The following is a 115,343-nucleotide window of genomic DNA, read 5'->3' on the forward strand; positions in this document are numbered from 1 at the left end:
GTATTGGCTCGTACGCAATTATGGTCGGTAATGGAAATGACCTTACAGCCAATTTCTTTTGCTCTGATGAATAAATCTTCCACGCTGTAATAACCATCATCGCTGAAATTAGAATGGATATGCAGATCGATCGGTGAAATTTCTAGATCTTTTCTTACATCTTGTTCAAAACGGATATTCATTTGCGGTTCGTAAATCAAACAAGTTCCTAAGATCCAGTCCGCTATCGTACGTTGACCGGGACTTAAAACGGTAACGATACTATTCACGATCCAAAACCCGATCATTCCAAGCATATTGAAAAAATAACCTAAGATACAAACAGGAAGTCCAACTTCAATGATTTCTCTCAATAATAAGATTGCCGGCGACGCTTCTTTCTTATTTTTGCGCACAACTTTCAATCCGGTCAAAAAACGTCCGAAACTCAAACCATGTGAACGCAAAGACAACCATCCTGTCAAACCGAAACTGGTAGCCAACAATAAAAGCAAAGTGATCCAATACATTGGAGTTAATAAAAGAACTGGTAAGATACCACAAATAATCAGAATAAAAACAAGTACCCATAATAAAGCTGGTGTTAATGCCAAACAAAGATCTACCATATAAGCATAGCCGTGATCCTCAATTGCACTTCTTTCTTTTGTCAAAGGACGTGCACGACGAAATCCTTGTTGCTTATACAACTCAGATCGTTTTGCGATATATGCTTTTGCTCGTTGTACTGCACTATATTTTTGATTTTTCTTGCTCAATGTAAATCAACTCCAATCATATAGCTGCTTTTATGTTTCATTATACAATGTAACCAGAATTATGCCAATCTTCTTCATTCAATCGATTAGAATAATCCGACAATATGCCCATTCTCATCAATATCCATATTTAATGCCGCAGGTTTTTTTGGCAGACCCGGCATCGTTAATACCTTTCCTGTCAAAGCAACGATGAAACCGGCACCTAAAGAAGGTCGGAACTCACGTACTGTGATCTTAAAGTCTTTTGGTGCTCCATATAATTTATCTTGATCGCTTAATGAAGTAGGCGTTTTTGCCATACAAACCGGCATCCCATCCCATCCGTTTTTCTTAATGTTTGCCAACTGCTCCATTGCTTCAGATGTATATTCAACACCAACAGCTCCATAACAAGTTTTCGCAATTGTTTCAATTTTCTGCTCAATCGATTCATTTACATCATATAGAGGACGATACTGATTCTCTTTTTCGCACAAATCTACTACGATTTTAGCAAGATCCAGTCCGCCTTCGCCGCCTTTCGCCCATACTTGCGATAAAGCCATTGGATGACCATGTTCTTTGCACCAGTTTTCTAAAGCATCCACTTCTGCTTGTGTATCCGTTGCAAATTCGTTGATGGCAATCACATAAGGAAGTCCGAATGCCTGAATAGTTTCGATATGTTTTGCTAAATTGGCACAACCTTCTAACATTGCACTTATATTTTCTTCTTTCAGCTCTTCAAAAGGAACGTTTCCATGTTGTTTCAATGCACGGATCGTCGCAACAATCACAACTGCATTTGGATGCAGATCAGCAAATCGGCATTTGATATCCAAGAACTTTTCAGCACCTAGATCGGCACCGAATCCTGCCTCTGTCACAGTATAATCTGCTAATTTTAAGCACATTTTTGTTGCTAAAACAGAATTGCATCCGTGTGCGATATTCGCAAAAGGTCCACCATGCATGATGACCGGACTATGTTCCAAAGTCTGGATCAAATTCGGTTTGATCGCATCTTTCATGATCATGGCAAGTGCACCTTCAATATGCAGATCACGCACATAGATCGGTTCCCCTTTTGTATTATAAGCAATCAGCATCTTCGCAAAGCGTTGTTTTAGATCTTCGATAGATGTAGCCAGACAAAGAACTGCCATTACTTCAGATGCTACTGTAATATTAAATCCGTCTTTTCTTTCAACACCATTTGCTTTAGGACCTAATCCGATCTCAATTTGACGCAAAGCGCGGTCATTCATATCTAAACAGCGTTTCCAAGTAACATTGTCGACATCGATATCCAATTCATTTCCTTGGTGAATATGATTATCTAAGCAAGCAGAAATAAGGTTGTTTGCCGTAGTAATTGCATGCATATCCCCCGTAAAATGCAAATTGATATCTTCCATTGGTACAACCTGTGCATATCCTCCGCCAGCTGCACCGCCTTTTAAACCAAATACCGGACCTAAGCTTGGTTCACGTAATGCGATCATCGCATTTTTTCCCAAACGGCGAAGCGCATCGCCTAGTCCCACTGTCGTTGTTGATTTTCCTTCTCCGGCTTTTGTTGGATTGATTGCTGTAACCAAGATCAATTTCCCATCTTTTTTATCTGCATTTCTTCGCAATACATTTAAATCGATCTTTGCCTTGTATTTTCCATAATGTTCCAGATCATCACTGGTCAATCCGACCTTTTCCCCAATTTTATCAATATCTTCCATTACGCATTCCTGTGCAATCTCTAAATCTGTTTTGAACATACGCATATCCTCTCCTTCTATATTTCCCTAATCATATCTAGTAAATCATATTATTGTTCCTATTTCTGTCGATATATGGCCATTTTATGCATTCATATCTTTCTTTCCAATATCATTACGATAGAATAGACAATCACAATTAATTTTCTTTACTTCCGCATATGTCTTTGCGTATGCTTCTTCCAATGTCTTGCCTTCACCTACAACGATCAACACACGGCCGCCGTCTGTTACTAAATGGCCGTCCTTCCATGCAGTCCCCATATGGTAAATCTGTGCATTCACTTGATCAATCCCTTCGATACATGCACCTTTTGTACTGCTGGCTGGATATCCGCCGGACGCCAGTACGACACCTAACGTGACATCTTTGCTCCATGTAAGTGTGCATTCTTTTTGATCCATGACATCCAATATGACTTGTACAAAATCGCTCTGTAACCGCGGAAGGATCACTTCTGCCTCCGGATCTCCAAAACGAGCATTGAATTCGATTGTCTTGACACCATCTGTTGTCAACATCAATCCTCCATACAAAAAGCCGGTAAATGGTACACCTTCTTTTACCATAGCACTTGCCATTGGACGCATGATCGAATGCATCGTTTCTTCAATGATAGCCGGTGTAATGCGACGAACCGGAGAATATACGCCCATGCCTCCTGTATTAGGTCCCTTATCGCCATCATATGCGCATTTATGATCCTGAGCAATCTCCATTGGAATGACCGTTTCACCGCATACAAAACAAATCAGTGAAAATTCAAATCCGCGAAGACATTCCTCAATCACTACTTTTCCTCCTTCTTGAGCAAAAGCAATGTCCAATGCAGAAATGGCTTCCTCCACAGTTTCTGCAACCGTAACGCCTTTTCCTGCTTTTAATCCATCTTCTTTTACAACAATTGGTGCCCCTTTTTCTTTCACATAAGCAATTGCTGACTCTTTTTCTGTAAAGCTTTGATAAGCAGCTGTTGGAATACCATATTTCATCATGATCTTTTTAGCAAATTCCTTGCTGGATTCTACTTGTGCAGCTGCTTTTGTTGGACCAAATATTTTTAAACCTTCTTTTTCGAAAGCATCTACGATTCCTAAAGCCAATGTGTGTTCCGGGCCAACGATCGTTAGATCGATCTTTTGCTGTTTTGCAAACGCAAGCAGCCCTTCCACATCACTATCACCTATATCCACATTCTCCGCTATTTCTGCCATTCCCGGGTTTCCAGGAGCGGCATAAAGTTTCTCTACCAGCGAACTCTTGCTTACCGCATGAGCGATCGCATGCTCACGCCCGCCTTTACCGATTACCAATACTTTCATCTTGTCACCTCTTACACTCTTTCTCTCCTCCTTATTTTACTTTATTTTTCTATGCTTTACAATCTGAGTAAAGCAGGAAACATGATTTCCTGTCGATCAAAATTTTATTTTTTCATCATAAAAAAACACAGCCGAGGCTGTGCTTTTTTATAATTTTACAAACTGTTCTACATCTACAACAAAGATCGTAGCGCCCCCTACCTGTACTTCAACAGGGAAAGAAGCATAACGGCCAATATCATAAGAAGCTGTGCTTGGAACAACTTCAGTTCGACGACGACTATATTCTCCAATTACTTCGATTGCTCGTTCCACTAAATCATCTTCAGTACCAATGATCAGTGTTGTGTTTCCTGCACGAAGGAAACCACCTGTCGTAGCTAAACGAGTAACTTGATAATTTTCTTTCGTCAATGCACTAGAAACAGCTGGGCTGTCATCATTTGACATGATGGCTAAAATTAATTTCATATTATCACTCCAATCAGTTCTCTTTAAAGTTATTTTAGCACTCTCATTTCACGTTTACAATCGAATTATGTTTTTCACAAGATTTCTCTTTTTTTCACTTCGTTTACATCAAAGAGATTATGCTATAATATACACGCTCACGGAGGTGATCATTTATGAAAACTGGTTTAGTATTAGAAGGCGGCGGTATGCGAGGTGCCTACACCTGCGGCGTATTAGATGCTTTCTTAGATAATGATATTGAAGTAAACGGCGTGATCGGTGTATCTGCCGGCGCATGTCATGCCTGCAGTTATGTTTCAAAGCAAAGGGGCCGTGCTTTCCGCATCACAGAGACTTTTCAACATGATAAACGCTATATGAGCATACGATCTTTGCTCACAAGCGGAGATCTTTTCAACGCAAAATTTACTTATCATACTATACCGGAACAATTAGATCTTTATGATTTTAAAACATTTAATGAAACGAAGACAAAACTATATGCTGTCTGTACAAATATCGAAACGGGAGAACCTGCATACTTTCGTATCATCAATATGAAACAGGATGTAGAATACGTACGAGCAAGCGCCTCTTTACCGCTTGTCAGCAGGATCGTTCAATTAGATGGTCAAAAACTATTAGATGGAGGAATCAGTGACAGTATTCCTCTTCAGAAGTTTCAATCGATGGGATACACAAAAAACATTGTTGTCTTGACTCAATGCAAAGAATATCGAAAGAAAAAAGATTCTTCTTTACCTTTGATTCGTGCATGTTATCGTCATTATCCAAATTTGATCAAAAAAATGGAAGATCGCCATCTTCGTTATAATGCTACATTGGATTACTTGGAGAAACAAGAAAAAGAAGGGAATATCCTGATCATCCGGCCAAAAGAAAATGTTACAATTTCCCGTTTAGAAAAAGATGTTCATAAATTAAAAGGATTGTATGATCAAGGATATGCGGATGCCTGTGAAAGAATAGAAGAAATTCGCAGATTCTTAACTGAAACAAATCATTCATAAATGAAATAAAGGAGAAAGAGCATGACACCAGAACAGCTGTTAAAACTCAGTTCAAAAGCTGGCAAGATTTTACTTGAGAGCGGGGCAGAAATCCAAAGAACAGAAGATACGATCTGTCGTTTATGTGAAGCATTTGGTGTAGACGAAGCAAGCGCATTTGTGATCCCTACCGGAATGTTTCTATCCTTTTCCTACCAGGGAAACACATATTCAAAGATCATGCGTATTCGAAGCAGCTCATTAAATCTAGAGAAGATCAATCTCGTAAATGAATTATCTAGACGATGTGAACGAAATGTGCCTTTCATCGAGGAAGCTTTGGATGAACTGGATCGCATCGAACACGCACAAGAATATAGCTGGCGCATTCTTCGCATAGCAGGAGGCATGATTGCGGCATTCTTTACAATTTATTTTGGCGGTGGTCCAATGGATGCTTGTTTTGCATTTTTTATTGGATGTTTAACACAATATTGTGTACAAGTTTTTGAATACCACCAGATCAATTTCATCGTAAAGATCACTTGTACAAGCGTTGTATTGACTTTTGTCGCATTGATCTTACAAACATTTGGTCTGATTCACAATCTGGATAGTGCGATCATTGGATCTTTGATGCTCCTAGTACCGGGTCTTGCCATTACAAACGCTGTACGCGATTCTATCGGCGGCGATTTATTGGCAGGTATCATTCGCGCCATTGAAGCTTGTCTGATTGCCATTGCGATTGCCTTAGGTGCCGGTATCACTATGAGTATCTGGCTTCCATTATTTGGAGGTGCCTAATTATGTTTTTAAAAATTTTCAGCGCATTGTTCGCAACGATCTTTATTGCGATCCTGTTTCAAGTGCGCAAAGAAAACGTTCTGATCACAGCTATCGGCGGAGGGCTTGGTTCTTTGGTAAATGAATGCATGCTGGCCCTTGGCTGCAGTGCCTTTGTCGCAGTATTTATAGCTTCTATCGCAATCGCTTTCTATAGCGAGATCATGGCACGGGTGCGTAAAGCCACTGTTCCTACTTTTTTGATCAGTGCCTTATTCCCATTGGTTCCTGGTGCGGGCATGTACTATACTATGCTGTATATCGTACACAACGATCTCGATGCTGCGCTTAGTACAGGCATCAATACGTTAAGTACCGCCGCTTTGATGGCATTAGGCATCTTATTTGTTTCGACCCTATCCCGCATTTTATTTCGGACAAAAAACTTATCTAATCATAAAAATATTGTCTAAAAATAAAAGAGACAGAAATTTTTTTCTATTGCTTCTAGATCATAGAAACATGAAAACATTCTGTCTTTTCTTATGTAATCATTTTGAGAAAATACATCTTTGCATTAGGCACGAGTGATCTTATCCTTCATTTTGTGTAATGATTGGTACAGCCAGTAAATCTTTGGTGCAATGTTGCATTGAAAATCTCCTAACAGCTCAACGACGTCTGCATGAAATCCGCGTTTAAACAAGTACACACCATATTCCTCGCTATTTTCATCAAAGGTTCCGCTGATGCCATAAAAATTATATCTAGGGATCCCCTTCTGAATTGCATATCGGATAATTTCCCATTGAATTGCATAAGATCCTTTAAAGCGTTTAAAAGTATCATCACTGCCGCTAAACAAATAAACGATTTCCATCGGATAAATAACAAACAATGCTGCAGCCAAAGGAATTTCTTTTCCATATTTTTCTTTTAACTCAATAGCTTCTTTCACTCTTTTTTCATGTGCAGCAATCAAATCACGTGTAGAGCGAAGACGGCGTTCATTTTTCTGTGACTGCGGATTTTCTGCGAGCAATGCGCATAATTCTTCTTCTTTCTTTTTTAACTCTACAAGATCTTTTTCATTTCTATCACGATAATCTTCTGTATCTAAATAAGCATATAGAACTTTTTTATGTTCTTTGAATTCTTTATAAAAATATTGATAATATGCCACATCCGGATTTTGAAAATGTCGGCGATTTCCTGTTAAATTGACCATATGGTATAAAATATCCAGCTCCTCATAAGCAAGCTCTCTTACTTTTACACCAGTTTTTATCGTATTATTTACATTCTGCCGGGTTTGACTGTGCATTTGCTTCAAAACGTCTGCGTCTTTTTTTCCTGTTAATGGCAAGACGGATATCCAACGCGGTTCATAATTATTATCAATTTCTGTACGGAAACCAAGATGATGAAAACCATATGACTGCAACAATTGAATCAGATCATCTCTTTTTGGTGTGCCTTGTTCCACGCTTCCATCCGGCAAATGTTTTTGATATTCTGCATATGGATCCATACGAACATACATACATTTATTTCTTTTTAAATATTTACGCAGTTCTGATAAAAAAAACTGGAGCAGATCTGTATTATCATAATCGATCAAGAAACCGCGCAGAATCATATAGACACGATAACCTAAAAACACTTTTTGTGAGTGTAAGGATGCAGCTGCTATTATACGATCATTTTCTTCTACACCGACATACTCTATTTTCCATCCTTTATCCTGGCGCATATGTGCCATTTCTACTGATTGCCAGAAATTAGCTTTTGGATAGTTATTGAAAAAATCAGTATATTTTTTTTCAGTTAATTCCACAAATTGCATAACGGCCTCCTAAAAAGCGAATTTTCTTTTTACCTATTTCTTTTATTTTAACACATAATCTATATGATAATCGTTTTTAACAACAAATGCAATTAAAATTAGAGCAATACAAACGGCATATGGTCCCAATAGATGAAAGAGGCTGTAACGAATAAGGAATAGCCAAAAATAAAAAATGCATCTAATCTCGAAAGAGAAAGGATGCATTTTTTGGTATAATTTAGCTATGAAAAACATCGAAGTGTTAGAGCTAAATCATTCCTATTTGAGCAATAGGAATTATACCGCATTTCAGATGATTTTACCACTGGATTGTGAAAAAAAGATCGATTCTTCTGATCCGGTGTACAGTTTTCTTGAAGTGATGGAAGGAGTCAACTGGAACAAATATCTTGATCACCCTGCTCACAGAGGGCGTGAAGAATATAATCCCTTCAAGATGATCAAAGTCATCCTGTTTGCGTTCATGAATCATATTTATAGTCTAAGAGATATTGAAAAAAGCTGTAGAACAGACATCCGTTTCATGTTCTTGATGCAGGAGGAAACGCCAAGTCACATGGCATTTCATCGTTTCATCCAAAAGTATTTAAAATATGACATCCAATTCATTTTTAGAGATATATTTGAATCAATTGAGATATTAGATCCGTCAATTGATCATGATACGGTTTATATTGATGGAACCAAGCTTGAGGCCAATGCCAACAAGTTTACTTTCATCTGGAAAAAGACCGCAATCAAAACAAGAGATAAAATATTCACTCGATTAAACGAATGGGTCAAGAAACTGGGTGATCGTATTGAAGCATCTCAAAAAGAGGAGTGGACAATAAAAGACATAGAGAATATGGCTAACCAAATTTTTCATATCGTTGAACAAGAGGGAATCACTTTCATTTATGGAAAAGGTAAGCGAAAAAGCCAGATTCAGCGTTATTATGATGAATTGATGAAATACAAAGAAACACTGCAAAACTGTTTGGAAAGAATTGAACTATGCGGACCTGACAGAAACAGCTGTTCGAAAACAGACCACGATGCAACGATGATGCACATGAAAGAGGACCATTACATGAAGACAGGAATCTTCAAGGCAGGATACAATGCACAGATAGCAGTAAGCAGCGAATATATCCAATTGGCTTGTATCTATCAGGATAGAACCGATCAAAAGACATTTATCAAATTTCTTGAAACATTCAGAGCACTTTATAACAGGATGCCTAAAACAGTAGCAGCGGATGCAGGATATGGATCCTATGATAATTATTTCTTCTGTTTAGAAAATGATATGGAAGCCTATATCAAATATATGATGTATTCAAAAGAAAAAGAAACGAGCTACAAGAAAAAAACATTCATCAAATCAAACTGGAACAGAAATGGAAATGGAAGATATATCTGCCCGGCAGGACATGAATTTGGCTGTATCAATGAAACGGTTGATAAGAGAAGCAAATATTATCGAATCAATCAAACGCACAGTTGTGGCAAATGCACGGATTGCCCACTCAAATCTCAATGTACGAAAGCCAAGGGAGATCGAACGATAAGCGTGAATCCGATACTTGAGGAGTTTGAAAGAACAGCGAGAAAAAAACTAAATAGCGAAGAAGGAATCCATCATCGAGTGCAAAGATCCATACAAAGCGAAGGAGCATTTGGAGTGATAAAAGAAGATTATGCTTATGACAGATTACATAGGAGAAGCATCAAAAATGTAGAAATGGAGTTCCTGTTGGTGTGCGTAGGCTTTAATCTGATGAAATATCATAACAAAAAAACAAGAAAAAAAGCACAAGCATAAATAATGTTGATGGGTTTTCCACAATAGGTGTTTTCATAATGCCAAAAAACAGGGATAATTGGGAGAATTGAAACAATTTCAAAGTAAAGAAAAGAAAAAAGAGGTCGTAACCTCAATAGACAGATTCGTTTAATTAAAATCTTCTATTTCGTTACAGCCTCTTATTAAATTTTTACGATATTTCCTTTTTTATCTGCCAAGATAACACTCATATGCAGACGCTCTTTTACATTTTGCGGAATTTCTTGCCATTGTCGCCGGTAAGAAGGAGAATCGTTGAACGCTATGCTATAATCTGCGTTTTCATCATCCATCTGTCGAATAATTTCACTTAATTTTACAGGCAAAGGCTGTTTTCTTCCACGTTTGATTCCCTGCACATTGATGATCCACCGTTTCTGATCATGATGTGCGCGAATAATTCCTTTTTCTTCTGTATACTCCCATCCATGTTCACTCAACCATGACTTCAATATGGCACATAAATCCTGTGTAGAATGTTTCAGCTTCGCTTTACGAGTAACCGCTTTTTCTTCTTCACTTTTTGCTGGACGTCCTCTTTTTTTATCTGGATAAAGACGGTCTCTTCCTTGTATTTCCTTTACATAAAATCGAATTGTTAAATGTGAACCAAATCCTGTTGCCCCTTTTGGGTGTTCCAAGATTTCATCACCTACCAGCATTTGTTTATACATCGCTTGACAGCACGTTGGCATAGTGGCATGATTAGGCGATATTTCTTGATGTAATTGCTTGGAACTGATATCAATAAATTCTTCTCCCTGATCATGTGCGCTTTCTTTCTTTTTTGACAATTCCTCCATATAATCCTTGATTCCCGGTCCCTTCATTCGTAAACACCTTCCTTTTATGGTTACATTGTAAAGGTTTCACTTTGTCGAAAACGCTCAGAATATGCGAGTGATCTACAAAATATCTGTCTTGGCTTCTCACTTATCATGTATAATGAAAACAAAGGATGTGTATCTATGGAAAAGTCTTATCTGAAACATATACTTGCATTATTAGACAATTATGAAATTCGCGGCATCAGTCTACAGCAAGCTGTAGATGATCTATATGCACAATTACGGACAGAATCCAATAAATACCCTTCTAAAAAGAAGCTGACAGAAGATCTAAACAAGATCATAGATGCAGGAATGATGCATAAATTAACTCGAGGATATGATGTTACCCCTAACGCAACGATTTTTGCACATTGTATGACTCATTCCCTTTTAGAAGATCTTTCATTATTTGCTTGCATATTCAGCAACAATAACCGACACCCTTTATTAAAAGAATGCTTGTTTCGCGGGCCAATCACTAAGGAACAATTAAAAGATATCCTTCCAGATTTGTTGTTTGATATTGCATTGCAATGCCGCTTATTTACCCCTTTATCGAACGGCTTGCTTTCCATTCCGAATATGATCTTACATGACTGCATTCGAATTGCAAATGAATATGAAGAAAATATTCGATCCCCCTTAGTGTCCCCAACTATTCTATGTTACTACTTAAAAACAATTTACCCAACCGCAAAAGAGGGTTGGAAGAACAAAGATAAAGCAATCATACCTTACCCTTATCTTTCTGAAATATTGACCATACTTCCCAAACGCGGCATCCCAAACAACCGTGATGAATCCAAACAGCTGCAGTCATTCTACAAAGATACATTGTTTCATGAATTTGACCATTGTTGTCCGATTTGCAATATTCATCTTCCACACATGCTGATAGCTTCCCATATCAAACCATTTCGTGATTGTGCACACCTATATGAACCAATTGATAACAACAATGGATTGTTGCTTTGCAGGAACCACGATTATCTTTTCGATCAAGGCTATATCAGTTTCGCAGATAATGGGAAACTCTTGGTTTGCAAAGAACTCAAAAAAGAAACAGATTATGCAAAAACTTACAGCCTCCCTGCTGACTTTCAACTAGAAGAACGCTTATTAAGTGATGAACGACGATTATTTCTTCAATATCATCGAAAAAATATCTTTCAACATTAAATCACAGTCTGGCAAACAAAAAAATACAGCGGGATCTCATATTCGTCCGGCTGTATTTTATGAGTTATCTTCTGATGCTTTGTCGGATGTCGGTAATTTAAAAACTTGTTCTCCATCTTTTGTTACTAAATATTTTCCTCGCACCATATATTTCAGGTACTCTGGATCTTGCAACTTTTCTTTCTGATCGGTCAATGTTTCTTTTACATCTTCCAGTTTTGAAATCTCTGTTTTATTTTGGGAAATCTGATCTTTCAGCTGAAACATATTGAACACATCTTTTGCACAGCTTACCAACATAGCAATGGAAACAGAAGCCATCAGCAAGCATAAAAAGACCCTAGCTGGCATCGTTAACGTTCGTTTTCTTGCTGTCATGCGCATCCCTCCATTTTAGCCGTCTTAATCGGTTTGTGTTCTTTTTAATTATACCAATCATATGGGATTTCGCAATAGAAATTTTTGTAATTCTTTTATGGATAAAATGGCGTATAACAGTGAAAAAATGATAAAAAATCATAAAATAAAAACAATAGTAAAGATAAGCTCCAAGCAAGAAAAATAAGAATAGGTAAAAATTAGTTACAGCACCATTTAATTGCAATAATCCTGCGAACAGCAAAATGCTCACAAGCGCGTGATATACGATCTCGCAAACAGAAGTCAGCAATGAGCGACGATGATATTGTGTCAGTGTTTGTAAAAAAGAAAATCCAAACGCATACAACCAACCGCATAATAAATGAAACAATATAACTTGAATTTGTGTTGCTAATAACATTATTTAAATAATCGTGCAAACAGGGAGGTTCGTTCCTGCCCTTTTTTATTTGATAAATAATTAATAGAATCAATATTTCCCTTTATGATCAGATCCCCGTGCTCTGTATCTAATTTTCCTAAAGATAGATCTTTTCCGTTGATCAGCATCCAGCCCAATGTAGTTTCTAATAAAAACTCATCTGAATCAAAACTATCAATCTGTTTGACTCCGCTTAATTCCATCGTCTTTCTGTCTTTGATCACTACATGATGATAGGGGTTTGTTTCAAATCGTAAAGGATTCACACTTTCTTCCATAGCTCTCCTCCTTTCATTCATCTATATGCACGATCTTCCTGCATATATGCCTTATTTCATATAGTTGCCATTTGTGCTCATTGACATGCTTTTCAATACCATATATGATAATTTTTAGTACAGATAGGAGTGTTAATGTGAATTCTAGAGAAAAATTTTCTTCCCGAATAGGTTTTCTGCTCATCTCTGCCGGATGCGCAGTTGGTCTAGGGAATGTGTGGCGCTTTCCTTATATAACAGGACAATATGGAGGGGCTGCTTTTGTAATCATTTATTTGTTCTTTCTGGCATTGCTGGGATTACCGATCATGACAATGGAATTCTCTGTTGGGCGTGCTTCCCAACGTTCTGCAGCCAAATCATTTGAATTATTGGAACCAAAAGGTACAAAATGGCATTGGATCAAGATCATCCCTTTGATTGGAAATTATATGCTCATGATGTTCTATACCACTGTTGGCGGATGGATGATTGCTTATTTTTTCAAAATGGCCAGCGGAGAATTGGCAAATAGTAATGCTGCTGGCGTTAATAATGCATTTAATGCTTTTTTAGCGGATCCTTTTCAACAAGTGCTTTGGATGATCGTTGTTACCTTAATAGGTTTTTTAATTTGTTCACGTGGTTTAAAAAACGGAGTTGAGAAGATATCAAAATATTTGATGAACGCTTTATTTGTCATTATGCTGGTATTAGCAATTCACAGTTTTTTCTTAAGCGGCGCAAAGGAAGGTTTGTCTTTCTACCTGATTCCAGATTTTCAAAGGGCATTAGAAAAATATTCTCTTGGAACAATCATATTTGAAGCATTAGGGCAGGCTTTTTTTACCTTAAGCCTTGGTATCGGTGCTTTGGCAATCTTTGGCAGTTACATTGATAAAGAGCACTCATTGGTCTCTGAAAGCATCAACGTTGTGATATTGGATACGATCGTTGCACTTGTATCCGGTCTGATCATTTTTCCTGCTTGCTTTACTTTTGATATAGATGCCGGCAGCGGACCTGGACTGATTTTCGTCACTTTACCTACAACTTTTAATGCTATGTCCGGAGGACAAATATGGGGATCCTTATTCTTTGTCTTCCTGGCTTTTGCCGCTTTAACAACGATTATTGCTGTATTTGAAAATATCATTGCATTTGCTATGGACTATGGATGGAGCCGACAGAAAGCCGTGATCATCAATCTCATTCTTGTCATGGTTCTCTCTTTGCCTTGTGCTTTTGGATTTAATCTTCTGCAGCACATCCAGCCGTTGGGAATAGGAACGACCATTCAAGATCTGGAAGATTTTATCGTAACAAATAATCTGCTTCCTTTGGGCTCTTTGATGTATCTTCTCTTTTGTACCAGCCGCTATGGATGGGGATGGCAAAATTATATTAAAGAAGTAAACAGCGGAAAAGGCTTAAAACTTCCTTCTATCGCCAAATTTTACATCAGTTACATTCTCCCGTTGATCGTCATTTTGATTTTGTTTGAAGGATACATGGAAAAGTTTGATTTGCCTTTCAGCCTTATCATTCCTTGCTTTTTCTTGATCTATGTTGCTTATATCCTCATACAAGCTTCACTTATAAAAAGGAAGAAAGAAAAACTTACTGATCATTGATTTACAAGTGTGTTGATTCACACTTGTTTTTCTATATACTCGACAAAACATACAGATATCGTTAAAATATAAGAAAATAATTAGAAAGCGGGGAAACGCCCATGTATGAGACTCCAAAAAAAAGATTCACTTTTATAAGCATTTCTGTGATTACTTATATTGCTATTACCTTTTTTATTTCATTGATCCTGTCATCCGCTCTAACTAGAAACTACTATTTTCTATTTCATTATGATTATTTGTTGCTAGCAAGCTATATCTCTATGTTACTTAGCATGGCCATCACATTCCTTATCGTTCGCTTTGGGTATCAAAAAAAAATAAATCCTGATATACATTGGAGGATCCAACAAAAAATTTCAATAAAGGAAATAATCTTTTGTTTCGTATTGGGTTTTGGAATGAATGTTGCCTTCTCACTGCTTTTTAATTTCCTGTCGGAAATTTTTTCGATCCATATGTCTAATAACAATTTATTGATAGCCAATCATCCGCTGATCAATGCGGTTATGATATTTACAGTAGTGATTGCTGCTCCTGTTTTTGAAGAATATTTATTCCGAGGCGTTATCTTATCTGCATTGCGACCTTATGGCAAATGGTTTGCAGTCATCATTTCTTCTGTATTATTTGCTCTATTGCACGGGGCTATATCACAGGCAATTTGTGTATTTCTATTAGGTGCCATCATGGCCTATGTAGTGATAAAAAGCGGATCTTTATGGCTCAGCATTTGCATTCATGTCATCAACAATGCAATAGCGTTACTGCCTAGTTTTATTCATTCTGAACCATTTTCAACTATTTACAGCATTATCCTACTGCTCATCATGATCATTGGTGTCATTTTCTTTATTTATTTCATCACCAAATATAAATCTATCAAGCAGTCTATGATCAGTGCATATGATTATCCCATTGCTTCGTTTTTTAAAAACTGGGCAAGCATCTTATTAATGGTCCTTTTGCTGCTCATCCTAATCGTCAGCTTGTCACAAGCTTTATAATTCGTTTATTTGAATGCCGATAAAGGCATTCTTTTTATGTTAAAATAGGACTGGTGATATGAATGAAAGAACCTCTTGCTTATCGTATGCGTCCAAATCATTTAGATGAAATCATTGGACAGCAACATCTTATAGCGCCAGGCAGCGTATTACGAAGCTGTGTGGAAAAGAAACAATTATATTCCATGATCTTTTATGGTGCACCTGGCATGGGAAAAACTACACTGGCTGTCGTTTTAGCGAACGAAGTCGGTTTGCCTTATCGGCTATTCAACGCTGTAAATGGTACAAAAAAAGAATTAGATTCGCTTTTTTTGGAAGCAAAGATGTTTCCTGGTTTTGTTTTGATCATTGATGAGGTTCATCGTTTAAACAAAGATAAACAAGATCTATTGTTGCCATATGTAGAAAATGGAACGATTACTTTGATTGGCGCTACAACAGCGAACCCCTTGCACAGCATCAATCCTGCTATTCGTTCCCGCTGTCATTTGTTTGAAGTACGCACACCCAGCGAAGAGGACATTTGTGAAGCAATCCAGCGAGCTTTAATTTCTCCCAAAGGCTTAAATCATGCTTTCACTATGACAGAGGAAGCAAAACACTTCATTGCGAAACAAAGCGGCGGAGATATTCGCTATGCGTTGAATCTAACTGAACTGTGTGCGACTTTAGCAGCGGATACGACTATTGATCGAACCTTATTGGAAAGGATCCCTATCGTCGCAAATCAAAAAAGTTTTAAAAGTGACGACGGCCATTATGATTTGGTAAGTGCGTTTCAAAAATCGATTCGCGGCAGCGATGTAGATGCAGCATTGTATTATTTAGCACAATTAATTGAAAGCGGCGATATGGAATCAATAGAGCGCCGACTCTTAGTAATTGCTTATGAGGATATTGGATTAGGCAATCCAGGAGCTGTAGCCCGTACAATACAAGCAATTGATGCTGCAAAAAGAATCGGCTTTCCTGAAGGACGTATTCCTCTCAGCATGGCTGTCATTGATCTATCTCTTTCTCCAAAATCAAAAAGTGCAGAAAATGCAATTGATCAAGCCATACAAACGATCCATCAACAAGCATGCCCAATTCCTGACTATCTTAAATATACTCCAACAGCATTACAAGAGGAAGACCGTTATGATTATGGTATGCCTCAGCTATGGCCGTACATACAGTATTTACCTGACGCAATAAAAGACCACACTTTTTATTTCCCAGGAAACCAGGGCAAATATGAAAAAGCTTTAGCAGAGAATTATCAAAAGCTAAAAAAGATACCTCGTTCGAATAATTTAAGAAAATTAAAGAAAGATTTAAAAAAATGATAAAAAGGAAATGAACTTTTACTTTTCTAAGTCCATTTCCTTTTTTAATTCTTTTACTTCCTGAACCAATTGTTGTACCAATTGTTCATCAACGATGTCATACTCTCTTTCATGCGGAGCTGGTAGATATGCATAACTGACCTGATGATAAAAAGTGGTAGGATCTTCTTTAAAAGATTTACAAGAAGAATGTACTTGATTGATGCCTGTTTTGGAAAATAGTTCTTTCACATTATTTGCATTTACGCCGCTTCCTGCCAGAATTTCAATCTGTTTTCCATAGCGTATCTGTAATTCTCTAATCAAATCAATGCCCTGTATTGCTTTTGCACATTGGCCGCTGGTCAAAACACGATCTACTTTGCATGCAATAAGCTGTTCAATTGATTGAATCGGATCCTTTGTTACATCAAATGCCCGGTGAAAAACAGCTTCTTTTTGATAAGAATGTATTCGTTCTGTCATTTGGTTCGTATATTCTACATTTACGGTTGCATCCGCATGAAGAAATCCAAAAGCGATTCCATCCGCACCGTGATCTAACAAGAGCGCAGCTTCTTCCAGCATGATAAGATATTCCTCTTCACCATAACAAAATCCTGCTGCACGCGGTCTTACCATACAGATGACTTTCAGATCTGTCTCTTTTTTTACCCGTTTTAATACAGCGAGACTTGCTGTAAGTCCGCCCACACTTAAAGCACTGTTCAATTCAACACGTTTTGCCCCGCCTTTTGCTGCGGCAATACAATCTTCATAACTTCCAGTACAGATTTCTACTATGTAATTCATCCTCTTCTCCTAATGCCTCTATTTGATTTCTGTCATACATTCTCTGACATAATTTCTGATCCATTCATCGCTTGCCTGCTCAAAATATGTTTTGCCTTGTATATCTTTTTTTGCTAAAAAAACCGTTGGTTTTAATTGGCTGGTTGCTACGACAAAAGAGAACTCTTCAATATTTGTAGCAACGCCCCATTCTCCTTTATTATTCATTGCAACCAATGACATGTCCCCAGCATTTCCACGTCTTTTTTTCAGTTCTGCATCCAAATGATTTACTGCTTGTTCACAGGCTTCCTGCGGTGTCTTTCCATCTTTCATCAAACGAACAATTTCATAGGATACACAACCTTTCATCACATCTTCTCCTAATCCGGTTGCACAGGCTCCGCCAACAGCAGAATCTACATAAAAACCAGAACCAGGAATTGGAGAATCTCCCACGCGTCCAACATGTTTCATGAACAAACCGCTTGTACTTGTTGCTGCACACATATGTGCATCTTGGTCCAAGCAGACCATTCCCACTGTATCATGACCAGAATAAGGATCCAGTTGTTGCTCCTGCATTTCCTTCACACGTTGATGATAAAAGATTTCCGCACTTTTGGTTAACATATTCTTTCTTTCAAATCCATGCTGTTGGGCATATTTAATTGCACCAGCACCAACCAGAAAATTATTGACTGTTTCTTTAGACAAAGCTTTTGCAATACGGATCGGATTTGCAAAATCTTGAACAGCTCCAACACAGCCGATGCCTAACGTATCCCCATCCATATAACCTGCATCTAATTCTACGACCATTTCTTTATTTGGCAGTCCGCCATATCCTACACTTTTATAAAGAGCAAAATCCTCTACTTCCCGAATTGCTTCCTCGAGCGCATCTCCTGCATATTGGCCATCGATTAACTGCTGATAAACCTGTTGTATTCCCTCCAAAGCCATACGCCAAGTAGCAATGATTCCAATCATTCCTCACTCCCCCTTTAATCGTTCTATTGTCTTTTCATCTGCTTTACCATAGAAATAGTAAAGCAGCACATTGTAAAAACGCTCTTCTTTTGTTATGTACCAAAACAAAGTCATGCAGGATCTTAATTTTAGATCGTCTGGAAAGCCCATAAGCTTCTGAGGATCATGACAAGGCAAAGCCAGCAAGACATCTGTTAATTCTCTCAGTCTGTTTCCTAAAATGGGATGCTGTGCATATTCACAAGCCTCCTGTTTATCTTGTATGCCGTAATAGTCCGCCATGGCACTTCTCCCTAATCCTTTTAATTGCGGGAAGATATACCACATCCAATGGGTTTCTTTTCTTCCATTCATTAATTCCATCTTTGCAGTTTCATACATATTTTCCTGTGCTAGCAAAAAACGGTCTAGATTCATACATTTTATTCTCCTTTCATTATAACAAAACCATAAAATTACTTTATAATTAAAAACTCTTACTAATATACAGTAAGAGTTAAATAAAGAACTAAGAAGCAAACTGGCTGTTGAACAATTGGGTATAAGCACCCTCTTTAGCGAGTAATTCCTTGTGTGTTCCTTGTTCGATGATATTTCCTTGATCCATTACCAGTATCTGATCTGCATCAATGATGGTAGACAAACGATGAGCGATAATAAAACTTGTTTTTCCTTCCATCAACAACTCCATTGCATGATTTACATGCTGTTCGCTTAAGGTATCGATGCTGCTGGTCGCTTCATCCAATATCAAGATATGTGGATTCATCAACAATACTCTTGTAATTGAAAGCAACTGTCTTTGGCCCTGTGACAGGATATTGCTGTTGGCATGTAAAATGGTATCATAACCGTGGTTCAAACGAATGATAAATTCATGTGCTCCGCTTTTTTTTGCAGCGGCAATGATTTCATCACGTGTTGCCTGCGGTTTTCCATAAGCGATATTATCCGCTATTGTGCCCTCAAATAAGTAAGTATCCTGTAAAACCATACCAAACTGGGAACGCAAAGAATCTCGTTTTACTTCGTTGATATTTTGTCCATCTATACAGATACAGCCGCTATTCACATCATAAAAACGCATCAGCAGATTAACTAAAGTAGTCTTTCCTGCACCTGTTTTACCAACAATGGCCACTTTGCTGCCTGCTTTTATATCTAATGTAATATCTTTCATCAGAGGTTTTTTCTCATCATAGGCAAAAGAGACATGGTCAAAGGAAACAGCACCTTTATTTAACATCAGCTCATTGAATTGTTGATCGTCACTTTGCTTTGGCAGATCCATGATCGCAAAAATACGCTTTCCACTAGAAACCGCACTCTGCAATTGTGTCATTACACCGGTAATCTCTGTAAATGGCTTTGAGAATAAATTGGAATACATCAAAAATGTAGAAATGTTTCCGATGGTGATCTGGCCTAAAAAAGCGAGAATAGCACCTACTGCACCAACAATTGCATAAGCGCTGTTCATGACGAAACGTGTGCTCGGATTTGCCAACGAACCATAAAACTGCGATTTTACGCCAGATACATACAATTCTTGATTATATTTCACAAATTGTTTTTGTGCTTGTTTTTCATAGCCAAATGCTTTTACACTACGAATACCGCTTAACATCTCCTCGCTATATCCATTTAATTTACCCAGGATGTTTGCCTGTTCATTAAAATACCGATTGGTGCGTACCGTAATGATCCGTGCCACCAAATAAGTAAACGGTGCAGAAATGACAACGATCCCAGTCATGATCCAATTGATCTGAATCATAAAAATCAGGGTTAAGACAATGGTTGCAGCACCGCTTAACATCGTAGAGAGTGACTGCAAAAATCCGTCACTGATGAAATCGATATCATTGATAAAACGAGAAATAAGATCTCCTCTGGCATGTTGATCATAAAAAGAAACAGGCAATTGTTCTAATTTAGCATACAGCTGTCTGCGTAAGACACTGCAGCTCGAAAAAGCAATATGATTGCTGGCTGCCATCATCCCCCAATTAAAAATCGAATATGCTACATACATAGCGACCAATATACTAATACGCATGATCAATTGTGAGAACTGCATCTGTGCGGTAATATGATCGATAATATTCCCAATCAACAAAGGAGCAGCAACATTCAACAAGACAGAGATAAATGCACAAAAAAGAGAAATAAGCAATGCGCCTTTAAACAACCACAAAAAACCAATTAACCGCTTCAAAGTTTCTTTCATAACCGCATCACCTCTTTTTCTATTTTCTGGGTTTTACATAAGTCTCGATATACAGCACATGTATCATATAGTTCTTCATGCACTCCGGATCCAACTATTTTCCCATCCTGCAAAACAAGGATGCGATCGCTATTCAACAAAGTAGAAACACGCTGCGATACAATGAACTTTGTAGCATTCCCATACTGTTCCCGCAAAGCTTTGCGCAAAGAAGCATCTGTCTTAAAATCCAAAGCACTGCATGAATCATCTAAAATCAAGACGGATGGTTTTCGCAACAATGCACGAGCGATACAGAGACGTTGGCGCTGCCCGCCCGAGAAATTAGCGCCTCCTCTTTCTACTTTTGCATCTAGACCATTTTTAAGATTTTTTACAAAATCTGCAGCCTGTGCATCTTCCAATGCTTTCCAAATTTCCGCATCGCTCACATTCGTATATCCAAAACAGATATTGTCACGAATGGTTCCATAAAATAACTCATTGATTTGTGGAACACTTACGATCTCTTTGCAAATTTCTTCATGTTTTATTGTACGAATATCTTGCCCGTACAAATAAACTGTACCTGCTTGAGGATCATAAAAACGACTGATCAAATGAATCAGTGTTGTTTTTCCAGAACCTGTGCCGCCAATGATCCCTATGGTTTCTCCTGTATGGATCACAAAATTTAAATCAGACAATGCTGCTTCCCCTTCTCCATAAGAAAAGCGAACATTTTCAAAGCAGACAGCTTCTTCTGGTTTTTCATATAAAATTGAGTTGTTCCCATCTTCCATCGTTGCTTCATATTCCAGCACTTCATTTACACGCTGCGCACTTGCCGCCGCTTTCGTGAAGATCACGATCAGATTGCTTAAAGCAACCAATGCCGTCAGGATAGAAGAAGCATAATTGATGAATGCTACAATAACACCTGGCGCAATCGTTCCATCTTGGATCTGCCATACACCTTGATACAGTATAATGATGACTGCCATATTGATCACAAACGCTGTTAAAGGATTTAATAATGCAGATAAACGTGCAATTTTCATCATTTGTTCTTGCAGATCATCTATATTTCTTTCAACTCGTTTCTTTTCTCTTCTCTGCGATACAAAAGCACGAATCACACGAATCCCTGCAAATGTATCTTGTAATACGGAGCCGAACTGATCTAATTTTCTTTGATACTGACGATACAGGGGTGTCGAAAAACGGATAAATAAAAACAGGATCAATGAAATAAAAGGTACCGCGGCAATTAAAATAAAAGATAACCGAAGATCAAGAAACATTGCCATAACAATAGCTCCTATAATAATAAAAGGAGCACGAATGACAAGACGGATCAACATGGCAACTGCCAATTGCAGCTGATTGACGTCATTGCCCAATCGATTCACCAGCGAAGTCGTGGTAAAATGATCGATATCATGATAAGAAAATGTTTGAATATGAGCATATAGACGATTTCGCATATCCGTTCCAAATCCTTGTGAAGCTAGTGCCGCACTATACTGACAAACCATTGAAAAACAGAAACCGACAATCACCATTACGATCATGAGTCCCCCTAATCGTAAAACAACTTGAAAATCATGTTTGACTACACCGTCATTGATCATATAGGCCATGATCGTTGGCAAGATCAATTCCAATACAGCTTCCATTAATTTACAAAAAGGACCTAGAGTACATTGAAGCCAATATGGTTTCAGATATCTTGCTAGTTTACACATGAAAGATCCCCCTTCTTTAGAAATAAATACCATCTTATTATAAACATTTCCCGTTTTATAGCCAAATGAATTTGAGTAATTCTCATTCTTTTTTATTTTGCACGGATAAAACTGTGCTATGCTATAGATAATAATATACGGAATTAAGGAGGAATGAATCATGAAATATGCAATTGCCATTGACATCGGGGGAACAAATACACGTGTCGCATTGATCAATGAAAAATATAGCATCGAAAACCGCGTTCAATTTGCAACTAATCCATCCGATCCTTATGCAACTATTGAAGAGATACGCAAAGCTATTGCCGGCTTTGGAAAAAAAGCAGAGGGTATCGGCATTTCTTGTCCTGGGCCACTCGATCTTCTGCATGGATATATCCTTACGACAACAAATCTGAATAAAGAATGGTATAATTATCCCATTTGCGAAAAGCTGAGCGAAGCAACAAAATTACCTGTATATTTAGAGAATGATGCAAATCTTGCTTGTCTTGCCGAAGCATGTATCGGAAGAGGAAAAGATTATAATTATGTGTCATTTATCACTGTCTCTACCGGTGTTGGCGCAGGATTGGCTATTCATAAACGTATTTATCAGGGTGCTCATGGATTTGCTCATGAGATTGCTCATATCCCGCTTTGGAAAGATGGTCCGACACACGGCTCTATTTATCCAGGAGGAGTGGAAGCTATCTCATCTGGTACAGCTATTACCACACGTGCTAGAAAAGCCGGTTTATCCGTTGCCCATGCTGGAGAAGTCAATGACCTTGCACTCGCCGGCAACGAAGTTGCCATGCAGATCATTGATGATGCGAAGGAATATTTGGCAAATACCATCGCCATCATTTATGCTTTTATCGATCCGGATATCGTCATCCTCGGCGGAAGTGTTGCATTGAAGATTGCCGGATTTGTGGAAGATGTTGAAATGCGTGTAAAATCAAAAGTCTTTTCTACGATCGCTCCTTATGTAAATGTTGTCAAAACAAACCTGAGCGAGGACAGCGGTCTGTTAGGCGGTGCCTGCCTAGTATTCTTGAAATAAAACTCCATTTAACGAATTCTATATTTTGTTCATACAAGTATAGAATTCTTTTTTGATAAAGCAATGGATAAAGATCAAAGCTGTCAAACGGAAAAAAGATCAACTCCCATAAAGTATAAGAGTTGATCTTTTTTGATTGAACGATCAAATTGCTTCACAATAAGAAACAATGTTATTTTTCATCGTATTGCAATGCTTCTTTGCCTTGCTGCCCGCTACTAATACGGATAACATTTTCAACATGATATACAAAGATCTTTCCATCACCCATATGTCCTGTATACAATGCTTTCTTGGCAGTATCCACGATCGTATCCACCGGAATTTCAGAAACTACGATTTCTGCTTTGATCTTCGGCAATAATTGCGGTTCTACTTTTGCACCACGATAGTAGTTTACTTGTCCTTTCTGCACACCGCAGCCCATTACACGTGTAACAGTCATACCGCCGATACCAATTGCATGCATTGCACTTTGCAAACGGTCGAATTTTTCCGGTTTTGTGATGATAACTACTTTGGACATCATCGGCTGCAATGAAACAACTTCTTTGACCGGCACTGCTTCTTCCACTTTGACTGTCTCAGTCGGTTTATCATATGTCACATCAACCGTTGTATCCGGTTTACCGCTGTAAGATTCTGTTTCAAAGCTGAATCCTGCATATGCACTTTCCAAACCATGTTCTAATTTATCCAGACCAACGATTTCTTCTTCAGCAGTTACACGTAAACCTACTGTCTTCTTTATAAGCAGGAATGCAATCGTCATCGTAACAGCCGTCCATGCGCCAACAGCAATCAAGCCAATACATTGTGTAAATAACAGCTGGAATCCGCCGCCATAGAATAATCCTTGTGCCTGCGGCATGGTATCTGTACCACATGCAAACAATCCGACACAGATTGTTCCTAACATACCATTTCCGAAGTGTACGGCAACTGCGCCTACTGGATCATCGATCTTTAATTTATAATCTAACAGCCAAACAAAGAAACATACAGTAAATCCGGATAAGATACCGATGATGCTGGCACCAAAGATATCAACAGCATCGCAACCTGCCGTAATAGCAACCAAGCCTGCCAAAGAACCATTCAATGACATGCTGACATCTGGTTTACCATATTTCAGCCATGTGAATATCATGACTGTGCAAGTGGCTAATGCAGGAGCAACTGTCGTAGTTGCGAAGATTGTTGCCAATTGTAAACCGTTTGTTGCAGCAGCACCATTAAAACCGTACCATCCAAACCACAGAATGAAAACACCTAATGCTCCAATCGTCAAGTTATGTCCTGGAATACCACGAGGTTTTCCATCTTTATCGTATTTTCCGATACGAGGCCCTAACATTTTTGCACCGATCAATGCAGTTAATCCGCCCACGAAGTGAATAGCTGCACTTCCTGCAAAATCATGGAATCCCATTTGCGACAACCAGCCGCCTCCCCAAATCCAATGTGCTTCAATTGGATATACGATCAAACTGATGACAAAACTATAAATACAGTATGACAAGAATTTTGTTCTTTCTGCCATTGCTCCTGAAACAATTGTCGCAGCAGTTGCACAGAATACCAGGTTAAATGTAAATGATGCCCAATCTGTTCCTACAAAATCGAACAATGGATTTTCCCCAAAACCAATCAGACCCATAAAGTCTTGGCCACATAAGAAACTATAACCAAGGATCAAAAAAGCGACTGTTCCTAAACAAAAATCCATCAGGTTTTTCATTAAAATGTTGCCTGCATTCTTTATACGGGTAAAGCCAGCTTCTACCATAGCAAAGCCTGCCTGCATAAAGAATACAAATGCAGCACCGATCAAATACCAAATACCAAAGATTTCACTCAAAATTTCATCCATACAATTCCCTCCGTTCTTATATTCAGGCCCGAACGAATGTACAAAAAAGCGAAAGGCGCTCTGGATAATTCATTCCAAAGCGCCATTGCTTTTTTTGTATGCACTTAGTCTAGCAGAGCAAATGAAAATTGTCAACAAGAAAATGAAAATATTTTCTTTATTTTGAATGAAATCATTTTCATATAGAAAGAAATCAAACATAAAGTGAATTTATTCCCGTTCTTTTGATTCGGTTAAATAAATCCACTTTTCTTACCATTCTTTTATTGTAACTTTTGATTATCTGCGTCATAGGCAGAAAGAATAACTTTTCCTTCTTTAAATGATGCAGGCACATCAATAATTCGTTGATTTCGGCTGCCTTTAAACTTTAAACGATAATCCTTCTGCTCCATCACAAAGCGGCCGTCTACAAGTACATCCAGCAATTCCAATAATCTTTTTTTCTCATTATCGGCCATAAGCTGTTCAAAAGTATACCCGCTATATGCCCATAGGGATAATCCTTTTTCTTTTGCCGCCTTTGCAATTGGAATTAGTTTATCACTTTGCCAAAATGGTTCTCCACCAGAAAATGTCAATCCGGTTTGTAAAGGTTCATGCACAATCTGTTCAATCAAATCATCTACTGCAAATAATGTCCCTTGTTGTGGATCATGTGTTTGCGGATTATGACACCCTTCACAATGGTGCGGACATCCTTGTGTCCATAGCACCATACGCACGCCGGGGCCGTCTACAAAACTATCTAACTGTAAAGGAGATGCCAAACGAATCATCTGTTTAGGCATGTTTTACACGATCACTTTCTTCTGCTTTCTTTGCATTATTGAAACGGTCTACAGTACCGACTAGATATCCAGTGATACGGCGGATCTTCTCAAACTTGTATTCGCTCTTTGAATCATCACGCCCGCATTTTGGACAGATATGTCCTTCAATCACGCCGCTGTATCCGCAACAAGGATCACGGTCTACTGGATGGTTAATACTTCCATATCCAATGTTATTTTCTTTCATACAGCGAACGATGGATTCAAATGCTTCCAAGTTATTGCTAGGATCGCCGTCAACCTCGACATAAGAAATGTGTCCGCCATTTGTTAATGCATGATATGGACCTTCCAAACGGATCTTATCAAATGCACGAATATGGTAGTAAACTGGAATGTGGAAAGAGTTCGTATAGTATTCACGATCCGTAATGCCTTCCAATTCACCAAAGATCTTCTTATCAATCTTCGTAAAACGTCCGGATAAGCCTTCTGCCGGCGTTGCAATCAAAGAGAAATTCAAATGATATTTCTCTGTTGCTTCATCCATACGTTTACGCATATGTCCAATGATTTCTAAACCAAGTCTTTGTGCATACTCGCTTTCACCATGATGCTGACCGATCAAAGCTTTTAAACATTCTGCCAAACCTATAAAGCCCATTGTCAATGTACCTTGTTTCACAACATCTTCCAATGTGTCTTCCCATTCCAGGTTTTCAGAACCAAGCCATACTCCTTGACCCATCAAGAAAGGGAAATTTTTCACTTTTTTCTTAGCTTGGATTGCCAAACGCTCCAACAATTGAGCGATGACTGTATCAATTTTTTCATCTAATTCTTCATAGAATCCATCGATATCAGGTTCTCCCAACATCACTTGTCCATGTTTGATTCCGATACGTACCAAATTAATGGATGTGAAGGAATTATTTCCACGTCCAGTCGCAATTTCCGGTCCATTTACATTTCCCATTACACGTGTACGGCATCCCATGGTAGCCACTTCTGTTTCTGGACGTCCTTCAACATAATATTGCAGATTGAATGGTGCATCCAAAAATTCAAAGTTCGGGAATAAACGCTTTGCACTTACTCGGCATGCTAATTTAAACAAGTCATAGTTTGGATCTTCAGGATTGTAATTGATTCCTTCTTTTACTTTAAAGATCAAGATAGGGAAAATAGGTGTTTCTCCATTTCCTAAACCTGCTTCCTGTGCCAGCATCAGCTTTTCGGATACCATTCGTCCTTCCGGAGAAGTATCTGTACCAAAATTGATACTAGAGAACGGTACCTGCGCTCCTGCACGGGAATGCATCGTATTCAAGTTATGGACAAATCCCTCCATGGCTTGATATGTTAACTTTTCAGTTTCCTTCAAAGCTTCTTTATATGCAAAAGCATCTACCAGCTGTAACTGATCATTTGTCAGGCCATACGCTTCTTTTAACATGTTATTCAAGCCCTCTACAAATTTAGGCTCCATGCGAAGTTCCGGACGGATTCCTGTCTCTTTTTCAATTGCTTCGATTTGATCTTTTACATCAACATCTAATGATACTAATAATTCCAATGCTTTATTCACATTTGAAATATAAGAACGACGGAAAGTTTTAGCTACGCCTTCTGCTAAATAATAATCAAATGCCGGTATGCTTTGACCGCCATGTTGATCATTCTGGTTGCTCTGAATAGCGATTGCTGCTAAAGCGGCATAGCTTGTAATGCTTTGCGGTTCACGCAAGTGGCCATGTCCAGTAGAAAAGCCTCCCTTAAACAGCTTATCTAACGGAATCTGGCAGCAAGTCAAAGTACCCATATTCATAAAATCCATGTCATGGATATGAATATCACCATCATCATGCATTTTTGCAAATTTTGGCGTCATTAAATTTGCTTTGCAAAATTCTCGAGATACAGCACTTCCATATTGCAGCATGGTACCCATTGCTGTGTTACCATCGATATTGGCATTTTCACGCTTAACATCTGCATCTTTGCTATCTGAGAATGTAATTTCTTTGATAGACTGCATCAATCGCGTTTTCATATTACGAATGCGTGTACGCTCAGCACGATACAGAATATATGCTTCACTTGTTTTTGCATGTCCGCATTCGATCAATATCTTTACAACGGCATCCTGTATTTCTTCTACATTTGGCATTTCATCCTGATAATGACGATTCAAATAATTAACTACTTGATCTGTCAGTTGTTCTGCTGTTGCATAATCTGCAACTTGTCCTTCATCTTCCGCCACCTTAGAAGCAGCTAAGAAGATAGCACGGGTAATTTTTTCGGGAGCGAAGTAGATTTCTCTACCATCTCTTTTTCTGATTTTTGTAATCATGAAGATCCCCTCCTTTACTCGGTCGCGTGAAAAAAATACAAGATCTTAACGATATGCCAAATCTCGTTTTTTTGCTCATATGATTCTCACATAATAAGATATCTCTTTGGATTCTCCTTCATAAATCATCTCGACTGACTATTTCGAATCCGTATCCGATTACGACGCTGAGAACATTATACAACAGTTTTTCTAGATTTGAGTCTGAAAATGCTTTACATTTTTATGAAAAAAATTCAAGGGTGTAAATATGGCATTATTGACCGGAATACTATATTCTTTTTTTCTAATTGACATATTTTCATTGTAAAAAACAGGAAGATCTTTTTCCATCCTTGATCTTCCTGTCATTTGAAAATATGATTATGCATCTTCATGTATTTTTAATGAGAACCAGAATGTACTTCCCTGACCTTCCTCACTTTCCACGCCATATTCTGCCTGATGCAGTTCCAGAATACCCTTAACGATGCTCAGACCAATACCTGAGCCGACTTTTGCCCTAATATGCGACTGATTTCCTTTATAATATCGATCCCATACATACGGCAGCATCTCTTTGCTGATTCCTGCTCCAAAATCTTGCACAGAAAAATGATACTTGCCATCCTTTACTTCTTGATGAATGACAATTTCTTTTCTCTGCGTACTGTAGTTGACCGCATTGGTGATTAGATTATAAATCACTTGGGTGATCTTGATCTCATCTCCATCCACCATGACAGAAGGCATCGCATTTAAATGAATCGTAAATTCACCTTTCAGCAGTTTTTCAATACGTTCACAAATATGCTTGACTTGCGACACAATGTCAAAAGTTGTTATCTCTAAAGATTGTACACCAGCCTGCAGCTTGCTCATATCTAATATTTCATTCACCAAACTCGTTAAACGATTTGCTTCATCAATGATGACCTGCACGTTTTCTGCATTATTTTCGCCAGGGATATCCCGCATCATTTCACCATAACCGCTGATCATTGTCAAAGGGGTCCGTAGATCATGACTCATATTAGCTATTAATTCCTTACGCAAGTCTTCTACCTTTTTCAGCTCTCTCGTAGCATAATTTAATGTTTCATTTAATTCATGTATTTCCACATATTCATGATTCGCAAAATGGACATCATAATTACCTAAAGCAAGCTGCTTTGCCTGTTCATTGGTCGTGCGGATAGGCAGACCAATTTTTTTAGAAACATAGTATGCCAATGCCATTGCCATTGCAACGATAATTGCAGCAATAGCAAAAAACTGCACTTGCAAGGTAGATACTGTTGATTGTACCGGTGACAAGACGGTATTTACAAAAAAGATATATTGATTGCCGTCTTTTGAATTCACAATGGACGCACTGGTCATATTCCGCAGAATATTTCCATCATCTTTATTTGTATCATTCATGATGATCGTAGCAGTTCCGCTCTCAGAAGCTCTTGCCTTCAGATATAATTCCTCATATCGATCCAGCATTAATGGCTGGCTTGGACAAGAACGAAAATCGCCAGCGATGGCCGCAATATAGTATGGATCACTATTATCCGTTCCCATGCCATATGTATACACAAAAAAATCCTGTGCACTTGCAATAGTCTGAATTTGGTTATAATCATAGCTTTCTTTTAATATATTTTTTATCTGATCCGTTGCCTGCTTGACTCCTCTCTCCTTGATGAACATATAGAAATCTTTCAAGAAAACAACTTGAGCTAAATAAAAGATACATAAAATAAATACAGCAAACCCTAACAAATATAATAATATTTTCTGCTGAATCTTCAGCTTGCTAATCCTTTTTCTCAAAACGATAACCCACTCCTCGCAAAGTTACGATCATCGTACTGTATTCTTTCAAGCTCTTACGCAAAAGTTTGATATGTGTATCGAGCGTACGATCATCCCCATAAAAATCATAGCCCCATACATCGCGAATCAGTTGTTCACGTGTCAATGCGATCCCTTCATTTTCAATCATATAAAATAATAAAGTGTACTCCTTTGGAGACATTTCAATTTCTTCATCATCAATAAACACTTTTCTTGCTGTAACATCTACTTTTAATCCTTTATATTCAAAAATATTTTTCTTTGCCTTAGCTGCACCTTGATATCGTTTCAAAATAGCTGCTACACGCATCATTAGTTCACGACAAGAAAAGGGTTTGACAACATAATCATCGATACCTACTTCAAACCCGTGAATACGATCATATTCCTCTCCACGGGCAGATAACATGATAACCGGCGTATCACAGAACTCATGAATTTTCTTTACCGCACTGAATCCATCTAAATTCGGCATCATAATGTCCATGATGATACAATCATATGTCATATCCTCACACTTCTGTACGGCATCCATCCCGTCAACAGCTTCATATACCTCATATCCTTCAAACTCGGCAAATTTACGAATCATCTTTCGAATATTATTTTCATCATCTACCACAAGCAATCTGGTCATCTTGTCACCCACTTTCCTATTTTGCTTTATTATAGCTTATTTCATCATCATTAGTGTGATATTTTTGTGAATATTCTTTTTCAAATGCCAGCTTTATGCAAAGCTTATGCTATACTAAAGATTAGTATAAAGGTTGGTGAGTATCTTGTTTACAGATATCAAATATTTCTCTCACTCAGAAAAAGCATACAATGAAGACGCATATGGAATTGGTCCCAACTATATGTTTGTTCTGGATGGAGCAACAGGATTGGGAAAAAAAGAAATCATGCACCCACACAGCGATGCCTATTGGTTTGTCTCAGAAATCAAGGAACATCTGATTTCTACTCTGAAAGATGGTCCCTTTCAAGTTTCGCTTTTAAAACAAAAAAGAGCACAGCTTTACGCACAATATCAAAAAGCAGGCGGCAATCAATTATCTTCTGCTGAAATGCCAAGTGCCTGCATTGCTTTATTCTACGAAGACGGTGAAGATCTTTGCTTTTTTGGCATGGGAGACTGCTATGGTATCGTAGAACTGATGGATGGTACCATTGAGATATATAGTGATCCAATACTAGAAAGTCTTGACCAAAAAGCAATGACCCGCATGAAAGAAATCAGCCAAGAAAAACAAATACCTTTTTTAGAAGCTCGCAAGTATATACAAGATCTATTATTAGCAAACCGAAAAATGCGCAATCAGCCAAACGGCTATCACGCATTAGATTTAGAGTGGGATCACTATGAACAAATTCCCATCCATCGCTGGAAATTAAACAATGTAAAACGGGTGCTTGCTGCCAGTGACGGTTTCTATGAAATCATGCACTACAATATCATACATACTACAAAAGAATTATTAGATCTTCTTTCATCCGACAGCAAGCAAACTATCCGACTCCTATTCGATGCACAAGACAACGATCCACAAGCAATCCTGTGCCCTAGATTCAAGCATAGAGATGATTGTACGTTTGTATTTACTACAATAAATTAACGGTTTTATCTTTAATACTTCTAATTTATATAATTTGATTATCATCTTTCTTTTTATTTCTTAATACAATAAAATAATCTAACAATAAAAACATATTATATATAATTGTTACTATTATAACACTAAAAATATAGTTAATTGAACTTATAGAATCTTGATATAATATTATCTTTGTCAAAAAAGCTAACATTATATTACTAATTAATATTTCTATTATTGTATATTTATTTATTATTTTATATTCTCTGCTATCGTTATAGTAATATTTTTTTAAAATATTTAAATAATTAAAATCACTCTTATATTTCATGTAAGTTACGATGATATAATTTAATAGAATTATAATACAGGCAATATTAATTGACTCAACAAAACTATTTAATCCTCGATTAGGTATTATCTTAATACTTCCTTTCTGATATAAATTTATAGTTTCAATCACTATCCCTTGACCTACATTTGATAGTTTAATATCCATATCATTTAATTGGGGAAAATAAGAAATATATTTATAATTAAAGAAAAATATTACTCTGCTTGCTAAAAATATAATTTGAAATAAAAATAAAAATTTTAATAGTATATATAATATATATCTTTTAAAAATAATATTTTTAAAAGATTTCCTATTTTCTTTTTGACTAAGTTCGATAATCATTTTTATTTTCTTTCTTATTTGAAAAAAAATAAAAATAAATACATTTAGAACAATTAACCATAGAAAGATGATATTAATAAAAATATTATCGTTTTTTACGATTAAATTATAATTATATGTAACTACATTTGTTATAATATCTTCTTGAACACTAGGAGAAGTATCAACATATATTTGCATACTTTTTATATTTGGCTCATGAATAAAACAATTAACAAAATTTACATTATCATTTATCATATTCCACCTTGTCGTATAATTTTTTATAATTCCACATACAATAAATCCATTTAAACTTTTAAATTTATAATTTGAAATAACATCTCCAACTTTTTCTACACCTAAAATAGATAAATACTCTTCTTCCACTGCCACTTCATTATTTTTCTTAGGGAAGGTTCCCTCTAAAAAAGTAATATTACTAATATCTAAGAATCTTTGGTCACCAGATCCAATTACTAATTTTTTATTGTCTTCTAATGTAATACATTCTTGAATTAGTTGTATAGAATAATTATAAATAAATGCATGATTTTCAAAGTATGATATATCTTCCTTTTTGCTGTCAAGAATTAATATATCCCATTTCCCAAAAAATATATCTTTTTGATCATTTAAATAAGTATATATAGTTTTATTGCTTAAAACAACTGCTATGGTATAGATTACCAAAAAAATAAATAAAAACATAACAAGGCGATGTAATCTTCTTGTTTCTTTTTGGGAAAAAATTATTTTTTTATATTTTTCTTTATTATTTTTGTACATTTTTAATTACCCTACCATCTTGTAGAACAATTAGTCTACTAGCTTTTTTTGCAACAGCGTAATCATGCGTTGCTATCATTAATGTCAAGCTAAACATCTTTTGAAGATGAACGAATAGACTCAATACTTCTTCCGTATTATATGAATCTAAATTCCCCGTTGGTTCATCTGCTAGCACCAATTCAGGCTTATTAATTAATGCTCTCGCAATTCCTACTCTCTGTTTTTCTCCTCCAGATAGTGATTTAACTAAACGATCTTTTAAATGATCAATATGTAGCTCTTGTAGTAATAAATCATAATAAAAATAATCTATTTTTTCGTTTCTTAAATCTATAGGAAATAAAATATTATCTTCAACACTTAATTCTGAAATCAATTTGAAATCTTGAAATACATAACCAATATTCTTTCTACGAAATTCAATAAAATTCTTTTTCTTCATACTATTTATTTCTTTTCCTGAAATAATAACATTTCCTTCATCTGGTTTAACTAAACCATTAATTATATGAAACAATGTCGATTTACCTGATCCACTTTTACCTAATACCGCAACAAAATCATTGGCTTTCACCTTGAAAGAAACGCCTTGTAAAGCCTTAGTATTCTCAAACATTTTTATTACATTATTTACTTCAACAATTGTCCTCATAATAGTTCTCCAGTTCTACTTTTTTCTTTTGCTCATATTTTGGCAAAACAATAGTAAACTTTAATCCACCAAGTATGCTTTGTTCTACTGATATTTCTCCTAAATGTTTTTCTATTATTTGTTTACATAAATGTAATCCTATTCCTATTCCTGTTTTTGATGACTCAAAACGTTCAAATGAAATATGATCTACTAATTCATTTGCATTTCCATTATCTTCAATAGTAATTTTGATTTTATCTGTCACTACTTCAGAAGAAATAAATACTTTTTTGTACATACCTGCATTTTCAATTGCATTTTTAATAATATTTGAAAGAGCTTCTCCCATCCATACAATATCACCATAAAAAATGATATTATCACAATTATTAACTAATTCTGTTTGAAAATATTCTGCCTGAACTCTTAATAACTTAAAAATATCTTCAATAAGCTCATAAAGATTTATTTTTTCATTTTCAAATTGTACTTTTCCTGCATCAAATTTTGAAGCACGCATATAAGTATTTGCTAAGCCTGTTGCTTTTTCTATTGCATAATTAATAGTATTAAATTCACTTCTAGTTATCTTTCCTTGTAATTCAAACTGTTCAACCCATATTTTAATTACATTTAATGGTGTTTTTATTTGATGAATAATATCTTGATGCGTTTTAATCATTGTTACAATTATTTCTTGATTATAGTCATTCTCATCTTTTAAACGATATTCTAAACGGTCTAATATATAATTGCATCTTTTATATTGATCTTTTCGTTCTATAGTTCCTTTATATATAAAATGTTCTAATTTGTCTAATACATAACTTAATTCATTGTTTATTTCCTTAACTTTTTTTAGTGAGTAACGATTATATAAAATTATTAATAGAATAATTATTAGAATGTAGATTAATGTCAAAACAATAACAAACGGATCAAAAAATAATATAAATTGTCCATAATGATAATATCCATTTTTCATCAAAACATAAATACCATCTTCTATCCCGTTTGCTCTAGAAAATAAGGAATTTAATACCCGTTGTTGTACAATTGATTCACTTGTTTTTAAAGAGCCTATTATTGACAGTGTTTTTTGATAATAATAAAAATGCATACCAACTACATAAAAAAGCAGTGAAAGAAAGATAATAATAATTCTCACTGCTTTTTTGTTTATTCGCTGTAAAGAACTACGTCTAGTTTCCATTGATATCCGACTCCTCGTATTGATTCAATATATGGTTTCCCATTAAATTTACCAATTTTTGATTTTAAATTGCTAATATGAACAGTTAAAGTATTATTTTCTACGAACTCATCATTTTGATTCCAAAGGACACTAGTAATTTGATCACGAGTAATTGTTATTCCATGATTGCTGACTAATAACTGCAAAATGTGGAATTGTGTTGGTGTGATTGCTAATTGTTGATTATCTGACAAAACTGTATGATGTTCAAAATCAATGATCAAATCTCCGCTCTTTACTTTACGCGCTTTATTCATTTCTCGCTGGTTTCTTCTAAGCACTGTTTTGATTTTAGCTAGTAATACCTGTAGTGAAAATGGTTTAGTTATATAATCATCGGCACCTAACTCCAAACCAAAAACAATGCTGGCTTCATCATTTACTCCCGTCAAAAATATAACAGGAGCATTTCTTTGCTTATGAATGTTGCGACACAAGTCAAAACCATCGCCTCCTGGAATATGAATATCAATTAAATATAAATCATAATCATCATTTTCTATTGATTGAATTGCTTGCCTGTAAGTGTGAATTTTCGTCACTTGATATCCATATGTTTCTAAGATGGGTGGCAGACTTCTGCAAATGGCCGCATCATCTTCAATTAATAAAATCTTTATTATATTTTTATTCACAATAATTTTACCTCCAATATTTTCTCTCAAATTAATTGAAAATGTTAATTAATATGATAATTTAGAGAATACAACAATATTAAAGATAAATTATACTTTAACTATACATGAACTTTTACTGTCTTCTTACCCTGGTGATTAATTCCACTAAAAACAAAATCATATTCAATATCAATTTTTATACCTTGATAATTATCATAATATGAATATGTATACTTATAAGCTATGATATTATGAAGTTTACTTACCAATTCAACATCTACTAAACCAGCCATTCGCCAACCTGTAGATGTTTGAGTTGTTTCTACCATATCATACGTAACTACAGTGTCAAACTCCCAAGAAGAAACTGTTTCAGTAATTGTATATAAAAATCTTGTTTCAATTTCCTCAGCTGCTTCTTTGATACCAGTTTGCAGGCTAGTATCTACTGTTTTGGCAGAGACTGGATTGACTGTACCGACAAGTGCAGAACATGCGATAGCAGCAGCAATCCCTCCTTTTAATAATTTCTTCATTTCTTTCCCCCTCCTTTCTGAGTATAAGATAACTCATCAACCTTAATTTAAACTTAAGAAATTAATAAAAAAAGACTTGAAACTTAATTTAGAATATATTCAGCTAAGTGTTTTTGTTAGCGGTTACAACACTATTTTATATTTTCTTCGTATCTTTACGTATTGTTACCTTATCTTCGGGACAAATATGACCAATTAATAATGAGCTATTTGGATCATGTTGCTGAAGTTTTGATTGAATTATTTTTTCATCATAGTTCGCATAACAATACCTACAAAAATGTGCACAGGCATTATAATCTCCTATATCAACAGTAGGGAGACAATGACATTGTGAACGTACGCTCTTTCCAGTCGGCAACAAAATCTCTCTTCCTAATCTTTGTTTTAGATCTTCTCTGTTAACACATTCTCCCTGCCGGATACCATAATCACTTAAATCAATCGATTCTGCACAGGTTTGTACACGGATTCCATATTTCCTTACTGACTTATAAAGTTCTTTGGCTACTGCTAGCATGTTGCCGTCATTCATTGAAACCATGCCTAGATGAGCTGCATGTTTTTTGGTATTCTTATATAAATCTACAAAAGATATAATATACGTATCTACATATCCATCTAACTGCTGACATAAGGAAGCAAATGCCTTTCCATGATAGGCTGGTGTATAGCGCTGATTTAACAATATTGGATCATAACGTACGATGACCCGATCTTTTCCTATTTTCTTTGACAGCATTTTGATTGCTTCTAGGATATCTTTTTTATTTCTTACGCCTGGTTCGATATCAGAATGATAGCCAGTTAATGTTACATGAAATAAAAAAGGGAACGGAATCTCTTCTAAACGCTCCAGCATTGGTCCAGGATCTTTTGTACAAAATAAAATGCAATCAATATATTCTTCATTCAATAATATACGTGAGATCTGATGTTCATTATATGGATTTCGTACATCTACAAATCCTTCTTCGATACGGCGAAAAAACCATTCACTGAAGAATGCTGGAATATCACAGCGTCCGCTGACAAATAAGATCATTTCGTCGTCCCCTTTCTTTGAAAAAGGTTTTCCTAAAAAAGGAAAACCTCTATCTTATGCACTTACAGAATCCAATATTTGTTTCATTCGTTTTGCTAAACCATAGCATTTTTTAACTGGCAATGAACAAACAGCAACACGGATTCCTTTATTCACTTTTACCGTGTAGATATGTTCTTTCATCATTGCTTCATGAAAACGGTCGCGCAATGCATTATCTTCCACTTTCAAAGTAACAAAGAAACCTTCTTTATAAGGATAATACGCCAGTCCGCATGCATCTGCTTCTTTGGTTAAGATCTCGCTTCTTTCTTTTAACAATTTTACATAAGTATCTTTTTCCGTCTCGTATGCGTCCTGTTTCTTCGTAATTACCGTAACAAAGTTTTCCATTGCAGCATTGTTTACGTTTGACCAGGTCGCACGTGCTGCCTTTTCAAAAACGATTTCTACTTCACGTACGCTTTCCTGCTTTTGCGCTAATAAGATAGCAGCTCCGCAACGCATTCCATAAGAAGTTAATGATTTTGAAATACTGAATGCAATAATTACAAATACGTTTTCAGAGATATTGTCGAATTTACGGATATAGTCTCGTGCTGCTTTTCCCCGGTAAGCAAAATCAATATAAGCAATATCATTTAACAAGACGACAGGACCTTGTTTTCCAAGTTCATTCAAAACAGCAATGACCGCATCCCATTCTTCTTCGCTTAAAGAATAGCCTGTTGGATTATGACAAGGATCATTTAAAACAACGACTACTTTCTTTTGCTGCGCCATTACTTCCTCACAAACTTGTTTAAATGAATTGATATTAAATTTATCTCCTTCAAACAATGAATAAGATCTTGTTTTTAGATTGTCCATTGTTGCCATCAAATTATAAGAGCCCCAACAGATTTCAGGAAGAATGACAGTTTCTCCTTCATCTAACATTTCAGAAATCGTAATACTTACAGCGCCTGTTCCGCCAGGAGTTGCAATGACACTATGTGCCAGCTTGCTGCGATCTCCTACGACCCATTGGTAAACATATTCACGGTAATTTGGATTTCCGGTAAAACTGCCTGCATACGCAGCCATTACTTCATTCGGCAATTCTTTCAATGTATTGAATACACTGTCAAAAGCGACGATCTTGCCATTTTCATCATATAATGATCCTATCGTAGCATCCGCTACCTGATCATCGCCTAATTCTTCCTTTGCTTCCTTTGCCTTTGCTACAACAGCAAATACCGTATCCACAATTGGATTTAAATCTACTTGATCCTTAACAAATCTCATGCTGTTTCCTCACTTTCCTTTCGATCATAAACGCCAATGATCTTTACCATGGCACAAACTTTCTTCATATCTTCTAACAGCAATTTTGCTTCTTTGCTGTTGATATGTCCTACGACTTCACTGTAAAAATAATACGCCCAAGGCTGATCATGCAAAGAACGTGATTTAATGCTTTCTAAATTCATTCCATGACGAGCCATCATTTCCATTACCTGCATCAAGGCTCCTGTTTCGTGTTTCACTGTAAATAATAAACTAAACCGATTGCCATCTTCTTGTGCTGTATTTGCAATAACAATAAATCGTGTCGTATTTTGTGTAGATGTATTGATATTTTTTGCTAATACTTTTAAGCCATACAAATCAGCAGTTTCTATGGAAGCAATTGCCGCTTTGCTTACATCTTGCTGTTCTGCAACATATTTTGCAGCTAATGCGGTATTTCCATATGGTACTAGCTCATACCCTCTGCCTTGTAAAAACAAAGAACATTGTGCCAATCCCTGCGGATGAGAGTATACTTGTTTGATGTCTTTCAGCTGCGCATTTGGCAATCCTAATAGATTTTGATTGATCTTTAGATCATACATGCCTACGATGCTGACATCATATTGCAATAACAGATCTAGCATATCGCCGACTTCTCCCGTATATGAGTTTTCAAACGGAATCACTCCATATGTTACATCGCCATTGATCACTGCCTGGAACACTTCTTCAAATGTCGCATAATTGCGCAATTCGCTTTGTTCAAAGATCTTCATTGCTGCAATATGCGAAAAAGCACCTAATGCGCCTCCATAACCAACGACATTTTCATTTAAGATCCGCTTTTGATATTTACGGCTGATTGCCATGACATCTTCAATAAATTGACGATAACTCTGCAAATAGCGCGCATCTTTGATCAATTTCGAATTGCGTTCGATCACAGCTTCTTCTCGTGATCGATCCAATACCGGCATCTGATGCTCTTTTTTATATTGGATGACATCTTCTACTGTTTTCATTCTTTGTTCAAAAAGCTCAGCCATCTGTTCATCAATTGCATTGATTCTTTTTCTTGCGTCCTCTAACATGCTCATACAATCACCTTTTTTATTATACACTATTCTTTTCTATTTCTGATGTGGAATCGTCAAATACTTCACTTGTTTTTATATTTATGTAACAAAATAGTACGTTTTCAGAAATTTTTAATTATTTTTTCATAATTAGTTGCAATCTTGCTTTCATTATATTATGATAATTGCAACGGAGTGATCATTATGCATACTTCTAAGTTTTATTACTTTTATTACGAATAGTCATCATAAAGCCATGAATGAAATGGTTGTTTTTGCTTTATGATGAAATACAGAGCATCTACTGAATAGTTGATGCTCTTTTGTTTCAGAGAGGGGTCATAAGATGAAACTACATGTAAATTTAAAAGAACGCGGATATGATATTGTACTGCAACGCGGTATCCTGCATCAAATTACAGAGGAAATCGATGTTGATCGAAATGTATTGCTGGTCAGCGACAGCAATGTACCAGCAAAATGGATCGATATCGTCCAACAGCAATGTCCGCACTGTGTGGTAAAAATCGTAAATTCTGGAGAAGAATCAAAAAGTTTTGCTGTTTGGGAAGATTTATTGACCTGCATGCTGCAGCATCATTTTTTACGAAGCGATCTGGTTATTGCACTAGGCGGCGGTGTCGTAGGCGATCTTGCCGGATTTGCAGCAGCCTGCTATATGCGCGGCATTGATTTTGTCAACATTCCTACTACTACTCTTGCACAGATTGACTCGAGCATTGGCGGAAAAACCGCTATCAATGCCGGCGGCATCAAGAATAATATCGGTGCTTTTTATCAGCCAAAAAAAGTGTTGATCGATTTTGACGTGTTAAGTACTCTGCCGCATCGCCATTACATCAACGGTTTGATCGAAGCATTAAAGGCCGGTTTGATTTATGATCCCGCTTTATTTGCATTATTTGAAACAAACGATATCGATGCACATCTTGAAGAAATCATTTACCGCTCGCTCTGCATGAAAAAAGATGTCGTAGAACAAGACGAGAAAGAAACGGGATTACGCAAGATCTTAAATTTTGGCCATACTATCGGCCATGCAATCGAAAGTTATTATCACTTGGAAGAATACTTGCATGGGGAATGTGTCGGCATGGGCATGTTATACTTCATCAATGATCCTCAATTAAAGCAAAGAACGATTGCCGTATTGGAAAAAATGGGTGCACCCATTGATGCTCCCTATGACAAAGAAGAAGTCTATCAGCGTTTGTTAGCAGACAAAAAAGCAACACATGACGGAATTACGATCGTTGAGGTCAATACATTAGGAAAAGCTGATCTAAAGAAGATCTCATACGAAGAAATAAAAGAAAAACTGAGGGGATAAGCATATGAAAAATAGTTTTGGGAATACATTCACGATTTCGATATTTGGCGAGAGTCACGGAGAGGCAATCGGTGTCGTCATTGATGGTTTGGCTGCCGGTATCGCATTAAATCTGGACTATATCAGACAACGCATGTCACAAAGACAGGCAAAAGGACGCATCTCTACTCAGCGTCATGAACCCGATGAAATTCAGATCATCAGCGGGTGGTTTGAAGGACACACAACTGGTACCCCTCTTACCATCTTGATCCAAAATACCAATACACGCAGCAAAGATTATGAAAAGACACGTTATCGTCTCCGTCCTTCTCATGCAGATTACACTGCATTTGCGAAATACGACGGATATCAAGACTTTCGCGGAGGAGGTCATTTCAGCGGTCGCTTGACAGCGCCATTAGTAGCTGCCGGAGCCATTGCCCAACAGATCTTAGAACAGAAAGGCATCTATATCGGTTCACACATCCTGCATTGTCATGGTGCCTCTGATATTGCCTTTTCTCAGGAAGAAACCATACTCAAAGAACAGATCTGCAAATTAAATAACGAAGATTTTCCCGTCTTAGACGAGGAATCTGCAAAAAACATCTATGCCATCATGGAAGAAGCCGCCAACCAGGGAGACAGTGTAGGAGGCATCATCGAAACTGCTGTTGCCGGCTTCCCCAGCGGTATCGGTGAACCGTTTTTCGATTCCATAGAAAGTGTATTAAGTCATCTGCTTTTCAGCGTTCCTGCTGTGAAAGGAGTCCAATTCGGTTTAGGATTTGGCTTTAGCGATCTATATGGTTCACAAGCAAATGATCCTTTCTATTATAAGGATGGAAAAATCAAAACAAAAACCAACCATAACGGAGGCATCAATGGAGGTATCTCCAACGGCATGCCAATCGTATTGCAAAGCGTAGTAAAACCGACTGCTTCTATTTATAAAGAGCAGGATACCGTAGATTATCAGAGCAAAGAAGCAGTAAAACTGCAAATTCAGGGCCGCCATGATCCGGCAATCCTGCATCGTGCCAGAGTTGTGATCGACAGTGTCTGTGCCATCGGCCTGCTGGATCTATATTGTACAAATATGGCCACGAAATGTATGAAGGAGGAACATTGATATGATAGCGAAGATTGCTCCCTCGCTTTGTCAAGGAACATTGCATATACCGCCCAGCAAAAGCATGGCACACCGTGCGATCATTGCAGCTGCATTAGCAGATGGAACATCCCGTATCACAAATGTCGATTTTAGTGACGATATTCTCGCCACGATCGAAGGCATGCGCCAACTTGGCGCAGATATCACTATCGAGGAAGACTGTGTAACGGTAAAAGGGATTTCTGATTTTCAGCATTTGCATTCGCACGAAATTTTTTGTAATGAATCCGGTTCTACGCTTCGTTTCTTTATTCCGATTTTCTCTCTATGTGGCGAGGCAATTTCTTTTACTGGAAAAGGGCGCCTGTTACAACGCCCGCAAACCGTATATGAATCTATTTTTCATGCACAAAATCTTCTATTTGAACATTCTCATGATGCGATCCAAATGCAGGGTACACTCAAAGCTGGGGAATATGAAATTGCCGGAAATATATCTTCCCAATTTATTACCGGTTTATTATTTGCACTTCCTTTGTTAAAAGGAGATTCTATCATTCATATCGCTCCCCCGTTTGAATCACGCTCTTACATCGATCTAACGTTGCAAATGTTACGCAATTTCCATATTGAGATCCATTTCTTGGATGAATTAACGATACAGATCAAAGGAGGACAAAAATATCAGCCAAAAGATGTCCGCATTGAAGGAGACTACTCGCAATTGGCATTCTTTGCCGTGCTGGCTGCGATACAAGGCGATATTACGATCACGGGCATTTCCTTGAACAGTCAGCAGGGTGATCGTCAGATTTTATCGATCTTAAAAGATTTCGGAACATCCATCGAAGCAGTCGATCAAGGAATTATCGTACATAAAGGGCATTTAAAAGGTTGTGAAATCGATTTAAATAATTGCCCGGATCTTGGTCCGATCGTTTTTGTGCTGGCAGCCATGGCCGAAGGTCAGACACACATTTATAATGCCGGCCGTCTGCGCATCAAAGAAAGCGATCGAATTGCCGCCATGGAAGAAGAACTTCGAAAATTTCAAGTACAAATCCGATCAAATGAAGAAGAAATATGGATTGAAGGAAATCCAAAAGGATATACTTGTGATTCCACCCTGCAAGCTCACAACGATCATCGAATCGTGATGGCAATGACGATCATGACGTTGGTCAATCACAGCGTATGCTGCATAGAGGGAGCACAAGCGATACGAAAATCATACCCGTCCTTTTTTGAGGATGTACAGAAAATCAAAGGAAAGGTGGAATTGTCATGATTACAAAAGATACAACATTTGTTATCGTTGGTTTAGGACTTCTCGGCGGAAGTTATGCAATGGGATTAAAAGAAGCCGGCTATCAAGTACTTGGAGTGGCACGACGCCAGGAAACGATAGATTATGCACTGGAACATGGATTGATCGATGAAGGAACTCTAGACCCAGAGAAATTTTTACCTCGTGCAGATATTGTTGTCTTTGCACTGTATCCAACCATCATGATCCACTGGATACAAGAACATCAGCATGCCTTTCATCCAAGAACCTTATTAACTGATGTAAGCGGCGTTAAAGTAAATGTTGCTGACAAGGTCCAATCTTTCTTGCGGGAAGACGTCGAATTTATTGCAGCCCATCCTATGGCAGGCAGAGAAACAAGCGGTATTGAATATGCAAATACCGAGATGTTCAAAGATGCCAATTACATTATCGTTCCTACTGAAAAAAATACAGAAGAAGCGGTAGAGACTTCCCGTCAATTAGCAAACATCCTGCATTTTCATCATATTGCAACTTTAAGCATGAAAGAACATGACGAGATGATCGGATTTCTTTCACAATTAACACATGTGATTGCCGTGTCCTTGATGAATACACACGATAACTCGCATCTGGTGGAATATACAGGAGATTCTTTCCGTGACCTCACGCGCATTGCCAAAATAAACGAAACCATGTGGAGCGAATTGTTTCTGCTGAATAAAAAGATCTTATTATCTGAAATCGATGCATTTGCCAAAGAACTAAAACATTTCAGAAATACCCTTGCAGCAGAAGATACAGAAGAAATGAAGCGTCTGTTCATTCAATCGACAAACAGACGGAAAAAGTTTGATAAATTAAAATAACAGCATATCATGAATGCTGTTTTTTTTAAAGAGCTGTGTATGTTTTATACACAGCTCTCGATCGATCTTATTTTTCAATGATAGATTCGTTCCAATGTTCATCTGCAGGAAGATCTAATAAATCTGTAACTACAGCCGCAACATTTGACAAACCAAATTCGCCATCTTTCATTTTTACATCTGCTCCATAAACGATAAATGGAACTTTATTTAATGTATGGCTTGTTTTTGCTTTGATTGGTGCTCCTTCTTTTTTCGGTTTCTCATACATTTCATCCGCATTGCCGTGGTCAGCTGTTACGATCATGATACCATTTACTGCATCAACCGCTTCTTTTACACGAGCTAACTGCAAATCAACTGATTCAACACCAATAACCGTTGCTTCATAGTTTCCTGTATGTCCAACCATATCCCCATTTGGATAGTTTGTACGTAAGAAATCGTATTTTCCTGACTTGATTGCTTCGATCAGTTTATCTGTGATCTCAGCAGATTTCATCCAAGGACGTTGTTCAAATGGTACGACATCAGATTTTACTTCTTCAAATGTTTCCAAGTTTTCATCAAATTTCTCTGAACGGTTTCCATTCCAGAAATAAGTAACATGACCGTATTTCTGTGTTTCGCTGATTGCATATTGACGAATACCATTTTTTACCAAATGTTCAGATAATGTATATTTGATCTTTGGCGGATAAGTCAGGAAGTTATGTGGAATATTCAAGTCTGCATCATACTGCAGCATACCTGCATACATAACATCCGGTACACGTACACGATCAAACTTGTCAAAGCTTGCATCTCCATCAAATGCCAAAGAAATCTCCTGTGCACGGTCACCGCGGAAGTTGAATAAGATGACAGAATCTCCATCTTCGATCGTACCAACCGGTTTCCCATCTTTTGCAATAACAAATGCCGGAAGATCTTGATCTACGACGCCTGTCTCATTACGATATGTTTCGATTGCTTCTTTTGCACTGGCAAATTGACGGCCTTCACCTAATACATGTGTATGCCATCCTTCTTCTACCATTGCCCAGTTAGCTTCATAACGGTCCATCGTAATTTTCATACGACCGCCTCCGCTGGCAATACAAGCGTGGAAATGATCATCGTTTAGATCGGCCATGTAATTTTCGATATCATCTACATAAATTAATGCACTTGTTTCTGGTACATCACGACCATCCAATAAAATATGCAGACGTACTTCTTTTACACCATCTTCTTTTGCACGTTTGATCAATGCTTTTAAATGATTAATATGAGAATGTACATTTCCATCAGATAATAAACCTAAGAAATGCATCTTGCCATGATCTTTACACTTATCAACTAAAGCTTTCCAAGTTTCTGTTTCAAAGATATCTCCGCTGTCAATTGATTCATTGACTAATTTTGCCCCCTGGCTATAGATTTGTCCACAACCTAAAGCATTGTGTCCAACCTCGCTATTACCCATATCGCCATCACTTGGCAGACCAACAGCAACACCATGTGCTTTGATCTCTGTATGTGGACAGTTTTTCCATAATTCATCCAATGTTGGTTTGTATGCGTTGTTAACTGCGTTTCCGAAATCTGATTCACGAATTCCAACGCCGTCCATAACAACTAAAACGACTGGTCTTTTGCTCATTGCAATTTTCCTCCTATTCACAACACACTTAATATATCACTTTTTGCCTTATTTATAAACCTTTTTGCAAGAAAATATGTCTGCTTTTACAATAGACGGCTCAAGGCAAGGAGAGCAAATAAAAACGCGCTTAACCAGCCAAAATCCATGGAACGATGTTGCAGATAAGAACGCATGCAAAGACTTGGTAGATAGATAGAAAATAAAGCAACGATAAAATCAAATACGACGATCCAAACTGGATGAGACAAAGAAAACCCTAAAGCAATTCCACTAAATAAAGAATCAAATGACAAGGCAATCGCCAAATAGAAAGCTTCTTTTACTGACAGGATACAGGAATGATCTTGATCTGCTTTTGCTTCATCCAAATAAATATCCAACACGATCTGCATGCTGCCCCATCGAAAAGTCAAACCTTTGCGATTTTTACGCAGCATTCGTTTAATTGCACTTTGAAAAAACGAATAGATGCTCAAACATGCAAAGACGCTTGCACTGCATATAGAAGCAATCCAGGATGGGATCCATTGAACAAATTGTACAGAAAGCAAAAAAGAAAATCCTAAAAAAGCTGCAGATATGAGTGCAATGACCACTGCACTTTTAAAAGGTATTTGAATCTGACGCATCGTGTAGGCAAAAGAAGCCAAACAGCTGTCAAGACTGAGTGCAATGACCAGTAAGATACCTTGCAACATGTATTTTCACCCTCTGCGATATACTATGTACCCTATTTGTCCTACATTAGGAGAATGCCCTCTATAATAGATTCTTATTTTATGATCCTATGAAAAAAGAGGCTGTAACGAAATAGAAGATTTTAATTAAACGAATCTGTCTATTGAGGTTACGACCTCTTTTTTCTTTTCTTTACTTTGAAATTGTTTCAATTCTCCCAATTATCCCTGTTTTTTGGCATTATGAAAACACCCATTGTGGAAAACCCATCAACATTATTTATGCTTGTGCTTTTTTTCTTATTTTTTTGTTATGATATTTCATCAGATTAAAGCCTACGCACACCAACAGGAACTCCATTTCTACATTTTTGATGCTTCTCCTATGTAATCTGTCATAAGCATAATCTTCTTTTATCACTCCAAAAGCTCCTTCGCTTTGTATGGATCTTTGCACTCGATGATGGATTCCTTCTTCGCTATTTAGTTTTTTTCTCGCTGTTCTTTCAAACTCCTCAAGTATCGGATTCACGCTTATCGTTCGATCTCCCTTGGCTTTCGTACATTGAGATTTGAGTGGGCAATCCGTGCATTTGCCACAACTGTGCGTTTGATTGATTCGATAATATTTGCTTCTCTTATCAACCGTTTCATTGATACAGCCAAATTCATGTCCTGCCGGGCAGATATATCTTCCATTTCCATTTCTGTTCCAGTTTGATTTGATGAATGTTTTTTTCTTGTAGCTCGTTTCTTTTTCTTTTGAATACATCATATATTTGATATAGGCTTCCATATCATTTTCTAAACAGAAGAAATAATTATCATAGGATCCATATCCTGCATCCGCTGCTACTGTTTTAGGCATCCTGTTATAAAGTGCTCTGAATGTTTCAAGAAATTTGATAAATGTCTTTTGATCGGTTCTATCCTGATAGATACAAGCCAATTGGATATATTCGCTGCTTACTGCTATCTGTGCATTGTATCCTGCCTTGAAGATTCCTGTCTTCATATAATGGTCCTCTTTCATGTGCATCATCGTTGCATCGTGGTCTGTTTTCGAACAGCTGTTTCTGTCAGGTCCGCATAGTTCAATTCTTTCCAAACAGTTTTGCAGTGTTTCTTTGTATTTCATCAATTCATCATAATAACGCTGGATCTGGCTTTTTCGCTTACCTTTTCCATAAATGAAAGTGATTCCCTCTTGTTCAACGATATGAAAAATTTGGTTAGCCATATTCTCTATGTCTTTTATTGTCCACTCCTCTTTTTGAGATGCTTCAATACGATCACCCAGTTTCCTGACCCATTCGTTTAATCGAGTGAATATTTTATCTCTTGTTTTGATTGCGGTCTTTTTCCAGATGAAAGTAAACTTGTTGGCATTGGCCTCAAGCTTGGTTCCATCAATATAAACCGTATCATGATCAATTGACGGATCTAATATCTCAATTGATTCAAATATATCTCTAAAAATGAATTGGATGTCATATTTTAAATACTTTTGGATGAAACGATGAAATGCCATGTGACTTGGCGTTTCCTCCTGCATCAAGAACATGAAACGGATGTCTGTTCTACAGCTTTTTTCAATATCTCTTAGACTATAAATATGATTCATGAACGCAAACAGGATGACTTTGATCATCTTGAAGGGATTATATTCTTCACGCCCTCTGTGAGCAGGGTGATTAAGATATTTGTTCCAGTTGACTCCTTCCATCACTTCAAGAAAACTGTACACCGGATCAGAAGAATCGATCTTTTTTTCACAATCCAGTGGTAAAATCATCTGAAATGCGGTATAATTCCTATTGCTCAGATAGGAATGATTTAGCTCTAACACTTCGATGTTTTTCATAGCTAAATTATACCAAAAAATGCATCCTTTCTCTTTTGAGATCAGATGCATTTTTTATTTTTGACTATTCCTTATTCGTTACAGCCTCTTTAGCTGAATTGCTCAGCATGTTCATTCTCAATTTTCTTTTCTTCTACTATCTCAAACATCAAAGCTGCATCGCTCTTCGATACTTGTTTTGGTGTTTGCAATACACGCACCGTCAACTCTCGATAACCAAACAAGACACGAATGATGTCACCCGGTTTCACATCCGTGCTTGGTTTTGCAACTCGATCATTTACATAAACGCGTTGCTGATCGGCCAATTCCTTTGAAACAGTACGTCTTTTTAGTATGCGTGCTGTTTTTAAATACTTATCTAATCGCATAATCCCCCACACCTCTTCCTTCTCTTTATCAATGTTCTTGTTGTTTTGTCAGCAGCAGCGCAAAAGCTTCTGCCACTTTGCGTTGTATATCATTGCCGCTCTGTCCTTTTTCTAATAAAGCGAAAGCGCCATACCAATCCCCAAATACAATAATAGGAAAAACACACCCCTGATAGCGCATCGTTGAATTTGCATACACTTTTTCTTCTCTAAATTGGATATTGCGGTGTACATTCGCATGTTTCAAGAAGATATCACTGATCTGTATCTGATGTTTACTTAACCATTCTTCATGTAAAAACAAAACTTTCCCCTCACCCATCTTGGAAAGAATTGTACACATTGATTCGATTTCTTCCATATTGCGTGAAAAAACATTATGTTTTTCAATGATGATCTTATCATCTTCTGTAAAAAACTCAATGGAGTCTCCTTCTTTTAAACGATATTGACGACGCATTTCCTTAGGGATGACAAGCCGTCCTAAATCATCCAGCCTTCTTACTATTCCGGTCGCTTTCATAGAATCCCTCCGTTATATGTCCTACAAATCTTCTTACAAAGATAGTATAGGCATATCCGGAGTATTTATACATTTTGTGATATTTTCAAACTTTCGCTCAGTGCTGCTATAGACATCTCCAATTGCTTTTTGCTTTTGGGAATACTCAGGATAATTCTTCCTTCCCGATAGCGTAAAGCTATCGAACGTGAAATTTGATTCATTCGTTCAAAGAGATGTACACCATCAACCTGTGCGCTCCATTCTTTTGTAAAGATGATACGCAAATCGCGGCTTGTCTCTTTGAAATCTTCTACGATTACTTCATTTGTTAAGATATCCAACTGCTTCTTTTCAAATAACAAACGCACCTCATTAGGCAACTTTCCGTATAAATCCTTTACTTCCTCTATCAACAGAGATAAATCACGACTTGTACGTACTTTTTCAATACGCTGATATAACGATAATTTATCGCCGTCCTCAGGAGCAAACTTCTTCGGAATATACGCATCCACTTGTAGATTTGTTGACTTCATCATCGTATCTTCCTCTTTTACTTCCAAGCCGCGATGACGTGCAATTGCATCATGCAGCATTTCCATATACATATCAATACCGACACTGTCTATAAAGCCCGCCTGCTGCGGTCCTAATAGATCCCCTGCTCCTCGTATGGTCAGATCACGCATTGCGATCTTATATCCACTGCCCAGCTGCGTGAACTCACGGATCGACTTCAAGCGTTTGATTGCTGTTTCATTCAGCTGTTTCCGCGGTCGATACATCAAATAGGCGAAAGCGACTCGGCTGCTTCTTCCTACGCGTCCTCTTATCTGATATAACTGTGAAAGACCAAAACGATCGGCATCTTCAATTAAGATCGTATTGGCATTTGGGATATCAATGCCGGTTTCAATGATCGTCGTGCAAACCAATACCTGGTATTTGTTTTCATGAAATTCCAGCATGACATCCTCAATTTCCTCACGTTCCATTTGGCCATGCGCCACTCCGATCCCGACATCAGGGAATGCTTTTTTTAGATCGTTGGCAACTTGATAGATCTGTTCGATCCGATTGTATAGATAAAATACTTGTCCCCCGCGGGATAGTTCTCGCTGAATGATCTCCTTGATCATTCCGTCATTATGTTCGATCACATAAGTCTGCACAGGATGCCGGTTGCTTGGCGGTGTATTTAGCTGTGATAAGGAACGTATCCCTACCAACGACATCTGTAAAGTACGCGGAATCGGTGTTGCGCTTAAGGATAATACATCGATGCCGTTTTTCAATTCTTTGATGCGCTCTTTATGCTCGACGCCAAAGCGCTGTTCTTCATCAATGACCAGAAAGCCCAGATCTTTCCATTGCATATCTTTGGATAACAGACGGTGCGTTCCAATGACGATGTCGATCGATCCTTCTTTTAACCCTTGCAAAATTTGTGTCTGTTTTGCTTTGGACACAAAACGATTCAATACTTCGATACGTACCGGATAATCTTGAAAACGTTCCAGAAAGGTTTGATAGTGCTGCATAGACAAGATCGTCGTCGGGCACAGGAAAGCTACCTGTTTATTATCCACTACTGCTTTAAATGCTGCCCGTACGGCAACCTCTGTCTTTCCAAATCCTACATCGCCGCATAGTAATCGATCCATTGGACGACTGCTTTCCATATCCTCTTTGATCTGTGCTACGGCAAGTGCCTGATCTTGAGTCAATTCATAGGCAAATTGATCTTCAAATTCTTTTTGCATCGGCGTATCTTTAGAAAAAGCATAACCGATATCCTCACTGCGCAATGCATACAGTTCCACTAAACGAGCAGCAAGCTCTTCTACTTTCTCACTTACTTTTCGTCGGGTCTTTTCCCATTCTCCGCTGCCCAGTTTATTCAATTTCACACCAACGCCCTCTTTGGTAACATAGCGGCGAATCAATTGAAACTGCGACAGCGGAACCAATAATTCATCATTTCCGCGATAAATGATCCGTAAATAATCTTGATGGACCCCGTTGTTTTCCCGGGTAATAATCCCCATATACTTGCCAACACCATGTTGATGATGTACGACATAATCACCAACATTGAGTTCCATGTAATCATTCAATACATTTGCTTCTTTAAATTTTGCATGATAGCGTACCAGTTTCTTTTCTTTTGGAAACAGTTCTTTTCTTGTATAGACCAACACATGTTCCAATAAGCATTGAAAACCTTCCGCAAAGGGAAAATCAGATACATAAATGCCCGGTTTCGTCCAATCGACAGCTCCGTCTACAAAAGCCAGATTTTCATTTTGCAATCCTTCTTTTACAACGCGTGCATCATTTTTTTCCACGCACAAGATGACTGTATTTGTTTTTGCTTCTTCTTGAATACTTTCCAATCTCTGTGTAAAAGACAGTTCACTTTGTGGAATGCTCATTATTTGTGAACTGATCGGATGAGCAACTTGTAAAAATAAATCAATAGTCGTTACTGCATGATCTGCTATGCTGTCTGTTTCTTCACGAAACAACGTAAATTTTGGAAGCATCCGTCCTTCTTGTACCATTTCTTGTACATAACTGATCGTTTCTTCTTGGATGCGCCGACGTGTATCTTTTACTTCTTCCCCGCTAGACAGGACAATGCGCGCATCTTTACAATAATCACTGATGCCTGCCTGTTTTGTCAGCCATGCCCTGTAAGGATATAAATGACTGTCTGGCAAATGGCTTTTTAATGCCAACAGATCATCTTCCAATAATTGTGACAGCTGCAGACGGCTGATTTCATCTAAGCGATGCTGCTGCGTTTCAAAAGAAGCACGCAAGGCTGTTTCAATTTCCTGCAGCTGATCATCTTCAAATAATAAATCGCTCGCAGGAATCAAGCGAACTTCCTGCACTTGCCGGATCGTCCGCTGACTTCCTTCATCAAAAAACCGTATGCTGTCAATGATATTATCAAAAAATTCGATTCGTATCGGATGTTCATAGTTCATTGAATAAACATCAATGATTCCGCCGCGTGCTGCATAACATAGCGGCTGGTCGACACGGCTCACCTTTGTATAGCCGCTTTTCTGCAGCCGTTCGATCAAGACCTCATATTCAATTTCATCATCAATGTGTAAATGAAAACAATGTTGTGCAAACAGTTGCGGAGATGGCAGAAAACGCATAAAGGCAGCTGTATTGACGATCAAGACATAAGGTTCTTTTCTTTGCAAGATGTCTGCCATTACTTCTAATTGTTCGGCTTTTGCCTGCGGAGATGAGGCAATCGCTTCTACACGCAGCGATTCCTCCATGACAAAAAGCAGCGCTTTCTCTTTTATGAGCGGGGAAATTCGCTCATACAGGCGCTGTGCCGTATACCCATTGTTTTTTACTACAAGCAACGTCTGCGGTTGCTGTTGAAACCAGGCAGCCAGCAACAGCGCTTCTTCACTCAGTGAAAGATTGCCCAGCTCGCTTTTTCCTGCACACAAGCTTTTGACTGCCGGATTGTTTTGTAATTGCTGAAGTAACTCTTTGATAATGATCACCTCTTATTAAATTGATTCATCGCCTCATGAAAAGGATGGTCGATCGAAAAAATTGCAGCTTTGGCTGCTTGTTCAATGGAAGACGCATATGCTTCCTCATCTTCTTTCCGTATCTTTCCCAATACCCAGTCAACGACAGGAATTCTTGCATCTTTATCGATTCCCACACGAATCCGATCAAATTCCTGTGTTTTGATATGAGCGATGATGCTTTTTATTCCATTATGGCCGCCAGCACTCCCTTTTTGACGTAAACGAAGTTTTCCGACTGGAAGATCCAGATCATCATAGATCACCAAAAGATCTTCCGGAGCCAAGCGGTAGAAATCCATAGCAGCACGAACTGCTTCACCACTATTATTCATAAATGTTTGTGGTTTCATCAACAAAACACTTTCTCCATGTACATTTACTTTATCGATCAATGCTTTAAATTTTTTCTGCGTAATGGATGCAGACAGCTGATCTGCAATTTCATCCATCGTTTCAAATCCAGCATTATGACGTGTATGTTCATATTCCTTTCCAGGATTACCCAGACCAACAATTAATTTCATATAGATCCCTCACTTGCCTTTCTATTATAAAGAGAATATTTTCAAAAAGAAAGAAAAAAGATGCAAATGCATCTTTTTAGCCAAACAATAAAGCCGCAACGGCCCAGGGAATCATGATATATAAAGCAATTCCTACTTCTTTCCAACTCATCGTTCGTTTACGATCTCTATTTTTCTCTAAAGCCTGGTTCAATTGCGTATCGTCTTTTTTCCACTCTTTTCCATGTCCGATATGTATTGCTCCCGGCATGAGATAGAACACGACTCCGATCATGACAATTCCGGTAATTAAATTGATTGCTGTAGGGAAAAAAGAAAAATCTTTCAATAAATAGGATCCAAGCAGGATAACAATGGTATATATTCCTAAAATAATCGGAGTTTTTTTCATCTAAGGCACCTCATTCATGAATAAGGTAATCATATTCTGTATCTTTTCTTTTGTCAAATATTTTCCCTATTAAAAAATGTTTACAAATATTTGCAAACATTTTATGATCATCAATATTGTTCAATTTTTTTACGCTCTGGTTTTAAGTTTCCGGTTTTTTTGCTGCGGCCGGCTAACACTTCTTTTACATCATCTAATGTTACACCGCGATCTGCCATCAAAACGAACACATGGTACAGCAGATCTCCGATCTCATTGGCAATTTCTTCATTATTATCTTCTTTCATGGAAGCAATAATTACTTCTGTACATTCTTCTCCTACTTTTTTTAAGATTTTTTCAATTCCTTTATTGTATAAATAAGCCGTATAACTGTTTGGTTCAGCATGGCTCTTGCGATCCACGACTGTTGCATACAGCGTATCAAATTCGTTTTCCATCTTTATTGTTCCTCCTTTTGATATAGTGTTTGGAAAAAGCAACTGCGCGCTCCTGTATGGCAGGCAGCTCCATCTTGTATCACGCTTAATAAGATCGTATCATTATCACAATCTACATCGATCTTACAGACATGTTGATAATGATCACTGGTTTCTCCTTTTAACCAAAGTGATTTTCTGCTGCGTGAATAATAACAAGCTAAGCCTTTTTCGATCGTGATCTTTAAGCTTTCTTTTGACATATACGCCAACATCAATACTTGCCCATTTTCATGATCCTGTACGATTGCAGGTACCAAACCACCTTGTTTATCGAAATCGATCTTCTCCAATAATTCTAGATCGGTCATGCTTCCCCCTCCATTCGAACTGGGATCCCTTTCTGTTGTAAATAGTCTTTTACTTCTTTTACGCTGTGGTCTCCATAATGAAAGATACTGGCAGCTAATGCTGCATCCGCTGCATCGCTTTCAAATACTTGTGCGATATGCTCGATTGTGCCACAACCGCCAGAGGCAATCAAAGGTACATCAATGATGGCATTTACTGCGTGCAGCATTTCCAGATCAAAACCGTTGCGTGTTCCATCGGCATCCATGCTGGTCAATAAGATTTCGCCTGCCCCCAGATCAGTAACAGTATGTACCCATTCGATCAAATCGATTCCTGTATCTTTTCTTCCGCCATTGATATAAACATTCCAGCCGCTGCCGTCTGCTCTTTTTTTTGCATCAATTGCCGATACGATACATTGACTGCCAAATATTTCGGCACCTTCTTTGATCAATTGGGGATTTTTGATTGCTGCAGAATTTAAAGAAACCTTATCTGCTCCGCTGCGTAATAATGTATTGATATCTTCCATGCTGCGAATGCCGCCGCCGATCGTAAATGGAATAAAGATCTCTTTTGCCACACGCTGTGCGACATCTGCCATCGTTTTTCTTCCTTCGTTGGTTGCACTGATATCCAGAAATACAATTTCATCGGCACCTTGTTCATAATATTGTTTCGCTAAAGCAACCGGATCTCCTACCTCTTTTAAACCGACAAAATTCACGCCTTTTACTACTTTTCCTTCTTTGACATCCAAACAAGGGATGATTCGTTTCGTAAACACACTATCCCTCCTTACACAGCGCAATCGCTTCTTTTAAATCCAATGTGCCATGCACCATTGCTTTTCCGCTGATGGCACCATACAGATCCATTTCTTTCAGCTTGCGAATATCTTCTATATCGCGAATGCCCCCGCTTGCTACAATCTGCATATGTACCTGCTCTTTTAATGTTTGCAGCATTTCTGTGTTCGGTCCCTGCATCGTTCCATCTTTCGATATATCGGTCACAATGATCGTTTTTACTCCTAATTCTTCCAGATGTTTTGCAAAGTCTACATAATATAAAGAACTTCCCTGCAGCCAGCCGCGGCCGTAAACATAGCCATTTTTACAATCGATGCCGACGGCTATATGAGAACCATAACGAGCAATTGCTTCTTTCAACAACGCTTCATCTTCCATAGCAATCGTACCTAATATGACCCGATCGATTCCATTTTCGACATAATGAGCAATATCTTCTAACGAACGGATACCTCCGCCCACTTCTACTGAAACATTCACATTCTTCTTTGTCTCGATGATGATCGCATCATTGACTCTATGACCAGCTTTGGCACCGTCCAGATCGACCAAATGCAAATAACTGGCACCCTCCGCAACAAAACGATCAGCCAATTTTGGAACACTGTCGCCTACTATTTCTTTTTGTCCATAATCACCTTGATATAATCGAACCGGCTGCCCATCAATGATATCAATTGCAGGTAGAATGATCATACGCAATGCTCCTTTCTCTTACACAAATCGCCAAAACGTTTTAACATGCGCAATCCTGCTTTTCCGCTTTTTTCCGGATGATACTGCATGCCAAATACATTTTCATGCCGTACATAACCTGGTATCTTCAGATCACCATAACAAGAATAAGCAATCAAGTCTTCTGTTCTATAATTTTGTGCATAAAATGAATGAACGTAATAAACAAACGGCTGTTCTTGCAATGGCAGCAAATCATCAGCAGCTGCATGCTCTAAACGATTCCATCCAATATGGGGGATCTTCACTGCAGGATCCTGCATCAATACGACTTCACCTTTCAATAAGCCAAGCCCAGCTGTCTCTTCTACCTCATAACCTTTTTCAAATAAGACCTGCATTCCCAAACAAATACCTAACAACGGCTTTTTATTTTGTACTTGTGTACGAATGACATCGACCAGTCCTTCATTTTTTAAATTTTGCATGCAATCGCGAAAAGCGCCGACCCCCGGCAGTATCAAGCCGTCTGCTTCTTCTAGGACTTTGGCCTCTTTACTGACACAATATGTAATGCCAAGCGAAGAAAGGGCATTACAGACACTGTGTAAATTCCCCATTCCATAATCAATTACTGCAATCATTCCAACACTCCCTTTGTAGATGGAAGTTCGTCATTAACGATACGAATTCCTTCTTTCACTGCACGTCCAAATGCCTTGAAAACTGCTTCTACTTTATGATGATCATTTTCCCCGTAAAGCACATTGACATGCAGCGTCAAATTTGCATGATCTGAGAAAGCACGCAAGAACTCCGGCAGCATTTCACAGGAAAAAGAACCAATCTGATCACGTTTTAGATCACAATGACAAACCAGATAACTGCGGCCGCTAAAATCAAGATCCACGCTGCACAGCGTTTCATCCATCGGGACCCGTGCATTGCCATAACGAGCAATTCCCCGTTTATCGCCTAATGCTGTTTTTAACAGTTCCCCTAAAACAATGCCGGCATCTTCTACCAAATGATGATCACAAACATCCAGGTCGCCATGTGCCTGCATCGTCAGGTCCATACCAGAATGAAAAGCAAACAGTGTCAGCATATGATCAAAAAAGCCCACGCCTGTTGAGATATTGCTTTTTCCTGTTCCATCCAGTAAAAGAGTTGCTTCAATTTGTGTTTCTTTTGTATTTCTGGTTAATGATGCACAACGTTTCATTGAAATTCCTCCTTAAAAGAACGAAGAATATGATATACTTTTTCATTTTCTTGCGGAGTACCGATCGTAATACGAAAACTATTGTCATGATAATTTCGTATCGTAATACCTGCTTCTTCAAATTTTTTCAACAATTCTTCTTTTTTTGCAGATCGGCCATAGATAAAATTTGCATGTGACGGATACAATGTCAGCAGGGAATCATTAAAGTCCTTGCATTCTTTGATCATATGTTCTCTTTCCTGTTTGATAAGATCACATTGTGTCAACAATTCCTCTTTATGCGACAAAATGATCGTTGCGGCACACTGTGTCATGCTGTTGACATTATAAGGAACTTTCTGCGGACGAATCTTTTCCATCATCTCTTCATTGCCAATCAAGAATCCACAACGACCTGCCGCAAAGGCAAATGCTTTTGACAGTGTACGCGTAACAAACAAGTTTTCATAACGATCTACTTGATCGATCATGGTTCCTTCCATAAATTCTCCATAAGCTTCATCGATCACAACCGGACATTTAAATGTATCCGCGATCCGGCACAGATCTTCCTTTTCGATAATCTGTCCGGTTGGATTATTCGGATTAGAGAATAAGATCATCTTTACATTTTCTTCTTTCCCTTTTTGAATAAACCCTTCAATATCAAAAGGAGCATCCGCTTTACGTTCATAACGAACGATTTCTCCTTCATGCATGCCTAAATAATAATCATACATCGAGAAATCAGGTGTTAATGTCAATAATTTATCTCCTTTTTGAATAAATAATGAAATCATCAATCCTAACATTTCATCTGATCCATTGCCTGCGATCACCTGTGTCGGTTTCACTCCTGCATAATCTGCATATGCTTGACACAATGCACTTGCTTCATCTTCCGGATAGCGATGAAAAGAAATATCTACGATTTTTTCAGCAATTTCTTTACGAATATCGACCGGCAAGTTCACACTGCTTTCATTTGCATTCAACAATATTCCTTCTCGATCCTTCATTGCTTCATATTCCATCTTCTCACTCATTCTTTAACCTCACTTTCACCGCATTGGCATGTCCTCCCAGACCTTCATGATCAGCAATATTGATGATCTTTTTACCATCTCTTTGTAACGCTTCTTCACTATAATGCAAATAGCAGCTTCGCTTTACAAAATCATCACAGCTTAATGCGGAGGCAAAACGCGCTGTACCATTGGTCGGCAATACATGATTGGTTCCTCCAAAATAATCGCCGATGCTTTCACAAGTAATATATCCCAGGAATACGCTTCCGGCATTTTTTACTTGATCCAAGTAATCTTTTGCATTTTCGACCATGAGTTCTAAATGTTCCGGAGCAATTAAATTACTGATGGAAATACATTGGGCAATATCTTTACAAATCATGAGCGTTCCATAATGCAGCAGACTCTCTTCAATGATTGATCGACGTTCTAATTGTGCACTTTGTTCCTTTAATTGCTCTTGTACTTTTTCCACCAGCTTTGTATCCGTAGTTAATAAGATACTGCAAGCACGCGGATCATGTTCCGCTTGTGATATGAGATCAGCTGCAACTGCTCCTGGATCTGCATTGGCATCTGCAATTACCAGGATTTCACTTGGTCCTGCTATCATATCAATATCCACACGGCCAAATACCAGTCGCTTTGCACAGGCAACATATGCATTTCCAGGACCTACGATCTTATCCACTTGCGGGATGCTCTGTGTTCCATAAGCCAATGCTGCTACTGCTTGTGCACCACCTACTTTATAGATAGAAGTAACGCCCGCAATCTTTGCAGCTGCCGCAATCACCGGCAAGATCTTTCCTTCTTTATCCGGAGGTGTTACCATTACGATTTCTTTGACACCCGCAATCTTTGCCGGAAGCACATTCATCAATACCGTACTTGGATAAGCAGCTCTGCCACCTGGAACATAGACTCCTACGCGAGCTAATGGTAAAATACGCTGTCCTAAATAAACTCCATCTTCTTTATCCAGATGATATCCTTTCATACGTTGTTGTTCATGATAATAAGTAATGTTTGCTGCAGCTTCTTCAAGATCTGCAATGAGCCCTGGATCTACTTTTGCACATGCGTCTGCTAGCTCTTCCTCACTTGCCTTTAGATTTTTTAATGCTACATGGTCAAACTGTTCTGTGTACTTAAACAATGCAGCATCCCCATTTTCCTTTACATCCTGAATGATCTTTGCTGTTCTTTCAAACACTTGCGGATCTGCATCTGCCATACGGCCTTGCAAGAAAGTTCGCAGTTGTTCCACATTATTTGGATCCATTTGTTTCAGCATGTCTATCCCTCACTTTCGTTAAATCATTTAACAATGCCATGATTTCTTTTTGTTTTAATTTAAAACTGGCACGATTGACGATTACCCTTGCTGAAATATCGCAAATACGTTCATAGACGACCAAGCCATTTTCTCTCAGTGTCGTTCCTGTTTCCATGATATCCACGATACCGTCGCATAATCCTAAAATGGGAGCTAGTTCTACACTGCCTTCGATTTTTATGACTTCTACATCCATATTTCTTTTTTTAAAGAAATCTCTGGCAACATGCGGGTATTTGCTGCCGATCTTGACATGTCCTAATTTTTCAAACGGACTCTTTCCCGGTAAACCTGCAACAATAAATCCACATTTTCCAATACCCAGATCCAACAGTTCATAATATCGGCCGTCTGCTTCCATCAATGTATCTTTGCCAACAAAGCCGACATCGGCAACACCATGCTCTACATAAGTCACACAGTCTGCAGCTTTTACCAAAAAATATCTCTGATCTTTTATGCTGTCTTGAAATACCAGCTGTCTTCCCTTATCTTTTAATTGTTCTATTCCATAACCACACTCTTCAAACATGGCGACGCTTTGTTTTTCCAAACGTCCTTTTGTTAACGCGATTGACAGCATAGTGTTTCCTCCTTTATTTCTATATCCTTTATAGATGAATCAACGATCAAACATATTCTTGTTGTTTTTGCCAGTTCTCTTGCTTTTTTCATTGCTTCAACACGATCATCTGGATGATATTTGATCACTGTTTTCTTTTCTTTTTCTTTTGCCTGATAAATCTGCGATAGAGCATCTAATTTAATAGAGAAGCCGACAGCTGGCAAATTGCGTCCATATTTCTCCAATAGCGTATCATAACGTCCTCCGCTTAATACGCGTTTTCCGACTCCTTCTACATACGCTTCAAAAACAATTCCTGTATAATAATTTAAATTTTTTGTCTTGCCTAAATCAAAGCGTATCTGTACACAGCCTAATTGCTGCAGATCATCTGCCAAGAGCAGCAGGCGTCTTAAAATTTCTTTTAATTCTTCACAAAAACAATACTGTTTTGCTTCTTCCAATATTTCTCGATCACCGCTCATCCATGGAAGCTGCAAGAAAAATGTTTTCCCTTCCTCACTTAATTTAAGAGAATCCAGCTTTTCTGCCAAAGATGTCATGCTTTTCTGATCGATCAAGTCAGACAGCTCTTCGCTGTCTTCCTGTGAAATTTGAAAGAAACGGCAGGCTTCTCTAAAGAAGTTGATATTTCCGATTTCTAATACCCATGTATGATCTTTCACGACGCTCAATGCATCAAGAGCTGTCATCAGTATTTCCAGATCTCCACTTTGTTGATCGACTCCGATCAGTTCCACACCGCAATCGCTGATTTCATTTTTTAATCCGGAAAGATCTTCATGTACCTTGAATACATTTGCACAATATCGAAAACGAAGTGGCGGCTGCACATCTTTAAATTTTGTTGCTGCTAATCGTGCGATGGGGATCGTCATATCTGCACGCAGCATCAAAATACGACCCTGAGCATCAAAAAATTTATACATATCTTGTTCATTGATATTGTCAAATCCGGCCTCATAGGTCTTATAAAATTCGATCATTGGCGTAATGACTTCGTCATATCCCCAGCTTTCAAATCGCTCTTCAATCGCTTGCTGCAGCTCTCTTCGCGCTGCACATTCATCGAGTATCACATCCCGCATTCCTGTAGGTATCGTAAACTGCTTCATTTTTCTTCCTCCTCTTTACACCAAATTATAAAAAAAACTTTCATCCAAAGGACGAAAGTATCGTGGTTCCACCTTTTTTTACTGTTTTCTCACGAAAACAGCCTCTATGAGTATTTGCATACTGCACATGATAACGGATGCTGCCCCGTTGAAAGCTACTGTTCGTTCACTTTCACAACTCCAAGGTGTGTTCGCAGGATTCCTATATTCTTTTCCACCAAACAAGAACTCTCTATCATATTCCTCTCTGTTACTATTCCTCTTCTTCGTTTTATATACGTCTATCTTACTATTTTAGAAAATAACTGTCAACCATTATTGTAACCGATTTTCATTAATTGAAAATTATTTCATCCTGTGATTTCTTTTCTAAAACTATCATATAAAAACAGGTTGACCCCTTTTTTTATATTATGATTCTTCGATTTTTCTTTCTTCAATGCTTTCAAAATTTTTTAACCTGCTGCGATTTAAGACAACCATGATACATGGAATCAGAATTAACTGAAGTATAACACCGATAATGGCATCGATGAATGCACTTGTCAAGAAAATCTGCCAAGTAAATACACCTCCAGACAATCCTAATTGGATATACTGTACGATGCCCCATACAATACGTCCAGCCAGCATCGCACTTATCAAGCAACGATACAATGCACGAACACAGTGCCATTTGGATATACTATATAAAAAGCCGGATACAGCTCCATATGTCATCAATTCAAATGCCATGGCAGTTGCAGATGGGAAAAAAACAGGCATTCCAAATAAAGCTGAACGAAGCAGAGGCAATATGAAACCGACAAGGCCGCCATATTTCCATCCACAAATCAGCCCGCACAGGAACACGGGAATGTGCATTGGCAATAATTTGCTTCCAATCTGCGGGATTTGCCCTGTAAAAAAAGGAAGTATCAGTCCCAATGCCAGAAACATTGCAGCGACTGTTATTTTTTTTAATGATTGATCCATATTCACTTTCCTTTCTATTTATTGTTTTTTACAGCTTCCTCAATACAACGCAATGCATTTAAGCTTCTAGGATAACCTATGTAAGGCAAACACTGCGATACGATCTGAATCAGAAAATCTTTATCGTTTCCAATCTTCATATTTGCAGCAGCATGAGAAATCAACTGCGGTTCACACCCGCCTTGTGCAAACAAGAAACAAAAAGTAATCATTTCTCTTTGTTTATAATCTAATCCTTTTCTTGTATAATAATCACCAAAACAATTTGCTGAAAGCCAACGATTGATATGTCTTGTTTCTTTTGGCCCGCTTTCAGAAAAACCGCGCATAGACTCGCCAAATATGTCCACTTGTGCTTGTTCTCCCTTTTGCAGACGATCTTCTAATGTCGTTGTTGCTTGTCCTTCTAATGGAAGCTGTACGCCATGTTTCAAAAAAATAGTATTTGCTGTGCGCAAAAAAGGCAGCACTCTTCCATATCCCAAATATGCAACGGCTTGATAAATGATTTCCTTTAATTCAATAGGAGTCACACCTATATTATAAGCACCTTCCGCCATTACTGCAAAAGTATCTACTGCCTGTGAACCTATCAATGTTGCCAAAACAGCCATCATATGCGTTTTATCATCCAATGAACTTTCTTTCAAAACCTCATCAAATGCAAAATTCTCAAACCTTTCAATAAATTCTGTATCATACTCCATAAATGTGGAATGATGATCGGATAATAATTTTTCATGTACCTTTTTAGCATTTTCTGTTAAAGCCATTTCCCTATCTCCTAATCTTTATCTAATGACACAATTTGATATGCACGATTTCCTAACCCATGCAATGCAGCCGCTTCTACAGTATGGATACCATGTCTAGAATCCATTCGTTCGATCAAAGCTGCTTTCCCTGGATCATCGCTGTTTTTCACTGCGTCATAACAAGCTTGATCCAATGCAACAGGATCCGTTGATGCAAAAATACCTAAGTCTGCCATTTCTGGTTCTGCTGGATGCGAATCACAATCACAATCTACACTTAAGCGATTGGCCACATTGATATACAACATATTCTTTGCCCCTTTCGCATGGATGACTGCTTTACATGCATCGGCCATCGATTCCAGAAAATCATCTTGTTTCGGCAGATTATCCCATAATTTGCCAGCATCTGTTGTAAATCCTGCCGTATGGATATTGGCTTTTCCACTAGTAGAAGCAATTCCAATACTGATATTTTTTAAGGCACCTCCAAAACCTCCCATAGCATGGCCTTTAAAATGGGAAAGAACCAAAATAGAATCATAATTAGCAAAATGTTCACCAACAATATCTTTTGTAAGATGAAAACCGTTTTTGATTGGTAATTCAATCTCTCCAAATTCATCCATGATACCACAAGGAGCCATAGCTTTAAAACCATGATCTTCAATTGCCTTCCAATGTAACTTTGGATCTTGCCGCTGGCCTCCATAAGCAGTACAACATTCAATGATCGTTCCATTTAATTGATGAACCAAATTACCAATCAATTCCGGATGCAGATAATTATGTCCGCATGGTTCCCCAGTAGAAATTTTAATTCCAATATTTCCGTGAAGCTCTCTTCCTAATGCTTGATAGATTGCAATCAAGCTTTTTGAATCAATTTCTTTTGTAAAATAAACGATCGAGTTTTGCATAATATGTATCTCTCCTTTATCCTAACTGTATTCTACACCTTTGCTAATACATGCGTAAAATATAAAATAAGAATCATAAACTATAACAAAAACGTATGGTAATGCATAAAAAAAGACTTTTTTTAGTCTTTCTAACTTTTCTATAAATTTTATCTTTTAAAAAAGCAACAACAATAAAATACCTGCAACTCCTGCACCTATCATTACGATGATTGGGTCTATTTTCCATTTTCGCAATATATATACTGCAATAATAAAAATAATAACAGGGATCACTTGAATATGGCTCATATCTGCAGGAATCTCTCTTGTACCATAAAAAGACAATACCATTAGAGATAAACAAGCAGAAGCAATCATTGCAACGACTGTTGGACGTAACGCTGCTAATACACCTTGCACCATAGATAATCCACGATAACGATAATAAACGAATGCAAGTGTCATAACAATGATACAGGAAGGTAAAATACAACCAATGGTAGCAACGATGGCTCCCAATATTCCAGCAGTTTGAATACCGACAAATGTTGCTGAATTGATTGCAATTGGTCCGGGAGTCATTTGTGAAATTGTCATGATATCTGCAAATTGTGTCATGGTCAGCCAGGAATGAAGATCGACAACTTGATGTTGAATCAACGGCATAGTAGCATATCCCCCGCCAATACTAAATAATCCTATTTGAAAAAAGCTCCATAATAATTCAAGATATAACATCATTTCAACCCTCTTTTTTGATTACGATACGTTCGATAAGCTCCGATGCCGCCGCAAATCAGAATAACTGCTATCACATTCGCATTTAAAAAATAGACTGCGATGAAAGAAGCAATCAGGATACAGATTGAAAGTTTATTTTTATCAACAACGACATCTTTTCCCATTGTCAAAACAACATCAAAAATAACGGCGGCTACTCCTGCAAGCATACCTGTCATTGCCATATTCACAAATAGATTATCTCGAAACGCTACATAAAAGAATGAAATGATCGAAATAATGATCAAAGGAGGCAATACCGTCCCCAACACAGTAATCAAAGCTCCTTTCCATCCGGCTACTCGATACCCGACCAGAATAGAAGCATTCACAGCAATCGCTCCTGGAGAAGATTGGGCAATAGAAGTAAGATCTAACATTTCTTGTTCCTCGATCCAATGTAAATCTTCTACAAATTTTTTTCTCATTAATGGAATGATGACAAATCCTCCACCAAATGTACAGGCACTTAATTGAAAGGTAGACAAAAATAATTTTTTATATGGTTTCATTTGTATTACTCCCCCTTTCCATTTTGTAGTATAGCACTTTTATTTCCATAAATATAATTATATAATTTTATTATATTCATAACTAAATTTATATAAAGGAGCATAGTATGACCATTCGACATCTAAAGATTTTTTTAACTTTATGCAGCAATCATTTAAATATGACCAAAACAGCAAAAGTATTGCATATGACACAACCTGCAATCAGTGTTGCAATCAAGGAATTAGAAAGATACTATGGTACTGTTTTATTCGATCGCATTGGACACCGTTTAAAAATAACACAAGCAGGATTGCAATTGAAAGAATATGCTTCTCATATCCTTTCTTTGTATGATGATATGGAAAAAAGCATGTATCACTGGGATGCATCAGGATTGCTGCGCATTGGAGCAAGCATTACGATTGGTTCCCAATTTCTTCCATATTACATAAAAACATTTACAAAACAAAATCCTAGTACAAAAGTAAAAGTATTAGTGAGTTCTTCAGATCAATTAGAAAATAAAATAGCAGATAATGAATTAGATTTTGCATTGATTGAAGGCTATGTACATCACTCTGAATTTATTGCAAAACCTTATATGGAAGATGAACTCATCGTTATTGCTCCTGGCGACAGTCCTTATAAACCGGGACAAGAAATCTCTATTCAGGAATTTCGTCAACAAAAATTCTTATTAAGAGAACATGGAAGTGGTACAAGAGAAACTTTTGACAATGTTATCCATGCTGCCGGCTTTTCTATTGAGCCCATATGGGAAGCAATGAGCACGACGGCTTTGGTCAATGCAGTCATCAACGGTTTAGGAATCTCTGTACTGCCTTACCGTATGATCATCAATCCTATTCAGCGAGGTCTTATCATTCCCATTCAAGTCCAAGGATTAGAATTTAAACGAAAATTTCAGATCATTTATCATAAAGATAAATTTATGACCTCATCTGCACTATCCTTTATTCAATTATGCCGTGATTATGAAACGAACTATCCTTTACCTGTTTATAATGGATTATATTAAAATGGTTGATCAAATGATCAACCATTGTTCAGCTCAGCAGCATTTCTAGCATACTCTTCAATTTGATATAAAGGAAATAAGATCCATTGTTGCAGCATTTTTTTTGATTTTCTTCGATAAGCAATCGTTTCAATAATAGAAATATACGTATCTGCCATATTTACGATCCATGCTTCTTTACAAACTGGCGGAATAATTGTCAAAGGCCACATATGTTTTCGTATGATTTCTTTTTCTATTTTTGTCAATTGAAAATCTCTCTTTGCATTGTGTAAAGCAAAATTTGCATGTCGAAAACCATGCCACCGATGCCACTTTTCTTTTTCATGCCAATCATACAAATAATAATCATGTAACAATGCACCACGTATCAATTCTATCTTTCGATATTTTAATCTTAACTTTTGTGCTATTTGATAACTATAATATGCGACAAGCAAACAATGTTCATAAGTAGAGATATTTCCATGTTGAATATATTGTTTCATTTGTAAAAATCGCTTATCTTGAGCATAAATAGATAATTGATCAAATAATTCCTGATCTTTTTCCATGTTTTTATCATCTCTTTCGCATACTAGTATAGCATGGTTTCAATAAATTGATACTATGTACGATTCAGATCTTTCATCATCTGAATCACTTCAGCCACATTCTTTACGATATATTTTGCACTTTTCTTTGCATTTATGCTACCATGTTCAACACAACAACTATTTGATATAAATTGAAACATTTCAATGTCATTGTCTGAATCTCCTACTACCCAGCATTGTTCCATGGCAATATGGTTCATCTCCATGTACCGTTGAATACCAACAGCTTTATTAATAGCTTTCGGCAAACATTCAATGATAGCCGGGCTGGAAAATAGGAAATCATATCGATCTCCATATTTTTTCATTAAGTATTGATATACCTGCTTTGGTTTGCTTAAACGTTGAACATAAAATAATATTTTAGGAACTTGTAAATCATCATCCAGTTGAAACAAAGGTTCGTCATTTTGGATCCCATACGGCTGATCATGCAATTGATGTCTTCTTAAACGGCCTATGTAATCTTCTTTCAGCGGTTCTTTCATATAATAATTTCCATCAAAATGCAAAGTTCCCATGCTTGTATCAGGAAATTGTTTTGCGATATCTTGTGTGATCAGCTGGTAATCTTTGATTGGCAATCCTGCTAATTGTTTTTTATTTCCATTTATCAATAACATTGCGCCATTCAATGCTACCATGTCTACATTATAATGGAGCTTTTTTTCTATAAATTCAGCAGCATTACATGCCCTGCCGCTTGCAATTACTAATTCAATATGCATTTGTGGCAATTTTTCTAACATGGACAAATCTTCTTTATTGATATCATAACTGCCATCACTTTGATCAAATAACAATGTTCGATCTAAATCACAAAATAAATATTTCATATCCTCTCCTTATAATAAAATACCCAGCATGACAGGAATGGTGATAACAGACAATAGTGTGGTCAAGAATACACCGGCAGAAGCTAATCCATCATTTGCTTTATACTCTTTTGCCAATACTACGATCATTGATCCAGCAGGCAGTGCTCCCGATATAACCAATAATTCTCTATTAAACGAAGAAATAGGCAATGGCAAAGTAATGACAGCAATAAGAATAGGTAATAAAATCAAGCGAAGAACAACTACCGTATTAATTGCTTTGCATTTTAATACATTTTTCCATGAGGCATGGGCTAAGGAAACTCCAATAACGATCATGCTTAAAGGTACACAGGCATCTCCTAATATACTGAAGAAATCTGCAACTTGTGCTGGAATGGGGATATTTCCAAAATAAATGATCAAAGCAACGATTGAACTGATCGTACCAATGGAAAAAATATCTTTCATGGTCATCTTCTGGTGCGTTCCTTTTTGCAATAAAGATCGACCATAAGTAAAGATCAGAATATTAAAAGGAAGATGCATCAATGAAAAAACAAAGACAGCAAAATCTCCATACAATGCACGCAAAATAGGATATCCTACAAATGCAGTATTCGAAAAAATCAAGATCATCTTACAGATAGATATTTCTTCTTTTGAAGATTTGCTTTTTAAATAAATTACAATGGCAATCAATACCAACAATATATATAATATGATTCCACAAATGATGGCTTCAATTACAACATCTCCTTCACCTTGTAATCCTCCTGCACAAACAGAACTGATGATCAAAGCTGGATTGAAGACATGAACTACCAATGTAGACAACACACTGCTTCCTTTTTCATCTAATAAATGCAACTTGGTTAATAACAGTCCAAGCAAGATCAAACCACTCAGCTCTGCCATTACCCCAAGCAGCACTACCACATCGATCATTGATAAGTCAGGATATCATTCTCAGCAGCTTTTACTTCTCCTTCCGATATTATTTTGACATCCTTTGCTTTACCTTGTGAAGTTATGACACACATCGTAGTCGTATCATAATTCATATCTTTTAGTTTTGCCATATCATATGTAACCAAAGTATCTCCACAAGATACTTTATCCCCTTTTTTCACTTTGCAATCAAAGATACTTTCTTTTAGATTCACAGTATCCAATCCTATATGAATCAGTATTTCCATTTGATTGTCCATCGTAATTCCAATGGCATGGTAAGTTGGTTCAAATACAACTGTGATCTTTCCATCACAAGGAGATACAACTATTCCATTTTTTGGTTGAATAGCTACACCATCTCCCATCATTTTTTTTGAAAATACATCATCATTTACTTTTTCAATTGAAAGCAATTGTCCATCTGCAAAAGCTTTTAAACTATGTGTTTTCTTTTTAAAAAACATAATTAACCTCCTTGTAGATTATTTTGAACTTCCTATATAATAAATAATATAGTTAATAACTAGAAAGGACTTGATCATATGCTCAATCTTCATCTTAATAATACAATAATACAAAATTTAAGTGAAAATGAATTAACTATTTTAAAATTTGTGTATGCACATTCAGATGATGTCATCCATATGAGCATTCAAGAACTTTCCAAATCTGTCTCTTTTTCTTCTGCCACTATTCTTCGATTTTGTAAAAAAATTGGTCTTTCCGGTTTTTCCGAATTAAAATATATTATTCGAAAAGATATGGAAAATGAATCTCAAGTACCTGATTTAGCAAAAATAAGTAATCAGATGATCAAAAACAGCATTATTACAGACATTGAAGGAACATCCAATCTGATAAAAAATGATCAATTTATAGAAATCGTATCTTTGATCAACAGTGATTTACCTTTATTTTTATGGGCTCCTGGCGGCATCACCTCGGTAGTGGTCGATTATTTTGAAAAACTGCTATTTGTTTGCGGCAGACAGAATGTATATAAATATGAATCAGCCCGTATGTGTGAACATGTGGTACGATCATTAAAGAAAAAAGCAATCATTTTTATCATCAGTACGAGCGGTACATATGAACCGTCTTTGCGCATTGCAAGATTAGCTCATATAAAATCCATGTATCTGATTTCCATTACTCCTTTTAATAATAATACGATTTCCCAGCTAACTCCTTATCATTTGCATTTTTTTACCGATCAAAGAGAAAATGAAGGGGCAGATATCACTTCTCGCATTCCCATCTTTTACATACTTTCCATGTTGATTGGTTATTACGTAAAAATGAAGGAGGGAATAGATCTATGATTCCATTGTTAGAAAAAGTGAAAAATATTGATTTGACCGCATCCGAAAAATTATTATTTGATTATATTCAAGAAGATCCAAAAAGAATCATTCATCAAAACTTACAAGATATTTGTCAAAAATTATATATCTCGAATGCAACGATCGTCCGTTTTTGTCAAAAAATAGGGTATCAAGGTTTTCATGAATTTAAATTTGCCATTCGTTCACAATTAGAAGATATAACAGAAAATGATTTATCTTTAGATTCCTATTTTAATTTTCATCTCTCTCGATTCAAAGATGCGATACAGTTGATTCCTTTTGATCAATTAGAAACGATCAGCAAGATGTTTCATTCTTATTCCACGATCTATATTTATGGATCTGCCATGAGTTCTATTCCAGCCCATTATCTATACAGTGTATTATCTTCTTTAGATTTTTCCTGCATCTATATAGAATGGCGGCATTTGCTGCGTGGGATTGCAGAAAATACAGATGCGAATACTTTGATGTTTATGATTACTTCACACGGATACAATGAACGTTATCTTGATGTCATAGAGACTTTAAAGAATAATGGTTCAACGATCATTTATATCACAGATGAAGAAAATCATAAGATAGAAGAATTAGTTCATTACTATATCAATACCAGAGAACCTGGTCATTATCTTCATAATGTTGATTTTAGCTTTAAGACAAAAACATTGATTTTTATCCAAATCTTGATTGATCTCATTTATAACAATACAATAAACAATAGGCAACAGTGAATGACTGCTGCCTATTTTAATATATTAGTATTTCAATACTTCACGAACAGCATCCGCAATTGATTCAACTTTAGGTCCATATATTACTTGAATATGTGTATCGCTTGGTTTCACAATTCCCATAGATCCTGTCTTTTTCAAGATATCTTCTTTTACTAGAGACATGTCTTTTACATCTACACGAAGTCGAGAAATACAGTTATTTACTGTTACGACATTATCAAATCCACCTAGACCTTCGATTACCAAAGCTGCTGTTTGACGTTGTTTTTCATCTAAGCTTACATTTGAATCCGCAGTATCGTCTTCTTCTGATACATCAATCGAGATATTTTTTCTAGTAAGATACCACTTGAATACAAAGTAGTAAATAAATGCATAGAAGATACCAACAACGATTACCCAATACCAATTTGATCCTGGTTGGAAAACACCCCAGATGAAGAAATCAATGATACCTCCACCTGTATTACCAATGATAACACCAAGTACAGACATCAGCATGAAAGAGATACCGCCCATGATTGAATGGAATACAAACAATACTGGAGCAATAAACATGAATGAGAATTCCAATGGTTCAGTAATACCAGAAACGAAGCTTGCTGCTACACCAGCAATCATCAATGCTTTTACTTTACCTTTCTTCTCGGAAGGAGAAGTACGATAAATAGCAAGAGCTGCTGCTGGAAGACCAAACATCATGAATGGCATTTTTCCTTGTCCTAAGAATTGAGTAAATGGTTGTAATTCAGACAGAGGAACTTTATCTACATATTGCAAGAATATATTTAAGCATCCCTCAACGCCATCATATACACCACCAAGAGGTGTTGTACGGAATAATGAGTTCTTTGCCACAATGTCAAGTGATGAATTCAAAAAAGGCAGACGCTATCAAAGAAATTCATCTTCAATAGTGTCTGCCTTTTTGTGCAATATGTACTCTATATGAATTTTTTGTAAGGTATAAACGTAAGGATTTTAATTGTTAGCAGCAGCTAAAACCCTTATACTTTAATGTATGAATCGCGGATTTTTTTGAAAGTCGAAAAGCGCATCAGATATAAATTGCCACGACTTCGTGTCATTGCAACATATAGCCTGTTAAGGGTTACAACAGAGATACGGTTTGTTGAAAAACTGTCATCAGCCAATTTTTCAAAATCATCTGTTAAAATTACACAAGCCGCATCTACAGTATCTCCTTTAGAGTACGACCAATTCATTGCCCTGAACGTGTAACGTGACGCACCTTTGTAGACCAATTTTATAATAGACGGATCTTCGAGTACGCGTGACGCATTTTCATCTACCCAAATTACCGATCCGGGATTTGTACCGAAAGACATAATTTCGATGCCAAGTTTGTTGCTTACATATTCACACACTTCTGTAGAGCAACGTCTGGATTTATCCAGAGTGGTTATGTCCACTTCAAATCCCGCACGTTCCAACTCACCGATAAATTCATCATAGCTGACATCTACAGACTTTTTCTTAAAGGGTCTTCCAGAATTATTAGTTGCCGAAACGGAGTGCTGATAATAATCACCGACAAGTACAACATCGTTCAGTTGTTTCGCCAATGCTATAATCAAATCATAGTCATGCTCCCGAAAATCCTGAAACTCATCTATCAGCACACAGTCATAAAACATATTCAGTCTTGCTGCCACTCTCTTTATAAGTGACTCTCGCTTTTTCTTCACCTGTAAGGCCAGTTCCGATAAAGTAGCACAGTAATACTGTTTTCTGTCCGTAATATAGTGTGCAAGTTGATCTTTGGGCTCATAAAGCGGATTCGCAATGGATTTTCCTGTTTTAGTTTTTATTCTTTGAGGCGGAGGGTCTATCATACAAATTCCACAGCTAACAAACCCAGGCTGTCCAAAATGCTCCCCTATGCTCGGTTCATAAGGAAGTATCAATTCATGATAAACAAATGAATCAAATGTTGCCACAGTTGTTAACTCCGGCATACACTTGTAAGCATCATAAAGCTCTTTTTGGATGTTGTGAATATTTTCGTGAGTGAAAGCCAATATGAGATTTCGCTTTTGGGGATCTATCTCATGGCAAATGTGATAGGTTTTCCCCGCACCAGCTACTGCCAAAATTACTCGCTTAGCCATCCGATTGCATCCTTTATATACTGCGGCACCACAAATGTGGTATTCGAGGTTAGCATCTGATAGGCAACATCAACCTTATGGTTTAACATTTTTCCTAATACAGCGCCATAATCTTTACCATGAAATTTATACTCTGCTCCTGCCTGAACAGTAATCATTTCATCCAAAGCATCTTTATTTACTTTATAAATACAGGCTTCCCATGTCCACTCATCTGTCGTAGCCCCCATAAAAATATGTTGCAAATTATTGGATCGATTAAAGGCATTAGCTTCCTCAATTCTGAAAGGTTCTTCGTCATTATCGGTAATAACTGCAATTCTTTTATCGGTAGCTTTTGCAATCTCAAGGTATCGCTTATAAGAAATACCATTGCAAGAAATTATAGAAACACTATCTTTTTCAATAGCACGTCCGGTGATTTGTTCGTAGAACATAGGGAGAAGGAGAAATTCTGTCGCCCCTTCAACAAGAAAAACCTTTTTGGACAGCAGTAATTGTAAAAAGGCATTATCATCTGCTCGCACAAAGAATTTTGCTACATCTTCATCTACATTTGCCAGTGTCTTAACACCATCTGAAGTGATCCACAAAACATTATTTAGATTTAACCGACTGGCAATCATATTGTTATGAGTGGCTAAAATTATCTGCGAATTGTCCTGCTGGCCAGAAATTTCCTGAAGCATTTTTTGCAAGGTCGAAAAGCTAAGATGATTCTCTGGCTCCTCCATCAGAATGACATCTAAACCGCTCGTTCTGGATAGAGCAATTTGCGTCTTAATAAGGCTCTCCATTCCGCTACCACGATTTTCTAAGGCAATAGAGTCCTCATACACAGAAAGAATAGTTTCCAAGACGACCTTCTTACTATCTATACCGAATTTTCTGTTCTCACTGATTGGCGGTAAATTAGCAGCTTCAAGAACATCCTCTAATTTGGAACGAAATTCGTTTTTTGCTCTTGCTCTGGTTGCTTCATCGTATCTACTTGTAAATAGAGTTCTGTTGTAATAATTAAATGATGAAGCTGCCGCACCGTTAGTTGTGTCAATTGACAAGAAGTTTAGCGGTCTTTTGATAATCTGGTATGGGCGGTTAGCAAAGGTTGTCCATGTCAAAGCATAGTACTCATAAGGAATTTTACCCTCTAAGATTGATTGCTCCATACCAACGCCGAGTTCTTCGTCATACTTACATTCAAAGCGAATGCCGTACTTCTCGGTCTGCTGCTGCCTCCGCCCATACACCTCTCCGTAAAAGTATGAAGCATTTTTTTCTTGCGGATCAAGCACCAATTCTACTTCAATATAGATTTTAGGTAGAGTATTGACGCTAGGATTTGCACGAAATTCAGCAACCATCTGTGCATTAAATAAATCTCGCAATACAGATTTATCTGCGGTTCGATATTGCTGGTTCAGTACGGTTTTTAGAGCATCCAAAATCGTACTTTTTCCAGCCTCATTTTCGCCAACAAGAATATTCATATGTTCATTAAACGGCACATCAAGGGAGACAAATTTCTTGAAGCCCTCTATGTGCAATAATTTTATGTAGTTCATCCGATGTTTAACGTCCCTCCCCACCATTTTAATCTAAGTCAACAGAGTGTTATTTTTCTCGTGGCCCTAAGAACTTGTCGCCGTTCAAGTGAATCATATGATCCGGCATGTCAGCAATCCAAACCTCTGTTTCCCAAGCAAGCGTTTCAGAAAACTTCTTAAATGTTTTGAAGTCCAGGAAAGCAGTAATATAGATTTTCCCAGCTGTTACGCCGCTGGTCATTTCACCAATTTCTTTGATACGCTTCGGCTCCATAGGCCCTACAGATGTTACCGCCTCTATAAAATAGAGCCAGTTTCTTTCTTCGGAATACAGAACAACATCCGGCATTTTATCATGCAGCGTAATGGAAAATCCTAACTCCCATAGTTTGGCTTCATTTTTAACCAAGTCCTTTTCAATAGTGTCTCCGATATAGAGACACTCGGCATTCGGTGCAAAACGAGGTGCAAATTCTTCGATGATTGCTTTTTGGAGCTGATTGTGTTTTCCTGGTGAGAAAGTGAAATCTGCCCCATTAATCTTTACTGGCATCTTCTGTATAGATCGCTTAGAAGCATATAACTCAATAAGCGAGTCATGGTTTTTTAGAAATGTGGTCAACTGTTGCTCCCACATATCCTGTCCAAAACTTTGAATCAGTCTCAACATTTCGTTCGTCAGACGATAGCGATAATTTGGGCTATTTGTTGCTTTACCGTTATCCTCAATAAATGCAGCGTTTCTAAAGTGATGCATCGCCTGCTTGCGAAAAGTTTCTCGGCTGTTCTCTGCATAAGTCATTCCATAATGGCTATTGGCAAAAGCAATTACATCATGTATCCGAATCCAATTATTTGTGGCATCCGACCAGGGGATGTCTTCCGTTAGGCCTGCCATAGCAAGCAATACACAGCAGCACATTCCATTTTGCTGTTTTGCAGGGACTTGTAGTGCATTCAAAATTTCTTTTGCATCTGTTAATTTACTCATATAAAGCTCCTTAAAATGTTGTCACAAGAGGCTTCTGACATATCCTTACTACGAATCAGCGCTTTACCCATAGCCTCAATCGTGTTCATTGGCGGCACTGGCATCGAGTTTATTTCAGTAGAGTTTACCTGCGTAGATCCATTCAGAATTCTATAATAGCAATCATATAGAGTGGAATTAAATAGTACATATAAACCGTATACCACACACTCAGATAATTCATGCAATCCACAAATAAAATTAATCTTATTTTGTGTGCTGATTTCTCTGTATTCAGGATGCTTACGAGCTAAATAAATTCCGCATTGAAGTCTTCGATGTTCCTCTTTGGCTGTAAACCTTTTTACAAAAAGATAGTTTGAATTTTTTTGTAAAAGCCCATTTTGTTCGGTGACGAGATATTCATGTTCTTTGCCAATCGGGAACTCAACTTTTCCGTTTTTTATATGTTGAGAATAAAATAATGGAACAGCCGTTGCTTCCGCATGATCTCGTAATGCCTCACGATTTCGGAAATCGACCGTTAAGCCAGTTTTCATTTTAAGACCAATGCTAGGTAAAGTATTAGGCAATCGGTTTAGTCTCTCTAAAGTTTCGACTTCTTTAGCATTTGTAACCAGATACACATATTGATCCTTGCCGTTCACAACCGTATCATAAGGGGCATGGAACACTGTCTTTTGGGAAAAATCAGCATTACTTTGTGTAGTCGTTATTGTGACATTTTGAGGTTTGTTTTTTGCCTTTTTCACCTTGATAATGATGGTTTCTTGCAGCACACTTTCTTTTTCAAATACTTTATCACGACTTACAAATAGATGGATATGCTCTAAGGCACCCTCATCTAAAAACTTTTGACGGAATTTTTTGAAATAGGCGCCCGAAGTCCAAGAGCGGGGAATGATATATACCATTTCTCCATCGCTTTTAAGGTTGAATAGACTCATTGAAGCAAAGATAAAGTATAAATTCGGCGCTCCATAACAGACATCCGGCATTGCTAAGGCCTCCGGTGCATCTTTTGGGATCTTCATATATGGAGGATTGCCAATGACATAGTCATATTTGGGTGGATTAGGCGATTCCCACAACATATGATTATAGTCTGCCATTTGTGAAAGGATATAGTTATCCGCCACAATTTCATACTCTATTGGCTTTGAAGCATGAGCACACACCCAATCCATGTTTGAACGTAGCAACTCCAAAATATTAGTATCACTCTCATAGCAAACCAGTTTGATTTTAGTAATCGCAGCGACATCCAGCATTCGCTCAATCAATGCAGTCGAAAGAATACCAGAGCCAGCACCAGGATCAAGAATCGAAACAGTTCCAGAGGCAGATTGTAAGTCAAATAATTCTGCCATGAACACAGCAGTTTCTTTACTTGTAAAGAATTGTCCGTATTTTTTTCTTTGGGCTTTAGTCATTTGCTCGATATACTTTGTTGTCGAGGTTACGACATAATCAATCTTGTTCATTGCTTGTAAACTCCATTATATCGCCAATATCACAGTTCAGTGCCGTACATACTTTATAGAGACTTTCCATCGATACAAATTCGTTGCGTCCCATTTTGGCAAGTATATTAAAACTAATCCCCGCGTGCTCCTTTAGGTCAGTCCGATTCATTTTTTTATCTATTAGTATTTTCCATAGCTTATCATAACTAACCAACATGACAAAATCTCCATTCGCTCTTGAATTCGTGACTATTGTAACATGATGTGCATGAACATTCAAGATAATCTCATAATATCATGAGTCTCGAACGCAAAAAAACTCACCTCTCAACAAGAGAGGTGAGGTAAACCGTTACGCTGCAATCTCCGGGATTTCCCCGACAAAGTTATACACGATCCTGACCTCCTGCACCTTCTGACCGTCCACCTTCTTGACCTCGCCAATCAGGATTTTGCTGATAAGCCGGTTCAGTATCGCCTCGTCCAGTTCCTCAATGGCGGCATAGCGCCGGATTTCCTTGATAAAGGTGCGGACTTCGCTTTCTTGGGCATCCGCCCGGCTCTGCATCACCGCCAGATCGTGCAGGCGTTTCTGGTTGGCTTCCTGCTCCTGTTCCAGCGCCGCCGTCAGCTTCATAAACCGCTGTTCGGTCAGGATGCCTTTTGCCTTATCCGTGTACAGGCTTAAAACCATCCCGTCAATTTCCTGATTCCGAGCTTCCAGCCGTTTCCGTTCCTTCTCTGTCTGGGAAGCGTCCACCAGATACCGGCGCTCCATCCGGCTGCTGAGCCGCTGGTAGAACGCATCGGCGTCCTTCATGGCCTGCTCCGCCAATTCCTGTATATCCTTCAGCACCAGATTGTACAAATCCCTTGCCTCAATCTTGTGGCTGGTACAGGCGTTTTTGCCCAGCCGGTTGTAGGTCTGGCAGATATAGTATGCCTTATCAATCGGCTCACGCATCTCGCCGGTGAAACGGTTCTTCCCGGTTCTGCCGACTTTTTCATACCGCACCTGCATGGACTTCCCGCAGGTGGCGCAGTAAACCAATCCGTGGAACAGGTTATAGAAGGGGCAGGCGTTGCCTTTCATAATGGTTGGCCTGCGGTCAATGATTTCCTGCACCTGTTCCCATTCTTCCGGCGTCACAATCGCCTCATGGCAGCCCTCAATGACCTCCCATTCCTCACGGGGGATAATGTCATAGGTGTTGGAGCGGATGCCTTTCTGATGTGTCCGGCAGACAAGATGTGCGCCCTTATAAAAGGGATTCCGCAGGATATGGCTGATCCTTGCGCTCCCCCATGAATAGTAGTTCACGTCACATTCTGTATTGCTTTTTACTCTGGTGATGGGGATTTTATCATCCATGAGCTGCTTTGCGATCCGCATACAGCCCCAGCCGTCCAGTGCCATATCATAAATTTTTCGGATCACCGGCGCTGTTTCCGGGTCAAGGATCAGATGCCCTTTGTCCTCCGGGTCACGCATCAGGCCAAGAGGCGGCTGCCCGCCGCAAAACTTTCCCTGCCGGGAACGGGTCATGCGTCCCGCCAGCACCTTTTTGGAAATATCCCGGCTGTACATATCGTTCAGGATATTCTTAAAAGGCGTGATGTCCATTTCCTGACGGGTCAGGCTGTCCACACCGTCCGTGACGGCGATATAGCGCACATTGTGTTTGGGGAAAAAGATTTCGATATAGCTTCCGGCTTCGATATAATTCCTGCCGAGCCTCGATAGGTCTTTCGTGATGACGCAGCCGATTTTCCCTGCCCCAATGTCAGCGATCATGCGCTGGAAGGCAGGGCGGTTGAAATTGCGGCCCGTATAGCCGTCATCCACATAATACTCATACTGGAACATTCCATGCTTTTCAGCGAAGTCCCGGAGCATGATTTTCTGGTTGCTGATGCTCATGCTCTCATTGTCGCCGCCGTCATCCAGAGAGATACGGCAGTAGAGAGCGGTGATTTTCTCATAGACTTGTTTTTTCCTGCTCATAGCGTTCTCCTTCTATGAACAGGGACACGATACCATTATAGTACCATGTCCCTGCCCCTGAATCAACCGTTTTTACGCAGCATTCTCCGCCATTTCCCGATGTTCCAGCCATTCCTCGAAGTGTTCGCAGGTCTGGCGCTCGATCAGCTGCTCAAAGGCTTCCCGCATGGACTTCTCCCCGGAGAACTCCCGCACCACCACAAAACGGACTTTATTCTTCTGATTTTTGCTTTTTCCCATAGGCTACCTCCATAGAGTGACAGGCCGGACGGCAGCACCGGCAACGAAGTCCGGCAACGAACCTCTGAAAACCTGTAAACTATCGTCTGACCTGCAAATCTTACTTTGTGAATTTTCTTGAAAAGTCTCGTTGCTTTCGTTGCCGGAAATAGAGATAGATATTAGAAAACGCCTTATTTACAGGCTTTTTCCGTATCCAGACCGGAAAATCCCCGGCAACGAACCCAGCAACCAAGCGGCAACCATCCCGGCAACAGAACACCATTTTCAGGCGATCCACTCCTTCGGAAGTTCCAACTGGCGGCATTCTTCCTCGCTCAGTTCCACAAATCCATCTTCGTTGCCGGGCAGTTCGTTGCCGGAAACGTCCCGTTCCCAGCCCTTCTGCCTGCCGTATCCGGCGAACATCCTCGGATTGGAGAACGACTTCCAGCCTGTCACCACCGTGTTCATAATCTCGTTGATATTGTGCAGCTGCCACCGCTTCGGCTCGTCATAGGTGTGGCCCAACGCCTCCTTGAACAGCTGTTTGGAGCAGACCATGCTGCCGGTGTAGTGTTCCAGAAAGCCCTGTATCTGCCCAGCCTCGGTATCCTCCGGCATAAAATCCTTCTGCACCTCCACAAGCTGCCGTTGGATGGACTTGCTGAATTTCATGGAATACTTCCCGCTGCGGTAAATGGTCATGGCCTCCGCCCACACCTGCAAAAGATAGGCTCTGGAGGCGTCCTCGTCCTCCAAAATGTGAACCTCCGCATTCTCCGGGTAAATCATGATCGGCAGGAAACGCCGGTTCCCGGCCCGGTCAAGGGGCAGGAAGTCCAGCGTGTTGGAAGAACCGCCGAACACGCACTGCCGCAGCCGATCTTTGGGCTGGGCCTCATAGGGTGTGCGGTAGGTTTCCTTCTGGCGGCTGATGAACGAGCGGATTTCCTCTATGCTTTTGGCGCTGCTGGTAGCCAGCATCTCCGACATCTCGATAATCCAGTGGCCTTGCAGCTTCAAAAACACCCGGTCATCGTCCAGCTTTTTTAAGTCATCGGAAAACCACTCGTCCCGGATCGCCAGCAGGCGGAAGAAGCTGGACTTCCCGGCACCCTGCCCGCCCACCAGACAGAGCATTTCCTCATATTTGGAGCCGGGTCGGAATACCCGCCGGATTGCCCCCAGCAAAAAGTGTTTCAGCATTTCCTCCACATAGTCGCTCTCGTCCGCACCTAAGAAGTGATGGAGACAGGAGCGGATACGGGGCGTCCCGTCCCAGACAAGGCCGTTCAGCACGTCCTGTATGGGATGGTAGCAGTTTTCATTCGCCACGATGGACAGGGCCGCCGTCATTTTCTTCTCGCTGGTCAGGCCGTAGTTCTGCTCAAAATAGAGAAGCAGATACTTCACATCCGTATCCGTCAGGGCACTGGTGTTCCTGCGCCAGCCCAAATCCCGCACGATGTCCACCCGGTCAGTCAGGAGGTTCAGCCGGATGGCGTCCCGCAGCAGCGGGTCATGGCAGAACACTGTCCGGCAGTTACCGATGGTGTTAGCGGGCTGGCCCTTCTCGGTGACAGAGAGGCTTTCCCGCACCTCGTCAACGCTCTGCTCCGGCGCTAAGGCTTCGGCTGCGCTCATGGCGGCCTGCCGGGTGGCTGGCGGTAAACTCTGATATTCGCTGCTCAATCTTCCTCACCTCTTTTCCGTATTCAGCGACCACGCAGGCCCGTTCCTCCATACTGCCGGACAAAAGAATATCCAGCAGATACTCGGTGTACGGCTTCTTTTGCAGGGCCTCCACAAACAGCGGGTTCCATGTTTCCTCCGGCGTCTGTGGGGCATACTCTTTCTCCCAGCGTTCCAGCAAATGCAGGTAATCGCACAGCACCCGGAAACATTTCTGCTTTGCCTGCCGGTAGCGCAGTTCCTCGCTGATTTTCCGTTTGACCGGCCTCCTGCGGGGCGGGTCATGGCCTTTGGCGTCAAAGCTGACCGAGAAATCCTCCGCCAGCTTCAAGGCCGCCTCTTTTTTGTTCAGCCCGAACAGACGGGCGGTAAAGTCGATCACATCCCCGTCCGCCTGACAGCCGAAGCAGTGGAACCGGCGGTCAACCTTCATGCTGGGATGTTTGTCATCATGGAAGGGACAGCAGGCCATCCCGTTCCTGCCGACCTGCACTCCGTAGGATTCCGCAGCCTGCCGTGTGGGGACAGCCTGCTTTACCGCCTCAAACACATTCGATTTTCTCACCTCCAGACAGAGAAAAAGGCACCCGGTTTCCGCAGGAAATCAGATGCCTTACAACTCCATATCCTGTTCCTTTGTAGGGGCGATCCGCCCCTCCCGTTCCCAACGCTCCCGGTTATCCCGATCAGCGTTGATCTTTGTCTTTGCCAGCATATCCATAATGGATTCTTTGGCTTTCTTCTTGACCTGCTCCTTCCCGGCCTGCTTGACTTCCGGCTGCATCAGCGTCCGCTGGATTTTCGCCAGAGCAGTCTGCATGACATTTTTAATCTTGTTAATGACCCCATCCAGACGGGCGGCGGCATACTCACGTTCCTTCTTTGGAGCCTTGCGTTCCGGCGAAAGCACCCACGTTTTCGTTTCCTCAATCAAACGAATATCTTCCTTGTGCGTCTCCTGCCGGACGGTATCGGTCACGACCTCCACCGCCTTGTCATAGGCCGCATCGGAAACATCATCTAACAGAGTCTCCACGTCCTCGATTTTGAGCGTCAGTTCTTCCAGCTTCTGCTCCTGCGCCGCAAGCTGCTCCTTCTGCTTCATCAGGATATAATCCTGTTTTTCCAGATAGTCCCGCCCTCCGTAGGACGGCTCCTGATCCAGATGCAGCCCATGCCGTCTGGCGATGTCAAACAGGATCGTCCGGCAGACCGCATCAAAGGTCTGCTTGCGGTTGTTGTTCCGGCCTTTGGGCTTCTCCGGGTTGGGGAGAGGGATGCCAAGTTCTTCCAGCGCCTTTTCCTGCTGGGGGCACAGCTCCCCGTAGCGGTTCTCGCAGTCAAAGACGTGCCGCTCATGGATGTGGGGCGTCCCCTCGTCCAGATGGAGCGCCCAGTCTAAGATGTGGATATGGGAACCGAAGCGGCGCTCAAATTCCTCATAAAATTCATTGACAATGGAAAAGAGCGTATCCGGCGGGACGGATTCTCCCATCGTGCCGATCTGGTAGATGCTTTCCTCCGGGCAGGTCTTGTTGTTTTTCAGCAAGTCCTCCACGGTGCGGTTGCGCTCCGTGTGCCGGGTTTTCTCATTCCGGGCGTTCTGGGCCTCCACATGGCCGCCGTAATGCTCGTAGTAGTACATCCGCTCGATTTCCTCAAAGCTGAAATCCGGCTGCTCCGGGTTCTCCCGGAACTCGTGTGTCGTAAAGCCCCGGTAGCAGTCCCAGTAGACATTTTGCCTTGCCCGTTCTGCGTCAATGTGTTCGCTGTTCTCCACATCGAACCGGCGGTCATTGTGGCGGGGATTATAGGTGCCATGCTTGCCGGAGCGTCCATTGTGTCGTGTCAGTTTCAAACAGATTTCCTCCTTCCTGCGAAGATGTTCTGGGGCCGGGGAAGGGGCGGCGAAGCCGCAAATCCTGCGAATTTTGCGTCAGGTAATACCCAGTACAAGTTGACGCAGGCATCAACTTTCCCTGGGCAAGGCGCTTCGCCCTTGACCCGATAATGGCTGCCGCCCTTAACCTGCCAATGGGCTTTGGTCTCGGCTTCCGCCTCGGTCGGTGCTTTTGCAGCTTTGCTGCAAAGGTCGCCACTGGCGACCCGCACCCCTTGACCCCAGCAGTGCGCTGCCGCCCCTGCACCCAGCCACAAAGGGCCTGCCGCCCTCTGTACTCCCGCTCCGGCGAAGCTGGCTTCCACCGCAGAAGCGGTTTCCGCCAGTTTCACCGGCTCCGCATCCACACATTTACGCTCATCAGCGGGAAGTGGATACGGAATACGCCTGCGGGGATTGCCGGTCAAAACACCGAGTGCAGACCCGGCATTTTGACCGTAATCGCCCCGATTTCAGGCGATTTTTTCTTCTGCCGTCACCACCTGAAAACCATGCTCCTTTGCATAGGCGCTGGCGGCGGCTTTCCGTTCCTCGCTGTAAGGCGGGATGAGCCGGATCGACAGCCGGGACTTGTCCAGCACATAGGTCACGCTCCCCTCCGGCGTACTGCGCTCCAACCGGCACAGCAGCGGATACTTCCGGCTGAACTCCGCCAGCCTGCGCTTCAAGCTGACGTTGAAGGTGTAGACGCTGGCAAGGTTCTCCGCCTCGTTCCAGTTGATGATGGTTTCTTTCTCATATTTAGACAGCTTCCTCATATAAATCCTCCTCATAATCATTGTAAGATTTCAGCACACGCAGGCTGCGCTTGAGACGGCGGTACTCGTCCATCTCCATACGCAGATGATGGTAAAAATCCTCGTACCAGCTTTCGTCCACCTCCGTCTCCACCTTCCGGGCCAGCCCCAGCATCCGGCGTTTGGCCTCCGGGTCAACCGTCAGGGCCGTCAGCCATTTCAGCCGTGTCACCGTATTGTGGTGGCTGGGACAGGCGAAAGCATAGAGAATCTTCTTTTCCTTCATGCTCAGTTTCATAATGATTTCCTCCATTTCTTTGCTGCGGAGCCTTACGTCCCGCATGATAAACTTGTTTCTGTCCGCCGGTCTGCCTGCAAGCCGCTCCTACCCGGAATTTCTCCCGGCGTATCGGCCTCTTTGGTGCGCTCGATTTCTGTCCTGGCGTCACTTTCCCGGAGGTCATACCCCTTGCAGCCGGTCATTCGATTTTCAAGGTTCAGTGCCTGTCTGCAAGAACCAGTTTACCGAAAAAAGGGGGCTGCTCCCGTATATCCAAGACGTTGGAAAAACGCTCGAAATCCGCATATTTCCACGCTTATGGAATCGTGCTATAATAGGTGTATTCACTGAAAAAACGATAACGAGAGAGGGGGCATTGGATGTACACAAAGCTGTCAATCCCGGAGCGGCTCAAAGACTTGCGGGTGGTGGACAAACACCTGACGCTGGAACAGTTGGCGGAGCAGACCGGCCTGTCCAGATCGGCGCTGGGAAAATATGAAAGCGATGACTATAAGGACATCAGCCCGTTTGCGATTGCGACACTGGCGGATTTTTACGGCGTGTCCGCCGACTATCTGATGGGGCTGACCGATAACAAGGAGGTTCCCAACGCCGATGTGCAGTCGCTCCATTTGAACGATGAGATGATTGAACTTCTGCGGAGTGGTAAGATTAACAACCGGCTTCTCTGCGAACTGGCTACACACCCAAACTTCCGGCGGCTGATGGTGGATATGGAAATCTGTATCGACCGGATCGCCAATATGCGGGTGGAGCAGATGAATCTGGTGATGGAGGTCACCCGGCAGACCGTCCTCAGCAAATATGCGCCCGGAGAAGATGACCTCTATGTGCGGACGCTGGAACTGGGGCAGGTGCAGGAAAGCGACTTTTACAGCCACGTCATGCACGATGACCTGGATAACATCGTCCAGGATATACGGGAAGCTCACCTGAAGGACAAGACCACCGCCGACCCACAGCCCACGCTGGATGACGTCAAGGAAAAGTTTGAGCAGGCACTTGAACAGGGCAGCCAGGAGGAAATGGTAATCCATGAATTTTGTGACAGGATGCAGATACCATTTGAGAAGATTTCCTCGGAGGACTTTTCGGCGTTCCTGCGGATACTGAGCCTGTCCAAGATGCTCAAAAATCCCAACAACATGAGGGGGAAGGTCAAGCCGCAGCCGTACTATGCGCCCAAACGCAAGAAACGCAGGTAACAGAAAAGCCGCCCAACCTGTACCGTTGGACGGCTTTCGACCCGTTTGCGGGCGGAATAAAATATGCTGTTGTACATCCGTTAGCTGACCGTTTTCATCAGCTTTTTCATAAACTTCCAGAGCCGGATGCCATCTTTAAGGCCCAGCCGGTAAAAGAAGCATTCGCTTTCTGCGCCGGAATCGAAAATGGAATCGCAATAATTCTTTACAGCGTCCTTCTGTTCCTCGGATAATGCGCTGACCGCTTTTTGATACTCGGTTTCCAGTCGAAGGTAGTCAGCTTTTTTCTCCTTGCCGGTTTCTGCCTCCCGCCACTTAGCAAACTGGCTCTGCATCCTCTCCTGAATCATCAAATCAACCAGTTTTTCAATATCTGTCCCCATAAGCGGCCCTCCTTATGCTGGACGGATATAATTCCGGTATGTTTCCAGGACGGAATCCGACACACCGCTTTTATATACTTTGCGGATGTCGGAGATTTCCTCTTGCTTCAGCAGTTTCAGCCATTCCAGCAGGTCAGCCCTGCCATTGGCAAAGTTACAGCAGCGTCCATCAGCATATTCGATACGGTATCTCATAGACATGCACCTCCTTAAACATAAATCATCTCAGACCGGATGATTTCCTCTGCCCGGCTGCGGATGCTGTTCATGGCTCCGACCCAGGCAAGCTGGTCACGGGCTTTCAGTTCCTCGGTAACACCTTCCGCCGCCTGCATCTGCGAGATGATACACGCCAGCCGGTCAGCGGCCTGCTCGTTCAGGTCGGCAAGATACGTCCAGAGTTTTCCCGACAGAAGCAGGTCATTGTACTGGCCGGAGCGGTGTTCTTGCAGATATGCCTTGTGCATCCGGCCCCACCTACCGATGGGGCGGCTTTCCTCCGGCAGCTTCAGGTCTGGTATGTAGTAATCGCCGACAAGAATGTAGTCCAGACCGTTGCTGTCATCATGGATACGGTTTCTTAATTCTTCCATATCGACCTCCTGTATTCGATTTTGTCCGAATCCAGTTGATCGTGTCCCTGTCCATCTGTTATTCAAGGCAACTGAACTCGTCACCATGAATTATGGCACATCAATACGTGATGCAAACCAGTTGGAATGAGCAGACGTTCCAAAGTACCAAAGATAAATACTCCAAATGCACCTGCAGCATGAATCAGATCACCTAATGCATTGATACCTACTGAAATTGGTTCCCAAACAAGAGGAATGAGCAAACCAATAACAGCCATTGTCATGATAACGGCTAATGCAACAAATCGTTTTCCTCCATAGAATGCGATTGCTGCCGGGAAAGAAATTTTATGATATTTGTTGTGCAGCCAAGTTGTAACCAAACCAGAAATGATACCACCTAACGCACCCATATTGACTGTTTCAACACCTAATGTTGCTGCAATATTCAATGCACTAAAATCCATAAATCCTGATGAAATTGTACATTGACTTGCAACTAAGAATGCATAATATCCAAGGAATCCGGCAAAAGCAGCAACTTCCTTATCTTCTTTTGCAAGTCCCATAGCAATAGAAATTGAAAATAATACAGGCAATAAAGTAAATACAATGTTAGAAACTTTATTTAAAGTAGAAACGATAAAGTATGGAACACCGCTAGCTAAGAACGGGAGGACGTTAAGAACTTGTTCTTTCATCAATGCAGATGTCAGACCAAGAACGATACCACATGCAGCTAATGCTGCAATTGGCATCATCAAACTTCTTCCTAAATCAGAGAAGAAGTTCATTATTTTACCTTTCTTCATATATATACCCTTTCTATGTAATTATTATTATTTTAATTCTGGCCACATTCCTTTATTTGCTTCAATCAAAGCATCCAAGACTTTGCGTGCTTTCTTCGCATCATTGATCAAGCGGTTCAGAGTAAATGCCTGCAATGCTTTCTGATATGAATGTTCATAATAAGCATCCACTAATAATTTTTCACATGATACTTGTTGAACCAGCAATCCTAAATAGAATTGTGGAATGCTTCCTACACGCATTGGACGTGGACCGTTGATACCTAATTCGCATACAACTTCTACCATTGCGTCTTTTTGCATATTTGCAATTGCACCATCATTTTCAACAATCAGAATGAAACGTCCGTTTGTGTTATAAGCAATTGCTTCAGCAACCTTGATCATCATTTCTGCATGTGCATCAGAAATAGCATGGAATTTATCCCCTAATTTTCCTTCTTTAATTACTTCTTCACACTCTTTGAATACACGTGTTTCACGTCCTGCAATAACTTCATCCGCACGTGTGTATTCCGGATTTAAATGACTTACTTTGTAGTCTGGATATAGATAATATCCATCATATGTATTTGGCAAATAATCTGGGAAATCTTCCATCATTGTTTGTACAAATCCATATGTATCCAGCCAAGACTGATCACGTTGTTCTGCATCTTGTGGCAAAAATCCTTTTTCTTTAATGATTTGACGAATCTTTGGCAGCAGATCTTCACCAGTTTTTCTATCATACATATGTGTAAACCAACCATAGTGATTCAAACCAAAGTATACTGGATCCAGATCTTCCCAAGAACATCCTAACAAACGGCTAGTAGAACGAACAACATTTTCAGGCTGGTCGCAAATATTTAAGATTCGTTTATCTTCAGGAAATTCTCTTCTTAAAGCCTCTGCAACAATAGCAGCAGGGTTTGAATAATTTAAAATCCATGCATTCGGTGAATAAGTACGAATTTGATGAATTGCTTCGATCATATCAACACATGAACGAAGTCCATATGCCATTCCACCTGCTCCGCAAGTTTCCTGTCCAATCATACCCATGCTTAACGGGATATGTTCATCTTCACGACGCATCTGCAAGCCACCAGCACGCATTTGCATAAAAATGAAGTCCATGCCTTCATATGCAGTTTTAGGATCTGTTGTATACGCAAATTCTAATTCTGGATAACGTTCAGAAAACATGATTTCTCCATATTTTCCAATTGGCTCTTGACGTTTTTCATTAATATCAAACAATACTAGTTTATTTAAAGGAAATTCTTCTTTTAATCGTACAAAAGATTTCAAAAATCCAAGTGTATATGTACTTCCTCCACCAACGATACATACATTAAATTTTTTCATATTCATTCTCCTCTTTTTTTCTCTTTTAAGGCCTTAACTGAGTACGTACATACTATAATAAAAAAAATATCTATGTAAATAGTTACTATACTTTTAGTATGTAATCCCTTACATAGATATTTATTACTGTTTAAGTAATTTTTTACATTATTTATTTATCGGAATATTCCTGCACCAATTATAAAATTGTAGTAATGACCCTTTCTCAAAAGAATTAATAGGTAACTGATCTGCATTTAACAAACAATCTTCGATCAACTTTACTTCCATTCCTAATTTCATTGCAACACCGTCTTCTTTTACATCATTTCCTACCATAATACAATTTTCCGGTTTTACTTTTAATTTATGACACACTTCTTCATAATATTTAGGATTAGGCTTAGCATAATGAGAATTTTCAAATGTAGTGACTAATGGAAAACGTTCAGGTTCTATATTTAACCATTTTAAGCGAGAATAAGTTGCTATCTCTGGAAAAATAGGATTTGTTGCGATTGCCACTTGATAACCTTTATTTTGTAGCTCTTCGACAATTTTTTTGCTTAGTTCTGTTAAATTGCATGCAGTCACACATTTTTGAAAATCATTTTTATAAAAATCCATAAATTCATTTTCACATTCATCATAATTTAGTATTGTGTGTTCATTTAAATATTGACGAAAAGCTTCTTGATTCGTCTTAGAACCATCATTCAATACCATTTGTTTTGTCCCATCCCAGATTACTTTATATAGTTCTTTTGGATGGATACGATTTTTTAGCTTATTACTTAATTCCATAAAATATTTTTTTTCAAAATTTCGCATATCCATAGGCAATAATGTACCATCTAAATCAAATAAAATCGTTTTTTGAAATTGATAATTCTGAAATCCCATTATCGTCACTCCTTTATACTTTATAATCAATGCTTCCATTCTAGCATAATTCATGAATAAAATAAAAAAATGTTAGTGAATGATTCACTAACATTTTTTACCTAGTTATTCAATAGCAATTGTCTTCTTTTCAGGCAGCTTGTTCACTTCTTTAGGGAATGTGATCTTTAATTCTCCATTCTCATAACTTGCCTTGATATCTTCTTCGCTTACTTTCTCTCCTACATAAAAGCTTCGCGAGAAACTTCCGCTGTATCTCTCTTGGCGGATCAGATTGCCTTTTTCATCCTTATCCTCCGTATTCGTGTTCCTTGATGCGCTCACCGTCAGATATCCGTCATTCAATTCCAGATGTATATCTTCTTTCTTGCATCCAGGCAGTTCCATATCTAATAGATAATTACCATCCTTCTCCGTGATATCTGTCTTCATTGCCATATCATTTCGTGATGTGAAGATCGGTGATGTAAACATATCATCAAATACTGTATCAAATAAATCATTTGTTCTTGGGAAGAATTTCATATCCATCGCCTCCAGTTGTTTTCTCATCCAATGCTTTTTTTGCATCTGCATGAAATCTTTCCATCGGGCCTTCCCCGATTACACTTATCATTATAGTCAAACTTTTAGCACTGTAAAGTGTTGAGTGCTAAAAGTGGACATTCTCCCCTTTTCTGTCTATTTCTTTCATTTATTACAAAAAAAGTCATTCAAATGAATGACTTTTGATAAACTACTCTTTATCTGGTGTATAAAGAATTTTTAATCGGCGTTGATTTCCTTCTCCTTCACTAACCGTAGAGATATTCTCCATATCGGCCAAATGATTATGAATTGCCTTTCTTTCGTCTGCTGGCATTGGATCTAAGATTGCATCTGTCTTTGTTCGTCTAACATCTTTGGCAACCCGCATTGCCAATGCACAAACTTTTTTGTATTTATCTTGTTTATAACCGTTAATATCAATTAATACACCGATTTTCTTTCTAAATTCTGCAGATACTGCAGCTTTTACGATTGTATTTAATGACTGCAAAGCCCTGCCGTTTTTTCCAATTAAAACTGCATTATTTTCTGCATCGATATTGATGCGGTAAAAACCATTATCATTTATAACAACAACATCTGCCTGCATTTCAATATTTTCAAAGAATTGATCAAGATAATTTTTCATGAATTCTTCAATGTCTTTGCTGCAGTATACCTCAGCTTCTACCTTGCCGCCAATTCCTAAAAAGCCGCTTTTTTCTTCTTTTACTGTGTAGGTTAAATCATCAACAGAAACACCTTTTTCTTCGGCAACACTTTTTAACAATTCATCTAGATTCTTACCAGTATAAACTTTTAAGGTCATTCCAGTCTTCCTCCTTTATGCTGCTTTCTTTGAAATAAAGACTTTATGTACAACTAAGTTCTGACATACACGGAAAATAGAGGATACTAACCAGTAGAATGACATTGCTAAAGGCCATGAGAAGGCTAAAATAGCAATCATTGCCGTACTCATATACATCATCATGTTCATATTTCCCATCATGCCTCCGCTTTGTTTAGGCTGCGCATATTTCTTTTCTTTCACATGATGTTTCTTCTTTTCATAAGCTTGCAGCCATTGCGGAATTTTATATGACAAGAAGTTAAATACAACCATTAATACGAAGATTACAATATAAGAGATTTGTCCGCCTTGTAAGCCGGCTAATGGTGTTCTTGACAAATCAATAGAACCAAATGATCCAACAACAATAGCACTTGCACGCATAGTTGCATAATACATACCCATCAGAATCGGCAACTGAATAAACATGACTAAGATCGAACCAAATGGGGAAATATTATTCTTCTTATATAATGCTTGCATTTCTTGTGCCTGCATCATCTTAGAACGTTCATCTGATTTTCCAGCATATTTGTTTTGAATTTTTTGTAATTCAGGCTGCAACATCTGCATTCTTTGTGATGAAACCTGTGATTTTACCGTAAATGCAAATACCAGTAACTGAATCAAACAAGTTGCACCAATAATTCCAAATCCAGCATCTGTTTTACTTGCAATAAAATTGATCAATTGTGCGATTGGCCAAACGATCAATCCATTAAACCATCCTGTATTCATTGCGTCTCCAAAAGATGTAGCTTCAATCGTAATATAATCATCATCACTTAATTTTTCATACTCAGCTTTCATTTCTTCTGGAACTTCTGTAACATTGACATTCTTTTTCTGAACTTCGAATGTTTCTGATGCGATAATCTCATTTACTTTCGTTTTACCATCGCTGCCACGTGGTGAAGAACATGCGGTCAAAGAAACCATTATGATCAAACAGATGAATAACAGTCCTTTTTTATTTTTAAAAAATTTCTTCATCTACAATCTCCTCGCTTACTTTTTATACATCATTTAATCGCATATCTATATACTATACTATTTTAACTTTTTTCTTTAATCTTTCCAACCCTTTTTTGTTGTTTCCATAGTTTTCTTGATGGTATTTTGGTCGAACAATGATAATCGTGTCATATTTTTCCGTAAAATCAAATAATTCATCAACCATCATACGTACCTGCCGTTTAATTTTATTTCGTACGACTGCATTTCCTAATTTTTTTCCCACTGAAATACCCACTCTTGCATGTTCCAAAGCTCTTGGCTTGACATAAATAACAAAAGATGGATTAGCATAAAAATTTTTTTCATTCAAAATTTCATTAAATTCGTAACTTTTACAGACGCGATATATTTTCTTCATACGTCCACCTCATCCATTCTATTCACAAAAAAATCACCCGAAGGTGATTTTTATGCTGATAACACTTTTCTACCTTTTTTACGACGACGTGCTAGAACTTTACGTCCTCCTACAGTAGCCATACGGGCTCTGAACCCATGCGTTTTTTGGTGTTTTCTTTTGCTCGGCTGATATGTTCTTTTCATACAACTGACACCTCCGATTTCTTTCTTTTATACACATTTTGAGCATTGCTAACAAATTATACATAATCTCTATCTAAAAGTCAATAAATTTTGTTCATTCTGACTGCTTGCTCCTAAATTAGATTTTATTGATATTTAAAGTATTTTCCACTATTCTATTCTTTTTTCCACATCCTATCCACAGTTATTTTTATCCACTTTTCCACATGATGTGGAAAATGTGGAAAACTGTAAAAAAAATGATATTTATCCTGTATATTTATCCACAACTTATCCACTTTATATCACGAATCTCCTTCTGGTTATCCACTTTTCCACATTTAAGCTTATCCACAGTCTATTTTTCCACTATTAATTACTGTGGATATTGTGGATAACTCATAAATCATCGATATTTATCTCTATTTTTTCCACTTTTCATGTGGAAAACTAATTTTTTTATTATAAAATTAATTATTTTTTCCACAAAAGCTGCATAGTATTTTATTTCTATTTATAGTAGAATGTTAAAAGAATAGAGAGGAGGTTGCCATGAACAGCCAAGAAGAAATACGGTATCAAGAAATATGGGATGCAGTTTTAAAGCTGATCAAAGAAAGCAAGCTCTATGATGATGCAATTTATACAACTTATATCGAACCTACTAAATTATTTCGTATGAACGGTGATGTAGCTTTGGTTACGGTACCAAACAATGTATCTAGTTCCATTATTTCTGGAAGTCTAGAACAATGGAAACGCAGTCTATCTCAAATAGCAGATGGTGAATATACGATACAACTTATATTACATAAAGATGTTGAAAAAATCATGCCAAATGTCATGATCAAAAAACAGACAGATTCTTTATTTGAACAGCGTTTTAATAAACTTTATACTTTTGATAATTTTGTTGTTGGAAAAAGTAATCGAGAAGCATATGCGGCTTCCATTGCATGTTGTAATTATCCAGGGCAATTTAATAATCCTTTGATGATTTATGGTAATTCTGGATTAGGTAAAACCCATTTACTTCATGCCATTGGAAATTATTTAAAGGAAAATCAACCAGAAGCAAAAGTCATTTATATCTACAGTGAGGATATCGTCACATTATTGATAGAAGCCATGAAAAATAAAAATGTTCAAGGAAACAGTGTTGAAGATATCAAAGCTCGTTTTATGGAATGTGATTTTCTATTAATTGATGATATACAAAGAATGAAGCAATCTGCTTCTCAAGAAATATTTTTTAATTTATACAATAAACTCATTGCTGAGAATAAGCAGATCATAATTACTAGCGATATTCATCCAAGTGAATTGAAAGGGATCGAAAATCGTTTAATTTCACGTTTTTTAAGCGGTTTGAAAGTACGTGTAGGTTCTCCTGAATTTGAAACTGCCAAGGCTATCTTGAAGAAAAAAATTGAAGGCAGAAATGAGTCTATTATGATAGAAGATGAAGTGCTAGACTTTATTGCAACTAAATTTTCAAGCGATGTACGGAAATTGGAAGGATCTTTAAATGAACTATTTTTTAAAGCTATCTTAGAAAATCCTGGTATTATCGATCTTAAATTTGCACAATCTGTATTCAGCAACGAACCTGTTACTGTTGTAGATGAAGATCTAAGCATTGGCAAAATAAAAACTTGTGTTTGCGAGTATTATGGATTAACAAAAAATCAGATCGAATCAAAATCTAGAACAAAACAGATATCCAATGCGCGGCATATAGCTGTATATATATGCCGGAAACATTTGCAGGTTCCTTTTGTGAAAATTGGCTTTTCTTTTGGAAATAGAGATCATTCTACTATTATGTCTTCTTATGAAAAAGCCAAAAAAATGATCAAACAAGATCCGTTATTCAAAACTGCAGTTGAACAAATTGAAGCAAAACTAGGTGTCCACTAAGATATCCACATCTATCCACAATGTATCCACTGTATTTCCACATCAAAAAAAACGTAAAAAGTCCGTTATTTATCAAATAAAATACAGTTTTCCACATTTATCCACATACTTATTATTATTGTTATAAAGAATATATATAATATACAGGAGGATTTTTACCATGAATTTTATCATTAATAAACGTTACTTTTATGAAAAACTTTCTATCGTTTCTAGGGCTATCTCCGTGTTTTCTCCATTACCTGCTTTTTCTGGAGTTAAAATTGATGTCAGTGCAACAGAAATTGTTTTAACCGGCAGTGACTCTGATATCTCTATACGTTCAACGATTTTTCCTAGTGATGACAATGCTTTAAAAATCAATGATACTGGCAGCATCGTGATCGAAGCAAAATATATATTGGAAATCGTACGTAAAATTGAAGGGGATGTTGTTGAAATTGAAGTATTAGATGATACATTGACACAAATATCCGGAACAAACTCTCAATTTAAGATCAACGGGATGAAATCTACTGATTATCCCGCTATCGATTTTTCTAAACCTAAAGAATCATTTACTATTTCTTCTGCAAAATTAAAAGAAATTATTACACAGACTTGTTTTGCGACTAGTGATCGTGAGACCAGACCTGTTTTGACCGGAGTAAATTTCTCATGTCAAAATAAACAATTATATTGTATAGCAACAGATTCTTATCGCTTGGCAAAGAAAACTGTGGAAATTGAAGATGACCTTAATTTTAATATCACGATCCCATCAAAAAGTTTACAGGAAGTTCTAAAAAGTATTGGTGAAGAGGAAGCTGTACATATCTATGTAGATCATAAAAAATGTCAATTTTTGATTGATCATACAACTATTCAAACACGATTGATCGATGGTTCTTATCCAGAAACAAATCGTTTGATTCCATCCAATTATCAATATGAGCTTCGTATCGATTCTAAGGAGTTGTTAAATGCTATTGATCGTGCTAGTTTTATAAAAAATGATGGTGTATATATTATTAAATTTTCTCTGGATACAAATGAATGTATTTTATCTTCCAGCTCTGCAGAGGTAGGTTCATCTATGGAAGTTCTTTCCGATGCAAAGTTTACCGGAGAACACTTGAATGTAAGTTGTAATGGACGTTATGTGTTTGAGGCTTTAAAAGCTTTGAATGCTGGAGAAATCATATTTCACTTATGTGGTGAAATGAAACCTTTTACCATTCATACAGAAGGTGATGAAAGCATTTTAATGCTGGTTGTCCCATTACGTACGTATGCATAAATTTTGAATATAATAAGGAGAGGTATCATTGTGAAGTATTGATTAATGATACCTTTTTTTAGGAATATCTTCGCCGAATAAGGTATAAAAATTAATGGAATTTCAACAAATATATCTATATTTATGATATAATATGATAGATGTGAAGAGAGGCTTTTAGCTATGGAATTTAAAGTAAAAAACGAATTTATTACGCTTGGGCAGTTGCTGAAAGCTTGTGATTTCATCTCCAGTGGTGCGCAGGCCAAATTTGCTGTAAAAGAACTTGATATCAAGGTCAATGATGAGAAAGAAGATCGCCGCGGTAGAAAATTGTATTCCGGAGATGTTGTCGTCATTGATGGATCTGAAATTAGATTAAAATGAAAATATGTCAGTTGAGGTTGGTACATTTCCGTAATTATACTGATGAAACAGTTTTATTTGGGGATGGTATTCAATTGATCTGTGGAAAAAATGCACAGGGGAAGACGAATCTTTTAGAAGCTATTTATTACTGTTCTACTATGCGTTCCCATCGAACGATGCAAGATCAGAATCTGATTCAAAAAGAGGAAGCTTCCTTTCTGATTGACCTCTCTTTACAGCGAAACAGATATAAACAACATTTACGTGTCTGTGTGAATGAAAAGGGAAAAAATCTTTTTATTCAACATCATCCTATCTTAAAGGTTTCAGAGTTTATTGGTGAATTAAATGCTGTATTATTTTGTCCGGATGATATGCAGCTATTCATTGCTTCTCCAAAAATAAGACGTCGCTTTATTGACATTGAAATTAGCAAACTTTCCAAAAGATATACGAAAACTTTATCAACCTTTCAACATTTATTGAAAGAAAGAAATGCATTATTAAAACAAAAAGAATTTGATCGGATTTATTTACAAATAATCACTGAAAAAATGATAGATTGTGAAATGATCATTATGAAACAAAGATATGCATTTTTAAATGAATTATTTGATTATTGTCGTTCGTATTATTCACATTTTGCTAATGATGCAACTGCTATTGGATTTGAATATCACTGTCCTCTTGATATAAGTGAATTAGATGATAAAAATGCATTGATAGGGAAATATGAAAAATGTATCACTCGTGATCAATTAAGTGGTCAAACCAATATAGGCGTACATAAAGATGATGTTATTTTTACTATTGATGGGAAGAATGTAAATGGATATGCAAGTCAAGGGCAGAAGCGTACGTTGTTGTTATCGATGAAAATTGCGATTACTGCAATGATCAAAGAAAAACTTGGTGAATATCCAATTTTATTGCTAGATGATGTTTTTTCTGAATTAGATGAATTTCGTCGGAAACAATTGATTGAAATTTTGCCGGATGAAATGCAGATATTCATTTCATCAGCTGATTCATTTTCAGTCAGTCAGTTTTCAAAGCGCAATATTGATATTTTTGAAATTGAAAATGGCAAGATACTAAGGAGGGTTCTCAATGAATGAAGAAAAATCACAGGAAATATTAGATATGGAAAATATCCATGTGGATCATTCTTATACTGCAGATGATATTCAGGTTTTAGAGGGCTTGGAAGCGGTTCGAAAACGACCAGGTATGTATATAGGAAGTACAAGTGGTAGGGGACTTCATCATCTAGTATGGGAAATTGTCGATAATGGTATAGATGAGGCCCTTGCTGGTTATGCAAATGAAATAGATGTTGTCATTGAAAAAGGAGATATTATCTGTGTAACGGATAATGGCCGTGGCATGCCAGTCGGCATTCATGAAAAAACTGGAATTTCAGCTGTAGAGACCATTATGACTGTTTTGCATGCTGGCGGTAAATTTGGCGGTGGAGCTTATAAAGTTTCTGGCGGTTTGCATGGCGTCGGCGCAAGCGTGGTAAATGCATTATCCGAGTGGCTGGAAGTAACTGTCCACCAAGATGGGAAAAAGTATTTTATCCGATTTGAAAATGGAGGACATACGGTTGCTCCTTTGAAAATGATTGGAGACAGTGATCAACATGGTACAATTGTACGATTCAAAGCTGATCCAACTATTTTTACAGAAACAACTTCGTATGATTATGAGGTTTTAAATACGCGTATCAGACAGCTGGCTTTTTTAAATCGAAATATTCGATTGAATATTCGTGATGAGCGCGGTGAAAAAACGGTATCGAATTCTTATTTATATGAAGGCGGAATTATTGAATATGTGAAATATTTAAATAAGAATAAGACGCCTTTACATGAAGATGTAGTTTATGTAGAAGGTTTGCAACAAGGAATATTGGCAGAAATTGCAATGCAATACAATGATGGATATACTGCTAATATTTATTCTTTCTGTAATAATATCAATACGCAGGAAGGAGGAACTCATGAAGACGGGTTCCGTTTAGCACTGACGCGTGTCATTAATAATTATGCAAAAAATAATAATATCTTGAAAAAAGATGAGACTTTATCTGGAGATGATGTGCGTGAGGGATTGACGGCAATTATCTCAATTAAGCATCCAGATCCACAGTATGAAGGACAAACTAAAACTAAATTAGGAAATTCAGAAGTTCGTAAAATTGTATCTAATATTTTAGGAGAACAGCTGGAACGTTTCTTTATGGAAAATCCGGATGTTGCAAAAGTGATCGTTGATAAGGCAGTTGTTGCCAGCAAAGCACGTTTAGCGGCGAAAAAAGCACGTGAATTAACACGCAGAAAAAGTGCATTGGATGGAATTTCTTCTCTCCCTGGCAAGTTGAGTGATTGCAGTTCACGAAATGCCGAAGAATGTGAAATTTATATTGTCGAGGGTGATTCCGCCGGAGGAAGTGCAAAACAAGGTAGAAATTCACGAACACAAGCAATCCTGCCATTACGTGGCAAGATATTGAATGTTGAAAAAGCTCGTATGCATCGTATCTTTGAAAATGCAGAAATTCGTTCCATGATCACAGCATTTGGCTGCGGTATTCAGGATGAAATTGATTTAAGCAAGCTGCGTTATCATAAAATCATTATTATGACAGATGCCGATGTTGACGGTGCTCATATCTGTACTTTAATGTTGACATTCTTCTATCGTTTTTTACGTCCAGTAATCGAAGGCGGATATGTGTATATCGCTCAACCTCCTCTTTATAAGATTCAAAAAGGAAAGAAAATTGCTTATGCTTACAAAGAAGAGGAAATGGGACCTTTAAAAGAAGAATTTAAAGATAATTATAAAATTCAACGATATAAAGGTTTAGGTGAGATGGATGCAGAGCAGTTGTGGGAAACAACAATGGATCCGGAAAATCGTACATTAAAACAAGTAACCATTCAAGATGCAATGGAAGCAGACGGCGTATTTGAAATGCTTATGGGTGAAGAAGTTGAACCAAGGCGTAATTTTATTCAAGAGAATGCGCAATATGCAAATTTAGATATATAGGAGGTAAGCATTCATGGATACAAACTATGATAAGCTCGAACAAGTAGATATTTCTAGTGAGATGCGTACATCCTTTCTTGACTATTCAATGTCGGTTATCGTACAACGTGCTTTGCCGGATGTTCGTGATGGATTGAAACCAGTACATCGGCGTATCTTACATTCAATGAATACATTAGGCATTACGGCAAGCGTCGCTCATAAGAAGTCAGCACGTATTGTTGGTGAAGTTATTGGTAAATATCATCCACATGGAGATACTGCAGTATATGATGCTATGGTTCGTATGGCACAAGATTTTTCTTATCGTTATCCATTGGTTGACGGTCATGGAAACTTTGGCTCTATGGATGGTGATGGAGCTGCTGCGATGCGTTATACCGAAGCACGTATGTCAAAGATTGCCATGGAGATGATGAAAGATATTCAAAAAGATACTGTTGATTTCCGTGACAATTATGATGGGGAAGAAAAAGAACCAGTTGTTTTACCTTCTCGTTTTCCTAACCTTTTAGTGAACGGATCTGTAGGTATCGCAGTTGGTATGGCTACGAATATTCCACCGCATAATTTATGCGAGGCTATTGATGCAACGCTGGCAATCATGGATGATCCAACCATTACAGTGACGGATTTGATGGATAATTATATCAAAGGTCCTGATTTTCCAACTGGCGGTATGATTCTTGGAAGAAGCGGTATTCGTCAGGCTTATGAAACTGGACATGGCAGTATTCAGATACGTTCGAAAGTACGTATTGAAGAAATGGATAATGGCAAAAAAAGAATCGTTGTTTATGAAATTCCTTATCAAGTTAATAAAGCAACTTTAATTGAAAAAATTGCATCTTTAGTCAGAGAAAAAATAATTGATGGTATTACATACTTAAATGACGAATCGAATCGTGACGGAGTGCGCATCGTCATTGAATTGCGTAAAGATGTACAAGAAGACGTCATTTTAAATCAGTTATATCGTTTAACGCCATTGCAAACATCATTTGGCATCAATATGCTGGCTTTGCATAAAGATAAACCGGTATTGATGGGAATCAAAGAAATGCTGCAGCATTATGTGGAACACCAGGTGGAAGTTACAACACGCCGCACACGTTTTGATTTAAAAAAGGCAGAAGATCGTGCCCATATTTTGGAAGGTTTCCGTATTGCATTAGATCATATTGATGCAATTATTGCACTGATCCGTGCATCAAAAAATGATGAAGAAGCCATAAACGGATTAATGGAACAATTTGCATTAAGTGAGATTCAGGCAAAGGCAATATTGCAAATGCAGTTACGCCGTTTGACTGGTTTGGAAAGAGATAAGATCGAAACAGAATACCGAGAATTATTAGTTACGATTGCGGACTTAAAAGATATTTTAGCTAATGAATCACGGCTTCATGATATCATTCGTACAGAGCTCAATGAAGTAAAAGAAAAATATGGCGATGCCCGCCGTACGGACATTATGGAAGGCGGTTATGACATGGATGATGAAGATCTGATTCCTGTTGAGGATATTGTTATAACCATGTCAACAAGCGGCTATATCAAAAGAGCTCCAGTAGATACGTATCGTACACAACATCGCGGTGGCCGCGGAGTAAAAGGAATGACTTTAAATGAAGATGATGTGATCGACACATTGATCACAATGTCAACGCATGATTATTTATTGTTATTTACTAATTTAGGAAAAGTATATCGATTAAAAGGATATAATGTACCTAATGCATCGCGTACTGCTAAAGGTATACCAGTTGTCAATCTATTAAAATTAGAGAAAGAAGAACAAGTTACAGAACTTGTACCAATGCAACAGGATTCGAAAGCAGAATATTTATTCTTTGTTACTAAAAAAGGTCTTGTGAAACGTGTAAAGACACAGGAATTTGATTCTATTCGTAATAATGGAAAAATTGCTATTACGCTAAAAGACGATGATGAATTATTCAATGTAAAAGCAACGAGCGGCGAAGATGAAATTATTATTGCGGGATCTAATGGTAAAGCTATCCGTTTTGATGAGTCAGAAGTAAGAGTAATGGGTCGAACAGCAAGTGGTGTTCGCGGATTTAATACAGATGGATCACAAGTAGTTGGTGTTGCAACAAGCAATGAAGGAAAATATATTCTTTCAGTCTCTGAAAATGGATATGGAAAGAAAAGTGAAATTAGTGATTATCGAAAAACAAACCGTGGAACAAAAGGTGTTAAGACCATGAATGTGACGACAAAAACAGGATCTTTAGTGAATGTACGTGCAGTAAATGGTGATGAAGATGCAATGATTGTGACTGACGATGGAATCATTATTCGTATCTCACTTGAAAATGTAGGTGTGTATGGACGTAATACACAAGGAGTAAAATTAATTAATGTAAATGATTCTGAGACTGTTTCTAAAATTGCAATTGTAGAAAAAAGCGAGGATGAATCTTCTTTAGAAGGGGAATCCTGATAAATTAATTTGTTGTATGTTGACTTTACTTCTTTGAGATGTTATATAATAATGGAAAACGTTGAGAAGGAAAAGTAATCAGTTGATTTTGCATAGAGAATCAGCGGCAGGTGGAAGCTGATCAAAAACAATTGATGAAAAGCACCTTCAAGTGAAACAATGAATGAAGTAGTTGTTTACGGTAGTTCCGTTATCGCTTTGAGTGATTTCCTATTTGGAAATAAGAAGGGTGGCAACACGAGGCATTCGTCCCTTTTCGGGCGATGTCTCTTTTTTTTAAGGAGGAATTGAAATGCTAGATATAAAATTTGTCAGAGAAAATCCTGAAGCAGTTAAAGAAAATATCAGAAAAAAGTTTCAAGATCAAAAAGTACCACTTGTAGATGAAGTAATCAGTAAAGATAAAGAACTTCGAAGCATGAAACAAAGAGTAGATGATCTAAGAGCAATGCGTAATTCACTTAGTAAAAAAATCGGTGGATTAATGAAAGAAGGAAAAAAAGAAGAAGCGGAATCTGTTAAGCAACAAGTATCTTCTCTGGCAGATGAATTAAAAAACTTAGAAGAAAAGGAAGAAAAAGTTCGTGATGAAGTACAAGAAATCATGATGCAAATTCCAAATATGATTGATCCAAGTGTCCCTATTGGCAAGGATGATAGTGAAAATGTTGAATTGAAAAAATTTGGAGAACCTGTTGTACCTGATTTTGATATTCCATATCATACAGATATTATGGAGTCTTTTAATGGTATTGATTTAGACAGTGCACGAAAAGTTGCTGGTAATGGATTTTATTATCTAATGGGAGATATTGCTCGTCTTCACAGTGCAGTTATTTCTTATGCACGCGATTTTATGATTGATCGCGGGTTTACTTATGTAGTACCTCCATTTATGATTCGCAGCAATGTTGTTACTGGAGTTATGAGTTTTGCAGAAATGGATGGAATGATGTATAAAATTGAGGGTGAAGATTTATATTTGATCGGTACCAGCGAACATTCCATGATTGGCAAATTTATTGATACAATCTTAGATGAAAAAGATCTGCCATATACTTACACGAGTTATTCGCCATGTTTCAGAAAAGAAAAAGGAGCACATGGTATAGAAGAACGTGGTGTTTATCGTATTCATCAATTTGAAAAACAAGAAATGATCGTAGTATGTAAACCTGAAGAGAGTGCTGAATGGTTTGTAAAACTATATATGAACACGGTAGATTTATTCCGTAGCCTGGATATTCCTGTACGTACATTGGAATGTTGCTCTGGTGATTTAGCAGACTTAAAATGTAAATCAGTAGATGTGGAGGCATGGTCTCCTAGACAGAAAAAATATTTTGAAGTAGGTAGTTGTTCTAATTTAACGGATGCTCAAGCAAGAAGACTAAAAATACGAGTGAAAGGAAAGGATGGAAAATACTTTGCTCATACTTTGAATAATACAGTAGTAGCTCCGCCTAGAATGTTGATTGCTTTCCTGGAGAATAATTTAAATGAAGACGGATCAGTTAATATTCCAAAAGTATTGCAGCCGTATATGGGCGGTAAAGAAAAGTTAATTCCTAAAAAATAAACATGTGTTTATTTTTAAATGTTATTTCTTTTATAAGATTTACATAATTCATTTCTTTATAATTTATAACAGCTTTAAAATCTGCAGTATAAAAAGGAAATATCTCCTTTAAATATAGGAATATTTCCTTTTTTTTGTCATTATATTGAACTTTTTATTTAAAAAAATAGTATATTATGTGTATAACTATATGTATATTTTTTAAATATATTTAGTTTTATAAATGAAAGGATATACTGTTATGCCAACATTTAAAATAGATCAATATAATTCTTTATCTCTCATACATAAACAAACTATTGATCAATTTGTTTGTACCTGTTTTCAAGATGACGAGGTCAGAACAATTCATCCATCAGAATTAAATGTAACTAGTATTCAACTAATTATGAATCATCATTTAATCGGATACTGTGGTGTATATCAATGTTCTATGGAAGAAAACCATAACTATATAATTGGGATTGTTTCTTGTTTTTGTATTGATTCAAAATTTAGAAAACAAGGCTATGGAAAATTACTTTTAAATTATACGGAACGTTGGATGATTCATTCTAATGCATTTGATTTTTCTATTTTTACATGCAATCATAAAAACTTGATGTTTTATATACAGAATAGTGACTGGTGTATCCTTGATATAGAAGTGAAATCATATTTATATTCCTCTTATAATTCTAAAAAATTGAATTTATTTGTTTTATTTCAATCTTTTCACCCTCAGATCACTACAGATTTTATGACGAAATATTTTCCTACTATTTCTTTGATTTTACCTTTCAAGATATTTGTCTAAATTTAGAATTTTGTTTTATTCATGTTTATAATTTTGAAGGATTCATGTTTATAATTTTGAAGGATAGACATTTTATTTTATATCTGTTATAATTATATAGCTACTGCAATGGTATCTTACGAATCAGGTCAGGTCGGGAACGAAGCAGCCTTAAGAAAGCTCTATCATGTGCAGTAGCTTTTATTTTTAATTATGTTTCACGTGAAACATGTGAGGTTGGTAATTATGAATAGAGAAATTGTATTTATGAAAGAGGCCATAAAGCAAGCAAAAAAAGCTTATGATGCAGATGAAGTACCAATAGGATGTGTTATTGTACACAATGATAAAATAATTTCTCGAGCTTATAACAAAAGAGAAAAATCACAAATTTCCACAGCACATGCAGAAATATTAGCTATTGAAAAAGCGTGTAAGAAATTAGGCACATGGCGATTGGAAAATTGTGATTTATATGTTACTTTAGAACCTTGTCCTATGTGTGCTGGTGCAATCATTCAATCAAGAATACATAAAGTGATATATGGCGCATCTGATCCTAAAGGTGGATCTGTCGATACATGTTTAAAGATGTTTGAAACAAAAGGATTTAATCATTATCCTATTGTCGAGTCCGGAGTACTAAAAGAAGATTGCAGTTTATTATTGAAAAATTTTTTTAGAGAGAAACGCAAGAGAAAATATATAATCAGAGAATCAAATATCAAAGATCAATAGATACACTAAATTTGATATATACCCTCTTTACTGGTCAAATCAGTAAAGAGGGTTTTTATGTAAAATATTCATGAATGTTTGTTTGAAAATACATAAAAAATAACCTCTAGATGTATTGATTAAAACATTATTGTAGAAGTATAAATTGGATATTATATATACAGAAACTCACAGCAAAAATTAAGATAAAAAAAAGCATACATACTATGCTATAATTGAATAAGCAACAATGATTGAGAGCAGGTGACTTATGGCATATCAAGCGCTATATCGTAAATATAGACCAGAAAATTTTGAAGGTGTTGCTGGTCAAAAAGCAATAGTACAAACATTAAATAATGCGATAAAACAAAATAAAATTGCTCATGCATATTTATTCTGCGGGCCTAGAGGTACAGGAAAGACATCAATTGCAAAAATATTTGCTAAAATGTTGAATTGTGAGAATCATTCAGAATCTCCTTGTGGACATTGTCAGAATTGTATTGATTTTCAAAAAGGTACACATCCTGACGTTATTGAGATAGATGCAGCAAGCAATAATGGTGTTGATGAAGTTAGAAATTTGATTGAGAAGGTAAAATATGCTCCGATTGAAGGTAAATATAAAGTATATATCATAGATGAAGTTCACATGATGTCAACAGGGGCATTTAATGCATTGTTAAAAACGATTGAAGAGCCCCCAGCACATGTTGTCTTTATATTCGCAACTACAGAACCACATAAAGTGTTACCTACCATTATTTCTAGATGTCAGCGATATGATTTCCATAAAGTGAGTGTACAAGACATGAAAGAACGTTTAAATTACATTGTAAATCAAGAAAATATTCATGTTGAAGACAATGTAATAGAAACGATTGCCAGACTCGCTGATGGTGGTATGAGGGATGCTTTATCTATATTAGATCAATGTATCGCTTATGCACAAAATCATATAACTTTGCATGATATTAATGAAATATACGGCATTATTTCAATGGAAGAAAAAAGTTTGCTGATTGAAAATATCATTCATGGAAATTCAGTTGATTTGGTTCATCAAATTGAAAATTTATCGGAAAAGGGTATAGATATTCGAAGGTTAACTAATGATTTGATAGAATTAATCAAAGAAAGTTTGATATACAGTTTTACGAAAGCTAGCGATTTAGTAGCTAGTTCAATGTTAAAAATGATTAAAGAAAAATTGGATCAAATTCCAATTGATCGAAGATTAAATATGTTGGATATATTAATGGATACATCTGAAAAATTTAGATATGCTTCGGATGTTGTATCATATTTTGAAATTGCAGTTATGAAGATGTTATCAACAGTTAAAGAAGTTGCTTCAGATGCTGCAATTGATTCCAATCAAAATTTTTCATCAAATAGGGTTGTTCAACAATCCGTAATTCAGACTACTGAAGAACAAAAACAGAATTTCATCAACAATGCAGATAAAAAGGAAGATGTTTCACGTGAAACATCAACAGCAAATAGTAAAGTTGTTCATAAAGAAGAATCTCTCTTACAGAATCAACAAGAAAATGTTGTAAAGAAAAAAGTGTCGCTTAAAATTGATGATCAGTACATAATAAGATTATTAGTTGGCGCAAATAAACAAGAGCGCCAGATGGATGATGAAAAATTTAAAGAATTAGATGAATATCTGAATGAATTAGAATGGGCAAAATATGCAAATTCATTAAAAAATACTGAAATTGTAGCTAGCGGGAAAAATTACTTAGTATTATCAACAAATAGTGAAATTGAAGCAAAAGAAATTAATCAAATAGAAAGTGAAAATAGTTATATCAAATTTACAAATCAGCTATTGGGTTTGCCTAAAAAAATATTTGCGATAGATGAAAATCAAAAGAAAAAAGTAATAACTAAATTTAAAGAATTAATGATTCAAGGTAATCTTCCTGAACCAATTCAGATAGAGATAAAAACAAAAAAAGAAAACAAAATAAAACAGGAAACGATTGAAGATAAATTGTCAGATTTATTTGGCGATGAAATTGTAATTATGGAGGATTAATAAAATAATGGATATAAATCAATTATTAGAAGAAGCAATGAAAATACAAAAAGATATTTCGAAAACACAGACATCATTAGATGAAAAAGAATATGAGACAAGTATTGGTGGAGGAGCTGTTGTAGTGCAAATGAAAGGCAACATGACAGTAGAAAGTATTAGTATTAAAAATGAATTGTTATCAGTAGAAAATAAGGAAGATTTAATAGATATGCTGACTTCTGCATTGAATCAAACTTTACAAAAAATAAAAAATGAAAAGGAAAATAGTTTAAAATCTTTGACATCAGATATGTCAACACCGGGAGTATTTTAATGTATCCGCAAAAATTTGAAGATCTAATTCATGCATTACGTCATTTTCCAGGAGTAGGTGAAAAAACTGCAGAAAGATATGCATTTACAATTCTAGAATGGGATGACGAAACGATTCAATCCATCATTGATGCTTTTGCTGCAGTAAAAGGTGGATTAAAGCATTGTAAAGTTTGTGGTAATTTAAGCGAAGAAGATGAATGCTTGATTTGTAAAGATCAGAGCAGAAATCATAATGTGATTTGTGTCGTGCAGAGTCCAAAAGATGTCATTGCAATGGAAAAAATGAATGAATATAATGGCGTTTATCATGTGCTGAATGGTGTAATCAACACTTCAAAAGGAATTATGCCTCAAGATTTAAATATTGAATCATTGATAGAACGAGTAAATGAAAATACCGAGGAAGTGATTATTGCGACAAATCCAACGGTTGATGGTGAAACAACTGCATTGTATTTATCCAAATTATTAGAAACAAAGAAAGTAAATGTAACGCGAATTGCGCATGGACTTCCTATGGGAGGACATTTAGACTATGCAGATGAATTAACATTAATAAAAGCTTTTGAAGGAAGAAAAAAGATGTAAATTTAAAATTTACAATATAAAAGGTGAATCTATATTCACCTTTTATATTGTTTTAACCATATACGATAATCATTTTCTTCTATTAATTGGTCTAAAGTATCTTTCAACTTAGGATTAGTCAAATTATAAAAATATACAGGTAAATGAGCAATACATTTGCCATATTGATCATAAATAAATCTGTATTCTTTATTATATTCATTTTCAAAAGAGTTGTCCTTATAGAAACCCTCTAAATCATCTAATAATGGTATGACAGAATCGTCAACAGCCATGATCTCGCCGCAAATATACCGATTTCCTTCTATCAGTGCAGGATAATCACAGTTTTTTATAGAATATAAAAGTCCTTTCACATATGCTTTTTGAATAGATCGAACATGATGCTTTAAATAAATATTATAGTTTCTGCAGCCTTCCAAGAGGGTTCCATATACAAATATTTTCTTCATAAAATTAAGATAGAATCAGTCTTTATCATATAGTGCTCTGGCAATTTTAGATGCGCAGTTTTTTTCATAATGTAAACCCACTTTTTGTAATATTGATTCAAAAACAGATAATCCGTCATGTTCTTTTTTATATTCATATTCAATTTCATAATCAACTGTATTCTTATAAATATTTTTATCTAAACAAATTTCGGCATATTCGCTAATGCATAAAGATCGGTATGTTGTCATATAACCAATTAGTTGAAATGGTCCATTTAAATCATATTTTCTCAATAATTGAGAAATATCTTTATCTAAGAAAACAGATGAATCATTCGTTTGTACGATTTTTTCATACTCAAATAAAGAATCTTGATCCTTTCTAATTTTAAGAGTAAAGATGTATTTGCCGTTTTTTTCGCGTATCCGCATAGCACCCTTTTTATTTTGAATCTGATGATCTATTGTATCATAATAATAGTTTGTTTGTTTGACTGGTTTATTTGGTGATAGTAAAGAAATTAATTGTTGATATTGAAATTCTGTTAAAAGCACCTTATATTCCTTTTCTATATTTTGTATCATATAATAAACACCTCGGTTATATTTTAACATTACAGAAGAAATATTCTAGTCATAATCCGAATATAGAAATAGAAATAAAACTATGTTACACTAACGACAAGGGAAGTGATATGGATGCGATATGCCATTGTGAGAAAGTTAGATGAGAATTCGGATCATGTTGCAGATGAAGTAACAAAGAAATTACAAGCTTATGGATGGAAATATGATGAAGAAAATCCGACATTAGTAATTTGTATTGGAGGAGATGGAACCTTATTGTATGGTGTTCATCAGTATATGGAAAATATCAATCAAATAATGTTTTTAGGGATACATACAGGAACTTTAGGTTTTTTAACGGATTATACCCAAGATGAATTAAATGTTTGTTTAAATGATTTGATTTCACGTGAACCTAAAATCAACAAGGCTCCATTATTAAAAATTAAAGTAGATAAATGGGAAAATCCTGCATATGCATTGAATGAAATGAGAATAGAAAATGTAATTAAATCACAAAATATGGACATCTATATTGATGGAGAATTTTTTGAAAAATGCAGAGGTTCTGGTATATGTTTAAGTACACAAGCAGGTTCTACTGCTTATAACCGATCATTAAAAGGAGCTGTTATTGACAGCGGATTGTCTGTGATGCAATTAGCTGAGATTACGCCGATTCAACATTCAAAACATCGTTCATTAGGAAATCCTTATATTATGATGGAAACAAGAAAGGTATCAATGCTTAGCGATGATTTTACTACAGCAATGCTATGTTATGATCATATTGCAGTTCCATTGAACGATGCAAAAAAAATTGAAGTCTGTTTTTCAGATAAATATGTAAACTTTGCTCGATATAGGGAATATAGTTATTTAAGAAGATTGAAGAACCTGTATTAATCCTTATATTTTAAATAAAAGATCTAAAATAATTCATACAGTAAAAAAGTCTACTTTATATGTGAAGTAGACTTTTAGTTATACGTAAAATCAGCAAATTTTTGTGCATGAGAACTGATATTCATGATCATGCCGAAGCAAATAAAATAGGAAAGAATCGAAGAACCACCATAAGAAATCAAAGGCAATGTAATTCCGGTAATAGGAAGTAATCCCGTCACCATACCTAAATTTTGAATTTGCTGGTAAATTAAAATACCAAGTATACCAGAAATAAAATATTTTTCTGTCATGTTAGAAGTATGAATAGCAATACGTAAAATGTAAAGATCAAGCAATAGGCAAACAATCAAAACGATGGATGTTCCAATAAAGCCAAATGATTGTCCAATTGTAGCAAAAATAAAGTCTGTTTGTGCTTCCGGAATAGCTTGGGCATCCGGTTGTAATCCAAATCCAGTAATACCTCCAGATCCTAACGATAATAAAGATGTATACAATTGGTGTCCATATGTCGATAAATTTTCTTCTGGATAAAACCATGCAGTAATACGAGACAACTTATAGGAAGCAATGAATTTAGTTAATAATTCATATTGGAAGAAAAAAAGATAAAAGAAAATAAGCAGTACGATTAAAATAAAACCGCCGCCAATCAAAATCCATTCTTTTTTTATTCCGCTGCACATAAGCATTACAACTAAAGAAATCCCGATGATCAAGCAGATACCTGTATCTGGTTGTAATAATATTAATAATAAGGCAGGTCCAGCCCACTGAAGTATTTTCTTAAAAAGTTCTATATCGCTTGTGTAAGTGACCATCGATCGATTTAAATTATGCTCGTTGATGATATCAGCACAGATAATTACTAATACAATTTTCATAAATTCACTAGGCTGAAAGCTGCCAAACGGAAATTGAAACCAAGAATAAGCACCATTGATACTACTGGCTAATGGTAAATAAAAACCAAGCAATGCTTCACAAAATCTTGATAGTAATAAATAGATCAAACAGCCAATTAATACAAAATACGCTTTTTTTATATATTGCAAGATCGTATCATTTCCAAAAAACATAATAACGCCCATAATGATAAAACCTAAACTGTACCATACAAATTGTTGGATCAGAATAGAAGTACCATTTTCGGTCATTAAGTTAAATGCGCTGTATATAGATATAAAACTAATTAACATTAAACCGACAAGAATAGATAAGAAGCCATAATCAATACGATTTGGTTGTTTTGTATATTTAAGTGAACGTTTCATTCCATCACTCCTCAATCACTTTAAGTAGTAACATTATAGCACGAAAGCAAATGAAAATACGTTGCAAATGTTGTGAACAATAAGAAAAAAATAAATGAAATACATAAAAATACGAAAAAGTGAAAACAAGGATTATGATAAGTGATAATAAATGAAATGACACATTTATGTTATAATTATATAGTTAAGTAATAAAAATGGAGTTGAGATGCCGTGACAGAAAAAAATAAATTTACCCCGATGATGCAGCATTATCTTCAAATAAAAAAAGAAAATCCAGATGCCATCATTTTTTATCGTTTAGGAGATTTTTATGAAATGTTTTTTGATGATGCCAAAACAGCATCTTTAGAATTAGATCTGGTTTTAACCGGTCGTAATGCTGGTATAGAAGAAAAAGTACCTATGTGCGGAGTACCGCACCATGCTGCTAATTCCTATATACAAAGACTCATACAAAAGGGATATAAAGTGGCTATCGTTGAACAGGTGGAGGATCCGGCACTTGCAAAAGGGTTAGTACAAAGAGAAGTAATACGTATCGTAACTCCAGGTACAATCATGGATGAGAATTCTGATGAAAAAAATACAAACTACATTGCGTCTCTATATGATTTTCAATATGGCATATGTGTTGTATTGTGCGAGATGACAACTGGTGAAATGAAGGCACAATTAATTGATAAAAGTGTCATAGCATTGCAAAAAGTATTATTATTGAATAATGTAAAAGAAATAGTAGTAGAGCATTATTTTGATAAACGTTTGCGCAATATGATTGAAGAAATGCAAACAATCACTATTTCTGCCATGAATCAAGATCAAGTGAAAGAGGAATATGAACATTTATTGATCCATGTAAATGATCAAAAAGTCCGCCATACATTTGGCTTGTTAATGAATTATTTGGATGAAACACAAAAACGGTCAATGACACATTTGCAGCCAATAGAAATGATCTATGAACAGGAATTTTTACAGATGGATTATGCCACTAAGAAAAACCTGGAATTAACAAGTTCATTGCACGGAAATGGGAAACAAATGACTTTATGGAATTTTATGGATCATTGTATGAGTGCCATGGGATCCCGCTTATTAAAAAAATGGATCGAATATCCTTTGATTCAGCCAGAGCAGATCAAAAAAAGACAAACTGCCGTAAAATATTTAAATGATGATTTCATGATTCGAGATGAATTAAAAGAACACTTGCGTTATGTCTATGATCTGGAAAGATTAGGAGCCAGAGTAGCTTATGGAAGTGCGTCTCCTAGAGATATTTTGCGTTTGATCAAAACGCTTGAACACGCTCCTGTTATTTTTGATATATTCAAAGATTGTCCAAGTTATCCTGAATATAAAACGATAGATACTTGTATGGCATTACATGATTTGATTGATGGTGCTATTGTGGAGGAACCGCCGTTGACAATCAAAGACGGTGGGGTTTTTGTAGACGGATATAATGAACGTTTAGATGAATTGCGGAAAGTGAGCAGAGATGGAAAAAGCTGGATCTTAGAATTAGAGGCAAAAGAAAGAGAAAGAACAGGAGTTAAATCATTAAAAATAGGCTATAATCGTGTTTTCGGTTATTATATAGAAGTAAGAAAAGGAAATTTAGCTGCTATCAAACCAGAATTTGGATATGTTCGCAAACAAACACTTGCAAATGCAGAACGTTACATTACAGAAGAATTAAAAGAAAAAGAAGATACGATCTTACATGCGCAAGAAGAAAAAATAAGATTAGAAGCAGAGTTATTTACTGATTTATTGAATCAGATCAAAGTTTATCTGCCAAAACTGCATGATCTTGCAAATGCCTTGGCAACAATCGATGTGTTTTATTCACTGGCACAATTAGCAAGTGAGCATGGATACATCTGTCCACAGTTTCATAAGGGTCATCAAATTGAAATCATAGAGGGAAAACATCCTATTTTAGAAAGTATGATGAAAAAGAAAAGATATGTATCAAATGATTTAAAAATGGATGAACAACAAACGATCAGCATTATCACAGGACCTAATATGGGTGGAAAATCTACATTCATGCGGCAGAATGCATTATTGGTCATCATGGCACAGATCGGCAGTTTCGTACCAGCAAAAAGTGCATTATTGCCGGTATTTGATCAGATATTTACAAGAATAGGTGCCAGTGATGATATCTTAAGCGGAAAATCTACTTTTATGGTAGAAATGATGGAAGCCAATCATGCATTACAGCATGCTACGGAAAATTCTCTTATTTTATTTGATGAAATAGGAAGAGGTACATCTACTTATGATGGTATGGCATTGGCACAAGCCATGATCGAGTATATCGATGAATATCTTCATGCGAAAACTTTATTTTCTACACATTATCATGAATTGACGCAATTAGGAGAAGAGAGTCCTACTATTCATAATTTACATGTAGAGGTGCATGAAGAACAAGAAGAAGTGACTTTCTTATACAGAATGATAGAAGGAAAAGCAGATAAATCATACGGAATCAATGTTGCACGCTTAGCAAAGCTTCCTGAGATAGTATTGGAAAGAGCAAAACAAATTCTTGAAGGATTAGAATTGCAAGGGGATGCAGGAATTTATCAACCGCAGATGATGGTAGTGGAAAAAGAAGATCCACAAATGAAAGAAATTGCTGATTTGATCGATATGATCGATGTAAATTCTATGACACCGTTGGATGCATTAAATTTTTTATGTGAATTAAAAAATAAAAGAAAAAAATAAAATAAGATAACAGTATAAATAAAAAAGAGAGGATTTACTAAATTGCAAATCCTCTCTTTTAAATTACCAAATACCTAACACATGCTGCATCATTAAAGAGACAAAGGCAATCATCACCCAGCAGATAAAGCCAAGTAAAATAGGTTTGCCGCCTGTTTTAACTAAGCGTACGACATCAGTGTTTAATCCAATAGCAGCCATTGCCATAATGATAAAGAATTTTGATAATTCTTTTAATGGTGCAAAGATTGCTGTATCAATACCTGCGCTTGCAGCTATCGTTGTAATGATACTGGCCAATACAAAGAATAGAATGAAAAATGGAAACACTTTTTTCAGTGAAAATGTATTAGCAGAATTTCCTTGTTTTGCTTTTCTTGTACGATAAAGTGCCAAAACCAATGTAATAGGAATAATTGCTAAAGTACGTGTTAATTTAACAATTGTTGCATAATCCAGCGTATTTGCACCAGGATGCATGCCGTCCCATGCAGCGGCAGCTGCTGTAACAGAAGAAGTATCATTGACAGCGGTACCCGCAAATAATCCAAAACCGTCATTAGAAAGACCTAATAAAGAACCTAGAGTTGGAAAAATTAAAGCAGCAATAATGTTAAACAGAAAGATAACAGATATAGATTGTGCAACTTCTTCATCTTTAGCTTCAATAACAGGTGCTGTTGCTGCGATGGCTGAACCACCGCAAATAGAAGAACCCACACCAACCAATGTAGAAATATTGGTTGGTATTTTTGCAATTTTATGAAAAACAAATGCAACAATAAGAGAGGTTGAAATAGTTGAGATAATTACCGGCAAAGAAATTGCGCCGACGTGAGCAATTTCCATCAGATTTAATCCAAATCCTAACAAAATAACTGCCAGTTGCAATATTTTTTTAGATGTGTAAGTGATACCTTTTTGTACAATTGGTTTAGGAGAATATATCTGTGCAATAATCATACCGATAATGATAGCAAATACAGAACCTCCAATAATTGGAAATTGCTTTCCTAAGAGCCAACAAGGAATTGAAATGATGAAACAAACAGCAATTCCAGGGGATAAAGTTTTGATTTTTTCCATTTTTTTTCCTCCAAACAAAACATAGTATAAAACAATTTATCCATTATGTATAATTATAATATATAATAAATGTATAAAATATTTTTATGGATGGAGGATCCTTATGTTTGATTATCGTATAGAGACTTTTTTAGCAGCAGCAAAGACTTTAAATTTTACAGCAGCAGCAAAACAGTTGCATATTACCCAGCCTGCTGTTTCCACGCATATTCATCAATTGGAACAGGAATATCAAACAAAGTTTTTCCAACAAGCAGGAAAACAAATCCAATTGACGGAAAATGGTAAATTATTTTTTCAAGTAGCGTCTAGAATGAAAAATGATGATCGGCATATGCGGCAAAGTTTTTTGTCAGGCAAGGAGATCATAGAATTAAATTTTGGAACAACACTGTCAATAGCAGATTATTGCTTGGAAAAATCATTTCAGAAATTATGGAGCCGGTACCCCAATTTACATTTATGTTTATCCGTTCAAAATACAAAGACACTATTGGAAAGAATTCACCAAGGAAGCCTAGATTTTGCAATCGTAGAAGGTTATTTTTCAAAAGAGTTATACGATTTTATTCCTTTTCAAACACAAGCGTACATTCCAGTCTGTCATCCAAAACATCAATTTTTAAGATCAATCAATTCAATTCAAGATTTGCGAGGAGAACCATTATTGATACGTGAGCAGGGGTCTGGCACAAGAGAAATACTGGAACGATTGTTATCGGTTCATGAGTTGACGCTGCAAGATTTTCAGGTGAAAGCAGAAATTGGCAGTTTACATGTGATCAAACAATTTGTTTTATCCGATATCGGCATTTCTTTTTTCTATCGGCCGGTGGTTGAACAAGAATTAAAAGAGAATCAATTAAAACAGATCATGATCAAAGAAAAATGCTCTCATACATTTTCATTAGTATGGTCGAAAAAGAGTATCTTTTCACTGCAGTATAAAGAAATCGGAAATATTTTAACTGTTGATCAATAAGAAGAAATATGACATTTACGATGTTTCGTGTGTCATATTTTTTTATGAAAAGATAAAAAACTGTAATTATGTCACAGAGAATATAAAAATGTGTCATTTTTTCATATTTTTTTAATGCTTATAATTGTCTTGTAAACAGAAGGCCG

Annotated in this window: 115 protein-coding genes, 1 other RNA gene and 2 other annotated features (1 of these 118 only partly in view); of the genes, 34 read left to right on the forward strand and 82 right to left on the reverse strand. The window is 37.5% G+C overall.

The genetic code is table 11. The features are described 5' to 3' along the window. From BQ9859_RS07110 to BQ9859_RS07125, 4 genes are all read right to left on the reverse strand, one after another. Window positions 1-758 carry the 5' portion of a PHP domain-containing protein gene (locus tag BQ9859_RS07110; protein ID WP_075877525.1) on the reverse strand. Its footprint begins 760 nt before the window's first position, so the window shows 758 of its 1,518 coding nt (coding positions 1-758); it begins with the start codon at window positions 756-758; its stop codon lies off the left edge, out of view. A gap of 86 nt (window positions 759-844) precedes the next feature. Continuing rightward, on the reverse strand, window positions 845-2,515 hold the full coding sequence (locus BQ9859_RS07115) for a formate--tetrahydrofolate ligase (protein ID WP_075877666.1): 1,671 nt from the start codon (window positions 2,513-2,515) through the stop codon (window positions 845-847). Between the two features lie 84 nt (window positions 2,516-2,599). After that, window positions 2,600-3,838 (reverse strand): phosphoribosylamine--glycine ligase, encoded by a 1,239-nt coding sequence (gene purD / locus BQ9859_RS07120; RefSeq protein ID WP_075877526.1) that lies wholly within the window; start codon window positions 3,836-3,838, stop codon window positions 2,600-2,602. 147 nt (window positions 3,839-3,985) lie between these two features. Beyond that, on the reverse strand, window positions 3,986-4,309 hold the full coding sequence (locus BQ9859_RS07125; RefSeq protein ID WP_075877527.1) for a cyclic-di-AMP receptor: 324 nt from the start codon (window positions 4,307-4,309) through the stop codon (window positions 3,986-3,988). Window positions 4,310-4,464: 155 nt separating this feature from the next. Here BQ9859_RS07125 and BQ9859_RS07130 point away from each other — a divergent pair, with 155 nt between their 5' ends. Genes BQ9859_RS07130 through BQ9859_RS07140 form a run of 3 tightly spaced genes read left to right on the forward strand, consistent with a single transcriptional unit; the run spans window position 4,465 to window position 6,560 of the window. Beyond that, the gene (locus tag BQ9859_RS07130) at window positions 4,465-5,322 is read left to right on the forward strand and encodes a patatin-like phospholipase family protein (protein WP_075877528.1); all 858 of its coding nucleotides are present in this window, start codon (window positions 4,465-4,467) and stop codon (window positions 5,320-5,322) included. A gap of 21 nt (window positions 5,323-5,343) precedes the next feature. Beyond that, window positions 5,344-6,108 carry a threonine/serine exporter family protein gene (locus BQ9859_RS07135; protein ID WP_075877529.1) on the forward strand — a complete coding sequence of 255 codons (765 nt, stop codon included), beginning with the start codon at window positions 5,344-5,346 and terminating at the stop codon, window positions 6,106-6,108. A gap of 2 nt (window positions 6,109-6,110) precedes the next feature. Beyond that, window positions 6,111-6,560 carry a threonine/serine exporter family protein gene (locus BQ9859_RS07140; RefSeq protein ID WP_075877530.1) on the forward strand — a complete coding sequence of 150 codons (450 nt, stop codon included), beginning with the start codon at window positions 6,111-6,113 and terminating at the stop codon, window positions 6,558-6,560. Between the two features lie 104 nt (window positions 6,561-6,664). On the opposite strand, the gene BQ9859_RS07145 is transcribed toward BQ9859_RS07140, so the two are convergent. Then, window positions 6,665-7,933, reverse strand: a complete 1,269-nt coding sequence (locus BQ9859_RS07145) for an aminoacyltransferase (RefSeq protein ID WP_075877531.1) — start codon at window positions 7,931-7,933, stop codon at window positions 6,665-6,667. Window positions 7,934-8,159: 226 nt separating this feature from the next. On the opposite strand from BQ9859_RS07145, the gene BQ9859_RS07150 reads away from it, so the two are divergent. After that, window positions 8,160-9,743 (forward strand): IS1182 family transposase, encoded by a 1,584-nt coding sequence (locus BQ9859_RS07150; RefSeq protein WP_075876680.1) that lies wholly within the window; start codon window positions 8,160-8,162, stop codon window positions 9,741-9,743. Window positions 9,744-9,907: 164 nt separating this feature from the next. Here BQ9859_RS07150 and BQ9859_RS07155 read toward each other — a convergent pair whose 3' ends face one another. Further along, window positions 9,908-10,594, reverse strand: coding sequence for an AT hook domain-containing protein (locus BQ9859_RS07155; RefSeq protein WP_075877532.1), 687 nt, complete (start codon window positions 10,592-10,594; stop codon window positions 9,908-9,910). Between the two features lie 138 nt (window positions 10,595-10,732). Between BQ9859_RS07155 and BQ9859_RS07160 the strand changes: the two genes are divergently transcribed. Next, on the forward strand, window positions 10,733-11,773 hold the full coding sequence (locus BQ9859_RS07160) for an HNH endonuclease (RefSeq protein WP_075877533.1): 1,041 nt from the start codon (window positions 10,733-10,735) through the stop codon (window positions 11,771-11,773). Window positions 11,774-11,830: 57 nt separating this feature from the next. Here the strand turns inward: BQ9859_RS07160 and BQ9859_RS07165 are convergent, their stop codons facing one another. Genes BQ9859_RS07165 through yabP form a run of 3 tightly spaced genes read right to left on the reverse strand, consistent with a single transcriptional unit; the run spans window position 11,831 to window position 12,853 of the window. Next, on the reverse strand, window positions 11,831-12,151 hold the full coding sequence (locus tag BQ9859_RS07165) for an FtsB family cell division protein (protein WP_161941287.1): 321 nt from the start codon (window positions 12,149-12,151) through the stop codon (window positions 11,831-11,833). Beyond that, window positions 12,114-12,554 (reverse strand): spore cortex biosynthesis protein YabQ, encoded by a 441-nt coding sequence (gene yabQ, locus BQ9859_RS12915; protein WP_075877534.1) that lies wholly within the window; start codon window positions 12,552-12,554, stop codon window positions 12,114-12,116. Before yabQ ends, BQ9859_RS07165 begins: the two co-directional genes overlap by 38 nt. Beyond that, window positions 12,554-12,853 (reverse strand): sporulation protein YabP, encoded by a 300-nt coding sequence (yabP, locus tag BQ9859_RS07175; RefSeq protein WP_075877535.1) that lies wholly within the window; start codon window positions 12,851-12,853, stop codon window positions 12,554-12,556. The genes yabQ and yabP overlap by 1 nt, the downstream gene beginning before the upstream one ends. 137 nt (window positions 12,854-12,990) lie before the next feature. Here yabP and BQ9859_RS07180 point away from each other — a divergent pair, with 137 nt between their 5' ends. From BQ9859_RS07180 to BQ9859_RS07190, 3 genes are all read left to right on the forward strand, one after another. Continuing rightward, window positions 12,991-14,466, forward strand: coding sequence for a sodium-dependent transporter (locus BQ9859_RS07180; protein ID WP_075877536.1), 1,476 nt, complete (start codon window positions 12,991-12,993; stop codon window positions 14,464-14,466). 458 nt (window positions 14,467-14,924) lie between these two features. Further along, complete coding sequence (locus BQ9859_RS12530) at window positions 14,925-15,473, forward strand: CPBP family intramembrane glutamic endopeptidase (protein WP_161941288.1); 549 nt, start codon at window positions 14,925-14,927, stop codon at window positions 15,471-15,473. A gap of 62 nt (window positions 15,474-15,535) precedes the next feature. Beyond that, window positions 15,536-16,804, forward strand: coding sequence for a replication-associated recombination protein A (locus BQ9859_RS07190; protein ID WP_075877538.1), 1,269 nt, complete (start codon window positions 15,536-15,538; stop codon window positions 16,802-16,804). Between the two features lie 18 nt (window positions 16,805-16,822). Here BQ9859_RS07190 and BQ9859_RS07195 read toward each other — a convergent pair whose 3' ends face one another. From BQ9859_RS07195 to BQ9859_RS07215, 5 genes are all read right to left on the reverse strand, one after another. Then, window positions 16,823-17,596, reverse strand: coding sequence for a copper homeostasis protein CutC (locus tag BQ9859_RS07195; protein WP_202613462.1), 774 nt, complete (start codon window positions 17,594-17,596; stop codon window positions 16,823-16,825). A gap of 18 nt (window positions 17,597-17,614) precedes the next feature. Next, the gene (locus tag BQ9859_RS07200) at window positions 17,615-18,568 is read right to left on the reverse strand and encodes a glycosylasparaginase (RefSeq protein ID WP_075877539.1); all 954 of its coding nucleotides are present in this window, start codon (window positions 18,566-18,568) and stop codon (window positions 17,615-17,617) included. A gap of 3 nt (window positions 18,569-18,571) precedes the next feature. After that, entirely contained in the window at window positions 18,572-18,985 is a 414-nt protein-coding gene (locus BQ9859_RS07205) for a DUF1810 domain-containing protein (protein ID WP_075877540.1), read from the reverse strand. A gap of 91 nt (window positions 18,986-19,076) precedes the next feature. Beyond that, a complete protein-coding gene (locus BQ9859_RS07210) occupies window positions 19,077-20,798 on the reverse strand; it encodes an ABC transporter ATP-binding protein (RefSeq protein WP_075877541.1) in 1,722 nt (573 codons plus the stop codon). Next, complete coding sequence (locus tag BQ9859_RS07215) at window positions 20,795-22,525, reverse strand: ABC transporter ATP-binding protein (protein WP_075877542.1); 1,731 nt, start codon at window positions 22,523-22,525, stop codon at window positions 20,795-20,797. The genes BQ9859_RS07210 and BQ9859_RS07215 overlap by 4 nt, the downstream gene beginning before the upstream one ends. 160 nt (window positions 22,526-22,685) lie before the next feature. Here BQ9859_RS07215 and BQ9859_RS07220 point away from each other — a divergent pair, with 160 nt between their 5' ends. Further along, window positions 22,686-23,576, forward strand: coding sequence for an ROK family protein (locus tag BQ9859_RS07220; RefSeq protein ID WP_075877543.1), 891 nt, complete (start codon window positions 22,686-22,688; stop codon window positions 23,574-23,576). A 172-nt stretch (window positions 23,577-23,748) separates the two neighbouring features. Here the strand turns inward: BQ9859_RS07220 and BQ9859_RS07225 are convergent, their stop codons facing one another. The 5 genes from BQ9859_RS07225 to BQ9859_RS07245 all read right to left on the reverse strand — a co-directional run bounded on the left by BQ9859_RS07225 (window position 23,749) and on the right by BQ9859_RS07245 (window position 31,042). Next, complete coding sequence (locus BQ9859_RS07225; protein WP_075877544.1) at window positions 23,749-25,449, reverse strand: ammonium transporter; 1,701 nt, start codon at window positions 25,447-25,449, stop codon at window positions 23,749-23,751. A gap of 263 nt (window positions 25,450-25,712) precedes the next feature. Next, entirely contained in the window at window positions 25,713-26,240 is a 528-nt protein-coding gene (nrdG, locus tag BQ9859_RS07230) for an anaerobic ribonucleoside-triphosphate reductase activating protein (protein ID WP_075877545.1), read from the reverse strand. Beyond that, on the reverse strand, window positions 26,233-28,578 hold the full coding sequence (locus BQ9859_RS07235) for an anaerobic ribonucleoside triphosphate reductase (RefSeq protein WP_075877546.1): 2,346 nt from the start codon (window positions 28,576-28,578) through the stop codon (window positions 26,233-26,235). The genes nrdG and BQ9859_RS07235 overlap by 8 nt, the downstream gene beginning before the upstream one ends. Window positions 28,579-28,941: 363 nt before the next feature. Further along, the gene (locus BQ9859_RS07240) at window positions 28,942-30,381 is read right to left on the reverse strand and encodes a sensor histidine kinase (RefSeq protein WP_083662742.1); all 1,440 of its coding nucleotides are present in this window, start codon (window positions 30,379-30,381) and stop codon (window positions 28,942-28,944) included. Continuing rightward, the gene (locus BQ9859_RS07245) at window positions 30,365-31,042 is read right to left on the reverse strand and encodes a response regulator transcription factor (protein WP_075877548.1); all 678 of its coding nucleotides are present in this window, start codon (window positions 31,040-31,042) and stop codon (window positions 30,365-30,367) included. The genes BQ9859_RS07240 and BQ9859_RS07245 overlap by 17 nt, the downstream gene beginning before the upstream one ends. Window positions 31,043-31,187: 145 nt before the next feature. Here BQ9859_RS07245 and BQ9859_RS07250 point away from each other — a divergent pair, with 145 nt between their 5' ends. Next, the gene (locus BQ9859_RS07250; protein WP_075877549.1) at window positions 31,188-32,024 is read left to right on the forward strand and encodes a protein phosphatase 2C domain-containing protein; all 837 of its coding nucleotides are present in this window, start codon (window positions 31,188-31,190) and stop codon (window positions 32,022-32,024) included. Window positions 32,025-32,049: 25 nt separating this feature from the next. On the opposite strand, the gene BQ9859_RS07255 is transcribed toward BQ9859_RS07250, so the two are convergent. The 8 genes from BQ9859_RS07255 to BQ9859_RS07290 form a co-directional block, all read right to left on the reverse strand. Then, the gene (locus BQ9859_RS07255) at window positions 32,050-33,450 is read right to left on the reverse strand and encodes a hypothetical protein (protein ID WP_075877550.1); all 1,401 of its coding nucleotides are present in this window, start codon (window positions 33,448-33,450) and stop codon (window positions 32,050-32,052) included. Beyond that, on the reverse strand, window positions 33,437-34,105 hold the full coding sequence (locus BQ9859_RS07260; RefSeq protein ID WP_075877551.1) for an ABC transporter ATP-binding protein: 669 nt from the start codon (window positions 34,103-34,105) through the stop codon (window positions 33,437-33,439). Before BQ9859_RS07260 ends, BQ9859_RS07255 begins: the two co-directional genes overlap by 14 nt. Further along, window positions 34,089-35,300, reverse strand: coding sequence for a sensor histidine kinase (locus BQ9859_RS07265; RefSeq protein ID WP_075877552.1), 1,212 nt, complete (start codon window positions 35,298-35,300; stop codon window positions 34,089-34,091). The genes BQ9859_RS07260 and BQ9859_RS07265 overlap by 17 nt, the downstream gene beginning before the upstream one ends. Continuing rightward, window positions 35,267-35,977, reverse strand: a complete 711-nt coding sequence (locus BQ9859_RS07270) for a response regulator transcription factor (RefSeq protein WP_143404400.1) — start codon at window positions 35,975-35,977, stop codon at window positions 35,267-35,269. Before BQ9859_RS07270 ends, BQ9859_RS07265 begins: the two co-directional genes overlap by 34 nt. Window positions 35,978-36,078: 101 nt before the next feature. Further along, the gene (locus BQ9859_RS07275) at window positions 36,079-36,495 is read right to left on the reverse strand and encodes a hypothetical protein (protein WP_075877553.1); all 417 of its coding nucleotides are present in this window, start codon (window positions 36,493-36,495) and stop codon (window positions 36,079-36,081) included. A 136-nt stretch (window positions 36,496-36,631) separates the two neighbouring features. Further along, the gene (locus tag BQ9859_RS07280; protein WP_075877554.1) at window positions 36,632-37,540 is read right to left on the reverse strand and encodes a DUF1848 domain-containing protein; all 909 of its coding nucleotides are present in this window, start codon (window positions 37,538-37,540) and stop codon (window positions 36,632-36,634) included. Window positions 37,541-37,594: 54 nt separating this feature from the next. Then, window positions 37,595-38,830, reverse strand: a complete 1,236-nt coding sequence (locus tag BQ9859_RS07285; RefSeq protein WP_075877555.1) for a pyridoxal phosphate-dependent aminotransferase — start codon at window positions 38,828-38,830, stop codon at window positions 37,595-37,597. After that, complete coding sequence (locus BQ9859_RS07290; protein ID WP_075877556.1) at window positions 38,827-39,915, reverse strand: chorismate mutase; 1,089 nt, start codon at window positions 39,913-39,915, stop codon at window positions 38,827-38,829. The genes BQ9859_RS07285 and BQ9859_RS07290 overlap by 4 nt, the downstream gene beginning before the upstream one ends. A 325-nt stretch (window positions 39,916-40,240) precedes the next feature. On the opposite strand from BQ9859_RS07290, the gene aroB reads away from it, so the two are divergent. From aroB to BQ9859_RS07310, 4 genes are read left to right on the forward strand one after another with little or no spacing between them, the layout of a single operon-like run. Then, complete coding sequence (gene aroB, locus BQ9859_RS07295; protein WP_075877557.1) at window positions 40,241-41,245, forward strand: 3-dehydroquinate synthase; 1,005 nt, start codon at window positions 40,241-40,243, stop codon at window positions 41,243-41,245. Window positions 41,246-41,249: 4 nt separating this feature from the next. Next, window positions 41,250-42,359: a chorismate synthase gene (gene aroC, locus BQ9859_RS07300; RefSeq protein WP_075877558.1), complete on the forward strand. Its 1,110-nt coding sequence runs from the start codon at window positions 41,250-41,252 to the stop codon at window positions 42,357-42,359. 1 nt (window position 42,360) lies between these two features. Beyond that, window positions 42,361-43,629 carry a 3-phosphoshikimate 1-carboxyvinyltransferase gene (gene aroA / locus BQ9859_RS07305; protein WP_075877559.1) on the forward strand — a complete coding sequence of 423 codons (1,269 nt, stop codon included), beginning with the start codon at window positions 42,361-42,363 and terminating at the stop codon, window positions 43,627-43,629. Further along, window positions 43,626-44,480 (forward strand): prephenate dehydrogenase, encoded by an 855-nt coding sequence (locus BQ9859_RS07310; RefSeq protein ID WP_075877560.1) that lies wholly within the window; start codon window positions 43,626-43,628, stop codon window positions 44,478-44,480. The genes aroA and BQ9859_RS07310 overlap by 4 nt, the downstream gene beginning before the upstream one ends. A gap of 67 nt (window positions 44,481-44,547) precedes the next feature. Here the strand turns inward: BQ9859_RS07310 and gpmI are convergent, their stop codons facing one another. The 23 genes from gpmI to BQ9859_RS07425 all read right to left on the reverse strand — a co-directional run bounded on the left by gpmI (window position 44,548) and on the right by BQ9859_RS07425 (window position 65,494). Then, entirely contained in the window at window positions 44,548-46,125 is a 1,578-nt protein-coding gene (gpmI, locus tag BQ9859_RS07315; RefSeq protein ID WP_075877561.1) for a 2,3-bisphosphoglycerate-independent phosphoglycerate mutase, read from the reverse strand. A gap of 86 nt (window positions 46,126-46,211) precedes the next feature. Further along, window positions 46,212-46,826, reverse strand: coding sequence for an MntP/YtaF family protein (locus tag BQ9859_RS07320; protein ID WP_075877562.1), 615 nt, complete (start codon window positions 46,824-46,826; stop codon window positions 46,212-46,214). 259 nt (window positions 46,827-47,085) lie between these two features. Beyond that, window positions 47,086-48,669: an IS1182 family transposase gene (locus BQ9859_RS07325; protein ID WP_075877670.1), complete on the reverse strand. Its 1,584-nt coding sequence runs from the start codon at window positions 48,667-48,669 to the stop codon at window positions 47,086-47,088. A gap of 89 nt (window positions 48,670-48,758) precedes the next feature. After that, window positions 48,759-49,040: an RNA-binding S4 domain-containing protein gene (locus BQ9859_RS07330; protein WP_075877563.1), complete on the reverse strand. Its 282-nt coding sequence runs from the start codon at window positions 49,038-49,040 to the stop codon at window positions 48,759-48,761. Between the two features lie 28 nt (window positions 49,041-49,068). Further along, window positions 49,069-49,563: an AbrB/MazE/SpoVT family DNA-binding domain-containing protein gene (locus tag BQ9859_RS07335; protein WP_075877564.1), complete on the reverse strand. Its 495-nt coding sequence runs from the start codon at window positions 49,561-49,563 to the stop codon at window positions 49,069-49,071. A gap of 65 nt (window positions 49,564-49,628) precedes the next feature. Continuing rightward, window positions 49,629-53,078 carry a transcription-repair coupling factor gene (mfd, locus tag BQ9859_RS07340; protein WP_083662781.1) on the reverse strand — a complete coding sequence of 1,150 codons (3,450 nt, stop codon included), beginning with the start codon at window positions 53,076-53,078 and terminating at the stop codon, window positions 49,629-49,631. Between the two features lie 5 nt (window positions 53,079-53,083). Then, a complete protein-coding gene (pth, locus tag BQ9859_RS07345) occupies window positions 53,084-53,644 on the reverse strand; it encodes an aminoacyl-tRNA hydrolase (protein WP_075877566.1) in 561 nt (186 codons plus the stop codon). A gap of 76 nt (window positions 53,645-53,720) precedes the next feature. After that, a complete protein-coding gene (locus BQ9859_RS07350; RefSeq protein WP_075877567.1) occupies window positions 53,721-54,035 on the reverse strand; it encodes a hypothetical protein in 315 nt (104 codons plus the stop codon). A 110-nt stretch (window positions 54,036-54,145) separates the two neighbouring features. Beyond that, window positions 54,146-54,475: a phosphoribosyl-ATP diphosphatase gene (hisE, locus tag BQ9859_RS07355; protein WP_075877568.1), complete on the reverse strand. Its 330-nt coding sequence runs from the start codon at window positions 54,473-54,475 to the stop codon at window positions 54,146-54,148. Window positions 54,476-54,477: 2 nt separating this feature from the next. Beyond that, window positions 54,478-54,825 carry a phosphoribosyl-AMP cyclohydrolase gene (gene hisI / locus BQ9859_RS07360; RefSeq protein WP_075877569.1) on the reverse strand — a complete coding sequence of 116 codons (348 nt, stop codon included), beginning with the start codon at window positions 54,823-54,825 and terminating at the stop codon, window positions 54,478-54,480. Beyond that, window positions 54,822-55,595, reverse strand: a complete 774-nt coding sequence (hisF, locus tag BQ9859_RS07365; RefSeq protein ID WP_075877570.1) for an imidazole glycerol phosphate synthase subunit HisF — start codon at window positions 55,593-55,595, stop codon at window positions 54,822-54,824. The genes hisI and hisF overlap by 4 nt, the downstream gene beginning before the upstream one ends. Window position 55,596: 1 nt before the next feature. Then, on the reverse strand, window positions 55,597-56,316 hold the full coding sequence (gene hisA / locus BQ9859_RS07370) for a 1-(5-phosphoribosyl)-5-[(5-phosphoribosylamino)methylideneamino]imidazole-4-carboxamide isomerase (RefSeq protein WP_075877571.1): 720 nt from the start codon (window positions 56,314-56,316) through the stop codon (window positions 55,597-55,599). Then, window positions 56,313-56,939, reverse strand: a complete 627-nt coding sequence (gene hisH / locus BQ9859_RS07375) for an imidazole glycerol phosphate synthase subunit HisH (protein ID WP_075877572.1) — start codon at window positions 56,937-56,939, stop codon at window positions 56,313-56,315. Before hisH ends, hisA begins: the two co-directional genes overlap by 4 nt. After that, complete coding sequence (gene hisB / locus BQ9859_RS07380) at window positions 56,936-57,520, reverse strand: imidazoleglycerol-phosphate dehydratase HisB (RefSeq protein WP_075877573.1); 585 nt, start codon at window positions 57,518-57,520, stop codon at window positions 56,936-56,938. Before hisB ends, hisH begins: the two co-directional genes overlap by 4 nt. Beyond that, window positions 57,517-58,548 carry a histidinol-phosphate transaminase gene (gene hisC, locus BQ9859_RS07385; RefSeq protein ID WP_075877574.1) on the reverse strand — a complete coding sequence of 344 codons (1,032 nt, stop codon included), beginning with the start codon at window positions 58,546-58,548 and terminating at the stop codon, window positions 57,517-57,519. The genes hisB and hisC overlap by 4 nt, the downstream gene beginning before the upstream one ends. Beyond that, a complete protein-coding gene (hisD, locus tag BQ9859_RS07390) occupies window positions 58,541-59,827 on the reverse strand; it encodes a histidinol dehydrogenase (RefSeq protein WP_075877575.1) in 1,287 nt (428 codons plus the stop codon). Before hisD ends, hisC begins: the two co-directional genes overlap by 8 nt. After that, the gene (gene hisG, locus BQ9859_RS07395) at window positions 59,802-60,452 is read right to left on the reverse strand and encodes an ATP phosphoribosyltransferase (protein WP_075877576.1); all 651 of its coding nucleotides are present in this window, start codon (window positions 60,450-60,452) and stop codon (window positions 59,802-59,804) included. The genes hisD and hisG overlap by 26 nt, the downstream gene beginning before the upstream one ends. Next, the gene (hisZ, locus tag BQ9859_RS07400) at window positions 60,434-61,570 is read right to left on the reverse strand and encodes an ATP phosphoribosyltransferase regulatory subunit (RefSeq protein WP_075877577.1); all 1,137 of its coding nucleotides are present in this window, start codon (window positions 61,568-61,570) and stop codon (window positions 60,434-60,436) included. The genes hisG and hisZ overlap by 19 nt, the downstream gene beginning before the upstream one ends. 44 nt (window positions 61,571-61,614) lie before the next feature. After that, window positions 61,615-61,846 (reverse strand) — a binding site (T-box leader). 135 nt (window positions 61,847-61,981) lie between these two features. Beyond that, on the reverse strand, window positions 61,982-62,545 hold the full coding sequence (locus BQ9859_RS07405; RefSeq protein ID WP_075877578.1) for an ECF transporter S component: 564 nt from the start codon (window positions 62,543-62,545) through the stop codon (window positions 61,982-61,984). Window positions 62,546-62,559: 14 nt separating this feature from the next. After that, window positions 62,560-63,318 carry a carboxymuconolactone decarboxylase family protein gene (locus BQ9859_RS07410; RefSeq protein WP_075877579.1) on the reverse strand — a complete coding sequence of 253 codons (759 nt, stop codon included), beginning with the start codon at window positions 63,316-63,318 and terminating at the stop codon, window positions 62,560-62,562. A gap of 11 nt (window positions 63,319-63,329) precedes the next feature. After that, a complete protein-coding gene (locus BQ9859_RS07415) occupies window positions 63,330-64,220 on the reverse strand; it encodes a DUF362 domain-containing protein (RefSeq protein ID WP_075877580.1) in 891 nt (296 codons plus the stop codon). Window positions 64,221-64,376: 156 nt separating this feature from the next. Continuing rightward, window positions 64,377-64,940 (reverse strand): chromate transporter, encoded by a 564-nt coding sequence (locus BQ9859_RS07420; protein WP_075877671.1) that lies wholly within the window; start codon window positions 64,938-64,940, stop codon window positions 64,377-64,379. Continuing rightward, a complete protein-coding gene (locus BQ9859_RS07425; RefSeq protein WP_075877581.1) occupies window positions 64,940-65,494 on the reverse strand; it encodes a chromate transporter in 555 nt (184 codons plus the stop codon). The genes BQ9859_RS07420 and BQ9859_RS07425 overlap by 1 nt, the downstream gene beginning before the upstream one ends. A 107-nt stretch (window positions 65,495-65,601) precedes the next feature. Here BQ9859_RS07425 and BQ9859_RS07430 point away from each other — a divergent pair, with 107 nt between their 5' ends. Continuing rightward, window positions 65,602-66,516 (forward strand): LysR family transcriptional regulator, encoded by a 915-nt coding sequence (locus BQ9859_RS07430; protein ID WP_075877582.1) that lies wholly within the window; start codon window positions 65,602-65,604, stop codon window positions 66,514-66,516. 17 nt (window positions 66,517-66,533) lie between these two features. Here the strand turns inward: BQ9859_RS07430 and BQ9859_RS07435 are convergent, their stop codons facing one another. The 4 genes from BQ9859_RS07435 to BQ9859_RS07450 are packed head-to-tail and all read right to left on the reverse strand — an operon-like array spanning window position 66,534 to window position 69,348. Continuing rightward, window positions 66,534-67,070: an HD domain-containing protein gene (locus tag BQ9859_RS07435; protein WP_075877583.1), complete on the reverse strand. Its 537-nt coding sequence runs from the start codon at window positions 67,068-67,070 to the stop codon at window positions 66,534-66,536. Window positions 67,071-67,123: 53 nt separating this feature from the next. Next, window positions 67,124-67,948 carry an HAD-IIB family hydrolase gene (locus tag BQ9859_RS07440; RefSeq protein WP_075877584.1) on the reverse strand — a complete coding sequence of 275 codons (825 nt, stop codon included), beginning with the start codon at window positions 67,946-67,948 and terminating at the stop codon, window positions 67,124-67,126. A 9-nt stretch (window positions 67,949-67,957) separates the two neighbouring features. Further along, window positions 67,958-68,878: an AEC family transporter gene (locus BQ9859_RS07445; protein WP_075877585.1), complete on the reverse strand. Its 921-nt coding sequence runs from the start codon at window positions 68,876-68,878 to the stop codon at window positions 67,958-67,960. After that, complete coding sequence (locus BQ9859_RS07450; protein ID WP_075877586.1) at window positions 68,875-69,348, reverse strand: PTS sugar transporter subunit IIA; 474 nt, start codon at window positions 69,346-69,348, stop codon at window positions 68,875-68,877. Before BQ9859_RS07450 ends, BQ9859_RS07445 begins: the two co-directional genes overlap by 4 nt. Before the next feature lie 78 nt (window positions 69,349-69,426). On the opposite strand from BQ9859_RS07450, the gene BQ9859_RS07455 reads away from it, so the two are divergent. Both BQ9859_RS07455 and BQ9859_RS07460 read left to right on the forward strand, forming a co-directional pair. Then, the gene (locus tag BQ9859_RS07455) at window positions 69,427-70,206 is read left to right on the forward strand and encodes a MurR/RpiR family transcriptional regulator (RefSeq protein ID WP_075877587.1); all 780 of its coding nucleotides are present in this window, start codon (window positions 69,427-69,429) and stop codon (window positions 70,204-70,206) included. Continuing rightward, complete coding sequence (locus BQ9859_RS07460) at window positions 70,203-70,964, forward strand: MurR/RpiR family transcriptional regulator (RefSeq protein ID WP_075877588.1); 762 nt, start codon at window positions 70,203-70,205, stop codon at window positions 70,962-70,964. The genes BQ9859_RS07455 and BQ9859_RS07460 overlap by 4 nt, the downstream gene beginning before the upstream one ends. Before the next feature lie 24 nt (window positions 70,965-70,988). Here BQ9859_RS07460 and BQ9859_RS07465 read toward each other — a convergent pair whose 3' ends face one another. The 13 genes from BQ9859_RS07465 to BQ9859_RS07525 form a co-directional block, all read right to left on the reverse strand. Then, window positions 70,989-71,846 carry a PTS transporter subunit EIIC gene (locus BQ9859_RS07465; protein WP_235846409.1) on the reverse strand — a complete coding sequence of 286 codons (858 nt, stop codon included), beginning with the start codon at window positions 71,844-71,846 and terminating at the stop codon, window positions 70,989-70,991. A gap of 128 nt (window positions 71,847-71,974) precedes the next feature. Continuing rightward, entirely contained in the window at window positions 71,975-73,099 is a 1,125-nt protein-coding gene (locus BQ9859_RS07470) for a UvrD-helicase domain-containing protein (protein ID WP_075877589.1), read from the reverse strand. After that, complete coding sequence (locus tag BQ9859_RS07475; protein ID WP_075877590.1) at window positions 73,084-74,664, reverse strand: ATP-dependent nuclease; 1,581 nt, start codon at window positions 74,662-74,664, stop codon at window positions 73,084-73,086. The genes BQ9859_RS07470 and BQ9859_RS07475 overlap by 16 nt, the downstream gene beginning before the upstream one ends. A gap of 49 nt (window positions 74,665-74,713) precedes the next feature. Continuing rightward, the gene (locus BQ9859_RS07480) at window positions 74,714-75,637 is read right to left on the reverse strand and encodes a BsuBI/PstI family type II restriction endonuclease (protein ID WP_075877591.1); all 924 of its coding nucleotides are present in this window, start codon (window positions 75,635-75,637) and stop codon (window positions 74,714-74,716) included. After that, a complete protein-coding gene (locus tag BQ9859_RS07485) occupies window positions 75,634-77,121 on the reverse strand; it encodes an Eco57I restriction-modification methylase domain-containing protein (RefSeq protein ID WP_075877592.1) in 1,488 nt (495 codons plus the stop codon). The genes BQ9859_RS07480 and BQ9859_RS07485 overlap by 4 nt, the downstream gene beginning before the upstream one ends. Next, on the reverse strand, window positions 77,108-77,320 hold the full coding sequence (locus BQ9859_RS07490) for a helix-turn-helix domain-containing protein (protein ID WP_075877593.1): 213 nt from the start codon (window positions 77,318-77,320) through the stop codon (window positions 77,108-77,110). The genes BQ9859_RS07485 and BQ9859_RS07490 overlap by 14 nt, the downstream gene beginning before the upstream one ends. A gap of 135 nt (window positions 77,321-77,455) precedes the next feature. Then, window positions 77,456-79,108 carry a recombinase family protein gene (locus BQ9859_RS07495; protein WP_075877594.1) on the reverse strand — a complete coding sequence of 551 codons (1,653 nt, stop codon included), beginning with the start codon at window positions 79,106-79,108 and terminating at the stop codon, window positions 77,456-77,458. 72 nt (window positions 79,109-79,180) lie between these two features. Then, window positions 79,181-79,348, reverse strand: a complete 168-nt coding sequence (locus tag BQ9859_RS12635; RefSeq protein WP_202613463.1) for a hypothetical protein — start codon at window positions 79,346-79,348, stop codon at window positions 79,181-79,183. 267 nt (window positions 79,349-79,615) lie between these two features. After that, on the reverse strand, window positions 79,616-80,974 hold the full coding sequence (locus BQ9859_RS07500; protein WP_075877595.1) for a virulence-associated E family protein: 1,359 nt from the start codon (window positions 80,972-80,974) through the stop codon (window positions 79,616-79,618). Next, window positions 80,934-81,572, reverse strand: a complete 639-nt coding sequence (locus BQ9859_RS07505; RefSeq protein WP_235846410.1) for a CHC2 zinc finger domain-containing protein — start codon at window positions 81,570-81,572, stop codon at window positions 80,934-80,936. Before BQ9859_RS07505 ends, BQ9859_RS07500 begins: the two co-directional genes overlap by 41 nt. A gap of 63 nt (window positions 81,573-81,635) precedes the next feature. Continuing rightward, the gene (locus BQ9859_RS07510; RefSeq protein WP_075877597.1) at window positions 81,636-82,880 is read right to left on the reverse strand and encodes a plasmid recombination protein; all 1,245 of its coding nucleotides are present in this window, start codon (window positions 82,878-82,880) and stop codon (window positions 81,636-81,638) included. Between the two features lie 494 nt (window positions 82,881-83,374). After that, complete coding sequence (locus tag BQ9859_RS07520; RefSeq protein ID WP_015559848.1) at window positions 83,375-83,680, reverse strand: hypothetical protein; 306 nt, start codon at window positions 83,678-83,680, stop codon at window positions 83,375-83,377. Continuing rightward, complete coding sequence (locus tag BQ9859_RS07525) at window positions 83,664-83,957, reverse strand: hypothetical protein (protein ID WP_015559847.1); 294 nt, start codon at window positions 83,955-83,957, stop codon at window positions 83,664-83,666. The genes BQ9859_RS07520 and BQ9859_RS07525 overlap by 17 nt, the downstream gene beginning before the upstream one ends. A gap of 362 nt (window positions 83,958-84,319) precedes the next feature. Between BQ9859_RS07525 and BQ9859_RS07530 the strand changes: the two genes are divergently transcribed. After that, a complete protein-coding gene (locus BQ9859_RS07530) occupies window positions 84,320-85,168 on the forward strand; it encodes a helix-turn-helix domain-containing protein (protein ID WP_015559845.1) in 849 nt (282 codons plus the stop codon). 80 nt (window positions 85,169-85,248) lie between these two features. Here BQ9859_RS07530 and BQ9859_RS07535 read toward each other — a convergent pair whose 3' ends face one another. The 11 genes from BQ9859_RS07535 to rpmH form a co-directional block, all read right to left on the reverse strand. Further along, the gene (locus BQ9859_RS07535) at window positions 85,249-85,551 is read right to left on the reverse strand and encodes a hypothetical protein (RefSeq protein WP_015559844.1); all 303 of its coding nucleotides are present in this window, start codon (window positions 85,549-85,551) and stop codon (window positions 85,249-85,251) included. A 12-nt stretch (window positions 85,552-85,563) separates the two neighbouring features. Further along, window positions 85,564-85,746, reverse strand: coding sequence for a hypothetical protein (locus tag BQ9859_RS07540; protein WP_055149758.1), 183 nt, complete (start codon window positions 85,744-85,746; stop codon window positions 85,564-85,566). A gap of 14 nt (window positions 85,747-85,760) precedes the next feature. Beyond that, window positions 85,761-86,144 carry a TnpV protein gene (locus BQ9859_RS07545; RefSeq protein ID WP_075877599.1) on the reverse strand — a complete coding sequence of 128 codons (384 nt, stop codon included), beginning with the start codon at window positions 86,142-86,144 and terminating at the stop codon, window positions 85,761-85,763. 80 nt (window positions 86,145-86,224) lie between these two features. After that, window positions 86,225-86,887, reverse strand: coding sequence for a PTS transporter subunit EIIC (locus tag BQ9859_RS07550; protein ID WP_075877600.1), 663 nt, complete (start codon window positions 86,885-86,887; stop codon window positions 86,225-86,227). A gap of 78 nt (window positions 86,888-86,965) precedes the next feature. Beyond that, window positions 86,966-88,291 (reverse strand): 6-phospho-alpha-glucosidase, encoded by a 1,326-nt coding sequence (locus BQ9859_RS07555; protein ID WP_075877601.1) that lies wholly within the window; start codon window positions 88,289-88,291, stop codon window positions 86,966-86,968. Between the two features lie 147 nt (window positions 88,292-88,438). Beyond that, window positions 88,439-89,173 carry an HAD family hydrolase gene (locus BQ9859_RS07560; protein WP_075877602.1) on the reverse strand — a complete coding sequence of 245 codons (735 nt, stop codon included), beginning with the start codon at window positions 89,171-89,173 and terminating at the stop codon, window positions 88,439-88,441. A gap of 105 nt (window positions 89,174-89,278) precedes the next feature. Continuing rightward, a complete protein-coding gene (locus BQ9859_RS07565) occupies window positions 89,279-89,698 on the reverse strand; it encodes an Hsp20/alpha crystallin family protein (RefSeq protein WP_075877524.1) in 420 nt (139 codons plus the stop codon). A 211-nt stretch (window positions 89,699-89,909) separates the two neighbouring features. Continuing rightward, on the reverse strand, window positions 89,910-90,530 hold the full coding sequence (locus tag BQ9859_RS07570; RefSeq protein ID WP_075877603.1) for a Jag family protein: 621 nt from the start codon (window positions 90,528-90,530) through the stop codon (window positions 89,910-89,912). A 15-nt stretch (window positions 90,531-90,545) separates the two neighbouring features. Beyond that, the gene (locus BQ9859_RS07575) at window positions 90,546-91,547 is read right to left on the reverse strand and encodes a YidC/Oxa1 family membrane protein insertase (RefSeq protein WP_075877604.1); all 1,002 of its coding nucleotides are present in this window, start codon (window positions 91,545-91,547) and stop codon (window positions 90,546-90,548) included. 52 nt (window positions 91,548-91,599) lie between these two features. Continuing rightward, window positions 91,600-91,929, reverse strand: a complete 330-nt coding sequence (gene rnpA, locus BQ9859_RS07580) for a ribonuclease P protein component (RefSeq protein ID WP_075877605.1) — start codon at window positions 91,927-91,929, stop codon at window positions 91,600-91,602. A 50-nt stretch (window positions 91,930-91,979) separates the two neighbouring features. Further along, window positions 91,980-92,114 carry a 50S ribosomal protein L34 gene (gene rpmH / locus BQ9859_RS07585; protein WP_075877606.1) on the reverse strand — a complete coding sequence of 45 codons (135 nt, stop codon included), beginning with the start codon at window positions 92,112-92,114 and terminating at the stop codon, window positions 91,980-91,982. 531 nt (window positions 92,115-92,645) lie between these two features. Here rpmH and dnaA point away from each other — a divergent pair. From dnaA to recR, 13 genes are all read left to right on the forward strand, one after another. Then, the gene (gene dnaA, locus BQ9859_RS07590) at window positions 92,646-94,013 is read left to right on the forward strand and encodes a chromosomal replication initiator protein DnaA (RefSeq protein ID WP_075877607.1); all 1,368 of its coding nucleotides are present in this window, start codon (window positions 92,646-92,648) and stop codon (window positions 94,011-94,013) included. Between the two features lie 160 nt (window positions 94,014-94,173). Next, complete coding sequence (dnaN, locus tag BQ9859_RS07595) at window positions 94,174-95,292, forward strand: DNA polymerase III subunit beta (RefSeq protein ID WP_075877608.1); 1,119 nt, start codon at window positions 94,174-94,176, stop codon at window positions 95,290-95,292. Window positions 95,293-95,454: 162 nt separating this feature from the next. Beyond that, the gene (yaaA, locus tag BQ9859_RS07600; RefSeq protein WP_075877609.1) at window positions 95,455-95,658 is read left to right on the forward strand and encodes a S4 domain-containing protein YaaA; all 204 of its coding nucleotides are present in this window, start codon (window positions 95,455-95,457) and stop codon (window positions 95,656-95,658) included. After that, a complete protein-coding gene (gene recF / locus BQ9859_RS07605; RefSeq protein ID WP_075877610.1) occupies window positions 95,655-96,758 on the forward strand; it encodes a DNA replication/repair protein RecF in 1,104 nt (367 codons plus the stop codon). The genes yaaA and recF overlap by 4 nt, the downstream gene beginning before the upstream one ends. A 25-nt stretch (window positions 96,759-96,783) precedes the next feature. After that, window positions 96,784-98,700, forward strand: coding sequence for a DNA topoisomerase (ATP-hydrolyzing) subunit B (gene gyrB, locus BQ9859_RS07610; protein ID WP_075877673.1), 1,917 nt, complete (start codon window positions 96,784-96,786; stop codon window positions 98,698-98,700). A 13-nt stretch (window positions 98,701-98,713) separates the two neighbouring features. Beyond that, window positions 98,714-101,167 (forward strand): DNA gyrase subunit A, encoded by a 2,454-nt coding sequence (gene gyrA / locus BQ9859_RS07615; protein ID WP_075877611.1) that lies wholly within the window; start codon window positions 98,714-98,716, stop codon window positions 101,165-101,167. 52 nt (window positions 101,168-101,219) lie between these two features. Then, window positions 101,220-101,424: a binding site (T-box leader), on the forward strand. A gap of 35 nt (window positions 101,425-101,459) precedes the next feature. Next, window positions 101,460-102,746 (forward strand): serine--tRNA ligase, encoded by a 1,287-nt coding sequence (serS, locus tag BQ9859_RS07620; RefSeq protein ID WP_075877612.1) that lies wholly within the window; start codon window positions 101,460-101,462, stop codon window positions 102,744-102,746. Between the two features lie 241 nt (window positions 102,747-102,987). Further along, window positions 102,988-103,542: a GNAT family N-acetyltransferase gene (locus BQ9859_RS07625; protein WP_075877613.1), complete on the forward strand. Its 555-nt coding sequence runs from the start codon at window positions 102,988-102,990 to the stop codon at window positions 103,540-103,542. Window positions 103,543-103,635: 93 nt separating this feature from the next. Beyond that, window positions 103,636-103,729: signal recognition particle sRNA small type (ffs, locus tag BQ9859_RS07630), an RNA gene on the forward strand. 38 nt (window positions 103,730-103,767) lie between these two features. Beyond that, window positions 103,768-104,259 carry a tRNA adenosine(34) deaminase TadA gene (tadA, locus tag BQ9859_RS07635; RefSeq protein WP_075877614.1) on the forward strand — a complete coding sequence of 164 codons (492 nt, stop codon included), beginning with the start codon at window positions 103,768-103,770 and terminating at the stop codon, window positions 104,257-104,259. A gap of 250 nt (window positions 104,260-104,509) precedes the next feature. Beyond that, on the forward strand, window positions 104,510-106,291 hold the full coding sequence (gene dnaX / locus BQ9859_RS07640) for a DNA polymerase III subunit gamma/tau (protein WP_075877615.1): 1,782 nt from the start codon (window positions 104,510-104,512) through the stop codon (window positions 106,289-106,291). Window positions 106,292-106,298: 7 nt separating this feature from the next. Continuing rightward, the gene (locus tag BQ9859_RS07645) at window positions 106,299-106,607 is read left to right on the forward strand and encodes a YbaB/EbfC family nucleoid-associated protein (protein WP_075877616.1); all 309 of its coding nucleotides are present in this window, start codon (window positions 106,299-106,301) and stop codon (window positions 106,605-106,607) included. Further along, window positions 106,607-107,197: a recombination mediator RecR gene (gene recR / locus BQ9859_RS07650; RefSeq protein ID WP_075877617.1), complete on the forward strand. Its 591-nt coding sequence runs from the start codon at window positions 106,607-106,609 to the stop codon at window positions 107,195-107,197. The genes BQ9859_RS07645 and recR overlap by 1 nt, the downstream gene beginning before the upstream one ends. A 35-nt stretch (window positions 107,198-107,232) precedes the next feature. On the opposite strand, the gene BQ9859_RS07655 is transcribed toward recR, so the two are convergent. Then, window positions 107,233-107,649 (reverse strand): gamma-glutamylcyclotransferase family protein, encoded by a 417-nt coding sequence (locus BQ9859_RS07655; RefSeq protein ID WP_075877618.1) that lies wholly within the window; start codon window positions 107,647-107,649, stop codon window positions 107,233-107,235. 15 nt (window positions 107,650-107,664) lie between these two features. After that, window positions 107,665-108,216, reverse strand: a complete 552-nt coding sequence (locus BQ9859_RS07660) for a CYTH domain-containing protein (RefSeq protein ID WP_075877619.1) — start codon at window positions 108,214-108,216, stop codon at window positions 107,665-107,667. 114 nt (window positions 108,217-108,330) lie between these two features. Here BQ9859_RS07660 and BQ9859_RS07665 point away from each other — a divergent pair, with 114 nt between their 5' ends. After that, the gene (locus tag BQ9859_RS07665) at window positions 108,331-109,104 is read left to right on the forward strand and encodes an NAD kinase (protein ID WP_075877620.1); all 774 of its coding nucleotides are present in this window, start codon (window positions 108,331-108,333) and stop codon (window positions 109,102-109,104) included. 74 nt (window positions 109,105-109,178) lie between these two features. Here the strand turns inward: BQ9859_RS07665 and BQ9859_RS07670 are convergent, their stop codons facing one another. Next, on the reverse strand, window positions 109,179-110,381 hold the full coding sequence (locus tag BQ9859_RS07670; protein ID WP_075877621.1) for an FtsW/RodA/SpoVE family cell cycle protein: 1,203 nt from the start codon (window positions 110,379-110,381) through the stop codon (window positions 109,179-109,181). A gap of 213 nt (window positions 110,382-110,594) precedes the next feature. Here BQ9859_RS07670 and mutS point away from each other — a divergent pair, with 213 nt between their 5' ends. Continuing rightward, window positions 110,595-113,129: a DNA mismatch repair protein MutS gene (gene mutS, locus BQ9859_RS07675; protein WP_075877622.1), complete on the forward strand. Its 2,535-nt coding sequence runs from the start codon at window positions 110,595-110,597 to the stop codon at window positions 113,127-113,129. A 63-nt stretch (window positions 113,130-113,192) separates the two neighbouring features. On the opposite strand, the gene BQ9859_RS07680 is transcribed toward mutS, so the two are convergent. After that, window positions 113,193-114,215, reverse strand: a complete 1,023-nt coding sequence (locus tag BQ9859_RS07680; protein WP_075877623.1) for a YeiH family protein — start codon at window positions 114,213-114,215, stop codon at window positions 113,193-113,195. A 103-nt stretch (window positions 114,216-114,318) separates the two neighbouring features. Here BQ9859_RS07680 and BQ9859_RS07685 point away from each other — a divergent pair, with 103 nt between their 5' ends. After that, window positions 114,319-115,197 carry a LysR family transcriptional regulator gene (locus BQ9859_RS07685; RefSeq protein ID WP_075877624.1) on the forward strand — a complete coding sequence of 293 codons (879 nt, stop codon included), beginning with the start codon at window positions 114,319-114,321 and terminating at the stop codon, window positions 115,195-115,197. Window positions 115,198-115,343 lie beyond the last annotated feature (146 nt).

Source organism: Merdibacter massiliensis, from assembly GCF_900155395.1.
In the GTDB taxonomy this organism is placed as follows: domain Bacteria; phylum Bacillota_I; class Bacilli_A; order Erysipelotrichales; family Erysipelotrichaceae; genus Merdibacter; species Merdibacter massiliensis.

Excerpts from the sequence above, each read along its gene's own strand:
- BQ9859_RS07115 (WP_075877666.1), bottom strand. The coding sequence starts at position 2,515 with ATGTTCAAAACAGATTTAGAGATTGCACAGGAATGCGTAATGGAAGAT.
- purD (WP_075877526.1), bottom strand. The coding sequence starts at position 3,838 with ATGAAAGTATTGGTAATCGGTAAAGGCGGGCGTGAGCATGCGATCGCT.
- BQ9859_RS07125 (WP_075877527.1), bottom strand. The coding sequence starts at position 4,309 with ATGAAATTAATTTTAGCCATCATGTCAAATGATGACAGCCCAGCTGTT.
- BQ9859_RS07130 (WP_075877528.1), top strand. The coding sequence starts at position 4,465 with ATGAAAACTGGTTTAGTATTAGAAGGCGGCGGTATGCGAGGTGCCTAC.
- BQ9859_RS07135 (WP_075877529.1), top strand. The coding sequence starts at position 5,344 with ATGACACCAGAACAGCTGTTAAAACTCAGTTCAAAAGCTGGCAAGATT.
- BQ9859_RS07140 (WP_075877530.1), top strand. The coding sequence starts at position 6,111 with ATGTTTTTAAAAATTTTCAGCGCATTGTTCGCAACGATCTTTATTGCG.
- BQ9859_RS07145 (WP_075877531.1), bottom strand. The coding sequence starts at position 7,933 with ATGCAATTTGTGGAATTAACTGAAAAAAAATATACTGATTTTTTCAAT.
- BQ9859_RS07150 (WP_075876680.1), top strand. The coding sequence starts at position 8,160 with ATGAAAAACATCGAAGTGTTAGAGCTAAATCATTCCTATTTGAGCAAT.
- BQ9859_RS07155 (WP_075877532.1), bottom strand. The coding sequence starts at position 10,594 with ATGAAGGGACCGGGAATCAAGGATTATATGGAGGAATTGTCAAAAAAG.
- BQ9859_RS07160 (WP_075877533.1), top strand. The coding sequence starts at position 10,733 with ATGGAAAAGTCTTATCTGAAACATATACTTGCATTATTAGACAATTAT.
- BQ9859_RS07165 (WP_161941287.1), bottom strand. The coding sequence starts at position 12,151 with ATGACAGCAAGAAAACGAACGTTAACGATGCCAGCTAGGGTCTTTTTA.
- yabQ (WP_075877534.1), bottom strand. The coding sequence starts at position 12,554 with ATGTTATTAGCAACACAAATTCAAGTTATATTGTTTCATTTATTATGC.
- yabP (WP_075877535.1), bottom strand. The coding sequence starts at position 12,853 with ATGGAAGAAAGTGTGAATCCTTTACGATTTGAAACAAACCCCTATCAT.
- BQ9859_RS12530 (WP_161941288.1), top strand. The coding sequence starts at position 14,925 with ATGTCTAATAACAATTTATTGATAGCCAATCATCCGCTGATCAATGCG.
- BQ9859_RS07190 (WP_075877538.1), top strand. The coding sequence starts at position 15,536 with ATGAAAGAACCTCTTGCTTATCGTATGCGTCCAAATCATTTAGATGAA.
- BQ9859_RS07195 (WP_202613462.1), bottom strand. The coding sequence starts at position 17,596 with ATGAATTACATAGTAGAAATCTGTACTGGAAGTTATGAAGATTGTATT.
- BQ9859_RS07200 (WP_075877539.1), bottom strand. The coding sequence starts at position 18,568 with ATGATTGGAATCATTGCTACTTGGCGTATGGCTTTGGAGGGAATACAA.
- BQ9859_RS07205 (WP_075877540.1), bottom strand. The coding sequence starts at position 18,985 with ATGAATCTAGACCGTTTTTTGCTAGCACAGGAAAATATGTATGAAACT.
- BQ9859_RS07210 (WP_075877541.1), bottom strand. The coding sequence starts at position 20,798 with ATGAAAGAAACTTTGAAGCGGTTAATTGGTTTTTTGTGGTTGTTTAAA.
- BQ9859_RS07215 (WP_075877542.1), bottom strand. The coding sequence starts at position 22,525 with ATGTGTAAACTAGCAAGATATCTGAAACCATATTGGCTTCAATGTACT.
- BQ9859_RS07220 (WP_075877543.1), top strand. The coding sequence starts at position 22,686 with ATGAAATATGCAATTGCCATTGACATCGGGGGAACAAATACACGTGTC.
- BQ9859_RS07225 (WP_075877544.1), bottom strand. The coding sequence starts at position 25,449 with ATGGATGAAATTTTGAGTGAAATCTTTGGTATTTGGTATTTGATCGGT.
- nrdG (WP_075877545.1), bottom strand. The coding sequence starts at position 26,240 with ATGCCTAAACAGATGATTCGTTTGGCATCTCCTTTACAGTTAGATAGT.
- BQ9859_RS07235 (WP_075877546.1), bottom strand. The coding sequence starts at position 28,578 with ATGATTACAAAAATCAGAAAAAGAGATGGTAGAGAAATCTACTTCGCT.
- BQ9859_RS07245 (WP_075877548.1), bottom strand. The coding sequence starts at position 31,042 with ATGACCAGATTGCTTGTGGTAGATGATGAAAATAATATTCGAAAGATG.
- BQ9859_RS07255 (WP_075877550.1), bottom strand. The coding sequence starts at position 33,450 with ATGTACAAAAATAATAAAGAAAAATATAAAAAAATAATTTTTTCCCAA.
- BQ9859_RS07260 (WP_075877551.1), bottom strand. The coding sequence starts at position 34,105 with ATGAGGACAATTGTTGAAGTAAATAATGTAATAAAAATGTTTGAGAAT.
- BQ9859_RS07265 (WP_075877552.1), bottom strand. The coding sequence starts at position 35,300 with ATGGAAACTAGACGTAGTTCTTTACAGCGAATAAACAAAAAAGCAGTG.
- BQ9859_RS07275 (WP_075877553.1), bottom strand. The coding sequence starts at position 36,495 with ATGAAGAAATTATTAAAAGGAGGGATTGCTGCTGCTATCGCATGTTCT.
- BQ9859_RS07280 (WP_075877554.1), bottom strand. The coding sequence starts at position 37,540 with ATGATCTTATTTGTCAGCGGACGCTGTGATATTCCAGCATTCTTCAGT.
- BQ9859_RS07285 (WP_075877555.1), bottom strand. The coding sequence starts at position 38,830 with ATGAGATTTGTTAAGGATCAAGTAGATTTAAATCCAATTGTGGATACG.
- BQ9859_RS07290 (WP_075877556.1), bottom strand. The coding sequence starts at position 39,915 with ATGAGCATGTTAGAGGACGCAAGAAAAAGAATCAATGCAATTGATGAA.
- aroB (WP_075877557.1), top strand. The coding sequence starts at position 40,241 with ATGAAACTACATGTAAATTTAAAAGAACGCGGATATGATATTGTACTG.
- aroC (WP_075877558.1), top strand. The coding sequence starts at position 41,250 with ATGAAAAATAGTTTTGGGAATACATTCACGATTTCGATATTTGGCGAG.
- aroA (WP_075877559.1), top strand. The coding sequence starts at position 42,361 with ATGATAGCGAAGATTGCTCCCTCGCTTTGTCAAGGAACATTGCATATA.
- BQ9859_RS07310 (WP_075877560.1), top strand. The coding sequence starts at position 43,626 with ATGATTACAAAAGATACAACATTTGTTATCGTTGGTTTAGGACTTCTC.
- gpmI (WP_075877561.1), bottom strand. The coding sequence starts at position 46,125 with ATGAGCAAAAGACCAGTCGTTTTAGTTGTTATGGACGGCGTTGGAATT.
- BQ9859_RS07320 (WP_075877562.1), bottom strand. The coding sequence starts at position 46,826 with ATGTTGCAAGGTATCTTACTGGTCATTGCACTCAGTCTTGACAGCTGT.
- BQ9859_RS07325 (WP_075877670.1), bottom strand. The coding sequence starts at position 48,669 with ATGAAAAACATCGAAGTGTTAGAGCTAAATCATTCCTATCTGAGCAAT.
- BQ9859_RS07330 (WP_075877563.1), bottom strand. The coding sequence starts at position 49,040 with ATGCGATTAGATAAGTATTTAAAAACAGCACGCATACTAAAAAGACGT.
- BQ9859_RS07335 (WP_075877564.1), bottom strand. The coding sequence starts at position 49,563 with ATGAAAGCGACCGGAATAGTAAGAAGGCTGGATGATTTAGGACGGCTT.
- pth (WP_075877566.1), bottom strand. The coding sequence starts at position 53,644 with ATGAAATTAATTGTTGGTCTGGGTAATCCTGGAAAGGAATATGAACAT.
- BQ9859_RS07350 (WP_075877567.1), bottom strand. The coding sequence starts at position 54,035 with ATGAAAAAAACTCCGATTATTTTAGGAATATATACCATTGTTATCCTG.
- hisE (WP_075877568.1), bottom strand. The coding sequence starts at position 54,475 with ATGGAAAACGAATTTGATACGCTGTATGCAACAGTCGTGGATCGCAAG.
- hisI (WP_075877569.1), bottom strand. The coding sequence starts at position 54,825 with ATGACCGATCTAGAATTATTGGAGAAGATCGATTTCGATAAACAAGGT.
- hisA (WP_075877571.1), bottom strand. The coding sequence starts at position 56,316 with ATGATCATTCTACCTGCAATTGATATCATTGATGGGCAGCCGGTTCGA.
- hisH (WP_075877572.1), bottom strand. The coding sequence starts at position 56,939 with ATGATTGCAGTAATTGATTATGGAATGGGGAATTTACACAGTGTCTGT.
- hisB (WP_075877573.1), bottom strand. The coding sequence starts at position 57,520 with ATGAAACGTTGTGCATCATTAACCAGAAATACAAAAGAAACACAAATT.
- hisC (WP_075877574.1), bottom strand. The coding sequence starts at position 58,548 with ATGAGTGAGAAGATGGAATATGAAGCAATGAAGGATCGAGAAGGAATA.
- hisD (WP_075877575.1), bottom strand. The coding sequence starts at position 59,827 with ATGCTGAAACAAATGGATCCAAATAATGTGGAACAACTGCGAACTTTC.
- hisG (WP_075877576.1), bottom strand. The coding sequence starts at position 60,452 with ATGCTGTCAATCGCGTTAACAAAAGGACGTTTGGAAAAACAAAGCGTC.
- hisZ (WP_075877577.1), bottom strand. The coding sequence starts at position 61,570 with ATGAAGCAGTTTACGATACCTACAGGAATGCGGGATGTGATACTCGAT.
- BQ9859_RS07405 (WP_075877578.1), bottom strand. The coding sequence starts at position 62,545 with ATGGATCAATCATTAAAAAAAATAACAGTCGCTGCAATGTTTCTGGCA.
- BQ9859_RS07410 (WP_075877579.1), bottom strand. The coding sequence starts at position 63,318 with ATGGCTTTAACAGAAAATGCTAAAAAGGTACATGAAAAATTATTATCC.
- BQ9859_RS07415 (WP_075877580.1), bottom strand. The coding sequence starts at position 64,220 with ATGCAAAACTCGATCGTTTATTTTACAAAAGAAATTGATTCAAAAAGC.
- BQ9859_RS07420 (WP_075877671.1), bottom strand. The coding sequence starts at position 64,940 with ATGTTATATCTTGAATTATTATGGAGCTTTTTTCAAATAGGATTATTT.
- BQ9859_RS07425 (WP_075877581.1), bottom strand. The coding sequence starts at position 65,494 with ATGAAACCATATAAAAAATTATTTTTGTCTACCTTTCAATTAAGTGCC.
- BQ9859_RS07430 (WP_075877582.1), top strand. The coding sequence starts at position 65,602 with ATGACCATTCGACATCTAAAGATTTTTTTAACTTTATGCAGCAATCAT.
- BQ9859_RS07435 (WP_075877583.1), bottom strand. The coding sequence starts at position 67,070 with ATGGAAAAAGATCAGGAATTATTTGATCAATTATCTATTTATGCTCAA.
- BQ9859_RS07440 (WP_075877584.1), bottom strand. The coding sequence starts at position 67,948 with ATGAAATATTTATTTTGTGATTTAGATCGAACATTGTTATTTGATCAA.
- BQ9859_RS07445 (WP_075877585.1), bottom strand. The coding sequence starts at position 68,878 with ATGATCGATGTGGTAGTGCTGCTTGGGGTAATGGCAGAGCTGAGTGGT.
- BQ9859_RS07450 (WP_075877586.1), bottom strand. The coding sequence starts at position 69,348 with ATGTTTTTTAAAAAGAAAACACATAGTTTAAAAGCTTTTGCAGATGGA.
- BQ9859_RS07455 (WP_075877587.1), top strand. The coding sequence starts at position 69,427 with ATGCTCAATCTTCATCTTAATAATACAATAATACAAAATTTAAGTGAA.
- BQ9859_RS07460 (WP_075877588.1), top strand. The coding sequence starts at position 70,203 with ATGATTCCATTGTTAGAAAAAGTGAAAAATATTGATTTGACCGCATCC.
- BQ9859_RS07470 (WP_075877589.1), bottom strand. The coding sequence starts at position 73,099 with ATGGCTAAGCGAGTAATTTTGGCAGTAGCTGGTGCGGGGAAAACCTAT.
- BQ9859_RS07475 (WP_075877590.1), bottom strand. The coding sequence starts at position 74,664 with ATGAACTACATAAAATTATTGCACATAGAGGGCTTCAAGAAATTTGTC.
- BQ9859_RS07480 (WP_075877591.1), bottom strand. The coding sequence starts at position 75,637 with ATGAGTAAATTAACAGATGCAAAAGAAATTTTGAATGCACTACAAGTC.
- BQ9859_RS07485 (WP_075877592.1), bottom strand. The coding sequence starts at position 77,121 with ATGAACAAGATTGATTATGTCGTAACCTCGACAACAAAGTATATCGAG.
- BQ9859_RS07490 (WP_075877593.1), bottom strand. The coding sequence starts at position 77,320 with ATGTTGGTTAGTTATGATAAGCTATGGAAAATACTAATAGATAAAAAA.
- BQ9859_RS07495 (WP_075877594.1), bottom strand. The coding sequence starts at position 79,108 with ATGAGCAGGAAAAAACAAGTCTATGAGAAAATCACCGCTCTCTACTGC.
- BQ9859_RS12635 (WP_202613463.1), bottom strand. The coding sequence starts at position 79,348 with ATGGGAAAAAGCAAAAATCAGAAGAATAAAGTCCGTTTTGTGGTGGTG.
- BQ9859_RS07500 (WP_075877595.1), bottom strand. The coding sequence starts at position 80,974 with ATGAGCGCAGCCGAAGCCTTAGCGCCGGAGCAGAGCGTTGACGAGGTG.
- BQ9859_RS07520 (WP_015559848.1), bottom strand. The coding sequence starts at position 83,680 with ATGAGGAAGCTGTCTAAATATGAGAAAGAAACCATCATCAACTGGAAC.
- BQ9859_RS07525 (WP_015559847.1), bottom strand. The coding sequence starts at position 83,957 with ATGAAACTGAGCATGAAGGAAAAGAAGATTCTCTATGCTTTCGCCTGT.
- BQ9859_RS07530 (WP_015559845.1), top strand. The coding sequence starts at position 84,320 with ATGTACACAAAGCTGTCAATCCCGGAGCGGCTCAAAGACTTGCGGGTG.
- BQ9859_RS07535 (WP_015559844.1), bottom strand. The coding sequence starts at position 85,551 with ATGGGGACAGATATTGAAAAACTGGTTGATTTGATGATTCAGGAGAGG.
- BQ9859_RS07540 (WP_055149758.1), bottom strand. The coding sequence starts at position 85,746 with ATGAGATACCGTATCGAATATGCTGATGGACGCTGCTGTAACTTTGCC.
- BQ9859_RS07545 (WP_075877599.1), bottom strand. The coding sequence starts at position 86,144 with ATGGAAGAATTAAGAAACCGTATCCATGATGACAGCAACGGTCTGGAC.
- BQ9859_RS07550 (WP_075877600.1), bottom strand. The coding sequence starts at position 86,887 with ATGATGCCAATTGCAGCATTAGCTGCATGTGGTATCGTTCTTGGTCTG.
- BQ9859_RS07555 (WP_075877601.1), bottom strand. The coding sequence starts at position 88,291 with ATGAAAAAATTTAATGTATGTATCGTTGGTGGAGGAAGTACATATACA.
- BQ9859_RS07560 (WP_075877602.1), bottom strand. The coding sequence starts at position 89,173 with ATGGGATTTCAGAATTATCAATTTCAAAAAACGATTTTATTTGATTTA.
- BQ9859_RS07565 (WP_075877524.1), bottom strand. The coding sequence starts at position 89,698 with ATGAAATTCTTCCCAAGAACAAATGATTTATTTGATACAGTATTTGAT.
- BQ9859_RS07570 (WP_075877603.1), bottom strand. The coding sequence starts at position 90,530 with ATGACCTTAAAAGTTTATACTGGTAAGAATCTAGATGAATTGTTAAAA.
- BQ9859_RS07575 (WP_075877604.1), bottom strand. The coding sequence starts at position 91,547 with ATGAAGAAATTTTTTAAAAATAAAAAAGGACTGTTATTCATCTGTTTG.
- rnpA (WP_075877605.1), bottom strand. The coding sequence starts at position 91,929 with ATGAAGAAAATATATCGCGTCTGTAAAAGTTACGAATTTAATGAAATT.
- rpmH (WP_075877606.1), bottom strand. The coding sequence starts at position 92,114 with ATGAAAAGAACATATCAGCCGAGCAAAAGAAAACACCAAAAAACGCAT.
- dnaA (WP_075877607.1), top strand. The coding sequence starts at position 92,646 with ATGAACAGCCAAGAAGAAATACGGTATCAAGAAATATGGGATGCAGTT.
- dnaN (WP_075877608.1), top strand. The coding sequence starts at position 94,174 with ATGAATTTTATCATTAATAAACGTTACTTTTATGAAAAACTTTCTATC.
- yaaA (WP_075877609.1), top strand. The coding sequence starts at position 95,455 with ATGGAATTTAAAGTAAAAAACGAATTTATTACGCTTGGGCAGTTGCTG.
- recF (WP_075877610.1), top strand. The coding sequence starts at position 95,655 with ATGAAAATATGTCAGTTGAGGTTGGTACATTTCCGTAATTATACTGAT.
- gyrB (WP_075877673.1), top strand. The coding sequence starts at position 96,784 with ATGGAAAATATCCATGTGGATCATTCTTATACTGCAGATGATATTCAG.
- gyrA (WP_075877611.1), top strand. The coding sequence starts at position 98,714 with ATGGATACAAACTATGATAAGCTCGAACAAGTAGATATTTCTAGTGAG.
- serS (WP_075877612.1), top strand. The coding sequence starts at position 101,460 with ATGCTAGATATAAAATTTGTCAGAGAAAATCCTGAAGCAGTTAAAGAA.
- BQ9859_RS07625 (WP_075877613.1), top strand. The coding sequence starts at position 102,988 with ATGCCAACATTTAAAATAGATCAATATAATTCTTTATCTCTCATACAT.
- tadA (WP_075877614.1), top strand. The coding sequence starts at position 103,768 with ATGAATAGAGAAATTGTATTTATGAAAGAGGCCATAAAGCAAGCAAAA.
- dnaX (WP_075877615.1), top strand. The coding sequence starts at position 104,510 with ATGGCATATCAAGCGCTATATCGTAAATATAGACCAGAAAATTTTGAA.
- BQ9859_RS07645 (WP_075877616.1), top strand. The coding sequence starts at position 106,299 with ATGGATATAAATCAATTATTAGAAGAAGCAATGAAAATACAAAAAGAT.
- recR (WP_075877617.1), top strand. The coding sequence starts at position 106,607 with ATGTATCCGCAAAAATTTGAAGATCTAATTCATGCATTACGTCATTTT.
- BQ9859_RS07655 (WP_075877618.1), bottom strand. The coding sequence starts at position 107,649 with ATGAAGAAAATATTTGTATATGGAACCCTCTTGGAAGGCTGCAGAAAC.
- BQ9859_RS07660 (WP_075877619.1), bottom strand. The coding sequence starts at position 108,216 with ATGATACAAAATATAGAAAAGGAATATAAGGTGCTTTTAACAGAATTT.
- BQ9859_RS07665 (WP_075877620.1), top strand. The coding sequence starts at position 108,331 with ATGCGATATGCCATTGTGAGAAAGTTAGATGAGAATTCGGATCATGTT.
- BQ9859_RS07670 (WP_075877621.1), bottom strand. The coding sequence starts at position 110,381 with ATGAAACGTTCACTTAAATATACAAAACAACCAAATCGTATTGATTAT.
- BQ9859_RS07680 (WP_075877623.1), bottom strand. The coding sequence starts at position 114,215 with ATGGAAAAAATCAAAACTTTATCCCCTGGAATTGCTGTTTGTTTCATC.
- BQ9859_RS07685 (WP_075877624.1), top strand. The coding sequence starts at position 114,319 with ATGTTTGATTATCGTATAGAGACTTTTTTAGCAGCAGCAAAGACTTTA.